Annotated in this window: 102 protein-coding genes and 1 tRNA gene (2 of these 103 cut by a window edge); 53 read left to right on the forward strand and 50 right to left on the reverse strand. The window is 49.5% G+C overall.

Going from position 1 to position 115,343, the window contains the following annotated elements; all coding sequences use genetic code 11:
* The 3 genes from ACJHW7_RS01315 to zapC form a co-directional block, all read left to right on the forward strand.
* A protein-coding gene (locus ACJHW7_RS01315) for a fimbrial chaperone (RefSeq protein ID WP_161954305.1) crosses the window boundary here: on the forward strand, positions 1-693 show its 3' portion. It extends 45 nt beyond the left edge of the window; 693 of the gene's 738 nt are visible here — the last part of the coding sequence; its start codon lies off the left edge, out of view; it ends in the stop codon at positions 691-693.
* A 110-nt stretch (positions 694-803) separates the two neighbouring features.
* Entirely contained in the window at positions 804-1,814 is a 1,011-nt protein-coding gene (pyrD, locus tag ACJHW7_RS01320; RefSeq protein ID WP_001295352.1) for a quinone-dependent dihydroorotate dehydrogenase, read from the forward strand.
* 173 nt (positions 1,815-1,987) lie between these two features.
* On the forward strand, positions 1,988-2,530 hold the full coding sequence (gene zapC, locus ACJHW7_RS01325) for a cell division protein ZapC (RefSeq protein WP_001301917.1): 543 nt from the start codon (positions 1,988-1,990) through the stop codon (positions 2,528-2,530).
* Here the strand turns inward: zapC and ycbX are convergent.
* Complete coding sequence (ycbX, locus tag ACJHW7_RS01330) at positions 2,527-3,636, reverse strand: 6-N-hydroxylaminopurine resistance protein YcbX (RefSeq protein WP_000224270.1); 1,110 nt, start codon at positions 3,634-3,636, stop codon at positions 2,527-2,529. The genes zapC and ycbX overlap by 4 nt on opposite strands.
* Before the next feature lie 243 nt (positions 3,637-3,879).
* On the opposite strand from ycbX, the gene rlmKL reads away from it, so the two are divergent.
* The 6 genes from rlmKL to rmf all read left to right on the forward strand — a co-directional run bounded on the left by rlmKL (position 3,880) and on the right by rmf (position 11,918).
* On the forward strand, positions 3,880-5,988 hold the full coding sequence (rlmKL, locus tag ACJHW7_RS01335; protein WP_021556659.1) for a bifunctional 23S rRNA (guanine(2069)-N(7))-methyltransferase RlmK/23S rRNA (guanine(2445)-N(2))-methyltransferase RlmL: 2,109 nt from the start codon (positions 3,880-3,882) through the stop codon (positions 5,986-5,988).
* Between the two features lie 11 nt (positions 5,989-5,999).
* Positions 6,000-7,907 (forward strand): ABC transporter ATP-binding protein, encoded by a 1,908-nt coding sequence (locus ACJHW7_RS01340; RefSeq protein ID WP_021556660.1) that lies wholly within the window; start codon positions 6,000-6,002, stop codon positions 7,905-7,907.
* A 129-nt stretch (positions 7,908-8,036) separates the two neighbouring features.
* A complete protein-coding gene (pqiA, locus tag ACJHW7_RS01345) occupies positions 8,037-9,290 on the forward strand; it encodes a membrane integrity-associated transporter subunit PqiA (RefSeq protein ID WP_000333176.1) in 1,254 nt (417 codons plus the stop codon).
* A gap of 4 nt (positions 9,291-9,294) precedes the next feature.
* Positions 9,295-10,935, forward strand: coding sequence for an intermembrane transport protein PqiB (gene pqiB, locus ACJHW7_RS01350; protein WP_000445541.1), 1,641 nt, complete (start codon positions 9,295-9,297; stop codon positions 10,933-10,935).
* Positions 10,932-11,495: a membrane integrity-associated transporter subunit PqiC gene (pqiC, locus tag ACJHW7_RS01355; protein WP_000759107.1), complete on the forward strand. Its 564-nt coding sequence runs from the start codon at positions 10,932-10,934 to the stop codon at positions 11,493-11,495. The genes pqiB and pqiC overlap by 4 nt, the downstream gene beginning before the upstream one ends.
* A 255-nt stretch (positions 11,496-11,750) precedes the next feature.
* The gene (rmf, locus tag ACJHW7_RS01360) at positions 11,751-11,918 is read left to right on the forward strand and encodes a ribosome modulation factor (protein ID WP_000828648.1); all 168 of its coding nucleotides are present in this window, start codon (positions 11,751-11,753) and stop codon (positions 11,916-11,918) included.
* A gap of 69 nt (positions 11,919-11,987) precedes the next feature.
* Here the strand turns inward: rmf and fabA are convergent, their stop codons facing one another.
* Both fabA and ACJHW7_RS01370 read right to left on the reverse strand, forming a co-directional pair.
* A complete protein-coding gene (gene fabA / locus ACJHW7_RS01365) occupies positions 11,988-12,506 on the reverse strand; it encodes a bifunctional 3-hydroxydecanoyl-ACP dehydratase/trans-2-decenoyl-ACP isomerase (protein WP_000227927.1) in 519 nt (172 codons plus the stop codon).
* 68 nt (positions 12,507-12,574) lie between these two features.
* Positions 12,575-14,335, reverse strand: coding sequence for a Lon protease family protein (locus ACJHW7_RS01370; protein ID WP_021556661.1), 1,761 nt, complete (start codon positions 14,333-14,335; stop codon positions 12,575-12,577).
* Between the two features lie 185 nt (positions 14,336-14,520).
* On the opposite strand from ACJHW7_RS01370, the gene matP reads away from it, so the two are divergent.
* Positions 14,521-14,973: a macrodomain Ter protein MatP gene (gene matP / locus ACJHW7_RS01375; RefSeq protein WP_000877158.1), complete on the forward strand. Its 453-nt coding sequence runs from the start codon at positions 14,521-14,523 to the stop codon at positions 14,971-14,973.
* 77 nt (positions 14,974-15,050) lie between these two features.
* Here the strand turns inward: matP and ompA are convergent, their stop codons facing one another.
* Both ompA and sulA read right to left on the reverse strand, forming a co-directional pair.
* On the reverse strand, positions 15,051-16,106 hold the full coding sequence (ompA, locus tag ACJHW7_RS01380; protein ID WP_000750414.1) for a porin OmpA: 1,056 nt from the start codon (positions 16,104-16,106) through the stop codon (positions 15,051-15,053).
* 356 nt (positions 16,107-16,462) lie between these two features.
* A complete protein-coding gene (sulA, locus tag ACJHW7_RS01385; RefSeq protein ID WP_000288706.1) occupies positions 16,463-16,972 on the reverse strand; it encodes an SOS-induced cell division inhibitor SulA in 510 nt (169 codons plus the stop codon).
* Between the two features lie 218 nt (positions 16,973-17,190).
* Between sulA and sxy the strand changes: the two genes are divergently transcribed.
* Positions 17,191-17,820 carry a CRP-S regulon transcriptional coactivator Sxy gene (gene sxy, locus ACJHW7_RS01390; RefSeq protein WP_000839153.1) on the forward strand — a complete coding sequence of 210 codons (630 nt, stop codon included), beginning with the start codon at positions 17,191-17,193 and terminating at the stop codon, positions 17,818-17,820.
* Here the strand turns inward: sxy and yccS are convergent.
* On the reverse strand, positions 17,783-19,945 hold the full coding sequence (gene yccS, locus ACJHW7_RS01395; RefSeq protein WP_000323868.1) for a YccS family putative transporter: 2,163 nt from the start codon (positions 19,943-19,945) through the stop codon (positions 17,783-17,785). The genes sxy and yccS overlap by 38 nt on opposite strands.
* 9 nt (positions 19,946-19,954) lie before the next feature.
* Positions 19,955-20,401, reverse strand: a complete 447-nt coding sequence (locus ACJHW7_RS01400; protein ID WP_001261235.1) for a YccF domain-containing protein — start codon at positions 20,399-20,401, stop codon at positions 19,955-19,957.
* A gap of 122 nt (positions 20,402-20,523) precedes the next feature.
* Between ACJHW7_RS01400 and helD the strand changes: the two genes are divergently transcribed.
* The gene (gene helD / locus ACJHW7_RS01405) at positions 20,524-22,578 is read left to right on the forward strand and encodes a DNA helicase IV (RefSeq protein WP_000420536.1); all 2,055 of its coding nucleotides are present in this window, start codon (positions 20,524-20,526) and stop codon (positions 22,576-22,578) included.
* Positions 22,579-22,609: 31 nt separating this feature from the next.
* Here helD and mgsA read toward each other — a convergent pair whose 3' ends face one another.
* Both mgsA and ACJHW7_RS01415 read right to left on the reverse strand, forming a co-directional pair.
* Positions 22,610-23,068 (reverse strand): methylglyoxal synthase, encoded by a 459-nt coding sequence (gene mgsA / locus ACJHW7_RS01410; RefSeq protein ID WP_000424181.1) that lies wholly within the window; start codon positions 23,066-23,068, stop codon positions 22,610-22,612.
* A 95-nt stretch (positions 23,069-23,163) separates the two neighbouring features.
* On the reverse strand, positions 23,164-23,826 hold the full coding sequence (locus ACJHW7_RS01415; protein ID WP_000847791.1) for a DUF2057 family protein: 663 nt from the start codon (positions 23,824-23,826) through the stop codon (positions 23,164-23,166).
* 172 nt (positions 23,827-23,998) lie between these two features.
* Between ACJHW7_RS01415 and ACJHW7_RS01420 the strand changes: the two genes are divergently transcribed.
* Entirely contained in the window at positions 23,999-24,412 is a 414-nt protein-coding gene (locus tag ACJHW7_RS01420; protein WP_000665217.1) for a CoA-binding protein, read from the forward strand.
* A 44-nt stretch (positions 24,413-24,456) separates the two neighbouring features.
* Here the strand turns inward: ACJHW7_RS01420 and hspQ are convergent, their stop codons facing one another.
* Both hspQ and rlmI read right to left on the reverse strand, forming a co-directional pair.
* A complete protein-coding gene (gene hspQ / locus ACJHW7_RS01425; RefSeq protein WP_001295356.1) occupies positions 24,457-24,774 on the reverse strand; it encodes a heat shock protein HspQ in 318 nt (105 codons plus the stop codon).
* A 57-nt stretch (positions 24,775-24,831) separates the two neighbouring features.
* Positions 24,832-26,022 (reverse strand): 23S rRNA (cytosine(1962)-C(5))-methyltransferase RlmI, encoded by a 1,191-nt coding sequence (rlmI, locus tag ACJHW7_RS01430; protein ID WP_001717969.1) that lies wholly within the window; start codon positions 26,020-26,022, stop codon positions 24,832-24,834.
* Between the two features lie 94 nt (positions 26,023-26,116).
* On the opposite strand from rlmI, the gene yccX reads away from it, so the two are divergent.
* Entirely contained in the window at positions 26,117-26,395 is a 279-nt protein-coding gene (gene yccX, locus ACJHW7_RS01435) for an acylphosphatase (protein ID WP_000048252.1), read from the forward strand.
* Here the strand turns inward: yccX and tusE are convergent.
* The 3 genes from tusE to ACJHW7_RS01450 form a co-directional block, all read right to left on the reverse strand.
* Positions 26,392-26,721: a sulfurtransferase TusE gene (tusE, locus tag ACJHW7_RS01440; RefSeq protein WP_000904442.1), complete on the reverse strand. Its 330-nt coding sequence runs from the start codon at positions 26,719-26,721 to the stop codon at positions 26,392-26,394. The genes yccX and tusE overlap by 4 nt on opposite strands.
* Positions 26,722-26,811: 90 nt before the next feature.
* A complete protein-coding gene (yccA, locus tag ACJHW7_RS01445) occupies positions 26,812-27,471 on the reverse strand; it encodes an FtsH protease modulator YccA (protein WP_000375136.1) in 660 nt (219 codons plus the stop codon).
* Positions 27,472-27,677: 206 nt separating this feature from the next.
* A tRNA-Ser gene (locus ACJHW7_RS01450) sits at positions 27,678-27,765 on the reverse strand.
* A 425-nt stretch (positions 27,766-28,190) separates the two neighbouring features.
* On the opposite strand from ACJHW7_RS01450, the gene hyaA reads away from it, so the two are divergent.
* The 10 genes from hyaA (at position 28,191) to appA (ending at position 37,973) form a co-directional block, all read left to right on the forward strand.
* A complete protein-coding gene (hyaA, locus tag ACJHW7_RS01455) occupies positions 28,191-29,309 on the forward strand; it encodes a hydrogenase 1 small subunit (protein ID WP_001058323.1) in 1,119 nt (372 codons plus the stop codon).
* The gene (gene hyaB / locus ACJHW7_RS01460; protein WP_000107391.1) at positions 29,306-31,099 is read left to right on the forward strand and encodes a Ni/Fe-hydrogenase large subunit; all 1,794 of its coding nucleotides are present in this window, start codon (positions 29,306-29,308) and stop codon (positions 31,097-31,099) included. Before hyaA ends, hyaB begins: the two co-directional genes overlap by 4 nt.
* Before the next feature lie 18 nt (positions 31,100-31,117).
* The gene (gene hyaC, locus ACJHW7_RS01465) at positions 31,118-31,825 is read left to right on the forward strand and encodes a Ni/Fe-hydrogenase b-type cytochrome subunit (protein ID WP_001186424.1); all 708 of its coding nucleotides are present in this window, start codon (positions 31,118-31,120) and stop codon (positions 31,823-31,825) included.
* Complete coding sequence (hyaD, locus tag ACJHW7_RS01470) at positions 31,822-32,409, forward strand: hydrogenase 1 maturation protease (protein WP_000003670.1); 588 nt, start codon at positions 31,822-31,824, stop codon at positions 32,407-32,409. The genes hyaC and hyaD overlap by 4 nt, the downstream gene beginning before the upstream one ends.
* Entirely contained in the window at positions 32,406-32,804 is a 399-nt protein-coding gene (hyaE, locus tag ACJHW7_RS01475) for a hydrogenase-1 operon protein HyaE (RefSeq protein WP_410233558.1), read from the forward strand. The genes hyaD and hyaE overlap by 4 nt, the downstream gene beginning before the upstream one ends.
* Positions 32,801-33,658 (forward strand): hydrogenase expression/formation protein, encoded by an 858-nt coding sequence (locus tag ACJHW7_RS01480; protein ID WP_021556662.1) that lies wholly within the window; start codon positions 32,801-32,803, stop codon positions 33,656-33,658. The genes hyaE and ACJHW7_RS01480 overlap by 4 nt, the downstream gene beginning before the upstream one ends.
* A 133-nt stretch (positions 33,659-33,791) precedes the next feature.
* A complete protein-coding gene (appC, locus tag ACJHW7_RS01485; protein WP_000263563.1) occupies positions 33,792-35,336 on the forward strand; it encodes a cytochrome bd-II oxidase subunit 1 in 1,545 nt (514 codons plus the stop codon).
* An 11-nt stretch (positions 35,337-35,347) separates the two neighbouring features.
* Positions 35,348-36,484 carry a cytochrome d ubiquinol oxidase subunit II gene (gene appB / locus ACJHW7_RS01490; protein WP_000460781.1) on the forward strand — a complete coding sequence of 379 codons (1,137 nt, stop codon included), beginning with the start codon at positions 35,348-35,350 and terminating at the stop codon, positions 36,482-36,484.
* Between the two features lie 12 nt (positions 36,485-36,496).
* The gene (gene cbdX / locus ACJHW7_RS01495; protein ID WP_000270305.1) at positions 36,497-36,589 is read left to right on the forward strand and encodes a cytochrome bd-II oxidase subunit CbdX; all 93 of its coding nucleotides are present in this window, start codon (positions 36,497-36,499) and stop codon (positions 36,587-36,589) included.
* Positions 36,590-36,668: 79 nt separating this feature from the next.
* The gene (appA, locus tag ACJHW7_RS01500; protein ID WP_021556663.1) at positions 36,669-37,973 is read left to right on the forward strand and encodes a bifunctional acid phosphatase/4-phytase; all 1,305 of its coding nucleotides are present in this window, start codon (positions 36,669-36,671) and stop codon (positions 37,971-37,973) included.
* A gap of 119 nt (positions 37,974-38,092) precedes the next feature.
* Here appA and etk read toward each other — a convergent pair whose 3' ends face one another.
* From etk to cspH, 8 genes are all read right to left on the reverse strand, one after another.
* Positions 38,093-40,273, reverse strand: coding sequence for a tyrosine-protein kinase (gene etk / locus ACJHW7_RS01505; RefSeq protein WP_000208668.1), 2,181 nt, complete (start codon positions 40,271-40,273; stop codon positions 38,093-38,095).
* A 19-nt stretch (positions 40,274-40,292) separates the two neighbouring features.
* Positions 40,293-40,739 carry a protein-tyrosine-phosphatase Etp gene (gene etp, locus ACJHW7_RS01510; RefSeq protein ID WP_000057871.1) on the reverse strand — a complete coding sequence of 149 codons (447 nt, stop codon included), beginning with the start codon at positions 40,737-40,739 and terminating at the stop codon, positions 40,293-40,295.
* Positions 40,727-41,866, reverse strand: coding sequence for a polysaccharide export protein (locus tag ACJHW7_RS01515; RefSeq protein WP_001295357.1), 1,140 nt, complete (start codon positions 41,864-41,866; stop codon positions 40,727-40,729). Before ACJHW7_RS01515 ends, etp begins: the two co-directional genes overlap by 13 nt.
* 45 nt (positions 41,867-41,911) lie before the next feature.
* Entirely contained in the window at positions 41,912-44,008 is a 2,097-nt protein-coding gene (locus tag ACJHW7_RS01520; protein WP_000742329.1) for a YjbH domain-containing protein, read from the reverse strand.
* Positions 44,008-44,754 (reverse strand): capsule biosynthesis GfcC family protein, encoded by a 747-nt coding sequence (locus ACJHW7_RS01525; protein ID WP_001038071.1) that lies wholly within the window; start codon positions 44,752-44,754, stop codon positions 44,008-44,010. The genes ACJHW7_RS01520 and ACJHW7_RS01525 overlap by 1 nt, the downstream gene beginning before the upstream one ends.
* A complete protein-coding gene (gene gfcB / locus ACJHW7_RS01530; RefSeq protein WP_001301846.1) occupies positions 44,751-45,395 on the reverse strand; it encodes a lipoprotein GfcB in 645 nt (214 codons plus the stop codon). Before gfcB ends, ACJHW7_RS01525 begins: the two co-directional genes overlap by 4 nt.
* A gap of 106 nt (positions 45,396-45,501) precedes the next feature.
* Positions 45,502-45,807, reverse strand: a complete 306-nt coding sequence (locus ACJHW7_RS01535; protein ID WP_001299283.1) for a threonine-rich inner membrane protein GfcA — start codon at positions 45,805-45,807, stop codon at positions 45,502-45,504.
* 441 nt (positions 45,808-46,248) lie between these two features.
* Complete coding sequence (gene cspH, locus ACJHW7_RS01540) at positions 46,249-46,461, reverse strand: cold shock-like protein CspH (RefSeq protein ID WP_000087763.1); 213 nt, start codon at positions 46,459-46,461, stop codon at positions 46,249-46,251.
* A gap of 285 nt (positions 46,462-46,746) precedes the next feature.
* Between cspH and cspG the strand changes: the two genes are divergently transcribed.
* The 4 genes from cspG to ACJHW7_RS01560 are packed head-to-tail and all read left to right on the forward strand — an operon-like array spanning position 46,747 to position 47,526.
* Complete coding sequence (cspG, locus tag ACJHW7_RS01545) at positions 46,747-46,959, forward strand: cold shock protein CspG (protein ID WP_000066490.1); 213 nt, start codon at positions 46,747-46,749, stop codon at positions 46,957-46,959.
* A gap of 10 nt (positions 46,960-46,969) precedes the next feature.
* Positions 46,970-47,158: a cold-shock protein gene (locus ACJHW7_RS01550; protein WP_071524879.1), complete on the forward strand. Its 189-nt coding sequence runs from the start codon at positions 46,970-46,972 to the stop codon at positions 47,156-47,158.
* A complete protein-coding gene (gene ymcE / locus ACJHW7_RS01555; protein WP_001309400.1) occupies positions 47,133-47,363 on the forward strand; it encodes a protein YmcE in 231 nt (76 codons plus the stop codon). The genes ACJHW7_RS01550 and ymcE overlap by 26 nt, the downstream gene beginning before the upstream one ends.
* Positions 47,353-47,526, forward strand: coding sequence for a GnsA/GnsB family addiction module toxin (locus tag ACJHW7_RS01560; RefSeq protein ID WP_001019197.1), 174 nt, complete (start codon positions 47,353-47,355; stop codon positions 47,524-47,526). The genes ymcE and ACJHW7_RS01560 overlap by 11 nt, the downstream gene beginning before the upstream one ends.
* A 48-nt stretch (positions 47,527-47,574) precedes the next feature.
* Here ACJHW7_RS01560 and ACJHW7_RS01565 read toward each other — a convergent pair whose 3' ends face one another.
* Together ACJHW7_RS01565 and torS are read right to left on the reverse strand one after the other, a co-directional pair.
* On the reverse strand, positions 47,575-48,648 hold the full coding sequence (locus ACJHW7_RS01565) for a 4Fe-4S binding protein (RefSeq protein WP_021556664.1): 1,074 nt from the start codon (positions 48,646-48,648) through the stop codon (positions 47,575-47,577).
* Positions 48,649-48,719: 71 nt separating this feature from the next.
* Positions 48,720-51,464, reverse strand: a complete 2,745-nt coding sequence (torS, locus tag ACJHW7_RS01570) for a TMAO reductase system sensor histidine kinase/response regulator TorS (RefSeq protein WP_071781258.1) — start codon at positions 51,462-51,464, stop codon at positions 48,720-48,722.
* 82 nt (positions 51,465-51,546) lie between these two features.
* Between torS and torT the strand changes: the two genes are divergently transcribed.
* On the forward strand, positions 51,547-52,575 hold the full coding sequence (gene torT, locus ACJHW7_RS01575; protein WP_021556666.1) for a TMAO reductase system periplasmic protein TorT: 1,029 nt from the start codon (positions 51,547-51,549) through the stop codon (positions 52,573-52,575).
* Here torT and torR read toward each other — a convergent pair.
* Positions 52,548-53,240, reverse strand: a complete 693-nt coding sequence (gene torR, locus ACJHW7_RS01580; protein WP_001120119.1) for a two-component system response regulator TorR — start codon at positions 53,238-53,240, stop codon at positions 52,548-52,550. The genes torT and torR overlap by 28 nt on opposite strands.
* Positions 53,241-53,369: 129 nt before the next feature.
* On the opposite strand from torR, the gene torC reads away from it, so the two are divergent.
* The 3 genes from torC to torD are packed head-to-tail and all read left to right on the forward strand — an operon-like array spanning position 53,370 to position 57,684.
* Complete coding sequence (torC, locus tag ACJHW7_RS01585; RefSeq protein WP_001225229.1) at positions 53,370-54,542, forward strand: pentaheme c-type cytochrome TorC; 1,173 nt, start codon at positions 53,370-53,372, stop codon at positions 54,540-54,542.
* Positions 54,542-57,088 (forward strand): trimethylamine-N-oxide reductase TorA, encoded by a 2,547-nt coding sequence (torA, locus tag ACJHW7_RS01590; RefSeq protein ID WP_001063119.1) that lies wholly within the window; start codon positions 54,542-54,544, stop codon positions 57,086-57,088. Before torC ends, torA begins: the two co-directional genes overlap by 1 nt.
* Positions 57,085-57,684, forward strand: a complete 600-nt coding sequence (torD, locus tag ACJHW7_RS01595; RefSeq protein WP_000209881.1) for a molecular chaperone TorD — start codon at positions 57,085-57,087, stop codon at positions 57,682-57,684. Before torA ends, torD begins: the two co-directional genes overlap by 4 nt.
* A 151-nt stretch (positions 57,685-57,835) precedes the next feature.
* On the opposite strand, the gene cbpM is transcribed toward torD, so the two are convergent.
* On the reverse strand, positions 57,836-58,141 hold the full coding sequence (cbpM, locus tag ACJHW7_RS01600; RefSeq protein ID WP_000024560.1) for a chaperone modulator CbpM: 306 nt from the start codon (positions 58,139-58,141) through the stop codon (positions 57,836-57,838).
* Positions 58,141-59,061 carry a curved DNA-binding protein gene (gene cbpA / locus ACJHW7_RS01605; protein ID WP_000420621.1) on the reverse strand — a complete coding sequence of 307 codons (921 nt, stop codon included), beginning with the start codon at positions 59,059-59,061 and terminating at the stop codon, positions 58,141-58,143. The genes cbpM and cbpA overlap by 1 nt, the downstream gene beginning before the upstream one ends.
* 260 nt (positions 59,062-59,321) lie before the next feature.
* On the opposite strand from cbpA, the gene ACJHW7_RS01610 reads away from it, so the two are divergent.
* Together ACJHW7_RS01610 and agp are read left to right on the forward strand one after the other, a co-directional pair.
* Positions 59,322-60,578, forward strand: coding sequence for a YccE family protein (locus ACJHW7_RS01610; RefSeq protein WP_021556667.1), 1,257 nt, complete (start codon positions 59,322-59,324; stop codon positions 60,576-60,578).
* A gap of 281 nt (positions 60,579-60,859) precedes the next feature.
* On the forward strand, positions 60,860-62,101 hold the full coding sequence (gene agp / locus ACJHW7_RS01615; protein WP_001044306.1) for a bifunctional glucose-1-phosphatase/inositol phosphatase: 1,242 nt from the start codon (positions 60,860-60,862) through the stop codon (positions 62,099-62,101).
* A 37-nt stretch (positions 62,102-62,138) separates the two neighbouring features.
* On the opposite strand, the gene ACJHW7_RS01620 is transcribed toward agp, so the two are convergent.
* Positions 62,139-62,366: a YccJ family protein gene (locus ACJHW7_RS01620; RefSeq protein WP_001143120.1), complete on the reverse strand. Its 228-nt coding sequence runs from the start codon at positions 62,364-62,366 to the stop codon at positions 62,139-62,141.
* A gap of 20 nt (positions 62,367-62,386) precedes the next feature.
* Positions 62,387-62,983 carry an NAD(P)H:quinone oxidoreductase gene (gene wrbA, locus ACJHW7_RS01625; protein ID WP_001151437.1) on the reverse strand — a complete coding sequence of 199 codons (597 nt, stop codon included), beginning with the start codon at positions 62,981-62,983 and terminating at the stop codon, positions 62,387-62,389.
* Between the two features lie 372 nt (positions 62,984-63,355).
* Here wrbA and ACJHW7_RS01630 point away from each other — a divergent pair, with 372 nt between their 5' ends.
* Entirely contained in the window at positions 63,356-63,529 is a 174-nt protein-coding gene (locus ACJHW7_RS01630; protein WP_001273658.1) for a general stress protein, read from the forward strand.
* 82 nt (positions 63,530-63,611) lie between these two features.
* Here ACJHW7_RS01630 and rutG read toward each other — a convergent pair whose 3' ends face one another.
* The 7 genes from rutG to rutA are packed head-to-tail and all read right to left on the reverse strand — an operon-like array spanning position 63,612 to position 69,055.
* A complete protein-coding gene (rutG, locus tag ACJHW7_RS01635; protein WP_021556668.1) occupies positions 63,612-64,940 on the reverse strand; it encodes a pyrimidine utilization transport protein G in 1,329 nt (442 codons plus the stop codon).
* Positions 64,941-64,960: 20 nt separating this feature from the next.
* A complete protein-coding gene (rutF, locus tag ACJHW7_RS01640; RefSeq protein WP_001028092.1) occupies positions 64,961-65,455 on the reverse strand; it encodes an NADH-dependent FMN reductase RutF in 495 nt (164 codons plus the stop codon).
* A 10-nt stretch (positions 65,456-65,465) separates the two neighbouring features.
* Positions 65,466-66,056 carry a malonic semialdehyde reductase gene (locus ACJHW7_RS01645; protein ID WP_001001169.1) on the reverse strand — a complete coding sequence of 197 codons (591 nt, stop codon included), beginning with the start codon at positions 66,054-66,056 and terminating at the stop codon, positions 65,466-65,468.
* 9 nt (positions 66,057-66,065) lie between these two features.
* A complete protein-coding gene (gene rutD / locus ACJHW7_RS01650; RefSeq protein ID WP_001382997.1) occupies positions 66,066-66,866 on the reverse strand; it encodes a pyrimidine utilization protein D in 801 nt (266 codons plus the stop codon).
* Between the two features lie 7 nt (positions 66,867-66,873).
* A complete protein-coding gene (gene rutC / locus ACJHW7_RS01655) occupies positions 66,874-67,260 on the reverse strand; it encodes a 3-aminoacrylate deaminase (protein ID WP_001126780.1) in 387 nt (128 codons plus the stop codon).
* Between the two features lie 11 nt (positions 67,261-67,271).
* Positions 67,272-67,964: a peroxyureidoacrylate/ureidoacrylate amidohydrolase RutB gene (gene rutB / locus ACJHW7_RS01660; RefSeq protein WP_001307708.1), complete on the reverse strand. Its 693-nt coding sequence runs from the start codon at positions 67,962-67,964 to the stop codon at positions 67,272-67,274.
* Entirely contained in the window at positions 67,964-69,055 is a 1,092-nt protein-coding gene (gene rutA, locus ACJHW7_RS01665; RefSeq protein WP_021556669.1) for a pyrimidine utilization protein A, read from the reverse strand. The genes rutB and rutA overlap by 1 nt, the downstream gene beginning before the upstream one ends.
* Before the next feature lie 287 nt (positions 69,056-69,342).
* Between rutA and rutR the strand changes: the two genes are divergently transcribed.
* Positions 69,343-69,981 (forward strand): HTH-type transcriptional regulator RutR, encoded by a 639-nt coding sequence (rutR, locus tag ACJHW7_RS01670; protein ID WP_021556670.1) that lies wholly within the window; start codon positions 69,343-69,345, stop codon positions 69,979-69,981.
* Positions 69,982-70,020: 39 nt separating this feature from the next.
* Here the strand turns inward: rutR and putA are convergent, their stop codons facing one another.
* Complete coding sequence (gene putA / locus ACJHW7_RS01675) at positions 70,021-73,983, reverse strand: trifunctional transcriptional regulator/proline dehydrogenase/L-glutamate gamma-semialdehyde dehydrogenase (RefSeq protein ID WP_021556671.1); 3,963 nt, start codon at positions 73,981-73,983, stop codon at positions 70,021-70,023.
* 54 nt (positions 73,984-74,037) lie between these two features.
* Here putA and ACJHW7_RS01680 point away from each other — a divergent pair, with 54 nt between their 5' ends.
* A complete protein-coding gene (locus ACJHW7_RS01680) occupies positions 74,038-74,247 on the forward strand; it encodes a hypothetical protein (protein ID WP_000979516.1) in 210 nt (69 codons plus the stop codon).
* A 158-nt stretch (positions 74,248-74,405) separates the two neighbouring features.
* Positions 74,406-75,914, forward strand: a complete 1,509-nt coding sequence (gene putP / locus ACJHW7_RS01685) for a sodium/proline symporter PutP (protein WP_001018485.1) — start codon at positions 74,406-74,408, stop codon at positions 75,912-75,914.
* A 148-nt stretch (positions 75,915-76,062) separates the two neighbouring features.
* Here the strand turns inward: putP and ACJHW7_RS01690 are convergent, their stop codons facing one another.
* Positions 76,063-77,406, reverse strand: coding sequence for a hypothetical protein (locus tag ACJHW7_RS01690; RefSeq protein WP_021556672.1), 1,344 nt, complete (start codon positions 77,404-77,406; stop codon positions 76,063-76,065).
* 1,181 nt (positions 77,407-78,587) lie between these two features.
* Here ACJHW7_RS01690 and efeU point away from each other — a divergent pair.
* The 4 genes from efeU (at position 78,588) to phoH (ending at position 83,289) form a co-directional block, all read left to right on the forward strand.
* Complete coding sequence (gene efeU, locus ACJHW7_RS01695) at positions 78,588-79,418, forward strand: iron uptake transporter permease EfeU (protein ID WP_000497942.1); 831 nt, start codon at positions 78,588-78,590, stop codon at positions 79,416-79,418.
* Positions 79,419-79,475: 57 nt separating this feature from the next.
* Positions 79,476-80,603 carry an iron uptake system protein EfeO gene (gene efeO / locus ACJHW7_RS01700; RefSeq protein WP_000154384.1) on the forward strand — a complete coding sequence of 376 codons (1,128 nt, stop codon included), beginning with the start codon at positions 79,476-79,478 and terminating at the stop codon, positions 80,601-80,603.
* A 5-nt stretch (positions 80,604-80,608) separates the two neighbouring features.
* The gene (efeB, locus tag ACJHW7_RS01705) at positions 80,609-81,880 is read left to right on the forward strand and encodes an iron uptake transporter deferrochelatase/peroxidase subunit (protein WP_001199119.1); all 1,272 of its coding nucleotides are present in this window, start codon (positions 80,609-80,611) and stop codon (positions 81,878-81,880) included.
* A 620-nt stretch (positions 81,881-82,500) separates the two neighbouring features.
* Positions 82,501-83,289, forward strand: coding sequence for a phosphate starvation-inducible protein PhoH (gene phoH / locus ACJHW7_RS01710; protein ID WP_000533533.1), 789 nt, complete (start codon positions 82,501-82,503; stop codon positions 83,287-83,289).
* Positions 83,290-83,338: 49 nt separating this feature from the next.
* Here the strand turns inward: phoH and pgaD are convergent, their stop codons facing one another.
* Genes pgaD through pgaA form a run of 4 tightly spaced genes read right to left on the reverse strand, consistent with a single transcriptional unit; the run spans position 83,339 to position 89,522 of the window.
* Entirely contained in the window at positions 83,339-83,752 is a 414-nt protein-coding gene (gene pgaD, locus ACJHW7_RS01715) for a poly-beta-1,6-N-acetyl-D-glucosamine biosynthesis protein PgaD (RefSeq protein WP_001061095.1), read from the reverse strand.
* Between the two features lies 1 nt (position 83,753).
* On the reverse strand, positions 83,754-85,079 hold the full coding sequence (gene pgaC / locus ACJHW7_RS01720; protein WP_021556673.1) for a poly-beta-1,6-N-acetyl-D-glucosamine synthase: 1,326 nt from the start codon (positions 85,077-85,079) through the stop codon (positions 83,754-83,756).
* Positions 85,072-87,090, reverse strand: a complete 2,019-nt coding sequence (gene pgaB / locus ACJHW7_RS01725; RefSeq protein WP_021556674.1) for a poly-beta-1,6-N-acetyl-D-glucosamine N-deacetylase PgaB — start codon at positions 87,088-87,090, stop codon at positions 85,072-85,074. Before pgaB ends, pgaC begins: the two co-directional genes overlap by 8 nt.
* A gap of 8 nt (positions 87,091-87,098) precedes the next feature.
* Positions 87,099-89,522: a poly-beta-1,6 N-acetyl-D-glucosamine export porin PgaA gene (gene pgaA, locus ACJHW7_RS01730; RefSeq protein WP_021556675.1), complete on the reverse strand. Its 2,424-nt coding sequence runs from the start codon at positions 89,520-89,522 to the stop codon at positions 87,099-87,101.
* Positions 89,523-90,110: 588 nt separating this feature from the next.
* On the opposite strand from pgaA, the gene ACJHW7_RS01735 reads away from it, so the two are divergent.
* Together ACJHW7_RS01735 and ACJHW7_RS01740 are read left to right on the forward strand one after the other, a co-directional pair.
* The gene (locus ACJHW7_RS01735; protein ID WP_072847794.1) at positions 90,111-91,469 is read left to right on the forward strand and encodes a GGDEF domain-containing protein; all 1,359 of its coding nucleotides are present in this window, start codon (positions 90,111-90,113) and stop codon (positions 91,467-91,469) included.
* A gap of 97 nt (positions 91,470-91,566) precedes the next feature.
* Complete coding sequence (locus ACJHW7_RS01740; RefSeq protein WP_021556677.1) at positions 91,567-93,177, forward strand: EAL domain-containing protein; 1,611 nt, start codon at positions 91,567-91,569, stop codon at positions 93,175-93,177.
* A 100-nt stretch (positions 93,178-93,277) separates the two neighbouring features.
* On the opposite strand, the gene ACJHW7_RS01745 is transcribed toward ACJHW7_RS01740, so the two are convergent.
* The gene (locus tag ACJHW7_RS01745) at positions 93,278-93,769 is read right to left on the reverse strand and encodes a hypothetical protein (protein WP_040234640.1); all 492 of its coding nucleotides are present in this window, start codon (positions 93,767-93,769) and stop codon (positions 93,278-93,280) included.
* Positions 93,770-93,773: 4 nt separating this feature from the next.
* The gene (locus ACJHW7_RS01750; RefSeq protein ID WP_072847795.1) at positions 93,774-94,586 is read right to left on the reverse strand and encodes a transcriptional regulator; all 813 of its coding nucleotides are present in this window, start codon (positions 94,584-94,586) and stop codon (positions 93,774-93,776) included.
* Between the two features lie 686 nt (positions 94,587-95,272).
* Here ACJHW7_RS01750 and ACJHW7_RS01755 point away from each other — a divergent pair.
* A complete protein-coding gene (locus ACJHW7_RS01755) occupies positions 95,273-96,055 on the forward strand; it encodes an SDR family oxidoreductase (protein ID WP_040234643.1) in 783 nt (260 codons plus the stop codon).
* A gap of 145 nt (positions 96,056-96,200) precedes the next feature.
* On the opposite strand, the gene ACJHW7_RS01760 is transcribed toward ACJHW7_RS01755, so the two are convergent.
* The 6 genes from ACJHW7_RS01760 to ACJHW7_RS01785 form a co-directional block, all read right to left on the reverse strand.
* Positions 96,201-96,890 carry a molecular chaperone gene (locus tag ACJHW7_RS01760; RefSeq protein WP_040234644.1) on the reverse strand — a complete coding sequence of 230 codons (690 nt, stop codon included), beginning with the start codon at positions 96,888-96,890 and terminating at the stop codon, positions 96,201-96,203.
* Entirely contained in the window at positions 96,887-98,221 is a 1,335-nt protein-coding gene (locus tag ACJHW7_RS01765; protein WP_072769061.1) for a fimbrial protein, read from the reverse strand. The genes ACJHW7_RS01760 and ACJHW7_RS01765 overlap by 4 nt, the downstream gene beginning before the upstream one ends.
* Before the next feature lie 15 nt (positions 98,222-98,236).
* Positions 98,237-100,759, reverse strand: coding sequence for a fimbria/pilus outer membrane usher protein (locus ACJHW7_RS01770; RefSeq protein ID WP_040234645.1), 2,523 nt, complete (start codon positions 100,757-100,759; stop codon positions 98,237-98,239).
* A 52-nt stretch (positions 100,760-100,811) separates the two neighbouring features.
* Positions 100,812-101,513, reverse strand: a complete 702-nt coding sequence (locus tag ACJHW7_RS01775; RefSeq protein WP_001602202.1) for a molecular chaperone — start codon at positions 101,511-101,513, stop codon at positions 100,812-100,814.
* A gap of 85 nt (positions 101,514-101,598) precedes the next feature.
* The gene (locus tag ACJHW7_RS01780; protein WP_040234646.1) at positions 101,599-102,159 is read right to left on the reverse strand and encodes a fimbrial protein; all 561 of its coding nucleotides are present in this window, start codon (positions 102,157-102,159) and stop codon (positions 101,599-101,601) included.
* Positions 102,160-102,201: 42 nt separating this feature from the next.
* Positions 102,202-102,825: a hypothetical protein gene (locus ACJHW7_RS01785; RefSeq protein WP_001039007.1), complete on the reverse strand. Its 624-nt coding sequence runs from the start codon at positions 102,823-102,825 to the stop codon at positions 102,202-102,204.
* A gap of 1,391 nt (positions 102,826-104,216) precedes the next feature.
* Here ACJHW7_RS01785 and ACJHW7_RS01790 point away from each other — a divergent pair.
* The 8 genes from ACJHW7_RS01790 to ACJHW7_RS01825 all read left to right on the forward strand — a co-directional run.
* Entirely contained in the window at positions 104,217-108,029 is a 3,813-nt protein-coding gene (locus ACJHW7_RS01790; protein WP_410233559.1) for a filamentous hemagglutinin N-terminal domain-containing protein, read from the forward strand.
* 88 nt (positions 108,030-108,117) lie between these two features.
* Entirely contained in the window at positions 108,118-109,737 is a 1,620-nt protein-coding gene (locus tag ACJHW7_RS01795; RefSeq protein WP_040234647.1) for a ShlB/FhaC/HecB family hemolysin secretion/activation protein, read from the forward strand.
* A gap of 15 nt (positions 109,738-109,752) precedes the next feature.
* The gene (gene acpS, locus ACJHW7_RS01800; RefSeq protein WP_001219669.1) at positions 109,753-110,121 is read left to right on the forward strand and encodes a holo-ACP synthase; all 369 of its coding nucleotides are present in this window, start codon (positions 109,753-109,755) and stop codon (positions 110,119-110,121) included.
* Positions 110,122-110,134: 13 nt separating this feature from the next.
* Complete coding sequence (locus ACJHW7_RS01805; protein WP_122998955.1) at positions 110,135-110,896, forward strand: SDR family NAD(P)-dependent oxidoreductase; 762 nt, start codon at positions 110,135-110,137, stop codon at positions 110,894-110,896.
* A gap of 3 nt (positions 110,897-110,899) precedes the next feature.
* Entirely contained in the window at positions 110,900-111,448 is a 549-nt protein-coding gene (locus ACJHW7_RS01810) for a 3-hydroxyacyl-ACP dehydratase FabZ family protein (RefSeq protein WP_000049966.1), read from the forward strand.
* A gap of 21 nt (positions 111,449-111,469) precedes the next feature.
* Positions 111,470-111,751 carry an acyl carrier protein gene (locus ACJHW7_RS01815; RefSeq protein WP_000106017.1) on the forward strand — a complete coding sequence of 94 codons (282 nt, stop codon included), beginning with the start codon at positions 111,470-111,472 and terminating at the stop codon, positions 111,749-111,751.
* Between the two features lie 35 nt (positions 111,752-111,786).
* Positions 111,787-112,947 (forward strand): aminomethyltransferase family protein, encoded by a 1,161-nt coding sequence (locus ACJHW7_RS01820; RefSeq protein WP_040234650.1) that lies wholly within the window; start codon positions 111,787-111,789, stop codon positions 112,945-112,947.
* 73 nt (positions 112,948-113,020) lie between these two features.
* A protein-coding gene (locus tag ACJHW7_RS01825) for a beta-ketoacyl-[acyl-carrier-protein] synthase family protein (RefSeq protein ID WP_021574566.1) crosses the window boundary here: on the forward strand, positions 113,021-115,343 show its 5' portion. 236 nt of this gene lie beyond the right edge of the window; 2,323 of the gene's 2,559 nt are visible here — the first part of the coding sequence; it begins with the start codon at positions 113,021-113,023; its stop codon lies off the right edge, out of view.

Below are 115,343 nucleotides of genomic sequence, written 5' to 3' on the forward strand. Positions count from 1 at the left end.
AGATTGGCGCTCTTGATTTTCGCCGTTTTATCGCTGCTGGTGGCGGGTGAATTGCAGGCAGGAGTGGTGGTCGGCGGAACGCGATTTATCTTTCCGGCAGACAGAGAATCGATATCTATTTTACTGACTAATACCAGTCAGGAATCCTGGCTTATTAACAGTAAAATCAACCGCCCAACGCGTTGGGCCGGGGGTGACGCGTCGACAGTGCCAGCACCATTACTGGCCGCTCCGCCACTTATTCTCCTGAAGCCCGGTACGACAGGCACGTTGCGCTTGCTGAGAACGGAAAGCGACATCTTGCCTGTGGATCGCGAAACGCTATTTGAGTTAAGCATTGCCAGCGTGCCATCCGGCAAAGTTGAAAATCAGAGCGTAAAAGTGGCGATGCGCTCGGTATTTAAACTGTTCTGGCGACCCGAAGGTTTGCCGGGCGACCCGCTGGAAGCTTATCAACAATTACGCTGGACACGGAATTCGCAGGGTGTACAACTCACTAACCCAACGCCTTATCACATTAACCTGATTCAGGTGAGCGTAAATGGTAAAGCGTTAAGTAATGTGGGAGTTGTGCCGCCTAAAAGCCAGCGTCAGACAAGCTGGTGTCAGGCAATAGCACCGTGTCATGTTGCCTGGCGGGCGATAAATGATTACGGCGGGTTGAGTGCAAAGAAGGAGCAAAATCTGCCCTGAAACAGGTTCGGAAAACGTTTGCGTTTTTTTTGCCGCAGGTCAATTCCCTTTTGGTCCGAACTCGCACATAATACGCCCCCGGTTTGCACACCGGGAATCCAGGAGAGTTCATGTACTACCCCTTCGTTCGTAAAGCCCTTTTCCAGCTCGATCCAGAGCGCGCTCATGAGTTTACTTTTCAGCAATTACGCCGCATTACCGGAACACCGTTTGAAGCACTGGTGCGGCAGAAAGTGCCTGCAAAACCTGTTAACTGCATGGGCCTGACGTTTAAAAATCCGCTTGGTCTGGCAGCCGGTCTTGACAAAGACGGGGAGTGCATTGATGCGTTAGGCGCGATGGGATTTGGATCGATAGAGATCGGTACCGTCACGCCACGTCCACAGCCAGGTAATGACAAGCCGCGTCTCTTTCGTCTGGTAGATGCCGAAGGTTTGATCAACCGTATGGGCTTTAATAATCTTGGCGTTGATAACCTCGTAGAGAACGTAAAAAAAGCCCATTATGACGGCGTCCTGGGTATTAACATCGGCAAAAATAAAGATACGCCAGTAGAGCAGGGCAAAGATGACTATCTGATTTGTATGGAAAAAATCTATGCTTATGCGGGATATATCGCCATCAATATTTCATCGCCAAATACCCCAGGATTACGCACACTGCAATATGGTGAAGCGCTGGATGATCTCTTAACTGCGATTAAAAATAAACAAAATGATTTGCAAGCGATGCACCATAAATATGTGCCGATCGCAGTGAAGATCGCGCCGGATCTTTCTGAAGAAGAATTGATCCAGGTTGCCGATAGTTTAGTTCGCCACAATATTGATGGCGTTATTGCAACCAATACCACACTCGATCGTTCTCTGGTTCAGGGAATGAAAAATTGCGATCAAACCGGTGGATTAAGTGGTCGTCCGCTTCAGTTAAAAAGCACCGAAATTATTCGCCGCTTGTCACTGGAATTAAACGGTCGCTTACCGATCATCGGTGTTGGCGGCATCGACTCGGTTATCGCTGCGCGTGAAAAGATTGCTGCGGGTGCCTCACTGGTGCAAATTTATTCTGGTTTTATTTTTAAAGGTCCGCCGCTGATTAAAGAAATCGTTACCCATATCTAATTATTTCTTCGAATTCCTCTTTATAAGATAATCAGGGCTTTATTTTCAGCCCTGGTTGTTTTATATTCATCACTGTTGCTTATTTAGACATTTTGTACTTTTATTGTTGAGGTTATTAAGCGAAGCGACAATGGATTGTGTTGCTGCGGTTTTATAAGGTTGGGGAGAGGCAGATGCGAATTAAACCAGACGATAACTGGCGTTGGTATTACGATGAAGAGCACGATCGTATGATGCTCGATTTAGCCAATGGTATGCTATTTCGCTCACGTTTTGCGCGCAAGATGTTGACTCCAGATGCCTTTTCTCCCGCAGGCTTTTGCGTTGACGACGCCGCGCTCTATTTCTCTTTTGAAGAAAAGTGCCGCGATTTTAATTTATCTAAAGAACAAAAAGCCGAACTGGTGCTGAATGCACTGGTAGCAATTCGCTATCTCAAACCGCAAATGCCGAAAAGCTGGCATTTTGTTTCCCATGGTGAAATGTGGGTGCCCATGCCGGGGGATGCGGCCTGCGTTTGGTTGAGCGACACTAACGAGCAAGTGAATTTACTGGTCGTTGAATCTGGCGAGAATGCCGCGCTATGCCTGCTGGCACAACCCTGCGTTGTTATTGCGGGTCGCGCGATGCAGTTGGGCGACGCCATTAAAATCATGAACGACAGGCTGAAACCGCAGGTTAATGTTGACAGCTTCAGCCTCGAACAGGCAGTCTAACGCGCCAACTTAAGTGCAGTCTTCGGTACACAGCTACAGCAAAGAATGGTGCCATCATCGCCCATTGCTGATTTTTTCAGCGGCGTGACTTCGCCTTCTAAAAGCTGAACACGGCAACTTCCACAAATGCCCGCGCGGCAAGAATAAGGGATACGAATTCCCTGATTTTCTAATTGCTCCAGCAACACCTGTTGGTTATTTCCACGAAATGCCTGTCCCTGCCAGTCAATATCTACATTGGCGTCCGGTTGTTGCGTGATGTTGGCAGTATCATCAGCGGCAGCTGCGCCGTAAATTTTTGCCGGAGCCGTTGCCAGAATTTCCACCTCATCGCCAACGCGAATCACGCCGCTATTACGGGCAATTAAATTCTGACCAAAATCGACATCGCCGTTATCCTGGGCAGTGCGGAAAGATTGCAATGTTTTTAATGGTTCGCCTGCCGGATGTTTTTGCCCTTTTTCTGGGCTGACGGTGGTGAAAATACAGCGGCTACAAGGTTTAACCACATCAAACACCACATCACCAATGCGAATCACTTTCCAGCGATCTTCTTCCCAGGCTGACGCGCCGGAAACCACCAGATTGGGGCGGAATTGCTCCATTTTTACACTGGCCGGACAACGTTGTTGGAGATCACGTAACGAGGCTTCGTTAGCAAGAAGGTAAGGATAGCCATCAGCAAATGACAGAGGTACAGTGTTGTGGCGTTTCACGCGCCGGGTCATTTGTGGCCCCACCCAGCGTAATTGCACTTCGCGGGAGAAAAATCCACTTAGCCATTTGTTGATCGCGTCTGGCGCAATTCGCGCGGTAAAATGTGTGCCCCAAACTTCGGTTGGTGCGTCTTGTGTGGCGAAATCAGCAAAACGAACATATGCGCTACTGCCATCTGGTGCGGTGAGATGCAAGCCATCATGCACAGGTGAAGGAGTAAACCGTACCATCTGGGGAAACTGGCGAGCGGTAATAAACGTACCGTCAGGTTCCGTGATCATAAAGATGCGATCGAAGGCCAGACCACTGACATCAGCCAGAGCATGTGTAAGACCAATGCCGCGCATCGATTTAACAGGATGAATAAAAAGCCGGGTTAATGTCGCCACGGTGTGGTCCTCAAATGAAAATAAGCCCTCAACTTTATGACATGACGCGCTTATTAGCTATAATGCGCAACAATTTTCTTAGCGCCTGTCCCATTAGGCTATTTTATTTGTCAGTTTGGCCCTGGGTTGTGCTCGAAATCCTCACGTACTTGTGTACGCTCCGGTTTCTCCGCGCTGTCCATGTCCAGACTGACTGCAACAATTACGCCTACTGCGGTAGGCTCTTAGAGTAAAAGTGACGATATGAATTCTCTGTTTGCCAGTACGGCCCGTGGGCTGGAAGAGCTGTTAAAAACTGAACTGGAAAACCTGGGGGCCGTTGAATGCCAGGTGGTTCAGGGTGGGGTCCATTTCAAGGGCGACACACGGCTTGTTTACCAGAGCCTGATGTGGAGCCGCCTGGCCTCGCGTATTATGTTGCCGCTGGGCGAGTGTAAGGTTTACAGCGATTTAGACCTCTATCTCGGTGTTCAGGCGATCAACTGGACAGAGATGTTTAATCCTGGCGCGACCTTCGCTGTCCACTTCAGTGGTTTGAATGACACCATCCGCAACAGTCAGTACGGCGCGATGAAAGTGAAAGACGCGATCGTCGATGCTTTCACGCGGAAAAATCTGCCGCGTCCAAATGTTGATCGCGATGCGCCGGATATCCGCGTTAACGTCTGGCTGCATAAAGAAACCGCCAGTATCGCCCTTGATCTCAGTGGTGATGGTTTACATCTGCGTGGCTATCGCGATCGTGCTGGTATTGCGCCGATCAAAGAAACCCTGGCAGCCGCTATTGTGATGCGATCCGGCTGGCAGCCAGGAACACCGCTGCTCGATCCGATGTGTGGTTCCGGTACGTTGCTGATTGAAGCGGCGATGCTGGCGACCGATCGCGCACCAGGCTTGCACCGTGGGCGTTGGGGCTTTAGCGGCTGGGCGCAGCATGATGAAGCTATTTGGCAGGAAGTGAAAGCGGAAGCGCAAACTCGCGCCCGTAAAGGCCTGGCTGAGTATAGCTCTCATTTTTACGGTTCGGACAGCGACGCACGGGTGATTCAACGTGCACGCACTAACGCCCGTCTTGCGGGGATTGGTGAACTGATCACCTTTGAGGTGAAAGATGTCGCGCAACTGACCAATCCGCTGCCGAAAGGGCCGTACGGCACAGTGTTGAGCAACCCGCCATACGGGGAACGTCTGGACAGCGAACCGGCGCTGATTGCGCTGCATAGCCTGCTGGGTCGGATCATGAAAAACCAGTTTGGTGGCTGGAATCTCTCTTTGTTTAGTGCCTCGCCGGATCTGCTAAGCTGCTTGCAGCTGCGTGCAGACAAACAGTACAAGGCGAAAAACGGCCCGCTGGACTGCGTACAGAAAAATTACCACGTTGCCGAAAGCACTCCAGACAGCAAACCGGCGATGGTAGCGGAAGATTACGCCAACCGCCTGCGTAAGAACCTCAAAAAATTCGAGAAGTGGGCTCGCCAGGAAGGAATTGAATGTTACCGCCTGTATGACGCCGATCTGCCGGAATATAACGTTGCCGTTGACCGTTATGCCGACTGGGTGGTGGTGCAGGAGTATGCACCGCCAAAAACTATTGATGCTCACAAAGCGCGTCAGCGTCTGTTCGATATTATCGCTGTAACCATTTCGGTACTGGGGATTGCGCCAAACAAACTGGTGCTGAAAACCCGTGAACGCCAGAAGGGCAAAAACCAGTACCAGAAACTGGGCGAGAAGGGCGAGTTTCTTGAAGTTACCGAATATAACGCTCACTTGTGGGTGAACCTGACGGATTATCTCGATACTGGTCTGTTCCTCGATCACCGTATCGCCCGCCGTATGCTCGGTCAGATGAGCAAAGGCAAAGATTTCCTCAACCTGTTTTCTTATACCGGCAGCGCCACCGTGCATGCGGGATTAGGCGGTGCACGCAGCACCACCACCGTGGATATGTCGCGTACTTATCTGGAGTGGGCAGAACGCAACCTGCGTCTGAATGGCCTGACCGGGCGTGCGCATCGCCTGATTCAGGCCGATTGTCTGGCGTGGCTGCGTGAGGCAAATGAACAGTTCGATCTGATCTTTATCGATCCGCCAACCTTCTCTAACTCAAAACGAATGGAAGATGCGTTTGATGTTCAGCGCGATCATCTGGCGCTGATGAAAGATTTGAAACGTCTGCTGCGTGCAGGTGGGACGATCATGTTCTCGAACAACAAACGTGGCTTCCGTATGGATCTCGACGGTCTGGCAAAACTGGGACTGAAAGCACAAGAAATTACGCAAAAAACGCTCTCCCAGGATTTCGCCCGTAACCGCCAGATCCACAACTGCTGGCTGATTACCGCAGCCTGAAAGGAATAGTAATGTCATTAATCAGTATGCATGGCGCATGGCTGTCGTTCAGCGACGCGCCGCTTCTCGATAACGCAGAACTGCATATCGAAGATAACGAACGTGTTTGTCTGGTGGGCCGCAACGGCGCAGGCAAATCGACGTTAATGAAAATCCTCAACCGTGAACAAGGGCTGGATGACGGTCGCATTATTTACGAGCAGGATTTGATTGTAGCGCGTCTGCAACAGGATCCGCCGCGTAACGTTGAGGGTAGTGTTTATGATTTCGTTGCCGAAGGCATTGAAGAACAAGCGGAATACCTGAAACGCTATCACGATATTTCGCGCCTGGTGATGAACGACCCGAGCGAGAAAAATCTCAACGAACTGGCAAAGGTTCAGGAACAGCTGGATCACCACAACCTGTGGCAGCTGGAAAACCGCATCAACGAAGTGCTGGCGCAACTGGGGTTAGATCCTAACGTTGCGCTGTCGTCGCTTTCCGGCGGCTGGTTGCGTAAAGCGGCATTAGGACGCGCGCTGGTGAGCAATCCGCGCGTATTGCTGCTGGACGAACCGACTAACCACCTGGATATCGAAACCATCGACTGGCTGGAAGGGTTCCTCAAAACCTTCAATGGGACGATTATTTTCATCTCCCACGACCGTTCGTTTATCCGCAATATGGCGACGCGCATTGTTGATCTCGATCGCGGCAAGCTGGTGACCTATCCGGGCAATTACGATCAGTACCTGCTGGAAAAAGAAGAAGCCCTGCGCGTGGAAGAACTACAAAATGCCGAGTTCGATCGCAAACTGGCGCAGGAAGAAGTGTGGATTCGCCAGGGGATCAAAGCACGCCGTACCCGTAATGAAGGCCGCGTACGCGCCCTGAAAGCGATGCGTCGCGAGCGTGGCGAACGTCGCGAAGTGATGGGTACCGCAAAGATGCAGGTGGAAGAGGCCAGCCGCTCCGGTAAGATCGTTTTCGAAATGGAAGACGTTTGCTACCAGGTTGACGGAAAGCAACTGGTGAAAGATTTTTCTGCCCAGGTTCTACGTGGCGACAAAATTGCCCTGATTGGGCCGAATGGCTGCGGCAAAACCACGCTGCTGAAACTGATGCTCGGTCAGCTTCAAGCGGACAGCGGGCGTATTCACGTTGGCACCAAACTGGAAGTGGCTTATTTCGATCAGCACCGCGCGGAACTGGATCCCGATAAAACGGTGATGGATAACCTTGCCGAAGGTAAGCAAGAGGTGATGGTTAACGGCAAGCCACGCCACGTTTTGGGCTATTTGCAGGACTTCCTGTTCCATCCGAAACGGGCGATGACGCCAGTACGTGCGCTTTCTGGCGGTGAGCGGAACCGCTTGCTGCTGGCGCGTTTGTTCCTCAAACCAAGCAACTTATTGATTCTTGACGAACCGACCAACGATCTTGATGTCGAAACGCTGGAACTGCTGGAAGAACTGATCGACAGCTACCAGGGCACGGTATTGCTGGTAAGCCACGATCGTCAGTTTGTTGATAACACCGTTACAGAATGCTGGATCTTCGAAGGCGGCGGTAAAATTGGTCGTTATGTCGGCGGTTATCATGATGCCCGTGCTCAGCAAGAGCAGTATGTGGCGCTCAAACAGCCTGCGGTGAAAAAAAACGAAGAAGCCGCCGCGCCAAAAGCAGAAACTGTAAAACGCAGCAGTAGCAAACTAAGCTATAAATTGCAGCGCGAACTGGAGCAGCTACCGCAATTGCTCGAAGATCTGGAGGCGAAGCTGGAAGCCCTACAGACGCAGGTGGCGGATGCTTCCTTCTTCAGTCAGCCGCATGAGCAGACACAAAAAGTGCTCGCTGATATGGCTGCTGCAGAGCAGGAGCTGGAGCAAGCCTTTGAACGCTGGGAGTATCTTGAAGCGTTAAAAAATGGTGGCTGATCGCAAAATAGTCGATTTAAACAGAGACAGCTGACAACGGTAAAATTGCCTGATGAACTGGGTTTATCAGGCATGAAAACCAACACTTTGTTAGTCATCTGTAAAATAGCGCATCATTAAGGAGTACCAATGTGCGAACATCATCATGCCGCGAAGCACATCCTGTGCTCGCAGTGTGACATGCTGGTGGCGTTACCGCGCCTTGAGCATGGTCAGAAAGCGGCATGTCCCCGGTGTGGCACAACGTTAACCGTGGCGTGGGATGCCCCCCGGCAGCGTCCTACCGCCTATGCGTTGGCTGCACTGTTCATGCTGTTGCTGTCCAACTTGTTTCCTTTTGTGAATATGAACGTTGCAGGAGTTACCAGTGAAATTACATTACTGGAAATTCCCGGCGTGCTTTTTTCTGAGGACTACGCCAGCCTCGGCACCTTTTTCCTGTTGTTTGTGCAACTGGTTCCCGCGTTTTGTCTGATAACCATTCTGTTACTGGTGAATCGCGCGGAATTACCGGTCCGTTTAAAAGAGCAACTGGCACGGGTGCTTTTTCAACTCAAAACCTGGGGAATGGCGGAGATTTTCCTCGCGGGTGTGCTGGTCAGTTTCGTTAAACTGATGGCTTACGGCAGCATTGGCGTAGGCAGCAGCTTTCTCCCCTGGTGTTTATTTTGTGTCCTGCAACTGCGTGCTTTTCAGTGCGTTGATCGTCGCTGGTTATGGGACGATATCGCCCCGATGCCAGAACTGCGCCAGCCGCTAAAACCAGGTGTCACGGGGATACGTCAGGGGCTGCGTTCGTGCTCCTGTTGTACGGCAATCCTTCCTGCTGACGAACCCGTGTGCCCGCGTTGTAGTACCAAAGGGTACGTTCGACGTAGAAACAGCCTGCAATGGACACTCGCGCTGCTTGTTACGTCCATCATGCTGTATCTTCCGGCTAATATTTTGCCCATCATGGTGACGGATTTATTAGGCTCGAAGATGCCATCGACGATTCTCGCTGGGGTCATCCTGTTATGGAGCGAAGGCTCTTATCCCGTCGCTGCGGTGATCTTTCTGGCCAGTATTATGGTGCCAACGTTAAAGATGATCGCCATCGCGTGGCTGTGTTGGGATGCCAAAGGGCATGGCAAGCGCGACAGTGAAAGAATGCATTTGATTTATGAAGTTGTTGAGTTTGTAGGCCGCTGGTCGATGATTGACGTTTTCGTTATCGCGGTGCTCTCGGCGCTGGTGCGTATGGGAGGTTTAATGAGTATTTATCCGGCAATGGGTGCATTAATGTTTGCTTTAGTCGTCATAATGACAATGTTTTCTGCTATGACGTTTGACCCGCGTTTGTCGTGGGATCGTCAACCTGAATCAGAGCATGAGGAGTCCTGACAGTATGGAATCTAATAATGGGGAAGCCAAAATCCAGAAAGTGAAGAACTGGTCTCCCGTGTGGATATTTCCTATCGTCACGGCGCTCATTGGGGCCTGGGTTCTTTTTTATCATTACAGCCATCAGGGACCGGAAGTGACCCTGATCACCGCGAATGCGGAAGGAATTGAAGGTGGCAAAACCACCATTAAAAGCCGTAGCGTTGACGTCGGCGTGGTTGAAAGCGCCACACTCGCTGATGATTTGACACACGTTGAAATCAAAGCGCGGCTGAATTCCGGTATGGAAAAATTGCTGCATAAAGATACCGTCTTTTGGGTGGTGAAACCGCAGATTGGTCGAGAAGGGATTAGCGGTCTGGGAACCCTGCTGTCTGGGGTTTATATCGAACTGCAGCCAGGCGCGAAAGGCAGCAAAATGGATAAATACGATTTGCTGGACTCGCCACCGTTGGCCCCGCCTGATGCGAAAGGTATCCGTGTGATTCTCGATAGCAAAAAAGCCGGGCAGCTCTCGCCAGGAGATCCGGTGCTGTTCCGTGGCTATCGGGTAGGTTCGGTTGAAACCAGCACCTTCGATACGCAAAAACGCAATATCAGTTATCAACTGTTCATCAATGCACCTTATGACCGACTGGTGACCAGCAATGTTCGCTTCTGGAAAGATAGTGGCATTGCGGTTGATCTGACGTCAGCGGGAATGCGTGTGGAGATGGGCTCATTGACAACGCTGCTGAGTGGCGGTGTCAGCTTTGATGTGCCGGAAGGTCTGGATTTAGGGCAGCCAGTGGCACCGAAAACAGCTTTCGTTTTGTATGATGATCAGAAGAGCATTCAGGATTCGTTGTACACCGATCACATTGATTATCTGATGTTCTTTAAAGATTCGGTACGCGGTCTGCAACCGGGAGCTCCGGTAGAATTCCGGGGTATTCGCCTGGGTACCGTAAGCAAAGTGCCATTCTTTGCGCCGAATATGCGTCAGACATTTAACGATGATTACCGTATTCCGGTGCTGATTCGTATCGAGCCAGAGCGGCTGAAAATGCAGCTTGGCGAAAATGCGGATGTTGTTGAGCACCTTGGCGAATTGTTGAAACGTGGTTTACGCGGATCGCTGAAAACCGGAAACCTGGTCACTGGCGCACTGTATGTTGATCTCGATTTCTATCCAAATACGCCTGCAATAACCGGTATTCGTGAATTTAATGGTTATCAGATTATCCCGACCGTTAGTGGCGGCCTGGCGCAAATCCAGCAACGACTGATGGAAGCGTTGGATAAGATCAACAAACTGCCATTGAATCCGATGATTGAACAGGCAACCAGTACGCTTTCTGAAAGTCAGCGCACAATGAAAAACCTGCAAACGACGCTGGATAGCATGAACAAGATCCTCGCCAGCCAGTCGATGCAGCAGTTGCCGACGGATATGCAGTCAACGTTGCGTGAATTGAATCGCAGCATGCAGGGCTTCCAGCCTGGCTCCGCAGCCTACAACAAGATGGTGGCGGATATGCAGCGCCTTGATCAGGTGTTGCGAGAACTGCAACCGGTGCTGAAAACGCTCAATGAGAAGAGTAACGCGCTGGTATTTGAAGCGAAGGACAAAAAAGATCCAGAGCCGAAGAGGGCGAAACAATGAAAAAGTGGCTAGTGACGATTGCAGCACTGTGGCTGGCCGGATGCAGCTCCGGCGAAATTAATAAAAACTATTACCAGTTACCTGTGGTGCAGAGCGGTACACAAAGTACCGCCAGCCAGGGCAATCGCCTGTTATGGGTAGAGCAGGTCGCTGTACCTGACTATCTGGCGGGGAATGGTGTGGTTTATCAAACCAGTGATGTGAAGTATGTGATTGCCAACAACAACTTGTGGGCCAGCCCGTTGGATCAACAGTTGCGCAACACCCTGGTAGCCAACCTGAGCACGCAACTGCCCGGCTGGGTGGTTGCCTCCCAGCCTCTGGGAAGCGCCCAGGACACGCTCAATGTTACCGTAACGGAGTTTAACGGTCGCTATGATGGCAAGGTCATTGTCAGTGGTGAGTGGCTGTTGAACCACCAGGGACAACTGATCAAACGTCCGTTCCGTCTGGAAGGAGTGCAAACTCAGGATGGTTACGATGAGATGGTTAAAGTGCTGGCCGGTGTCTGGAGTCAGGAAGCCGCTTCTATTGCTCAAGAGATAAAGCGTCTACCTTAATTATAAAGATTTGTAAATATAACCGTCTCCGGTATGTTGCCTGAGGCGGTTTTTTTGTTTCTAACGTACGGAAAAATTTGTTCCTCTTCACATTTTTTGTACAACCGACATGCCCGTGTAGCTCACAAATATGACAGTGGCGTGAATTTTGCGCATTGACGGCAGTTATGATTCGCGGTATTGCTTAACTGTGATTGCACATTTAGTAATCACTGTTTTCTTTTCCACCAGAAACCAGTATGAGGGAAACGAGGCATGAAGAGACAAAAACGAGATCGCCTGGAACGGGCACATCAACGTGGTTATCAGGCCGGCATCGCCGGACGCTCAAAAGAAATGTGTCCCTATCAGACGCTGAATCAAAGGTCACAATGGCTGGGAGGCTGGCGAGAAGCCATGGCGGACAGGGTAGTAATGGCCTGATTCTGTCTCTTTAAAAAGAAACCTCCGCATTGCGGAGGTTTCGCCTTTTGATACTCTGTCTGATTATAATCAGAAGGCAGACGTATCCTGGAACAGACCGACTTTCAGGTCGCTGGCGGTATAGATCAGACGACCATCAACCAGCACTTCGCCATCTGCCAGACCCATAATCAGACGACGATTAACAATGCGTTTAAAGTGAATACGGTAGGTCACTTTTTTCGCTGTCGGCAGTACCTGACCAGTGAATTTCACTTCGCCAACGCCCAGCGCGCGGCCTTTACCTTCGCCGCCCAGCCAGCCGAGGTAGAACCCTACCAGCTGCCACATTGCGTCCAGGCCCAGGCATCCCGGCATAACCGGATCGCCAATAAAGTGGCATCCGAAGAACCACAGATCCGGATTGATATCCAGTTCTGCTTCAACATACCCTTTGTCGAAGTTACCACCCGTTTCGGTCATTTTGACCACACGGTCCATCATCAGCATGTTCGGTGCTGGCAATTGCGGGCCTTTAGCGCCAAACAGTTCACCGCGACCAGAGGCAAGAAGGTCTTCTTTTGTATAGGATTCGCGTTTATCTACCATGTTCTCTGTAAGCCTTATTTTATTGAAGCACGCAGGATAGCTAACACGTGTACGCTGAACAAGTCCGATCAGTTCGGAATAAACCAGTTCAGCCAACGTAATGGCCATGGAAAACGGTGACGTCCTTCCTGTTGCGATGCTTGCGCGATACGTTCCTGGATGGTTTGCATCAGCGTCGTTTGGCCTTCGCCATCCCACACCAGATTTAATAATAACGGCAGTGCGTCAGTCACATCGTCTACTGCCCAGATGGTGAATTTGCCTTCTTCTACCGCTTTCACCAGTTCACTGTGAAGACTTAAATGGCGAACGTTAGCAGTGGGGATAATGACACCTTGTTTACCCGTTAACTCACGTTGCTGGCAAATAGCAAAGAAGCCTTCGATTTTCTCATTTAAACCACCGACCGGCTGGGCGCGACCGAACTGATCGACTGAACCTGTGATAGCGATACTCTGATTCACCGGCACATCAGCGAGGGCGCTTATCAGGGCGCAGAGTTCAGCCATCGAGGCACTATCTCCATCAACTTCACTGTATGACTGCTCAAATGTCAGCGATGCTGAGAAGGGGATCTGTTGCTCAAGCTGTAGTTCCGACATCAGGAACGCCTGCATGATCATCATCCCTTTCGCATGGATATTGCCGCCAAGCTCCGCTTTGCGTTCGATGTCGGTGAATTCACCATCGCCAATATGCACAACGCAGCTAATGCGAGAAGGTTCGCCAAAAGCGCGTGGATGACCCGGAAATTCAATGACCGAAAGGGCGTTAATTTGCCCGATGCGTTCGCCTTCGGTTTCAATCAGGATTTGCTCCTGAAGGATCTCATCCTGCATGCGTTCAGCGAGGAAACCCTCGCGCCATTCACGCTGCTGCAGCATTAAGTTTAGCTGCTCGCCGGAGAAGGTGTCGCCATCGCACAGGGAGGCGACCTCTTTACACTGGCGGAGGATCCACTGCGGGCTAAGCGGAAGTGTTTCTTGTTCACCGGTGTAGCGTGCTGCTTCGCGGATAAGTATCGGCCAGGCATCCGCTCCCGGTGCAGGTAAGTGATTATGTCTGGCGGTAAATGTCACCCAGCGACACCACTGGCTTACTGACTCCGCATCGACAATCTGCAGAGTATCTTCAAATTCGCTATAAATAGCCTGCTCTGAAAGCTCTGGCTCCATCTCCTGGAAATCAGCCAATGATTCGCGTTCGCCTACCAGAATGACTTTCAGCTTCAATGGCATCGAAGGCACAGAGACGGGGAGAGGGCGCGACTCATCAAACGCAACCCAGTCAAAACGCTCGCGGTTAACGATATTTTTCAGCCGCATCCACAGCAGAGGTTGCGCCAGCAGTGTACGCAAAGAGATGATGAGAATACCGCCATTTGCCTGATGCACCAGACCAGGCTGCAGGGTAATGTCGCCATTAAACTGGCGCAGGCAGCCAAAGAGTTGCTCCGCTTCTACCCAGTCGGCAGCGACAACTTGCGTTAAAGTCGCAAAATTATCATCTGCACTCACTGCGTTACGTAAGCGGATGGTGTGGCCGGAAACCTCATAGTGACCGCCCACGAGTTGGCCTGCATCGCTTTGTAGCGTACGCGCGGCATTGGCAATAAGATTCAGATACTCAGACTCTTCCGGGGCCTTCGCCAGCATAAAAGAGGAGGATGCTCGCGTATGCAGCAACTGCTCCAGCGCAAATTGCAGCCGCGGTTGAGTATCACTGAATAAAGGATCGTTTTCGTCAATCAAATGTGGCTGAGCAAATATTTCCTGATAGCTATCGGTATCAGGAACCAGGTCACGCCATGCAAGTTTCGTAATGGTCAAAGTTGATGTTTTTTAGTCTGTTGTCAAAGCCGCGATTATACCGTAACCGGCACTACAGCACACGTAGAAAGCACCGACAATACTCCTGGCATGGGCGTTAAAGCTCACAGGATGGAGATTCTTTTCTTCACTGGCCTAAAAAGCTGATATTCTGTAAAGAGTTACACGGTAACATTGAGATCGCTATGAAATATCAACAACTTGAAAATCTTGAAAGCGGTTGGAAATGGAAGTATCTGGTGAAGAAGCATCGCGAAGGGGAGTTAATTACCCGTTACATAGAAGCCAGTGCCGCCCAGGAAGCCGTCGATGTGTTGCTCTCGCTGGAAAATGAACCCGTGCTGGTAAATGGCTGGATTGACAAGCATATGAATCCGGAACTGGTCAATCGCATGAAGCAAACCATTCGGGCCAGACGGAAGCGCCATTTTAATGCGGAACACCAGCATACGCGCAAAAAATCGATCGATCTGGAATTTATTGTCTGGCAACGTCTGGCTGGTCTTGCGCAGCGTCGCGGTAAAACGCTTTCTGAAACGATTGTTCAGCTGATTGAAGATGCGGAAAACAAAGAGAAATACGCGAATAAAATGTCTTCTTTGAAGCATGATCTGCAGGCATTGCTGGGTAAGGAATAACTGACGAAACTCAGTTCAATTTACTAAAGGTGAAAAAAAAACCCCGCAGCTGCGGGGTTTTTCTACCAGACGAGAACTTAAGCCTGCGGCTGAGTTACAACGTCTTTGATGCCTTTAACTTCGATCTCTACGCGACGATCCGGAGCCAGGCAGTCGATCAGTGCAGCACGCTGTTTCACGTTGTCACAGGTGTTGCCAGTAACCGGGTTGGATTCGCCCATACCACGTGCGGAGATCTTGTCTGCCGGGATACCTTTGGAGATCAGGTAATCAACAACAGACTGAGCACGGCGCTCGGACAGACCCTGGTTGTAAGCGTCAGAACCGATGCGGTCGGTGTAACCCAGAACAACTACGGAACCGTCTTTCGGATCCAGGTTGCTCAGCTGGCTGTACAGCTGATCCAGAGCAGCCTGACCTTCCGGTTTCAGGGTTGCTTTGTTGAAGTTGAACAGAACGTCAGACTTCAGAGTGAAGTGCTTGGTCTGTACTTCCGGTGCCGGAGCTGGAGCCGGAGCAACTACCGGAGCTGCTTCGCCCTGACCGAAACGGTAGGAAACACCCAGGCTCAGCAGGCCGTTGTCCGGACGAGTGCCGATGGTGTGTGCGTCACCGATGTTGTTGGTCCACTGGTATTCCAGACGGGTAGCGATTTCAGGAGTGATGGCCCATTCAACACCACCTGCGAATACCGGAGAAACGCCGGTATCGTGGTTTTTCTCAGATTCACCTGTCACATTGTTGTGAGCTTTGGTGTCTGCACGCCAAACCATACCACCCAGACGAGTGTACACGTCCAGGTCGTCAGTGATTGGGTAACCCAGTTTAGCGGTCAACTGAACGCCCTGAGCTTTGTATGCACCGTTTTCAACGCTGCCTTTATACGGCATACGACCTAACCAGTCGTAACCCATTTCAAAGCCAACATACGGGTTAACCTGGTAACCACCAAAAGCACCAGCGCCCAGTTGGTTTTCATGGGTCGGGCCATTGTTGTCGATGAAACCAGTGTCATGGTACTGGGACCAGCCCAGTTTAGCACCAGTGTACCAGGTGTTATCTTTCGGAGCGGCCTGCGCTACGGTAGCGAAACCAGCCAGTGCCACTGCAATCGCGATAGCTGTCTTTTTCATTTTTTGCGCCTCGTTATCATCCAAAATACGCCATGAATATCTCCAACGAGATAACACGGTTAAATCCTTCACCGGGGGATCTGCTCAATATTAACTCTACCGATATCTTCGGCTTATGCCGAGCACCCCTGGCGATGTAAAGTCTACAACGTAGTTGAAAACTTACAAGTGTGAACTCCGTCAGGCATATGAAAAAAAAGTCTTGTATAAGGTACGTTTAATCTTTTTTGTCAGCGACAATTTACAGAAGAAAATCGCGGAAACCGCTTCAGACAAGCCTCCGCAAGGAAAATTAGTCACGACTGAAAGCATTGGCTGGGCGACAAAAAAAGTTCCAGGATTAATCCTAAATTTACTTAATGATACAAATTAGAGTGAATTTTTAGCCCGGAAAGTTGTCTCGTTGCGTGAGAGGATGCGCTTACCGGACGCATAATAAACCCCATAGCGTTACCTTCATTTGCCGCATCAACAAGTTCAGCATGCTCTTCTTCAGTCAAATCATCTGCCAACCAACCGATCACCACACTGTAATTGCCCGTGCGTAAAGCGCGAACCATTGACTCCACAGTGTGGCAAGGGGGGAGCTGGCTAATCTGCATTACTTTCGTTAAGGGTAGCCCAGATGCCTGAACCCATTCCCGACTCAGTTTTTGTTGCGGTGTTAACCAGAGTTGCCAGCGCGATTGCTGACCGAGTTGCTGTAACAATGGCAACAGTAGAAGTTGCGTCATCATGGGCTGATCTTCGCGATAGACAACTTCACTGATAAGCCCGGCTGTAGTGTTTTCCGTAGAGACACGCGCAATTTTACTTGCTGCGGATGAGAACGACGAAGAACGATGTGCATAGCCTGAAGTGTACATAATCAATCCAGCCCCTGTGAGTTACTGTATGGATGTACAGTACATCCAGTGACGACAAAGATCAACCCTATTTTCGGAAAGAGCCTCGCAAATTTTGTCGTTGGTGACGGGAAAACATAAATTAATCTTGCCCCTAAAGAATAAGTTGCCTATTTTCGTATTTAACGGATCCGTTAATGTGAATCATTCTTTTATGTTATGATTTTAAAAGGAATTTTATGAAAAGCCTCTCCTATAAGCGGATCTATAAATCACAAGAATACCTGGCAACGTTGGGCACAATTGAATACCGATCATTGTTTGGTAGTTACAGCCTGACCGTTGACGACACGGTGTTTGCGATGGTTTCTGATGGTGAGTTATATCTTCGGGCTTGTGAGCAAAGTGCACAGTACTGTGTAAAACATCCGCCTGTCTGGCTGACATATAAAAAGTGTGGCCGATCCGTTACCCTCAATTACTATCGGGTTGATGAAAGTCTATGGCGAAATCAACTGAAGCTGGTGCGTCTGTCGAAATATTCTCTCGATGCAGCGCTGAAAGAGAAAAGCACGCGCAATACCCGGGAAAGACTGAAAGATTTGCCCAATATGTCTTTTCATCTGGAAGCGATTCTCGGGGAGGTGGGGATTAAGGATGTACGGGCGTTACGTATACTTGGGGCAAAAATGTGTTGGTTGCGACTGCGGCAGCAAAACAGTCTGGTGACAGAAAAGATTCTGTTTATGCTTGAAGGTGCCATTATCGGCATTCATGAAGCTGCGCTCCCGGTGGCACGCCGCCAGGAGCTTGCAGAATGGGCTGACTCTCTTACGCCGAAACAGGAGTTTCCTGCGGAACTTGAGTAATCTGGCGTTGCAGACGACCAATCTCAGGCAGTAATGCAATCAATAACCCAACTTGTTGTACGACCAGAGGTTCTTTGCTGTCTGCCCGTGGTTCAAGTTGCTGCATCCGTTGTTTCAGGCCAGCTAATGCCTGATTGACGCGTTCTTCATCAGCAGGTTGATGATGTAACGCGTCATCAACATAGCAAACTGCGTCATCAAGAAATGCCAGAATTTCAGGATTAGTTAACTGCTCCCGGTGAGCACCGAGGGCTGAGATATAGCTGGTAAACGTATGGTTAAGGCACAGCAACCGAAACGCGGCTTCGCGAATTTGCGGGGTAACGTTCGGTTCGCTGGACATATTTGATACCACCGACGCCAGTTCAGCATCACGGTTGTGTGCATCGCGGCGGGCAATACGATACGCCAGACGGTTATCACGCCCCTGATGGTATTGCTCCAGTATGGCATCGAGATAGCGACAGTTGGCCTCTGTGGCGCGTTCGAGCATGCGCGGCAGATTGCGAAACTGCCAGTCAGGCCAGATGTAGCTCACTGCCGCCCACGCAATGGCACAACCAATCAGCGTATCGATTACGCGAGGTAACGCTACTTCAAAACCTTCACCCAGTAAGTTAAAACACAGTAGCACCAAAAGTGTGATGAACATCGTTGCATGAGCGTATTGCACGTTACGGAAGGCAAAAAAGAGCACGCCGGTAATAACCAGCAGCACCAGCTGCCCTTCCAGTGATGGCACAAACCACAGCACAGGAATGCCAATGGCGATACCTACCAGCGTACCAATAATCCTTAACTTCAGGCGGTGGCGCGTGGCGTTATAGTTTGGCTGGCAGACAAACAAACTTGTCAGCAAGATCCAATACCCGTGATGCATTCCGGTTATTTGAATGATGGCGTAGCCGAAGCACAACACCAGCGACATTCTTACCGCATGACGGAAGAGGGCGGATTCCGGCGTGAAGTGACGGCTAAGACGCAGCCAGATATCACTCAATCCGTGCGGGCTGTCATCAGCGAGCTCATTTTCGTCATTATTATGGGGCAGTGCCTGGGCCTGTTCTGATTCAATTGTTGCCAGTTGGGCATCAATGGCGCGTAAATTGTTCAGCAAAAATCCCAGTGTTTTGAGTAAATCGGCAGGCGCGCCGTTATCGCGCATCCGCTCCAGGGCAGCATCAATATGCGTAAAAGCGCGCTCAAAATGCGGATCATGTTGATAAGGCTGACGCAGCAAAATACAGCGTGACAGTTGCTGGCACGCCTGGCCCTGCATCGACATCAGCCGCTGAAAACGGAACAGCACGTCGCTGTGGCGAAAATGTTCACGCAATGTTTGATACTGAATATGAGAAGAGCTGGCACGCTCGTGAATATCCTGTGCGACAAAGTAATAATGCAGCGTGCGACGCGTTCCCCGTTGACCACGATCGCCACGTAAGCGGGTCAGCAGCGAGAGTTTCGTCTGATTCAATGTCGCCATCAGCTGACCGTTGGCGAGAGCCAAATCGTACAGCGGTGCCTGGCTTTCATCTTCAATATCAGGATCAAACATGCGCGACTTGAGCTCAAGATAACGCGCCAGTTGTTCATAGCAACGCGCCAGGTTGTCCTGCAGCGGGCGGACCGGGAACAGCAGATGACCAATAAGTGTCAGGACGTTGTACCAGACGGCACCGGCCAGCAGATACATCGGCTGCTGATACCAGTGCTCATACAGTGATGTTCCCAACATTGTGTAAATGGCGATCAGCAATGCACCGAAGGCAATTGTTGCATAGCGTTGACCCAGACCGCCGAGCAAAATGAAGCCGCTGGTAGAGAGCGTTAAGCCAATCGCAAATAGCCAGGGCCAGGGAAACAGCAATTCTACTGAGGCCGAGGCGATAAAAAAGCAGAACAGCGTAATGATGAGGTTACGCAAACGTCCCGCCAGTCGGTCATCGAGATCGGTCAGCGCCGCTGCCACCATCCCCAGCGTCAGCGGAATCGTCAGTTTTACATCACCCAGCCACCACGGAAACGCTGTGGTTCCACAAAGCGCAATAAAAATACGCGCGTAATACAGCCAGGCGCTGTTCCAAGTATAGCGTTTGAGCAAAGGACTTAGCATATAGGCCATATTAGTGGATTATTCAAAACGACGACGTGCATTGGCTTCACGCGCAGCTTGCGCTGTTTCTACCGATACCACGCGACGACCAACCGGCCATAGTGCAATAGCGGCAATTTTAAAGTTCGCAATACCGACAGGAATGCCAATGATGGAAATACATTGTGCGATGCCCGTTGCAATGTGCATCAGGCATAACCACCAGCCAAAGAAAATCAGCCAGAAAATATTCAATACCGTACCGCCAGTATTCAGCAGCACATTTTTGCCAGCCGGGTTCAGTTCATCGACATGAATAGCTTCATTGCCATAAGGCACCAGAGACAGTTTAGTGATCTCCCAGCAGGATCGTGTCAGCGGTAAGGTAAAAATCAGCACAATACTGACCAGAGTCGCCAACAGCCAGCCCAGAGTGGTGGCAAATCCGCCAAGCACAAAGTTCAGAATGTTCAAAACGGTACGCATAAAACCTCGCTTTACTGTGGTTTTCAGTAATGGGCGGCAATTGTAACGTTTTTTTGGGCTGGAGCACGTTTTCTCTGACGGTTACACTGATAAGAAATAATTTCGTGTGGATCTACAGAGTCATGGAACTGAAAGCGACAACGCTTGGAAAACGTCTGGCACAGCACCCTTACGATCGGGCGGTGATCCTCAATGCCGGGATTAAAGTCTCCGGCGATCGCCACGAATACCTTATTCCTTTCAATCAATTACTGGCGATTCACTGTAAGCGCGGTCTGGTATGGGGCGAGCTGGAATTTGTACTGCCGGACGAAAAAGTGGTGCGTCTGCACGGCACCGAATGGGGCGAGACGCAGCGTTTTTACCATCATCTTGATGCTCACTGGCGGCGGTGGAGTGGCGAGATGAGCGAAATTGCGTCTGGTGTTTTACGCCAGCAACTGGATTTGATTGCCACGCGCACTGGAGAAAATAAATGGCTGACGCGTGAGCAAACCTCTGGCGTTCAGCAACAAATCCGCCAGGCTTTGTCGGCGTTGCCGTTGCCGGTTAACCGACTGGAAGAATTCGATAACTGCCGTGAGGCGTGGCGTAAATGTCAGGCCTGGTTGAAAGATATTGAAAGCGCTCGGTTGCAGCATAACCAGGCGTATACCGAAGCCATGCTTACCGAGTATGCGGATTTTTTCCGCCAGGTCGAGTCTTCACCGCTGAATCCGGCGCAGGCCCGGGCAGTCGTTAATGGCGAGCATTCTCTGTTAGTGCTGGCAGGTGCAGGAAGCGGAAAAACGTCGGTGCTGGTGGCCCGTGCAGGCTGGTTGCTGGCGCGTGGTGAAGCGTCCCCTGAGCAAATTTTATTGCTGGCGTTTGGTCGCAAAGCCGCTGAAGAGATGGACGAGCGTATTCGCGAACGGCTACATACCGAAGACATTACCGCACGCACGTTTCATGCGCTGGCGCTGCATATTATTCAGCAGGGCAGCAAAAAAGTTCCGATAGTCAGCAAACTGGAAAATGATACCGCTGCCCGTCATGAACTCTTTATTGCTGAGTGGCGCAAGCAATGCAGCGAAAAGAAAGCGCAGGCGAAGGGCTGGCGGCAATGGCTGACGGAAGAAATGCAGTGGTCAGTGCCAGAAGGTAACTTCTGGGATGATGAAAAATTACAGCGTCGTCTTGCCTCACGCCTCGATCGTTGGGTAAGTCTGATGCGGATGCACGGTGGTGCACAGGCAGAAATGATTGCCAGTGCACCCGAAGAGATTCGCGATCTGTTCAGTAAACGTATCAAGTTGATGGCCCCGTTATTAAAAGCCTGGAAAGGTGCACTGAAGGCAGAAAACGCTGTCGATTTTTCGGGCCTTATTCATCAGGCGATTGTGATTCTGGAGAAAGGTCGCTTTATCAGCCCGTGGAAGCATATTCTGGTTGATGAATTTCAGGATATCTCGCCGCAGCGGGCAGCGTTGTTAGCGGCATTACGCAAGCAAAACAGTCAGACGACGTTGTTCGCCGTTGGTGATGACTGGCAGGCGATTTACCGATTCAGCGGTGCGCAAATGTCGCTCACCACCGCTTTCCATGAAAACTTTGGTGAAGGCGATCGCTGTGATTTAGACACGACTTACCGTTTTAACAGTCGTATCGGTGAGGTGGCAAACCGGTTTATTCAGCAGAACCCAGGCCAGTTGAAAAAGCCGCTAAACAGCTTAACCAATGGAGATAAAAAAGCCGTCACGTTATTGGATGAGAGTCAACTTGACGCTTTGCTGGATAAGCTCTCTGGTTATGCCAAACCGGAAGAGCGCATTCTGATCCTGGCGCGTTACCATCACATGAGGCCTGCCAGCCTGGAAAAAGCGGCAACACGCTGGCCGAAGTTGCAAATCGACTTTATGACCATTCATGCCAGCAAAGGGCAACAGGCGGATTACGTCATCATCGTTGGCTTGCAGGAGGGAAGTGATGGTTTTCCGGCTGCGGCGCGGGAGTCGATTATGGAAGAGGCGCTACTGCCACCGGTTGAGGATTTCCCGGACGCTGAAGAACGGCGGTTAATGTACGTGGCGCTGACCCGGGCACGCCATCGGGTATGGGCACTGTTTAACAAAGAGAATCCCTCTCCCTTTGTCGAAATACTGAAAAATCTGGATGTGCCGGTGGCGAGAAAACCGTAAGAAACAGGTGGCGTTTGCCACCTGTGCAATATTACTTCAGACGGTCCGCGAGATAACGCTGATAATCGGGGATCAGAATATCGACCGCGTCGTTGAAATGCGGCGACTGGATAATGAAGTCTGCCGTTGCCACGTTGGTGGCGACCGGAATGTTCCATACCGTCGCCAGACGCAGCAAGGCTTTCACGTCAGGATCGTGCGGCACGGCATTTAGTGGATCCCAGAAGAAAATCAATACATCAATTTTCCCTTCTGAGATCAATGCGCCAACCTGCTGGTCACCCCCCATTGGGCCACTCAACATCGCGTTGACGTTCATGCCGGTCGCGCGGGAAATTAAGTTACCGGTAGTGCCTGTTGCATACAGTACGTGTTGTTCCAGTAACGGTTGATGCCGTTCCACCCAGCTCATCAGCATTTGTTTGCAGTGATCGTGTGCCACCAGCGCAATATGTTTCCGCGCAGGTAAAGTGCGAGTCGTCAGTTCCATAATGTACATCCGTAGTTAACTTTCCTACAGATTACTGTAAGCACTTATCGCTGCAAGATAAAGACCGAAAAAGCCTGCGCACAGGCACAAAAATCTCAGGAAGATGGTTGTTTTTCCGCCCATTGCAGGAAAGTATTTCGCGTTTGTGGGTCAGCCAGTTTAAACCAATACTTCAGCCGTTGTTCTGTGAGCACCTGAGACTGCGGTGGAATAGCATCCAGCTCGGAAACACCCGAAAGCAGCGTACTGTCATCTGCCATCATCGTGGCAAATTGCGGTAGTGAAGCGCGTTTCGCGGATTTGTTATAGCGTTCAACCTCGACCTCATAATCAATCGTTTTTGCCGTTGAGGTAATGGCGAGAATATCCAGCTTTACCGGAATCGGCGTCGCATCGCCATCCAACAATTCAAGGCGCGGCGCGGCATCAAAATGGTTAGCTTCCCGCTCATTCTCCAGGCGAGGCAGGCGAAAATTGACCTGGTTGATGAGCTGGGTATTAAAACTGACCACCAGCGGTGGGGAGATATACAGCCGTTCTTCACTATTGGAAAGATGAATCGTCTTCTCAACGCGAAACACTAACTGATGCGGTCCATTATCCAGTTCAATGCTGTCCGCACCGCGCAGCAGAGAGCTGGAAACCTTCTTGCCGTCGAGTACCAGAAGATCGACATCGGTTGAAAGCCGCAGCGTGGTGGCAAAAACGGATACCGGCAAACATAATGCAATCAAGGTGGTCACGATGCCGGTTTTCATAGGTAGCTCCTGTCAAAAGACCGCCCGAATAATAATGTGTCAAAATTTTTCTTTAATCATACTTACTAACATATAGACATATTTCCCGCTTTTGCTCTCATTCATTCGTATTAGCTGCATGGTTGGCATGTCGGCTTTGTCGTACACTTTGTGAAACAGTCTGGAGGAAATAATGAAAGAAACCGATATTGCAGGCATTTTAACGTCCACTCACACCATTGCGCTGGTGGGGGCAAGCGACAAACCCGATCGTCCCAGCTATCGCGTGATGAAATATCTACTCGACCAGGGGTATCACGTCATTCCGGTTTCGCCAAAAGTTGCCGGCAAAACGCTGCTGGGCCAGCAGGGGTATGGCACGCTGGCAGACGTTCCGGAAAAGGTCGATATGGTCGATGTTTTCCGTAATTCAGAAGCGGCGTGGGGCGTGGCGCAGGAAGCTATCGCCATTGGCGCGAAAACCCTCTGGATGCAATTGGGGGTGATTAATGAGCAAGCGGCAGTACTGGCACGGGATGCCGGGTTGAATGTGGTGATGGATCGCTGCCCGGCTATTGAGATCCCTCGCCTGGGCCTGGCCAAATAAAAAATCCCCGGAAGGCAAAAACCTTCCGGGGATTCGTTCAGGGATCAGTTACGCAGACGCGGGGCCTGGAGTTGTTTGCGGATGGTCTGCGCCAGCTCATCCATGGATGGCTGTTCAGGATGTTCATCCTGCAATTCGCTACTTAGCTGGGCTTCAGCCAGGTAGGTATGAACCGGTAGGCCGTTATCGTCCTCCATCACCACGTGATACCACGGAGCGGCGCGAAGCTCGTCATTCACCGCCAGCTCATCAGGCGACGGTTCAGAGAGCGAATAAACCGGGTCGATATCCACGACCACTCCGAGATAACCTAACAGGGAATGGCGGACCTGCTGGCCGATACCGAATTTGCTGGCAATCATAGTCACCTCCCGGGAAATCTTTACCTTTGATATAAGGGTAAAATTCCACATTTCAAGTTACATGACGCGACAGGCAAACCCTTTCAGATATAGCCCTTCCGGATAGGTAGCGATCACCGGATGATCGGCTGCCTGACGGAACTGCTCTATAAATTGTACATCACGGCCGGCATCAATTGCGGCATCCGCGATGATTTTCTGAAATAAATCGCTGGTCATCAGACCGGAACAGGAGAAAGTCAGGAGAATACCGCCTTCATTCAGCAACTGAATCGCCAGCATGTTGATGTCTTTATAGCCACGACACGCGCCCATCAACTGGCTTTTATTCTCAACAAACTTCGGCGGGTCCATCACGATAACGTCAAATTTTTCACCGCGATCGCGATAAGTACGCAGCAATTTAAAGACATCATCACGGACAAACTCAGCCTTGCTCAGATCCAGTTTGTTCAGCTCAACGTTCTGCCGTGCAATATCCAGGGCTTCCTGGGAGGTATCAACACTGACAACCTGGTTGCAACCGCCCATCAGTGCCGATACGGCGAAACCACCGGTATAGGAGAAACAGTTCAGTACGCGTTTATTTTCAACGTAGCGGCGGGTAGCCAGGCGGCTGTCACGCTGGTCCAGGTAGTAGCCCGTTTTGTGTCCGTGCTGTATGTCCACCAGCAGCTTCATGCCATGTTCTTCAATCGGCAGCAGGGCAGGCGGCAACTCGCCGGTGACGGGGCCTTGGGTCAGCTCCATTCCTTCTTTTTTACGTACCGCGACGTCGCTGCGATCGTAAATCGCACATTCCGGGTACAGCGTTTGCAGGGCACTAATTAATGCCGCGCGCTGATATTCTGCACCAGCACTCAGCAGTTGCAGCACCAGAAAATTACCGAAACGATCGATAGTAATACCCGGCAGGCCATCAGATTCACCGGCGATTAAACGATAGCTGTCGAGGCCATCTTTTTGCGCCAGCCAGTCACGCCATTTTTGTGCTTGTTGCAAACGGCGGGAAAAAAAAGCAATGTCGATAGACTCAGACGGGTCAAACGTCCAGACGCGCGCCCGGATTTGCGAAGCTGGCGAATAAGCGCCGCGTGCTAACCATTTTCCCTGATGATCAACAATATCGATGGTTTCACCGAGGCTGGCTTTACCTTCCATGCGGGCAACGGCCCCGGAAAAGACCCACGGATGGCGACGAAGTAATGATTTTTCGCGCCCTTTGGCTAACACTAAACGTACACTCATAATTTACTTTTCTGTCGATGCAAAGAAATGGGCGTCATTGTCCGGAGTTTTCCATGGATTTGCAACGCGTCCATTAAGGATAAGGAGAGCAGCAATGTCGAAAGTCTGCATAATTGCCTGGGTTTACGGGCGAGTTCAGGGCGTAGGATTTCGCTACACCACACAGTACGAAGCGAAAAGACTGGGTTTAACCGGGTACGCCAAAAATCTTGACGATGGCAGCGTGGAAGTGGTTGCTTGCGGTGAAGAAGGGCAGGTAGAAAAATTAATGCAGTGGTTAAAGAGTGGCGGCCCGCGTTCTGCGCGTGTAGAACGGGTGCTCAGCGAGCCGCATCATCCCTCGGGTGAATTAACCGATTTTCGTATCCGTTAAATACATTTTACCGGTTTTGGCAGGCCAGCAATTTTGGTGGCTTGCTTAGCCGGACCTTTCGGAAACAGTCGGTATAAATAGCGGCTGTTACCTTTTTCTTCGCCAAATTTATTCGCCATCGCTTTTACCAGCATACGAATCGCCGGAGAAGTATTGAATTCCAGATAGAAATCACGCACAAAACGCACCACTTCCCAGTGTTCTGGCGACAGCGAAATCCCTTCGTTCTCTGCAATCACCACTGCCAGCGGCTCACTCCACTGGCTGCTTTCTTTGAGATAGCCTTCGGTATCCGTTTCTATCTCTTTACCTTCGAAGATCAGCATAATTATTACTACCTTAATCAGACTGCCGGCAGTGTAACAAAAAACAAAGCCCCGCATAAAGCGAGGCTATGACAGTGTTAGCGGGTGAGATTAATCGCGGCTGGCGAAGCCCAGAATGCTCAGCAGGCTGACGAAGATGTTGTACAGCGAAACATACAGGCTAACCGTGGCACGAATATAGTTCGTTTCACCGCCATGAATGATGTTGCTGGTTTCAAACAAAATAGCGCCAGAGGAGATCAAAATGAAGACCGCGCTGATCGCCAGATGCAGAGCAGGCAGTTGCAGGAAGATATTAGCAACCATACCAATCAGCACCACCACAATACCCGCCATCAGCATACCGCCGAGGAACGACATATCTTTGCGGGTGGTCAGCACATATGCAGAGCAGCAGAAGAACACTAACGCCGTTCCGCCCAGTGCCATAGCGATTACGTCACCCATTCCGGCAGACAGATAGGTGTTCAGAATTGGTCCGAGGATATAACCCAGAAAACCGGTAAAGGCGAATGCGGAGATAATCCCGGTCGGCTTATTCGCCGTTTTATAGGTCAGGAACATCAAACCATACATACCCACCAGCGTCAGAATCAGACCCGGAGATGGCAGCATCAGCACCGTACTGGCAGTTGCGGTAATCGCCGAAAAGGCCAGCGTCAGGCTCAGCAGAAAATAGGTATTACGCAGCACCTTATGGGTGCTAAGCAGTGATGTACGGTCATGTGAAGAACTAACAATACGATCCATTGAGTCACTCTCTATGACAGATGTAATTAATTAAGCAGCATAATGATAATGCGTAAGGGCACCCAGAAGTTTTACCCATCTTTACGCATTTGATCTGGAACAGGTTTAACAGCGGATTATCAGGTCATTAAGCAAATATAACGCCCTGAGAATTTCGACAGGCAAAAGAAAAAGGGGTTAGCATTTAGCTAACCCCTTATCTTATCTGGCGGAAGCGCAGAGATTCGAACTCTGGAACCCTTTCGGGTCGCCGGTTTTCAAGACCGGTGCCTTCAACCGCTCGGCCACACTTCCGGAATGACGCGCACTATAAACATCCCGATGCGGCGTGTAAACCCCTAATTTGTTTGTTTGCCTGAAAAACAGCCAAAAGTGCATTGATAGCGTGAAATAACAGCAGATTGATCATTTCATCACCATGAATTCCTTCTCTTTTACTCGTTTAGCAACAGGCTAAACATCCCACCGCCCGGCAAAAAGAAAAATAGGTCCATTTTTATCGCTAAAAGATAAATCCACACAGTTTGTATTGTTTTGTGCAAAAGTTTCACTACGCTTTATTAACATTACTTTCTGGCGACGTGCGCCAGTGCAGAAGGATGAGCTTTCGTTTTCAGCATCTCACGTGAAGCGATGGTTTGCCTTGCTACAGGGACGTCGCTTGCCGACCATGTGCGCCCGGTGTCCTGCCGGTGTCGCAAGGAGGAGAGACGTGCGATATGAATAACGAGGAAACATTTTACCAGGCCATGCGGCGTCAGGGCGTTACCCGGCGCAGCTTTCTCAAATATTGTAGTCTGGCTGCCACGTCGCTGGGATTAGGCGCGGGAATGGCACCAAAGATTGCCTGGGCGCTGGAGAATAAACCCCGCATTCCAGTGGTATGGATCCACGGTCTGGAATGCACCTGCTGTACCGAATCTTTTATCCGCTCCGCTCACCCGCTGGCAAAGGACGTCATCCTTTCCCTGATTTCCCTCGATTATGACGATACTTTGATGGCTGCCGCCGGAACCCAGGCGGAAGAAGTCTTTGAAGACATCATCACGCAATACAATGGCAAATATATCCTCGCAGTAGAAGGTAATCCGCCGCTGGGCGAGCAGGGGATGTTCTGTATCAGCAGCGGACGACCGTTTATTGAGAAACTCAAACGTGCCGCTGCCGGAGCCAGCGCGATTATCGCCTGGGGAACCTGCGCGTCCTGGGGCTGCGTGCAGGCCGCGCGACCTAATCCGACACAGGCAACGCCTATCGACAAAGTCATCACCGACAAACCCATTATCAAAGTACCTGGCTGCCCGCCGATCCCGGATGTGATGAGCGCCATCATTACTTACATGGTGACCTTTGATCGCTTGCCAGATGTCGACAGAATGGGTCGTCCACTGATGTTTTATGGTCAGCGTATCCACGATAAATGCTATCGCCGCGCTCACTTCGACGCCGGAGAGTTCGTCCAGAGTTGGGATGATGACGCTGCCCGCAAAGGTTATTGCCTGTACAAAATGGGCTGCAAAGGGCCTACCACCTATAACGCCTGTTCCTCCACACGCTGGAATGATGGCGTTTCTTTCCCAATCCAGTCTGGTCACGGCTGCCTGGGCTGTGCGGAAAATGGTTTCTGGGATCGCGGTTCGTTCTACAGCCGCGTGGTCGATATTCCACAAATGGGTACTCATTCCACCGCCGATACCGTCGGTTTAACCGCGCTTGGTGTGGTGGCAGCGGCTGTTGGTGTGCACGCAGTCGCCAGCGCCGTTGACCAGCGCAGACGTCATAATCAGCAACCTACAGAAACCGAACATCAGCCAGGCAATGAGGATAAACAGGCATGAGCACTCAGTACGAAACTCAGGGATACACCATCAATAATGCCGGACGCCGCCTGGTGGTCGACCCGATTACGCGCATTGAAGGCCACATGCGCTGCGAAGTGAATATTAACGATCAGAATGTAATCACCAATGCCGTCTCCTGCGGCACCATGTTTCGCGGGCTGGAGATCATCCTGCAAGGGCGCGACCCGCGCGATGCGTGGGCGTTCGTTGAACGTATCTGCGGCGTCTGTACTGGCGTACACGCTCTGGCTTCGGTTTACGCCATCGAAGATGCCATCGGTATTAAAGTGCCGGACAACGCCAATATCATCCGCAACATTATGCTGGCAACGCTCTGGTGCCACGATCATCTGGTGCACTTCTATCAGCTTGCCGGGATGGACTGGATCGATGTGTTGGATGCGCTGAAAGCCGACCCGCGGAAAACCTCCGAACTGGCGCAAAGTCTCTCCTCTTGGCCGAAATCATCCCCTGGCTATTTCTTCGACGTACAAAACCGCCTGAAGAAATTCGTTGAAGGCGGGCAGTTGGGGATCTTCCGCAATGGCTACTGGGGGCACCCGCAGTACAAACTGCCGCCAGAAGCTAACCTGATGGGCTTTGCCCACTATCTCGAAGCTCTCGATTTCCAGCGTGAAATTGTCAAAATCCACGCGGTCTTTGGCGGTAAAAACCCGCATCCAAACTGGATTGTCGGCGGGATGCCTTGCGCCATTAACATTGACGAAAGCGGCGCGGTCGGGGCGGTCAATATGGAACGCCTGAACCTGGTGCAGTCGATTATCACCCGCACGGCGGATTTCATTAACAACGTGATGATCCCCGACGCCTTAGCCATCGGTCAGTTCAACAAACCGTGGAGTGAAATCGGCACGGGTCTTTCTGATAAATGTGTCCTCAGCTACGGCGCATTCCCGGATATTGCCAACGACTTTGGTGAGAAAAGTCTGCTGATGCCTGGCGGCGCGGTGATTAACGGCGACTTCAACAATGTGCTGCCAGTGGATTTGGTTGATCCGCAGCAGGTGCAGGAGTTTGTCGATCACGCCTGGTATCGTTATCCCAACGATCAGGTCGGGCGTCATCCATTCGATGGCATTACCGACCCGTGGTACAACCCCGGCGATGTCAAAGGCAGCGATACCAACATTCAGCAGCTGAATGAACAGGAACGCTACTCGTGGATCAAAGCGCCGCGCTGGCGCGGTAACGCGATGGAAGTGGGGCCGCTGGCACGCACGTTAATCGCTTATCACAAAGGCGATGCTGCGACCGTTGAGTCGGTCGATCGCATGATGTCGGCGCTGAACCTGCCGCTTTCCGGTATCCAGTCAACGTTGGGCCGCATTTTGTGCCGCGCGCACGAAGCACAGTGGGCCGCAGGTAAGTTGCAGTATTTCTTCAACAAGCTGATGACTAACCTGAAAAACGGCAATCTTGCCACCGCCTCCACGGAAAAATGGGAACCCACAACCTGGCCGACAGAGTGCCGTGGCGTCGGCTTTACCGAAGCGCCGCGCGGGGCGTTAGGCCACTGGGCCGCCATTCGCGATGGCAAGATTGATCTCTACCAGTGCGTGGTGCCGACCACCTGGAACGCCAGCCCGCGCGATCCCAAAGGGCAGATTGGCGCTTATGAAGCGGCGCTGATGAATACCAAAATGGCGATCCCCGAGCAACCGCTGGAGATCCTGCGTACTCTGCACAGCTTTGATCCGTGCCTCGCCTGTTCAACACACGTGCTGGGCGACGACGGTAGCGAGCTGATCTCCGTGCAGGTGCGTTAACAGCGAAGGAGAATCATCATGCAACAGAAAAGCGACAACGTTGTCAGCCACTATGTCTTTGAAGCGCCAGTCCGCATCTGGCACTGGCTGACGGTGTTATGCATGGCGGTATTGATGGTCACCGGATACTTTATCGGCAAGCCGCTACCTTCCGTCAGCGGCGAGGCGACGTATCTGTTCTATATGGGCTACATCAGGTTAATTCACTTCAGCGCCGGGATGGTTTTTACCGTGGTCTTGCTGATGCGGATCTACTGGGCTTTTGTTGGCAATCGATACTCCCGCGAGCTGTTTATCGTGCCGGTATGGCGTAAAAGCTGGTGGCAGGGCGTGTGGTATGAAATCCGCTGGTATCTGTTTCTGGCAAAACGTCCGAGTGCCGATATAGGCCATAACCCCATCGCCCAGGCGGCGATGTTCGGCTATTTCCTGATGTCGGTCTTTATGATCATCACCGGCTTTGCGCTGTACAGCGAACACAGCCAGTACGCTATTTTTGCGCCGTTCCGTTATGTGGTGGAATTTTTCTACTGGACGGGAGGCAACTCAATGGACATTCACAGCTGGCATCGGCTGGGGATGTGGCTGATTGGCGCGTTTGTGATCGGTCATGTCTATATGGCGCTGCGTGAAGACATCATGTCCGACGACACGGTGATCTCCACCATGGTCAACGGCTACCGTAGCCACAAATTTGGCAAAATAAGTAACAAGGAGCGTTCATGAGCGAGCAACGCGTGGTGGTAATGGGGCTGGGCAACCTGCTGTGGGCCGATGAAGGTTTCGGCGTGCGGGTGGCGGAACGGTTGTATGCCCATTACCACTGGCCCGAGTATGTGGAGATTGTCGATGGCGGTACTCAGGGACTGAACTTGCTGGGGTATGTCGAAAGCGCCAGCCATCTGTTGATTCTCGATGCCATTGACTACGGGCTGGAACCTGGAACGCTGCGAACCTATGCCGGAGAACGTATTCCGGCTTATCTCAGCGCGAAGAAAATGAGCCTGCACCAGAACAGTTTCTCCGAAGTGCTGGCGCTGGCAGATATCCGCGGACATCTGCCAGCACATATTGCCCTCGTCGGTCTGCAACCCGCAATGCTCGACGACTACGGCGGCAGCCTGAGCGAACTGGCACGGGAGCAACTGCCCGCAGCAGAACAGGCGGCGCTGGCGCAGCTGGCTGCATGGGGAATTGTGCCGCAACCGGCTAATGAATCGCGCTGTCTCAATTATGACTGTCTGTCGATGGAAAATTACGAAGGCGTTCGCTTGCGCCAGTACAGGATGACACTGGAGGAGCAGGGATGAGCAACGACACGCCATTTGATGCGTTGTGGCAACGAATGCTGGCGCGCGGCTGGACGCCGGTTAGTGAATTCCGTCTTGACGACTGGCTTACGCAAGCGCCAGACGGTGTGGTGTTATTAAGCAGTGACCCGAAACGCACGCCAGAGGTCAGCGATAATCCGGTAATGATTGGCGAATTACTGCGCGAGTTTCCCGACTACACATGGCAGGTGGCGATTGCTGACCTTGAACAGAGCGAAGCCATCGGCGATCGCTTTGGCGTCTTTCTCTTTCCCGCCACATTAGTGTTTACCGGCGGAAACTATCGCGGCGTGCTGAATGGTATTCACCCGTGGGCGGAACTGATAAACCTGATGCGTGGGCTTGTCGAACCACAACAGGAGCGTGCCTCATGAGCGAAACTTTTTTCCATCTGCTGGGGCCAGGAACGCAACCGAACGATGACAGTTTCAGCATGAATCCACTGCCGATCACCTGTCAGGTGAATGATGAACCGAGTATGGCGGCCCTGGAGCAATGTGCTCACAGCCCGCAGGTGATTGCGCTGTTAAACGAGTTACAACATCAACTAAGTCAACGCCAGCCGCCGTTGGGCGAGGTGCTGGCAGTCGATCTGTTAAATCTCAACGCCGACGATCGTCACTTTATCAATACGCTTCTCGGGGAAGGGGAAGTGTCAGTGCGCATTCAGCAGGCTGACGACAGCGAAAGTGAAATACAGGAGGCGATCTTCTGCGGATTATGGCGGGTGCGCAGACGTCGCGGCGAAAAGTTGCTGGAGGACAAACTGGAGGCCGGCTGCGCGCCGCTGGCGTTGTGGCAGGCGGCAACGCAAAATCTCTTGCCGACAGATTCGCTGTTACCGCCGCCCATTGATGGCCTGATGAATGGCCTACCGTTGGCGCATGAGTTACTGGCGCATGTACGTAACCCCGACGCGCAGCCGCACAGCATTAATCTGACGCAATTACCCATCAGCGAGGCTGATCGGCTTTTTCTCTCACGTCTCTGTGGGCCGGGAAATATTCAGATTCGTACCATTGGCTATGGCGAGAGCTATATCAACGCCACGGGGTTACGCCATGTCTGGCATTTACGCTGTACGGACACCTTAAAAGGCCCGTTACTGGAAAGTTATGAAATCTGCCCAATACCGGAAGTGGTGCTGGCAGCGCCAGAAGATTTGGTCGACTCTGCGCAGCGGCTTAGCGAGGTATGTCAGTGGCTGGCGGAAGCTGCACCGACGTAAAAAGACGGTAAGTATCGCTTTCAGGCTTATGAATATCGCAATCGGCGAATACCTCTGGTCGTAGAGTTTCAGGATAAAGAGGGAGATCTACCATTATCGGGTTATTTTTCTCTCTTCGCCTACAGGAGTGCGCATGTGGGATGTCATTGATTTATCGCGCTGGCAGTTTGCTCTGACCGCGCTGTATCACTTTTTATTTGTACCCCTTACCCTGGGGCTGATTTTTTTGCTGGCTATCATGGAAACCATTTACGTGGTCACCGGCAAAACAATCTACCGCGATATGACGCGCTTCTGGGGTAAGCTCTTCGGTATCAACTTTGCTCTTGGCGTGGCTACCGGCCTGACCATGGAGTTTCAGTTTGGTACTAACTGGTCATTCTATTCCAACTATGTGGGCGATATTTTTGGCGCACCGCTGGCGATGGAAGCATTAATGGCCTTCTTCCTCGAATCCACCTTTGTCGGGCTTTTCTTCTTCGGCTGGCAGCGGCTGAATAAATACCAGCACCTGCTGGTGACGTGGCTGGTGGCGTTCGGTTCAAATCTCTCTGCATTGTGGATATTGAATGCCAACGGTTGGATGCAATACCCGACCGGTGCGCATTTTGATATCGACACCCTGCGTATGGAGATGACCAGCTTCAGCGAGCTGGTCTTTAACCCGGTCAGCCAGGTGAAATTTGTGCACACCGTAATGGCGGGCTACGTGACCGGGGCCATGTTTATTATGGCGATCAGCGCCTGGTATTTACTGCGCGGACGGGAGCGCGATGTCGCATTACGCTCGTTTGCCATCGGTTCCGTCTTCGGTACTCTGGCGATTATCGGTACCCTGCAACTCGGAGACAGTTCTGCGTATGAAGTCGCGCAAGTACAACCGGTAAAACTGGCGGCGATGGAAGGGGAGTGGCAAACGGAACCTGCTCCTGCACCGTTCCATGTGGTTGCCTGGCCGGAACAGGATCAAGAGCGTAACGCCTTTGCCATCAAAATTCCCGCGCTGTTAGGGATCCTCGCCACTCACTCACTAGATAAACCCGTGCCGGGTCTGAAGAATTTGATGGCTGAAACCTACCCACGCTTGCAACGCGGACGTATGGCCTGGCTGTTAATGCAGGAAATATCGCAAGGCAATCGTGAGCCGCATGTGTTGCAGGCATTCCGGGAGCTGGAAGGCGACCTGGGTTACGGCATGTTGCTCTCCCGCTATGCGCCGGATATGAATCATGTCACAGCCGCACAGTACCAGGCGGCGATGCGTGGCGCGATACCTCAGGTTGCGCCGGTATTCTGGAGTTTCCGCATCATGGTGGGCTGTGGTTCCCTGCTGCTACTGGTGATGCTGATTGCGCTTGTCCAGACGCTGCGTGGCAAAATCGACCAGCATCGCTGGGTGCTGAAAATGGCGCTCTGGAGTTTGCCGTTGCCGTGGATTGCGATTGAAGCCGGGTGGTTTATGACCGAGTTTGGTCGTCAGCCGTGGGCGATACAGGACATCTTACCGACATACTCCGCGCACTCCGCTTTAACCACAGGACAACTGGCTTTCTCACTGATCATGATCGTAGGGCTTTACACCCTGTTCTTAATCGCCGAAGTCTACCTGATGCAGAAATATGCCCGTCTGGGGCCGAGCGCGATGCAGAGTGAACAACCGACGCAGCAACAGGGGTAAAGGAGAAAATCATGTTTGATTATGAAACATTGCGCTTCATCTGGTGGCTGCTGATTGGCGTGATCCTGGTGGTCTTTATGATCTCCGACGGATTTGACATGGGGATTGGCTGTTTGCTGCCGCTGGTGGCGCGTGATGATGATGAACGCCGGATAGTGATTAATAGCGTTGGTGCGCACTGGGAAGGCAATCAGGTCTGGTTGATCCTCGCAGGTGGGGCATTATTTGCCGCCTGGCCCAGAGTGTATGCAGCGGCGTTTTCCGGCTTTTATGTGGCGATGATCCTGGTGCTGTGCTCACTGTTCTTCCGCCCGCTGGCCTTTGATTATCGCGGAAAAATCGCCGATGCACGCTGGCGTAAAATGTGGGATGCCGGTCTGGTCATCGGCAGTCTGGTGCCGCCGGTAGTCTTCGGTATCGCCTTCGGCAACTTGTTGCTCGGCGTGCCGTTTGCCTTCACACCGCAATTACGCGTGGAGTATCTCGGCACCTTCTGGCAACTGCTGACGCCATTCCCTTTATTGTGCGGATTGCTCAGCCTTGGGATGGTGATTTTGCAAGGTGGCGTCTGGTTACAACTGAAAACTGTTGGTGTGATTCATCTGCGTTCACAGCTGGCGACTAAACGCGCCGCACTACTGGTGATGCTGTGCTTTTTGCTGGCGGGTTACTGGCTGTGGGTCGGTATTGATGGCTTTGTACTGCTCGCCCAGGATGCTAACGGTCCTTCCAATCCGTTAATGAAACTGGTGGCAGTGCTACCTGGTGCCTGGATGAATAATTTTGTCGAGTCGCCCGTTTTGTGGATCTTCCCGCTGCTGGGGTTCTTCTGCCCATTGCTGACGGTGATGGCGATTTATCGTGGTCGCCCGGGTTGGGGATTTTTGATGGCGTCATTGATGCAATTTGGCGTGATTTTCACGGCAGGCATCACGCTGTTCCCCTTTGTCATGCCGTCAAGCGTGAGTCCAATCTCCAGCCTGACGTTGTGGGACAGCACTTCCAGTCAGCTGACGCTGAGCATTATGTTGGTAATCGTGCTGATATTTTTGCCCATTGTGTTGCTCTACACTCTCTGGAGCTACTACAAAATGTGGGGACGCATGACGACAGAAACTCTCCGCCGTAACGAAAACGAGCTGTACTAAGGAGCAGGAACAATGTGGTATTTACTTTGGTTCGTCGGCATTTTGTTGATGTGTTCGCTCTCCACCCTTGTGTTGGTATGGCTGGACCCGCGATTGAAAAGTTAACGAACGTAAGTCTGATGCGGCGCATTAGCGTCGTATCAGGCAATCAATAATGTCGGATATGAAAAGCGGAAACATATCGATGAAAGCGATCTTGATCCCATTTTTATCTCTTCTGATTCCGTTAACCCCGCAATCTGCATTCGCTCAGAGTGAGCCGGAGCCGGAGCTGAAGCTGGAAAGTGTGGTGATTGTCAGTCGTCATGGTGTGCGTGCCCCAACCAAGGCCACGCAACTGATGCAGGATGTCACCCCAGACGCATGGCCAACCTGGCCGGTAAAACTAGGTTGGCTGACACCGCGCGGTGGTGAGCTAATCGCCTATCTCGGACATTACCAACGCCAGCGTCTGGTAGCCGACGGATTGCTGGCGAAAAAGGGCTGCCCGCAGCCTGGTCAGGTCGCGATTATTGCTGATGTCGACGAGCGTACCCGTAAAACAGGCGAAGCCTTCGCCGCCGGGCTGGCACCTGACTGTGCAATAACCGTACATACCCAGGCAGATACGTCCAGTCCCGATCCGTTATTTAATCCTCTAAAAACTGGCGTTTGCCAACTGGATAACGCGAACGTGACTGACGCGATCCTCAGCAGGGCAGGAGGGTCAATTGCTGACTTTACCGGGCATCGGCAAACGGCGTTTCGCGAACTGGAACGGGTGCTTAATTTTCCGCAATCAAACTTGTGCCTTAACCGTGAGAAACAGGACGAAAGCTGTTCATTAATGCAGGCATTACCATCGGAACTCAAGGTGAGCGCCGACAATGTCTCATTAACCGGTGCGGTAAGCCTCGCATCAATGCTGACGGAGATATTTCTCCTGCAACAGGCACAGGGAATGCCGGAGCCGGGGTGGGGAAGGATCACTGATTCACACCAGTGGAACACGTTGCTAAGTTTGCATAACGCGCAATTTTATTTACTACAACGCACGCCAGAGGTTGCCCGCAGCCGCGCCACCCCGTTGTTGGAATTGATCATGACAGCGTTGACGCCCCATCCACCGCAAAAACAGGCGTATAGTGTGACATTACCCACTTCAGTGCTGTTTATCGCCGGACACGATACTAATCTGGCAAATCTCGGCGGCGCACTGGAGCTCAATTGGACGCTTCCAGGTCAGCCGGATAACACGCCGCCAGGTGGTGAACTGGTGTTTGAACGCTGGCGTCGGCTAAGCGATAACAGCCAGTGGATTCAGGTTTCGCTGGTCTTCCAGACTTTACAGCAGATGCGTGATAAAACGCCGCTGTCATTAAATACGCCGCCCGGAGAGGTGAAACTGACCCTGGCAGGATGTGAAGAGCGAAATGCGCAGGGCATGTGTTCGTTGGCCGGTTTTACGCAAATCGTGAATGAAGCACGCATACCGGCGTGCAGTTTGTAATGTATAAAAAAGAGCATTCAGCTACCTGAATGCTCTGAGGCTGATGACAAACGAAGAACTGTCTAATGCGTAGACCGGAAAAGGCGTTCACGCCGCATCCGGTCACTTTACCTTCAGTTTTACTCTTTCTCGGAGTAACTATAACCGTAATAGTTATAGCCGTAACTGTAAGCGGTGCTGGCGCGTTTAATCACACCATTGAGGATAGCGCCTTTAATATTGACGCCTGCCTGTTCCAGACGCTGCATTGACAAACTCACCTCTTTGGCGGTGTTCAGGCCAAAACGTGCAACCAGCAGGCTGGTGCCGACAGAGCGCCCCACGACCGCAGCATCGCTCACCGCCAGCATCGGCGGCGTATCGACAATCACCAGATCGTAATGGTCGTTCGCCCATTCCAGTAATTGACGCATCCGATCGCGCATCAGCAGTTCAGACGGGTTAGGTGGCACCTGACCGCGAGTAATCACATCAAAGCCTCCTTTGCCAAAATGCTGGATCACTTTGTTGAGCTCATCTTTACCTGCCAGATATTCCGACAAGCCATGTTCATTACTCACGGTAAACAGGTTATGCGAATAACCACGGCGTAAGTCGGCATCAATAAATAACACTTTTTGATCGGACTGGGCGATCACCGCTGCCAGAGTTGAACTGACAAATGTTTTACCACTGTCTGGCGTCGCACCGGTGATCATCAGAATGTTATTCTCAGTCTCCATCATAGCGAAATGCAGACTGGTTCGTAGCGCACGTACGGCTTCCACAGCAGAATCCGCCGGGTTATCCACCGCCAGGAAGGGGATATTTTTAGTACGATGGCGCTGCTGATTAGAAAATAAATTTTTCTTACGCAGACGGGTGCGTTTATCCAGCCACTCGGACATTGGGATAGTGGCATAAACGCTGATGCCGTGCTCTTCCAGTTGTTCCGGTGCTTCTACACCACGACGCAACATCGCACGCGCCAGCACGGCACCCACCGAAATAAACAGGCCAAGAATAAAACCAAGCACCACGTTCAACGCTTTTTTCGGTTTCACTGGCTGCGGCTGAGTGACTGCCGGGTCGATAATCCGCACGTTACCAATGGCACTGGATTTCGAAATACTCAACTCCTGCTGGCGGTTAAGTAATTGCAGATATACCGCACGGCCCGCTTCTACGTCACGACTTAAACGCAACACTTCCTGTTGGGTGGAAGGCATAGCCGATACCCGCTTATTCAGGCGTTTGCGTTCTTGCTCCAGCGTCTGGCGTTTTTCCAGCAGCGCACGATAAGTTGGGTGATCTTTCTTATACAGCTGGGAGATCTCTGCCTCGCGGAAGGTCAGCTCATTGAGTTGATTATCAACGTTCACAATCTGCTCAAGAACGGCTTTGGCTTCCAGGTTAAGGTCAACCGAATCGCGCTGCTGGCGATAAACGTTGAGTTTTTCTTCCGCCTGGTCCAGCTCGCTGCGCACTTCAGGCAACTGGCGCTGTAAGAATTCAAGGCTTTGTGAATCCTGCGCCGCCTGGCGAGCGATATTCTGTTGCAAATAGTTGTTAGCGATGCTGTTCAGAATACGGGTAATCAACTGGGGATCATCACCGGTCATGGTAAGTTCCAGCATCCCGCTTTCTTTACTGCGTTCGCTAACGGTAAAGGTTTCCTGCAACGCGTTAATCGCTTCCAGTTCGGTACGTTGGCTCAGGACAAACTGTGTTCCTGGTTTGGCCTTAATATCCGCTATAGTCAGCGCAACGCCATCTTTTTCCAGACGCTGGCCGACCATACCATTGACGGTGAACTCTTCACCTTCCAGCGTATAGTGGCCGTTTTCCCCAACCGTGAGTGTCAGTTGCTGATCCTGACCATTCAGTTGTGGAATATGCATCCAGCTGATCGCCAGCTCACCTGGTTTCTCTTTGGTTAATCTCGCCCAGCCGCGACCCACAATCGGAAAATACTTCTGCTCAACCATGTCGCGCAGATTCAGTTCAGCAATGGTTTTACCGAGAATCATGCGCGATTGCAGCAGTTGGATCTCCGGTGCAGACTCGGGCGATGAGTTAGGGATCATATCACTCAGGCCGCTGAGAATGGCGTTGCCCTGTTTTTGCTCAACCTGGACCAGAGTATCTGCCTGATAAATTGGTGTGCTTAACAGCGAGTAAGCGACAGCGATCAGCGTGAATAACGCGGTCACGCTGATAATAAACTTACGGTGATCCCATAACTCGCCGACCAGACGAAGCAGATCGATCTCATTTTCCTGAGTGCTGCCTGGTGGCGTATTCATATTTTTAGTTGTCATCGTATTTTATAAACTCAAATTACCGGCTGAGGCGCTTCGCCCATTCCTGACTGGCGCGCTCCAACATACCGTAGACATGTTCAAATGCGTCCTGACTTTTACGATAGGGATCCGGGATCTCTTTCTGTTCCAGCCATTGCCCAAACAGCATTGTCTTCCCGCGGACCTCGGGAGCGATTGCGGTAACCTGAGCAATATGTTCCGACTCCATTGCCAGAATCAGATCGTAATTTCGTGCCATCTCAGCAGTGAGCTTACGTCCGGCATGTCCTTCAAGAGATACGCCATGATTAGCGGCAACATCTGCCGCTGTCGCATCTGCAGGGTGTTTTACCAGACCATGAACACCTGCCGATTTGACTTTTACGCCCGGCAGACGTTTACGCAGCAAGCGCTCGCCAATGGGCGAACGGCAAATGTTGCCGGTACAAACCACCAGGATTGAGTTAAATTTTAGTTGGGCCATGTTTGAATCCACCGTGAAGTCTCTGTCAGGTCATGCACCCCGGAAATCGTCGGTACCAGCAGAGAAATCACACGGTTCCAACGAGCCAGAGGCGCGGTAGTGACATAAACAATGTCGTAAGGTTCAAGCTGGAATTCCGTTCCGAGTATCATTGCCGATGCGTCCTTCGCATTCAGCTGATAAATATTGGCGATTTTGCCATTCTGCTTGTTTTGCGTTGCACGAATAACAAAAATCCCCGTCGCATCAGCGACATCCTGATTCATACCCTCAGCGTTACCCAGCGCTTCCGCCAGGGTCATACCGCTGCGGTCCATTTTCAGCGTGCTCTGTTTACCCACTTCACCCATCACGAAGACTTTCAGATCATCGTTGCGCGGAATAAATAAAATATCTCCCGGGTGCAGCAGTTTGTTCTGGCGCAAGTCGCCACGCTGCATCAGCGCATAGAGGTTCACTTTGGTCTTTACGCCATTCTGGGTGAGCACCACATTGCGCCAGTCTGCATCTGCGGTCAGACCGCCTGCGGCGTTAATCGCATCCATGATGGTCAGAGGAATATTGGTAATCGGCTGCTGACCCGATTTGCTGACTTCGCCGGTGACGTACGCTTTTTGCGATCGGAACGCCGCGACGCTGACATCGACCTGCGGGCTTTCAATGACTGAATCCAGACGCGCTGTAATCTCGTTGCGTACCTGGGTAAGTGTTTTCCCGGCCACTTTCAGGCGACCAATATAGGGGTAGAAAATCGCACCATCGGCGTTAACCCAGTTGCCGGTATCACTGGCGCTACGGTATTGCCCTGCGGGGGTGGTTAGTTCCGGGTGATCCCAGACCGTAACCATCAACACATCACCAATGCCGATACGATATTCATAGTTCGCGATTTGCTGCTCCAGCTCCGGGTTAGCCTGCGACATAATCGGTTTGGCGCGCAACTGATCAATCAATCCTGGCGTGACGGGATAGATATTGACCATTTTGTCCAGGTCATACTGATTGTCAGGTAGTTCAATGACATCCTTGTTACTGGTCGATAAATTCTGACCAGGAACAAGGGTACATGCTGTCAAAGACAGAACAGCCAATGTCAGTACCGAAAACTTAAAAATGTTCTTTTTCATTGGTTTATATTTATCAGTCAATGTAATGTTATGAATTACGTCAGGTTATTGTCCAACCGGTACTTCTCGCTCTGCCGTCATTGGATAGAGCTGGTATTTGCGTGACAGCATTTGTCCACCATCACGCGTCAATGGTGTCCACGAAACCACCGCGCGGTTGCGGTTAGGTCCAATGGTCATCAAGTCGAACGGAATCGAGATATAAAAACCTTTACTAAAGCCGCCTTCGCCGTAGTCATCTTTAGATACGTTACTGATTGCCGCCCATACCCCTACCGCCACGCCGCTGTCAAAGCGTTTGGCGACGTCGATCGTTGCCCCTTTATCTTTTGCCAGATATTGCCCAACGCTAAGTTTCATCAGTACGCCATTGAGCGTCGGCGGGTTCCAGTAAGCCGTCACGAAACCAGTTGGCGTGGAATAATCGGTGAAGCGCATCATGTTGTCCCAGTCACGCTGCTTCACGTAGTTAACGTCCACACCCAGCGCCCAGCTGGCATCTAGCGGGCGATAAAGCAGCTCGGAACCGACACCGGCGTACATCGTTTCCAGATAACCGCCATACACCTGGCCATAGAAACCATTGCCTAAGTCGGCAAAGTAATTCGCCTGCAAGTTGTTGAGATAAACGTCATTGCGAACGTAATCACGGATATGCGTGCGCACGCGGGGCAGGGTAGAGTCCGCGGGCAACAGTGAAGACTTAAACTTGTCGTAGTTGTTGTAAATATTGGTGAAAATACCGCCATCAAGCAGCAGGTGGTCGGTAAACCAGTAGCGGGCGCTGGACATCAGCCCCAGCTGGAACATATAGAAATCTTCCGGGCCGCCCAGCGACTGTGAAAGTGTTGGGTTGAAAGAGTAGCTAAAGCGATCTTCACGAATACGGTAGCCCCGACCAAAGGCAGAAAGATCTTCAGCTTCAACACGTTGTTGTTGCAGTGGCTCTGATTGACCAGGCGCTGTACCTGCCAGCTGTTTGCGCAGGCTGGCTACGTCGGTTTCGGTAGTCACCATCGCCATATGCTCGCGCTTTTGCGTCACGCTAATCTTCTCAACGCCTTGCGGCAGGTTATTCACCAGAATCCGGTTGGCACGATCGACCGCTTCACGAGAGTCACGGTATTTGTATTGCTGACCAGACATATACAGCGTCTTATCGCGTAGCTGAATTTCTGGCGCGTCAAAGCCCGCGTTATACTTCAGGGCGGTAAGTTGGTTTGCTACCGTGGTGTACTGCAATCCTTCAGATTCAGGCGCAGGTTGATATGCCGGTTTTGGCGTATCGCGCAGGGCAGGGCGCAGATCGTTGAAATTGGTCCGTAAAGTGAAACCAAACATCAACGTGTTACCGCGTTCATAACTCAGGTTGAGGTCTGCCCAGCTGGCAGCGCGATAAACTGCACCGACGTTGAAATGGCTTGCCTGAGGCAGTTTGCCAGCGAAATCATTCTGGTAATTGTTGCCGTCGTATTCGAGTTTCAGACGCAGGGGATTCCACGGCGTTTGATACTCAATGCCGCCAAAGATGGAGGCTGGGCCACGAAAGATATCGCTAAAGCTGATATCGCCCGCATCGTGAGACTCTGCGCGATGACAATATTTATCGCTCACCCGGCAAAACGGGTTGGTAATATTGCCTGCATTACCGGCGTAGCCCCATGCCATCCCGAGGGTGAAATCAAATGGCCCCGCTTGCTTGCTGGCCACCAGATACTCACCGTCAAACAGACCCGTACCAGCAATATCACGTTTACCAAACGCCACTTGCGGTAGCCAGTAACCTTCTTCCCACAGGCGAAGTTTAAAATCGAATGATTTGTCTTTGTATGACTGATCGCCGCTGAAATCTTCCCACTGGCTATATTTACGTGTGCGCACATCCGTATAACGAATGGTGCCTTCCAGCCATGGGAACAGCGCCACGGAGGTGGAGTAGAAACGGTATTGATCGTTATCCCGGTAGTTGACGCTGAATTCACCTTCCGGTGCGATGCGCGCATTTGGCATCTGCAACAATCCTGTGCCGCCAAAGTCCGATTGCGACGAACCCAGCGGATCCGGGTAGGTTAATACTTCAGCATGACAGGCACTGGAGACGGCAATGGCCAGGCAGCTTAAAAGATAAGAATTCTTCTTCATCAGTCAGGAACACGTTGCGTTAAAACAGACACAATCTGGTCATTTAAATCAGCATATTTTTCGGGCAGTACATGCGCAGAAAAGCCTAACCAAAGCTGGCTGCCAGGCGGTGGTTCCACATGTCTTTTATTCCACAGGGCAACAGGGGCGACGACAGTCTCACCCTCAGGCGTAATCACGATAACGTTATTCTTGTCCGCGCCTGCAAGACGGGGGTGATCTTGCAGATAATCGGTAACGCTACGGCCTGCCTGCCAGGGCAATTGCCCAGCCCCAGAAACCGCACCCAGAAGAGTAATAGTCACCGGGCGCTGTACGGTATAGAGCGTATAGTTCCCGACCAGCGGGGGATTGCTGTTCTCATCCACTCGTACAAAATCAGGGTCCAGTTTGACCGGTAAGCGACCAGTAATATTGAGATTGAGTAACTGCTGGCGCACGGATTTAATCGTTGCCGCCACATCGTCGTCAGCTTCTGCTTCCCAGGAAGCAAGCTGTGCCATGACATGTTGGTAGTCTTTAAGCGCTTTAGCTTTCACCGCGGAGTCGGTCAGCAGGGCACCAGGCCACCAGAGGCGATCGCGCAGTTGCGGTTGTGTCACCAACTGGGCAACATTCTCCACGGGGCCAACGGAAAGTGTCTGTTGTTCGCCAGGCAGATAAATAGTCACCGTTCCTTGCGCAAAGGCATGGGGTGTCATTACGTAAAGTACGCTGGCAATGAAATACGACTGTAATTTATTCATGGTGCGGGTTTAAGAAACGTCATTTCTACGGGAATAACCCCTGCGCCTAACATTTGCCGACTTTGACGAACCTGGCCAGTAGCCGAATCGACCCAGAATGTGTTTTGCCACTGTTTTTCTGGCAGCGTGGAAGTCACCTCTTCCTGCCAGACATTACACAGCACATCGCGACCCGCAATATGCAGCGTCTCTAATCCAGCAAAGGAAAAAGTGGAACTCAGGGTCGCAGAGCGAAAATGGTTGTCTTCACTCCAGAGAATATCGCGCGTCCAGCGGCTGCCGTCTTTTATTGCCAGCGCGTTACGCAGAGGGTCCTGCCCGGAATTTGTCACTTCCAGCAGATTATTATTAAGTTTGACGGTCTTTAAAAGACGTCCATTGTGGGTAACCAGCATGGCGTTATCCTGGGATAACCATTTGCTTTGTTCTTGTTCTATATATCCCAGTACCACAAAGATTCGTTGCCCTTCATTAAGGCGTAAATACATCGTGGAATAAGGCAACGCCTGGATCTGCTGATCCGCTACGGTGATATCCTGATTATCGAAAAGGCTGGCGCGAAATGTATCGACCATACTTTGCTGGCTGTGCGTACATCCCGCAAGAAATAGTGCGAAAATCGATAAAATAAGAGGGCGCACCTTTAATCCTTGAAAGGTTAATTAAAAAAATGCAAATCTCTAAAGCCCGGTACGAATATCGCAACCGGGTATTATTTAACTTTAATTTCGACGCGTTTAAGCAGAATTAGCGCGTAGTGGACGTGGTGGTTGAGGTGTTATGAGAACCGCCATCGCCACTGTCATTTGCTGCAACTACTGCCAACGTCGCCACACCAACAGCCGTTGCCACACCGACAACTGTCGCCGTGCCGACAGCGCCAGCAGCCACGCCACCAGTGGTAGCAGCCGTCGTGGTTGCACCGGTAGTGGTCGTTGTGGTGCCAGTAGTACCCGTCGTTGCCTCGGTCCCGTTTGCTGCTTCAGGGGCAGCAAACGCAGCTGGCGTCGTCAACATGAAGGCCATAAGGATTGCAGAAAGCTTGTGTTTCATAACTTTTCCTTTATTCATCGCATGGACAATACGTACGCTTGAGATCAGGATTGTCTACTTTGAGTATAACATCCTTGTGAAATCTCCCTTTCCTCATACCACTTGCACTATATACAGCGGGTGAGAAAGGCGCGCAGAGGGAAATATAAGATTGTTAACTATTCCCCTCTGGAAATACGACTTGTGAGCATAAGATAAATCTTAGCAAAATACAAATTAAAGATAAGAAAATTGTTAAGAAAGCTATTAACTATTGTTGGCAATATAGTTTCAAGTGGTACTATAACTCGCTGTTAAGTGGCATTTATAACTATTAGTTGTAGAGATATTCGGTCAAATGGATTAGTTTTCCGGTGAAAAAGTAACTTGTGTTATAATACATGGTGTTGACTATTGAACTATGCCAATAAAACCAGTCAGCTTTAAACAAGCAGCGTCATATTAAGAGAGATAAACATTTGCCGCTGTTGGTCCTCGCAGGCCATTTACGCGGCAAAATTCCACGCGTAATCCTGGTATAAGCACTTCTGCGTCGCGGGGAGTGAATGCGGAAATATGGACCTGAACTTCTTTACGACCGTCGGAGGGGATAATGAATCCTTTGCCGCTTTTGCGATCAAAGGTTTTGACAATTCCTGTCATTTTACGGGACAAACAAATTCCTTACTGAAAATACTGCGCTGCACTATACGGGGTTAATAAAATAAAGCCAGCGATATTTAAGACCGCCGGACGGCTAAAATAAAATTTGCTTAATCTCAATTATCATGCGTTAATAGCTGCGTCGGTTGGAAAGACAGACAGCATACAAAGTAGTTTACTAAAGCAGTTCTCATTATCAGGCATTATCCCCTTCTTTTGAGTCTCTCTCCTGAACACTAAGTAGTTTCTGTATTAAAGCCCTGTTTGCCGAAAGGCCCAAAATGAAGGAAGTAAAATATGTCTAATAAAATGACTGGTTTAGTAAAATGGTTTAACGCAGATAAAGGTTTTGGCTTTATCACTCCTGATGATGGCAGCAAAGACGTTTTCGTCCATTTCACCGCCATCCAGAGCAATGAATTCCGCACGCTGAACGAAAATCAGAAAGTTGAATTTTCTATTGAGCAGGGGCAACGTGGCCCCGCGGCAGCGAACGTTGTTACGCTCTAAGGTTGCCGTTATTACTCAACATCTCCATTTCCGCTGTCCATGTTGTCATGGTTCACAGTACCGCACATCGGCATTCGATGTGACGGAGCGAAACCCTTTGGGCGCTAAGTGTATTTTTTGTAAATCGACGATGATCACCTTTGATAACGTCGCGCTGCAAATACGCACTGACCATGCGCCGCTGGATTTCACAAAATAATATCAGGCTCCCTCGTGGAGCCTTTTTTATATCTGCCTTATTTTTCTTCAACGCTGTATGTATAGTAAGCGATAACCTGTTGATTATTGAATCTTTCGGGGAGATGGCTTATAACATTTCTTACCTGACCAGGGTACCGGGAACCAACACCTTACTGGCGTGTTGCTGTCTTTTAAGACCAGAAGAGGTTAACAGTGAATATTGAAGAGTTAAAAAAACAAGCCGAAACGGAAATCGCCGACTTTATCGCGCAAAAAATCGCCGAGCTGAACAAGAATACAGGGAAAGAAGTCTCTGAAATTCGCTTCACCGCGCGAGAAAAAATGACCGGGCTTGAAAGTTATGATGTCAAAATCAAAATAATGTGATTTTGTGAACATCACCCCGTGCGAGGTGATGTTCCGCTTGTTGCTAATTTAGTGACCAATCATTGGCGCTTGCGGAATTAAGCGTCGGTACAATTCCTCCGGCACCGGGCTTTGCCATACTCCTGCATACATTGCGTAACCAATCACCGTAAACATAATCCCCAGAACCAGTAGCGTCATTAACCAGCCAGACAACGCAAAGGCTTTTTTATTTGCCGCAGGTTTTTGCAGTGAAAAGGTCAATGTTGAGGCTACCGGACATGACTCTACGCAAGTCATACAGCCGGTACATTCCACTGTTCGTACCTGAATTAATTTATCGACCGGGATCCGTGATGGGCAATTTTTTGCGCATTTGCCACAATCGATACAACTTTCGGCATTGCGACGAATCTTAAACGGCGATAATAGCGAAACCACGCCCATCAGCGCGCCATATGGGCAAAGATAACGACACCAGGCATGGCGAATAAACAGGCTGGTAATCAGCAAAACGTTCACGCTGATTAATGTCGCGGTCCCCATATGACGAAAGAAATCGAGCATTTTTACGTCCATCACCACGCTGTAGGGCGACAACATAAAATAGTGAATCGCCTGAGCGGGCATCAATAACGCGATATAGAGAAAAAAACTCAACAGCAAATACTTCACGCCGCGCAGAGGAATATCCAGCCAGCGGGGAAGGACACATTGCCGACCAAACAGTTTGTTACCGAGATCGCCGATTAATTCAGAAAGCGTACCAACCGGGCATAACCATGAGCAAAAGGCCTTTTTGAGTAATAGACTGATGACGATAAAAGCGACCAATAACAGCATCGCGGCGGCGTGGACGGACGGTAACTGACCTGTTGCAAGGCTATATTTCAGATTCATCAGACCGGCAATCGGTAGCCAGCCTTCGATACCTCCCGGTCTGGCGAGAAATGTCGTACTACCTGCCGTTTCGTAATAGCGCACCCAATACCAGAACGTGATGGCAATATAAATATTCATTGCCAATAGTAAGAATTGCGTCGCTTTACGCCAGGTCGTGGCATTGCGCCAGTCATTCCACGGTAATTTGCCGCCCGTCGTGCCTGGCCGCCGCTGCCAGCGGGTTCTTTTTTTCTCTGCCATGATTTTGCCAGTCCGTTAAGTTGCATACCAAATGCCACTATTCTAGTTATTCTTAACTGGCTGATATTGATTCAAATCGCGTTCAGGTCTTTCTTATTCAACCATGCTTCCAGAGCGGCAACACTGCGTGTAATTTCTTCGTGTGGAAGGGGGGCAGATAATGGCTGCTGCTCCAGTTGTGCGCATAGCTGACTGGCGCTACGCATTCCCAGACTCGAGCAACTGCTTTTTAGCTGATGCGCGGCACGCTTTATTTTCTCGCTGTCCTGGCTGGCGCGGGCAATGTCGATTTCATCGAGAAGCGGCAGGGCATGTTGTTTAAATAATGCCAGCCATTCGTGGATCTTCTCCGTCCCCATTAATTGAGCATCTTCATTGAGTTGCGATACATCAAGTGGTAGATCGTTATTGACTTGCAGGTGGAGATAGTGCGCCAGTAACTGACCGAGCACTTCACGCGGCACCGGTTTAGGGATAATCCCGCGAAATAGTGAACTGGTACGCTGGCGCAGCGTTTCGTCAATGACATGAGCGCTAAAGCCAATCAAAACCAGCGACGGATATTGCTGTGCCAGTTGCCGGGCAAGGGTAATGCCGTCGATATCCGGCAGATCAAAATCCACCAGTGCGGCAGCAAACGGTTCGCTATTTTGCAGTGTCTCTAAAGCCTGCGCGGCATTGCCAATAGCAACAACCTGCGCACCACTGGTGTTCAGCATCTCAACGGTAATTCGCTGGGTTAGCGGGTTATCTTCAATTAACAGCAAACGTAAACCGTCCAGACGCACCGCCTGATTGGCTGTTTTTGGCGCGGGTGCTGTGGCAACACGTAACGGCAAGCGTAAACAAAAACAGCTTCCAACCTCCAGCGTGCTGGTGGCGCTCAGTTCGCCGCCCATCGCCTGGGCCAGACGGCTACTGATAGTCAGCCCCAGCCCGGTGCCGCCGCGTTTGCCACTTACCTGAATAAATGGCTGGAAGATTTCTGCCAGTTTCGCGGGATCAATACCGCAGCCGCTGTCTTCCACTTCGACCAGCCATTGCTCACCATCAGTACGGCTACGTAAAACGATCTGCCCTTCGTCAGTAAAACGCAGGGCGTTGCTCAACAGGTTGGTAATGACCTGACGAATACGCCGCGGATCGCCCATTAACGCGCTCGGTACATCATCGGCAATTGCCGTTGCCAGGCGAATCGGGCGACCTTTCACCCGTCCGCTCATTAATTGCAGGGTACTTTCCAGCAGCGGGCGCGGTTCAAAGGGCTCATCGCTGACCGAAACATTCTTGCCACCTGCTTCGATAGCCGAATAATCGAGAATATCGTTGAGGATGGTCAGCAACGATTCACCAGAGTCAGTAATTGCCCGCAAATCATCACGCTGGGCGTTAAGTGTGGGGTTATCTGCCAGTAGCTGTGCGGTGCCGAGAATACCGTACAGCGGTGTGCGGATCTCATGGCTCATCGCCGCCAGAAACGCCGATTTTGCCTGGCTGGCTTTTTCTGCTTCCGCCCGTGCCTGTCGGTGTTCTATCACCAGTTCCTGCAATTCAGCTGTACGTGCTTTGACCTGCGCCGCCAGCTGTTCGCGGTGGCGATTCAGTGCATGAACACTGCTGCGAAACGCATCCATCAGCCGCCCGATGGTATCCAGCTCCCGTACGCCAGCGGTTTCCGGAAAAGGGGAGTCAATATCACCGTCCAGCAGCCGTTGCAGCGCCTGCGTTTGTTCGGCAAGTGGACGCGTGACTGAGCGATAAACCACGCGCCAGAGGATCAGAATCAGTGCGCAAAGTGAAACCATCCCCAGCAATAACAGGCTGTATTGCCCGCGTGCACTGGCTTTTTCCAGATGCGCCAGTCCATGCTGATTGCGCAGCTCAATGGTGTCGACCAGCTGACTGACTTCGCTACTAAACTGCGCGAACTGGGCGATATTATTTTGGGCGAGAGTTTGCAGGTGATTGCTGATTTCACTGTCCTGCTGGAACAGCGCCAACAGATCGCTATATTGGCTAACGGTAGTTAACGTTGTTGCGACCTGCGCACGAACTCCCGGATCTTCAATGCGTATTTGCCGACGTTGCAGAATTTTCACCGCATTATTGAGCTGCCTTTCCAGCGTTGGCGCATTTTTCTGGATCTGTTCCAGCCCCAGATTCATCACCATTTGCTGCACCCGCAGGGCGCTAAGGCGCAGTTCATTCATCTGGTTAACATACTCAAGATCGATATCAATCAGCCGGTCGAGTGCACTTTCAGCAGCCTGACGCTGATCTTGTTCGATCAAATCGTAAATCCCGGCCTGGGTCGCTCCAGCGGAAGTTGTCGCATTATTCGCCTGACCTTGCGCCAGGCGTGCGATCTCATCGGCGGCAGCGACTATCTGCTGACTGAGTCGCTGTTGTTGCTGGCGCAGTTGCAAACGCTGCCCCACCAGTTCCCCTTGCTGACGTAACGAACGGGAGATCTCCTGCTCCTGTTGTTCAATAGCGGTGGTATCAAAACCTTGTTCCCGTAACGCTTGCAGCAACGCATTAATCTTCAGGCTTTGTGCGGTGAGCATTCGCCCCTGCGCCTGCCACATCTTTTCGTTATCGGCACTGGTCAGGTTCTGCGCGGCGAAAAGTTCCCAGGCGCTGGCTTCGCTCAACTGGCGCGCCATATTCATGGTAGGAATCAATGCCTGAGTATTGTCTTTTTCCACCTGGCTGATAAAGCGCAGGTTGTACCATCCCACCAGGGTACTGGTCAGGGTTAACAGTGCCATCAGGGCAAAGCCCATCCAGAGTCTTCGGGTCAGGGTTAAATTCACGGTCGGTGCACTTAAGGTGAAAAATGTTGAGTCGCAAAGCGGAATGCATCTAGCATAAAGCCTTATTATTGATGAGGCTATCATGCGCGTACTGCTATTTTTACTTCTTTCCCTTTTCATGTTGCCGGCATTTTCGGCTGATAACCTGTTGCGCTGGCATGATGCGCAGCATTTCACGGTGCAAGCCTCTATGCCGCTTAAAGCCAAACGCGCCTGGAAACTGTGCGCGCTTTATCCCAGCCTGAAAGATTCATACTGGTTATCGTTGAACTATGGTATGCAGGAGGCTGCTCGCCGCTACGGTGTGGATTTAAAAGTGCTGGAGGCAGGCGGCTACAGCCAGTTGGCTACCCAGCAAGCACAAATCGACCAGTGTAAACAGTGGGGCGCAGAGGCCATTTTGCTCGGTAGTAGCACGAAGTCATTTCCCGATCTGCAAAAGCAGGTAGCAAGTCTGCCGGTGATCGAACTGGTAAATGCTATTGATGCTCCCCAGGTGAAAAGCCGCGTTGGTGTACCCTGGTTTCAGATGGGCTATCAACCTGGGCGATATCTGGTGCAATGGGCGCACGGTAAACCACTGAACGTGCTGTTGATGCCCGGACCCGATAACGCCGGGGGCAGTAAGGAGATGGTCGAGGGTTTTCGCGCAGCCATTGCCGGAAGCCCGGTGCGTATTGTTGATATTGCGCTTGGTGATAACGATATTGAAATCCAGCGTAACCTGTTGCAGGAGATGCTGGAACGCCATCCAGAAATCGACGTCGTTGCCGGAACGGCCATTGCGGCAGAGGCGGCAATGGGGGAAGGGCGTAACCTGAAAACGCCGCTTACCGTGGTGTCGTTTTATCTTTCACATCAGGTGTATCGCGGGCTGAAGCGGGGAAGAGTGATTATGGCTGCCAGCGATCAAATGGTCTGGCAGGGGGAACTGGCAGTTGAGCAGGCCATCAGGCAATTACAGGGGCAATCGGTGTCTGATAATGTCAGCCCACCGATTTTAGTTCTGACGCCGAAAAATGCCGACCGAGAACATATCCGCCGCTCGCTGTCACCGGGGGGATTTCGTCCGGTCTATTTTTATCAGCACACATCAGCGGCTAAGAAATAACCTTCGCCATGTTGCGTCACCAGTAAATCCGCGCTGAGTTTATGGCGTAAACGACGAATTAACACATCGACGGTGCGCAGGTCAGGGTTTTCCACCCGACGCGCAGAAAGCATACGCAGCAGACGTTCACGGCTGAGAATTTCTCCCGGATTGGTCACAAATGCCACCAACATTTCATACTCTGCGCGGGTCAGTTTAATCGGCTCGCCATCCCGCTCCAGCGTATGGCGCGACACATTCAGGCAATAACCCGCAAAGCGATAGCAGTTGTCCTGAGTGTACGGTTGAGCTTGTCGCGCGAGGTCGATTCGCCAGAGCAGATTTTTTACCCGTACTACCAGTTCGCGCAGTTCCAGCGGTTTGGTGACGTAATCGTCTGCGCCCATTTCCAGCCCAACAATACGGTCAATCCGATCGCTGCGTCCGGTAACCAGAATAATCCCCACCGTTGAGCGTTCTCGCAGGGCGCGGGTTAACATCAGGCCATTTTCATCGGGCAAGTTGATATCCAGCAGAATTAAATCCACCGGCTGATTCTGCATAATTTCCCGTAGCCCGGCACCGCTCGCCGTAACGGAAACGGTATACCCCTCCTGAGTGAAGTAGGATTGTAATCGCGCCTGGGTAACCGGCTCATCTTCAACAATAACAATGTGATGTGGCATCAGAGGGTTTTACTCATTCTGTTCATATCTGTTCATATTCTGCCGTAAGCCATTCATCCTGACCAGTGCCGCTGTTCATATTTGCTCATTAAGATCGCTTCACTAAACCATAATTTTACAGGGGCTATTATGCGGAAATTCTGGAACGCGCTACGCCGACCCAGTGCTCGTTGGTCGGTACTGGCGCTGGTCGCTATTGGGATTGTGATTGGCATTGCGCTGATTGTATTGCCACACGTTGGGATCAAAGTCACCAGCACAACCGAATTTTGTGTCAGTTGCCACAGTATGCAACCGGTGTATGAAGAATATAAACAGTCGGTGCATTTCCAGAACGCCTCCGGCGTGCGAGCTGAATGCCATGACTGTCATATCCCGCCGGATATTCCAGGCATGGTGAAGCGTAAACTGGAAGCGAGCAACGATATCTACCAGACCTTTATTGCCCACTCCATTGATACACCTGAGAAATTCGAAGCCAAACGCGCGGAACTTGCCGAGCGTGAATGGGCGCGAATGAAAGAAAACAACTCGGCAACCTGCCGCTCCTGCCATAACTACGACGCGATGGATCATGCGAAGCAGCATCCTGAAGCGGCACGTCAGATGAAGGTGGCAGCGAAAGATAATCAATCCTGCATCGACTGTCATAAAGGTATTGCCCACCAGTTACCGGATATGAGTAGCGGCTTCCGTAAGCAGTTCGATGAGCTGCGCGCCAGTGCTAATGACAGTGGTGACACGCTGTACTCTATTGATATTAAGCCAATTTATGCGGCGAAAGGCGATAAAGAAGCGTCTGGTTCACTGCTGCCTGCTTCGGAAGTGAAAGTCCTTAAACGTGACGGCGACTGGCTGCAAATTGAAATTACCGGCTGGACAGAAAGCGCCGGACGTCAGCGTGTACTCACCCAATTCCCAGGTAAGCGCATCTTTGTTGCCTCGATTCGTGGTGATGTGCAGCAGCAGGTGAAAACGCTGGAGAAAACCACCGTAGCCGACACCAATACCGAGTGGAGCAAGTTGCAAGCCACCGCGTGGATGAAGAAAGGTGACATGGTGAACGATATCAAACCGATCTGGGCTTATGCTGATTCGTTGTACAACGGCACCTGTAACCAGTGCCACGGCGCACCGGAAATCTCCCACTTTGACGCTAACGGTTGGATCGGCACGCTCAACGGCATGATTGGCTTTACCAGCCTCGATAAACGTGAAGAACGCACCTTGTTGAAATATCTGCAAATGAATGCGTCTGACACCGCAGGTAAGGCTCACGGCGATAAGAAGGAAGAAAAATAATGAACAATAACGATCTCTTTCAGGCATCACGTCGGCGTTTTCTGGCACAACTCGGCGGCTTAACCGTCGCCGGGATGCTGGGGCCGTCATTGTTAACGCCGCGCCGTGCGACTGCGGCGCAAGCGGCGACTGAGGCTGTCATCTCGAAAGAGGGTATTCTTACCGGGTCGCACTGGGGGGCTATCCGCGCGACGGTGAAGGATGGTCGCTTTGTGGCGGCAAAACCGTTCGAACTGGATAAATATCCGTCGAAAATGATCGCCGGATTGCCGGACCACGTACACAACGCGGCGCGTATTCGTTATCCGATGGTACGCGTGGACTGGCTGCGTAAGCGCCATCTGAGCGACACCTCCCAGCGCGGTGATAACCGTTTTGTGCGTGTGAGCTGGGATGAAGCCCTCGACATGTTCTATGAAGAACTGGAACGCGTACAGAAAACTCACGGGCCGAGTGCCTTGCTGACCGCCAGTGGTTGGCAATCGACGGGGATGTTCCATAACGCTTCGGGGATGCTGGCGAAAGCTATTGCCTTGCATGGTAATAGCGTTGGTACGGGCGGAGATTACTCTACTGGTGCTGCGCAGGTGATCCTGCCGCGCGTAGTCGGTTCGATGGAAGTGTATGAACAGCAAACCTCCTGGCCGCTGGTATTGAAGAATAGCAAAACCATTGTGCTGTGGGGCTCCGATTTGCTGAAAAACCAGCAAGCGAACTGGTGGTGCCCGGATCACGATGTTTATGAATATTACGCGCAGTTGAAAGCGAAAGTCGCCGCCGGTGAAATTGAGGTCATTAGCATCGATCCGGTTGTTACATCCACCCATGAGTATCTGGGGCGCGAGCATGTGAAGCACATTGCGGTTAACCCGCAAACTGACGTGCCGCTGCAACTGGCGCTGGCGCATACGCTGTACAGTGAAAACCTGTACGACAAAAACTTCCTCGCTAACTACTGTGTGGGTTTTGAGCAGTTCCTGCCGTATCTGCTGGGTGAGAAAGACGGTCAGCCGAAAGATGCCGCATGGGCTGAAAAACTGACCGGCATTGATGCCGAAACCATTCGTGGACTGGCGCGGCAGATGGCGGCGAACAGAACGCAGATTATTGCTGGCTGGTGCGTACAGCGTATGCAGCACGGTGAACAGTGGGCGTGGATGATTGTGGTTCTGGCGGCGATGCTGGGGCAAATTGGCCTGCCAGGTGGTGGCTTTGGTTTTGGCTGGCACTATAACGGCGCAGGCACGCCGGGGCGTAAAGGCGTTATTCTGAGTGGTTTCTCCGGCTCTACGTCGATTCCGCCTGTTCACGACAACAGTGATTACAAAGGCTACAGCAGCACCATTCCGATTGCCCGTTTTATCGATGCGATCCTCGAACCGGGGAAAGTGATCAACTGGAACGGTAAATCGGTAAAACTGCCGCCGCTGAAAATGTGTATTTTTGCCGGAACTAACCCATTCCATCGCCATCAGCAGATCAACCGCATTATTGAAGGCTGGCGCAAGCTGGAAACGGTTATCGCCATAGATAACCAGTGGACCTCAACCTGCCGCTTTGCCGATATCGTGCTGCCTGCGACCACGCAGTTTGAGCGTAACGATCTCGACCAGTACGGCAACCACTCCAACCGTGGCATTATCGCCATGAAACAGGTCGTGCCGCCGCAGTTCGAGGCGCGCAACGACTTTGATATTTTCCGTGAGCTGTGCCGCCGCTTTAATCGCGAAGAAGCCTTTACCGAAGGGCTGGACGAAATGGGCTGGCTGAAACGCATCTGGCAGGAAGGTGTTCAGCAAGGCAAAGGACGCGGCGTTCATTTGCCAGCGTTTGATGACTTCTGGAATAACAAAGAGTACGTCGAGTTTGACCATCCGCAGATGTTTGTTCGCCACCAGGCATTCCGCGAAGATCCGGATCTCGAACCGCTGGGCACGCCGAGTGGCCTGATTGAGATCTATTCGAAAACCATCGCCGATATGAACTACGACGATTGTCAGGGGCATCCGATGTGGTTTGAGAAAATCGAACGCTCCCACGGTGGGCCTGGCTCGCAGACGTATCCGTTGCATCTGCAATCTGTGCATCCGGATTTCCGACTTCACTCGCAGTTATGTGAGTCGGAAACTCTGCGTCAGCAATATACGGTAGCGGGTAAAGAGCCAGTGTTCATTAACCCGCAGGATGCCAGCGCGCGCGGTATTCGTCACGGTGATGTGGTACGTGTCTTTAACGCCCGTGGTCAGGTGTTGGCAGGGGCAGTCGTTTCTGACCGCTATGCACCCGGCGTGGCGCGAATTCATGAAGGGGCATGGTACGATCCAGATAAAGGCGGCGAGCCTGGTGCGCTGTGCAAATACGGTAACCCCAACGTGTTGACCATCGACATCGGTACTTCGCAGCTGGCGCAGGCGACCAGTGCGCACACTACGCTGGTGGAAATTGAGAAGTACAACGGAACAGTGGATCAGGTGACGGCGTTTAACGGCCCCGTGGAGATGGTGGCGCAGTGCGAATATGTTCCCGCGTCGCAGGTGAAATCATGACCACGCTGACAGCACAACAGATAGCCTGTGTTTACGCCTGGCTGGCGCAGTTGTTCTCCCGTGAACTGGACGATGAACAACTGACGCAAATCGCCAGTGCGCAGATGGCTGAATGGTTTTCGTTGCTGAAAAGCGAACCGCCGCTCACTGCGGCGGTGGATGAGCTGGAAAACCGTGTTGCCACTCTGACAGTACGTGACGATGCCCGTCTGGAACTGGCCGCTGACTTTTGCGGCCTGTTTCTGATGACTGACAAACAAGCGGCGCTGCCGTATGCATCGGCCTACAAACAGGACGAGCAAGAGATTAAACGCTTGTTAGTTGAGGCAGGGATGGAAACCAGCGGCAATTTCAACGAACCAGCAGATCATCTGGCGATCTATCTCGAGTTGTTGAGTCATCTGCATTTTTCGCTGGGAGAGGGGACGGTTCCTGCGCGAAGAATTGACAGTTTGCGGCAAAAAACGCTAACGGCGCTGTGGCAATGGTTACCAGAGTTTGCTTCGCGTTGTCGTCAGTATGACAGCTTTGGTTTTTACGCGGCACTAAGCCAGTTATTGCTGGTGTTAGTTGAGGGCGACCACCAAAACAGATAACGTCGTTTGTTGGCCTGATAAGACGCGTTTAGCGTCGCATCAGGCATTAGGGCACCGCCGCCGGATGCGGCGTGAACGCCTTATCCGGCCCACAGGAAAAGTACTCTTTGCAGGCAGGCTAAGATGCGTCATCACATCCGGCAAACACACATCACGGATGAGCTACAAACCGGGAAAGCCGCTGGCGCAGCAGGCGGTTTTCCTGCTTCAGGTGCGCAATATCATCCATTAACGTCAGCGCCACCGCGATCCCCGGCCAGTCCAGAGCCAGTTCATGACGTAGACGTACCGCGCGTTGCACCACAATGGCGGCATGGTCGTCAAATACCCAGGTTGTTTCCTGGATCTCACGCGGTTCAACCACCCCCAAACCGACAATTTCATTCAATTCCTCTTCAGAGATGCCGGTATGCAGGCAAAATTCGGTAATAGTAAAAGTCACCGTAACATTAGCCATTATGCTTTCCCCCAATCTTTACGTGGATCAAAAGACGACTGGGCGTCTGCCAGTTGCTGCCACAGCGCGGCAGTGTTTTCATCCGGTTTCGGCGGCATCACGATTTTCAGTACCGCATACAGATCGCCGGTCTGTTTTTTGCTCACCAGACCTTTGCCTTTAACGCGCAATCGTTGCCCGGCCTGGCTGCCAGGCGGGATAGTCAGCAAAATGCTTTCTTTCAGTGTTGGAACGGTGACTTTAGCACCCAGCGCCGCTTCCCACGGGCTAACCGGCACCACAATTTCCAGATCCTGGCCGACAATATCAAACAGCGGATGTGGCGCAATATGAATCACCAGCCACAGGTCGCCATTTGGACCGCCGTTTTCGCCCGGCGTCCCCTGGCCTTTCAGGCGGATACGTTGACCATTGCCGACGCCTGCCGGGATCTTCACATTCAGCGTTTTCGGGATTTCCTGTTCGATCATGCCAAAGGCGTTATAAACCGGCAGGTTATAGCTGATGGTACGCTTATGCTCAGTAAGCGTTTCTTCGAGGAATACCGCCACTTCGATTTCAATATCGTGGCCGCGTGTGGCGGGGCGTTGACGGCTCTGGCGGGCATGCTGACCGAAAATTGACGAGAAGATATCATCAAAATCTTCGGCGTTAAAACTCTGACCGTCGCCATGGTGGAACTGACGGTTAAATTGCGGATCGTTGCGATGTTGCCACATCTGATCATACTCAGCGCGACGTTGTTCATCACTTAACACTTCCCAGGCTTCAGCGACCTCTTTGAAGCGGGCTTCGGCATCCGGTTCTTTGCTGACATCAGGATGGTATTTACGGGCCAGTCGACGATAGGCGGTCTTGATTGTCTTGAGATCGTCCGTCGGTTTCACGCCCATGATGGCGTAATAATCCTTTAATTCCATAGCGTTATCTCGCGTAAATCAACACAAATTGAAGGAACCCCTGTAAGGTAACTCCTATAAGTGTAGGGTAATCCTCAAAATTTCATATGCCAACACAGAATATGTTATTGAAATCATCGCGGAGAGGATGTCGCCATCAAGATGGGTTGCTGAACATATTTTAAACAGGTGAAAAAGGGTGAGCGATTTTTGATAGTTGAACCAGGCACTTTAAGTTTAACTAGGGCGTCATTATTTATTAAATTTTATAGGCGCTATATATGGGTAATATACATGGAATTAGTTGCACTGCAAATAATTATTTGAAGCAAGCCTGGAACGATATAAAAAATGAGTACGAAAAAAATAAAACATATTCAATCACGCTTTTTGAAAACACACTGGTGTGTTTTATGCGGTTGTATAAAGAAATCAGACGTCAACAAGCTGAAGACTACATTCCATGCCTGGAATGCGATTCACTAGAAAAAGAATTTGAGGAAATACAGAATGATAATGATTTATCATTATTTATGAAAACATTGCGTACTAATGATAAACAAATTTATTCAGGGGTTTCAGGAGGTATTACATATACTATACAATATGTTGAAGATGTTGATATTGTTAGAGTATCCTTGCCGGGTAGAGGTTCAGAGTCTATCACAGATTTTAAAGGTTATTATTGGTATGGCTTTATGGAATATATTGAAAACATTAATGCGTGTGATGATGTTTATTCTGATTATTGTTTTGATAATGATGAAAATATGAGTATCCAGCCAGAATGGATAAATACGCCGGGAATATCTGATTTAGATTCTGGTATTGATTTGTCTGGTATATCTTTTATTCAGAGTGAAATTAATAAAACTTATGGATTAAAATACGCTCCAGTAGATGGCGATGGCTATTGTCTGTTAAGGGCCATACTGGTTTTAAAACAACATGAGTATTCATGGGCGCTGGGCAGCCATAAGACGCAAAAGCAAGTATACGAAGAGTTTATTAAAATTGTTGATAAACAAACGATCGAGGCTCTTGTTGATACGGCATTCTATAATCTCAGGGAAGATGTTAAGACATTATTTGGCGTTGATCTGCAATCTGACAACAAAATTCAGGGTGTGGGTAGTCCCATGTCATGGAGCTTTCTTTTTTTTAAAAAACAATTCATTGATAGTTGCTTGAATAACGAAAAATGTATCCTGCATTTACCCGAGTTTATATTTAATGATAACAAGAATTTGCTTGCTTTAGATACCGACACGTCGGATAGGATTAAAGCGGTGAAGAATTTTCTTTCTGTTCTTTCAGATAGCATTTGCTCATTATTTATTGTTAATAGTAATGTAGCATCAATCTCCTTAGGGAATGAATCCTTTTCAACAGATGAAGATCTTGAGTATGGTTATTTAATAAACACTGGCAATCATTATGACGTTTACCTCCCTCCTGAACTTTTTGCTCAGGCTTACAAGTTAAACAATAAGGAAATGAATGCGCAACTTGACTATTTAAATCGTTATGCAATTTAATGACAAAGGCATGTGCTATAAACCATTGTTATTAGCCTCACTTCTCTTATTATTGGTACTATTGCCTCTGTATTAGTAACGCCGCTGATATTCTATTTAGCCACAGGTGTAATCATCAGCGGCGTACGCGAGGCAGAGGCTAATCTGGCATAGTTTGCCTGTTTTTAAAGATGTATATAGAAAAACAGGTGTTCAACAAGCCATTTTGCGAACCTGTTCCCGGAAAAAAGTCATATTTCTGTCACACTCTTTAGTGATTGATAACAAAAGAGGTGCCAGGAATGAACAAAACGCTAATCGCCGCAACTGTGGCAGGGATAGTTTTACTCGCTTCAAATGCTCAGGCACAAACCGTACCGGAAGGCTATCAGCTACAGCAAGTGCTCATGATGAGCCGCCATAACTTACGTGCGCCGCTGGCGAACAATGGCAGTGTGCTGGAGCAGTCGACGCCGAATAAATGGCCCGAATGGGACGTCCCCGGTGGGCAACTCACCACCAAAGGTGGCGTGCTCGAAGTGTATATGGGCCATTACATGCGTGAATGGCTGGCAGAGCAGGGAATGGTGAAATCGGGGGAATGCCCGCCGCCGGACACCGTTTATGCCTATGCCAATAGTCTGCAACGTACTGTCGCGACCGCACAGTTCTTTATTACCGGCGCATTCCCGGGGTGTGATATTCCTGTGCATCACCAGGAAAAAATGGGCACCATGGACCCAACCTTTAACCCGGTGATCACCGATGATTCCGCCGCATTCAGTGAACAGGCGGTGGCGGCAATGGAGAAAGAGCTCAGCAAACTCCAGCTTACCGACAGCTACCAGCTACTGGAAAAAATCGTTAACTATAAAGATTCCCCTGCCTGTAAAGAGAAACAACAGTGTTCGCTGGTGGATGGCAAAAATACCTTTAGCGCGAAGTATCAACAAGAACCAGGTGTTTCCGGGCCGCTGAAAGTCGGCAACTCGCTGGTAGATGCGTTTACTTTGCAATACTACGAAGGTTTTCCGATGGATCAGGTGGCCTGGGGAGAAATCAAATCTGACCAGCAATGGAAGGTGTTGTCGAAGCTGAAAAACGGTTACCAGGACAGCCTGTTTACCTCACCGGAAGTGGCGCGCAATGTTGCGAAACCGCTGGTCAGTTATATCGACAAAGCCCTGGTCACCGATCGCACCAGTGCACCAAAAATCACGGTGTTAGTTGGGCATGACTCCAACATTGCCTCTCTGTTAACGGCGCTGGATTTCAAACCGTATCAGTTGCATGACCAGAACGAACGCACGCCGATTGGCGGCAAAATCGTTTTCCAGCGTTGGCATGACAGCAAAGCCAATCGCGATTTGATGAAAATTGAATATGTGTACCAGAGTGCGGAACAGTTACGTAATGCCGATGCGTTAACCCTGCAGGCACCTGCGCAGCGCGTGACGCTGGAATTAAGCGGTTGCCCGATAGACGCTGATGGTTTCTGCCCGATGGATAAGTTTGATAGCGTGTTGAATGAAGCGGTGAAATAACAGAAAACTCCCCCGCGAGAAGCGGGGGAGTCGCTGGTTAAACGTTTTTACGTTCGATGGTCTGTTCGCCCCAAAAAAGCGAATCTTTATCGGTCTTAGCAAAGGCTTTGACTAACACTTCATCACTACCTTCTTCCCAAATCTTTTCCGCCATTTTTTCGTCGTACCCGGCGACTTCGAAAATGGCCTCGGCTATTTCCGGCGACGTATTGCGCAGAGATGCCCATTCACCGACGTGATGAGCTTTCGCTTCTTGAGTTGGCATGCGTATCCTCCTGTTGAAGATTAGCCATTAAGTTTAACTGCCAGACCTGCGACATATTCCCCTTGATAACGAGCAATAGACAGTTCTTCCTGGCTGGGCTGGCGTGAACCGTCACCGCCTGCGATGGTGGTTGCGCCGTACGGCGTACCGCCGCGAACCTGTGAAACGTCAAATAATTCCTGCGCTGCGTAGCCAATGGGGACAATCACCATGCCGTGATGCGCAAGGGTCGTCCAGGTGGATGTGATGGTTTGTTCCTGACCGCCGCCAGTACCGGTGGAACTAAAGACGCTCGCCAGTTTTCCGTATAGTGCGCCGGAAGCCCACAGGCCGCCCGTCTGGTCGAGGAAGGTACGCATTTGACCGGACATGTTGCCAAAGCGGGTAGGTGTACCAAAAATAATGGCGTCGTAATCGGCCAGTTCTTGCGGGGTTGCAACCGGTGCAGTTTGCGTTTTACCGCCTGCTTTTTCAAATAATTGCGGCGGCATGGTTTCCGGTACACGCTTAACGACAACTTCAGCGCCATCCACTTTGCTTGCACCCTCAGCGACTGCGCGTGCCATCGTTTCAATATGTCCGTACATGGAATAATAAAGCACCAGAACTTTAGCCATTTCTAACCACTCCTCGTGTTATCTCTATTCCGTAGCGATTCGCTACCACTTATTTAAAGATAAGACGTCCTTTTCAGAGTGCAAATTTCACAACCACTTATTTGATTTATAACAACTTTCACAAGCACGCAATTTTGTCGCAAAATGACACATTTTTATCTCATCGCGTTTTTTTAATCATAAGAGCGGCTTATGGATAATTATTGGAGATGATATCTATTCTCGCTAAGAAGCTGTTGCAGGATATTACCAAACGCGGGTAGAAACACGTCAGTTCACTAAGCTTAGTCCCACGTAGCGAAAATATGGCAGCCGCCATACGCCGCGTTAATTCTATGCAATATGATGTCTATACCCAGACGGAGGTCAGTAATGGCAAACCATCGAGGCGGTTCCGGCAATTTTGCAGAAGACCGCGAAAGAGCATCAGAAGCAGGTAAAAAAGGTGGACAGCACAGCGGGGGTAATTTCAAGAATGATCCGCAGCGCGCATCTGAAGCAGGTAAAAAAGGTGGCAAGAGCAGTCACGGCAAAAGCGACAACTAGCCGGGCTAATCAATGACGAATGCATTTTTTTCTTAAGCTCGTCAAAAAGTCATCACCGCCGGTAATCCCGGCGGTTTTCTGTTTATGGCTCCTGATGAACAACTTCTGGCGGTGGAACGTCAACCAACCTTCTGCTTAATAACGCATTGAGTAAAATCGCGCCAAAGGTTGCTGTACCGATTCCTCCCAACGTAAAACCGCCCAGCGTGAGAGCAAAATCACCCGCGCCCAGCACTAAGGTTACTGCGACCATAATCAAATTACCGTTCTGGCTTAAATCGACACGGTTTTGTACCCATATCCTTGCGCCTGCGACGGCAATCAGCCCGAACACAACAATTGATGCACCACCAATCACCGCGGCCGGAATGGTATGAATCAGCGCGCCAAATTTCGGTGAAAAGCCCAACAGCATGGCGATGACGGCAGCAGCAACAAACACCAGCGTCGAGTAGACTTTTGTCACGGCCATTACACCGATATTCTCGGCGTAGGTGGTTACGCCACTGCCACCGACAGAACCAGAAAGCATCGTCGCCAGCCCATCACCGACGAATGCCCGTCCCATATACGGATCCATATTGCGTCCGGTCATCCCGGCGACCGCCTTGAGATGGCCTAAGTTTTCCGCCACCAGAATCACCGCCACGGGCGCAATCAGCATCATTGCCTGACCATTAAAACCAGGAGTGGAAAAATGTGGCAAACCGAACCAGGCAGCATGGCTGACGAGAGTAAAATCGACGGCTTTTCCCAGCCCTAAAACGTTGGTCATCACGCCATACAGCAGACAGGCGACAATTAATCCTACGAGAATCAATAACCGCTGGATCATGCCACGGGTAAACACCGCCACCAGCCCAATACACAGCACCGTCATTACCGCCATCCAGCTATCAAAGGCCGAAGCCGATACACTTTTCACTGCGATAGGCGCTAAGTTCAGGCCAATCGCCATCACCACCGCACCCGTCACCACCGGCGGCATTAGCCGTTCAATCCAGCGCGTGCCGATTTTCACCACCACCAGGCCAATGACGGTATAAACCAGCCCACAGGCGATAATCCCGCCCAGCGCAATGCTGATATTCGGGTTAATGCCCTGACCGTTAAAGCCCGTTGCGGCGATCACCACGCCGACAAAAGCCGCGCTGGAGCCGAGATAACTGGGCACGCGCCCGCCGGTAATAAAGAAAAACAGTAACGTGCCGATCCCTGACATTAAAATGGAAAGATTGGGATCCAGCCCCATCAGAATCGGCATTAACACCGTCGCGCCAAACATCGCCACCGCGTGTTGAACGCCCATTATTGCCGTCTGAGCAAACGGCAATCGTTCATCCGGCGCGACCACGCCGCTCTCTGTAGAGGTCGATTTCAACTGCCAGTGAGGAAAACCGAACATTGCCATCAGCTGTCTCCTTAAGGAGGTTAACAAGCAGGGCGCATCAGCGCGTGATAACTGCGATCGAACCACACCAGCCCGTAGGGTGTGGCATGACGATGAATCGCCTCGATGGCGCAAAACAGAATGTCGTGGGTGCCGATGCTCACCACCTGGCTGATACGGCAGTCAAACGAAACCAGCGCCTCTTCCAGTTGCGGGCATCCGGTCACACCCGTCTGCCAGCGGGCGGCGGCAAAGCGGTGTTCCATGGGCGTTTTGCCGCCAAAAAGGTTTGAAAGCGGCTCCTGCCCGGCGCTAAGTGTATTTACACACAGCGTTCGATTTTCATTGAATACCGGCCAGACGGACGCCCCACGATTCAGGCACACCAGTAATGTGGGAGGCGTGTCGGTCACGCTGCAGACGGCGCTGGCGGTGAACCCGGCGCGCCCGGCTGGACCGTCCGTGGTGATGATATTGACCGCCGCACCCATGCAGGACATCGCATCGCGAAAAGTTTGTTGATCGACAATGTTCATAGTTTGCTCCTTACAACAGCCCGCAGGCTTCTTCAAAGGACAGACGTGGCAGGCGCGCAAAAAGTTTGCTGCTATCGCCATAGCCGATATTAATCAGCAGATTGCTCTTCAGCGTGCTGCCTGCAAAAAAAGCGTCGTCTACGTGTTGACGGTCAAAACCCGACATCGGGCCGGTATCCAGCCCCAGCGCACGGCAGGCGATGATAAGATAAGCCGCCTGCATGGAACTGTTGCGAAACGCTGTTTCTTCGGCAAGTTGTGGGCTGGAGGTAAACCAACTGCGGGCATCGCCGTGAGGAAACAGTTGCGGTAACCGTTCATAAAATTCACTGTCCCATGCGACGATAGCGGTGACGGGCGCGGTCAGGGTTTTTTGCAGATTGCCGCTGGAAAGCGCCGGGCGCAGACGTTCTTTTCCCTCTGCAGTGCGGATAAACACGATACGTGCCGGAGAACAGTTAGCTGATGTCGGCCCCCATTTCATCAGGGCATAAATCTCCCGTAACGTCTCATCGCTGACGGGTGTCTCCCGCCAGCCGTTGTGAGTGCGGGCATCGGTGAACAGGGTGCTAAGCGCACCTGGGCTAACGGCTTCGTTCATAGCAATTCCTTACAGGGCAGCTTCACGGTGATGTAACAGGCTGGCAAGCCCGTTGAGTAACAGAGCATTAAACGTTTCGGGATCGGTCACGTTGCAGGCGTGTCCGCCATAGCGCATCACCATTTTCTGGCTATCGGGCAGGGCGGCATGAAGTTCACTGGAACATGCTGATGGCACCAGCAGATCATCACTGGCGCAGATGATTTGCACCGGGCAGCGGATGCGATCCGCATGGTGACTAAAGTCAGCGCGTTTGAGGGCGTTAAGTCGACGCAGTAAATTATTTTTGCCCTGAAAATGTGCCAGTGCCAGCGCGTCTTCTGCCTCCAGGCGAGGTGCGCGGGCCGCCATCCAGTCGGCGGGATAGAGGAACAACGGCTGCGCTTCCACCCATGCCTGCGCGCCGCCGCTATACAGTAATCGTTCGCGAACCTGAAAACAGCGGCGCGTATGGGCGTTTATTCGTAGCCAGCCGTTAACGCTGACCAGCACAGTTACCGACGCGGGATAATCCAGCGCCAGCTGCATTCCCACCAGCGCACCGAGCGCATGGCCGACCACCGCGTAATGCTCAATCCCTGCGGCTACCAGCGCCTGATGCAGTTCCGCTGCCATCTGGGCGATACTGTAATCTTCTGCCAGTGTGTCGGGATTATTGCCGGTGCCGCGCTGGTCGTAACAGACTACCTGATACTCCTGCTCCAGCACCGCCAGTTGCGGTAACCAGTAACTGCCGCTACCGCCAAGACCCGAAATCAACACCACTACGGGTGCATCAGCATAAGGGGGAGGTGAGAGTGAAAGTTTCATCGCGGCCTCACTTGGCGATATGCGCAATTGTGGCGATTTCCACCAGCGCGTCAGGTTTTACCAGTCCGCACTGAATGCAGAATCGCGCCGGTTTATCACCCGGAAAAAACTCGGCGTAGATTTCGTTAATCGCGGCGTAATTTTTCCAGTCGGTAATAAAGATGCTGTTGAAGGTCACATCCGCCATCGTGCCACCCGCCGTCTCGATCACCTTGCGGATGGTTTCCAGAACGTGGCGGGTTTGCGCCTTTGGGTCATCGGCAAACAGCACGTTATTATGTTGATCAAAAGCCAGCGTACCGGAGACATACACCACGCCATCAGCCAGCGTGCCGGGAACGAAGGGGGCCAGCGGTGCGCTGCTGCCAGCGGGAATAATTACGGATTTTGGCATCGTTAAACTCCTTAAGCGATACGAGCAAAGGACGTGGGAGAAAGCGCGTCGCAGAACGTTTCGACGTCGCTGACCCAGCCAAAAAAGGTTTCGATATTGAACAACGCAGCTTTCTGCGCAAATTCCGGCCCCGCCTGGTGAGTTGCGTCTTCCAGCACCACGCCGAAATACTCCAGAAAAAAGCCGTCGCGTAGCGTCGATTCGACGCAGACGTTGGTAGCGATGCCGGTGAAAACCAGATGGCGTATTCCGCGGCTGCGCAAAATGCTGTCCAGCGGCGTATTGAAGAAACCGCTGTAGCGCGGCTTCGGCAGCACAATATCGCCAGGCTGCGGCACCAGTTCATCCACCAGTTGATAATCCCAGGAGCCTTTCGCCAGCAATTTCCCCTGCAGCTGCGGCTGTTTACGCATGGTTTTCAGGGCGTTCGATTTATGAAAATTCGGTGAGCCAGGGCCGCCAGCCTCGACATACTGTTCATCCCAGCCATTTTGAAACCAGATGATCAACATCCCTGCCGCTCGCGCTGCAGTCACGGCGGTTTGAATGTTGGCAATGACCGGGCGAGTGGTTGAGACATCAAACCCGGCGAGATCTAAGTAGCCGCCTGGCGTGGCATAGGCGTTTTGCATATCCACCACGATCAGCGCACTTTGCTGCGGATCGAAGGTAATGGCTTCCGGTCGAGCGGTTAATGTCGTCATCATGCCACCTCCTGAGTCAGCACAGGGAGATGGGCGCGGCACTGCATCAGTGGTTGAATGCGCTCGCCGAAGGTTTCGATTCCCGACAGAAAATCGTCGAAGGTTAACAGCACGCCTTCGGCACCAGGCACGCTTGCGACTTCATCTAACATGCGCGCGACACTGGCGTAAGAACCGACTAACGTCCCCATATTGATGTTTACCGCCGAAGTGGGATCGGCCATCTGACGGACGTTGGTGTCAGTACCGGAGCGGGTATCTTTCTGACTTTGTTCGGTTAGCCAGCTTAACGCCTCTTCATCCGCGCCCGCTTTGTAGTGTTCCCATTTGGCGCGAGCGGCATCGTCGGTTTCATCGGCAATCACCATAAACAATACATAAGAGCCAACGTCGCGCCCGGTTTGCTCTGCGGCCTGTTTCATCCGCGCAGCGGTCGGGGCGAAAGCCGAGGGTGTATTTACGCCTTTGCCGAAACAGAAGTTGAAATCGGCATACTGGGCGGAGAACGCCATGCCAGCGTCGCTTTGCCCGGCGCAGATCACTTTCATGGGTACACTCGGTTGCGGACTGACGCGACAATCATTCATGGTGAAAAAATCGCCTTTAAAATCGCTTTTCCCCGAACCCCACAGGTCGCGCAGCACCTGAACATATTCGGTGAGATAGTCGTAACGACGGGAGAAATAGTCATCGCCAGGCCAGATACCCATCTGCTCATACTCGGGCTTTTGCCAGCCAGTCACGAGGTTGACGCCAAAACGTCCGCCAGAGATTGAGTCGATGGTTGCGGCCATACGGGCGACGATTGCCGGAGGTAACGTTAAGGTGGCGGCAGTGGCGTAAATCTGAATGCGCGAGGTCACGGCCGCCAGCCCCGCCATCAAGGTGAACGACTCAAGGTTGTGATCCCAGAACTCAGTTTTGCCGCCAAAGCCACGCAGTTTGATCATCGACAGGGCGAAATCGAAATGGTAGTGCTCCGCTTTTTGCACGATGGCTTTATTCAGTTCAAAGGTCGGCATGTACTGCGGCGCGTGGGTCGAAATGAGCCAGCCGTTGTTGCCAATAGGTACGAATACGCCAATTTTCATCATCAACCTCTCTTCGTCTCGTAAAGTGAAAGTCAGACGGGGCGCTGCATCCTGCATATCCTTTTCAGCCGCGTATTGGCTTGTTTGCAAAGCGGATGCCAGTTTTTAAAAAGTGAATGTTATTAATGTGTTAACATTGCGTTATCTAAAATATCTGGTAAAAAGTGGACTAAACGGTCAAAACAGTTGCACATAAAACATGCATCCGTGCGCGATGAGAGTGCAGAAGGTCGAGGCCGGGCGGGGGTTTTGCTATCCTGTTGCCAATCTACAAGAGGGGAGAGCGCATGACGCAAGGTGCAGTGAAAACAACGGGTAGACGTTCGCGCGCAGTCAGTGCGAAGAAAAAAGCGATTCTTAGCGCAGCACTGGACACTTTTTCACAATTCGGTTTTCACGGCACAAGGCTGGAGCAGATCGCAGAGTTGGCGGGTGTTTCAAAAACCAATCTGCTGTATTACTTCCCGTCAAAAGAGGCGCTGTATATTGCCGTGCTGCGGCAGATTCTCGATATCTGGCTGGCACCGTTAAAAGCGTTTCGTGAAGATTTCGCCCCGCTGGCGGCGATCAAAGAGTACATCCGTCTGAAGCTGGAAGTCTCACGCGATTATCCGCAGGCTTCGCGCCTGTTCTGTATGGAGATGCTGGCAGGCGCGCCGCTGTTAATGGATGAACTGACGGGCGATTTGAAGGTATTAATTGATGAGAAATCGGCGCTGATTGCCGGTTGGGTCAAAAGCGGCAAACTCGCGCCGATTGATCCGCAGCATTTGATTTTTATGATTTGGGCTTCCACTCAACATTACGCCGATTTCGCCCCTCAGGTGGAGGCGGTGACAGGCGCAACGTTGCGCGATGAGGTATTTTTCAATCAAACGGTTGAAAACGTGCAGCGGATTATTATTGAGGGGATTCGACCACGCTAATGATGCCGGAGGAAGGTGTAACATCCTCCGGCTACCTGTTTAACCGATCGTCATTAAACTGGCGTTACCGCCAGCGGCAGCGGTATTCACACTCAGCGAACGCTCGATATACAGCCGTTCCAGAAGGATATTGCTTTCGCCACGGGCAAAACCCTGCACCGAAACAATTGCGCCATCCCGCGCGGCAACTGCTTCACACAATGCGCGAAGCTGATCCGAATCACCGTGGAAGATCACCGCATCAAACGGTTGAGCGGTAATATTTTCCGCTTTCGCCAGTTGAATACGCTCGCTGACTGCCGATGGCAATGCCTTCACTAACTGACGATGCAGCGCGTCATCTGGCCACAGCACCTGGCTGCCCACCGCCAGCACGGCGGCGAGCTGAGTCAGCGCATCCTGTTCATCATCCGCGATACACAATACGCGCTCACGCGGCAGCAGCGTCCAGGTGTTGCGCTCACCCGTCGGCCCTGGCAGCAATCGTTGTGTTCCTGCCTGCGCCAGCTCGACGTATTGCGTACATAACGCCTGCAATTCTGGACGATTTGCCAGCCATTCCCGCAGTGCATTTAGCGGCTGAGTCAATGCGGCTTTCAACTGCGCATCGACCGGATACTCTGCATCCTGACGCGCGAGCGTCACCGCCAGCGCACTTTCCGGGCGATTCGCCAGCAGACGGTAGAGATAGAGCGGACCGCCTGCCTTCGGCCCGGTGCCGGACAACCCTTCGCCGCCGAATGGTTGCACCCCGACCACTGCGCCCACCATATTACGGTTAACATACAGGTTACCAACATGGGCTGAGCCAGTGACCTGGGCGATGGTTTCATCAATACGCGTATGAACGCCAAGCGTCAGACCATAACCGGAAGCGTTAATCTGCTCGATCAGCTCCGGCAGCTGGTTACGGTTGTAACGCACCACATGCAGCACCGGACCAAAGACCTCTTTTTGCAATTCGGCAAAGTCATCCAGTTCGATCAGCGTCGGGGCGACAAAGGTACCGCTTTGCCATTCACGGGCATCTTCGTTGTTTTCCCGTACCGCCTGGAACACCGGACGGCCTTTGCTACGCATGGTCTGAATATGACGCTCGATATTGGCTTTCGCTTCGCTATCAATCACCGGACCGATATCAGTGGTCAGGCGACCCGGATTACCCATCCGACATTCGGCCATTGCGCCGCGCAGCATTTTCAACGTGTGGTCGGCAATCTCATCTTGCAGGCACAGCACGCGAAGTGCCGAACAACGCTGACCCGCACTGTCGAACGCCGAGGCCAGCACATCTATTACTACTTGTTCGGTTAGTGCTGAAGAATCGACAATCATCGCGTTCATGCCGCCGGTTTCAGCGATGAGCGGAATAGGGCGACCCTGAGCGTCCAGGCGGCTGGCGATATTGCGCTGCAGTAACGTAGCGACTTCGGTTGAACCGGTAAACATCACCCCGCGTACGCGATCATCACCCGTCAGTTGCGCGCCCACGGTTTCACCCCGACCTGGCAGCAATTGCACCACGCCTGGCGGTACACCCGCTTCCAGCAAAATGGCGATCCCTTGCGCGGCAATCAGCGGCGTTTGTTCTGCCGGTTTTGCCAGCACGCTGTTACCTGCCGCCAGTGCGGCAGCGATCTGCCCGGTGAAAATCGCCAGCGGGAAGTTCCACGGGCTGATACATACCACAGGCCCTAATGGACGATGGGTTTCGTTAGCGAAATCATCCCGCACCTGTCCGGCGTAGTAGTGGAGAAAATCGACCGCTTCACGCACTTCGGCAATGGCGTTACTGAAGGTTTTTCCGGCCTCACGCACCAGAATACCAATCAGTTGCTGCATCTGGCTTTCCATCAGCACGGCAGCGCGATGCAAAATCGCCGCGCGTTCAGCCGGAGGCGTGGCAAACCAGATTGGCGCGTTATTAACCGCACTTTCCAGCGCCAGTTCTACTTCACGCGGCGTGGCTTCACGCACATAGCCCACAATATCTTTCGGTTCCGCAGGGTTAATAACGGGCGACATCTCACCAGCCGCTACCGGTTGTTCCAGCATTGGCAAGGCCTGCCATTTTTGCAGTGCACTATTGAGCAGGGCAGAAGAGAGCGAGGCCAGACGGTGTTCGTTAGCGAGATCCAGCCCTGCCGAGTTGTCGCGCCCGTGACCGTAAAGATCGCGCGGCAGGGGAATTTTCGGATGCGGTAATCCAGTTTGCCCTTCCTGTTGCGCCAGTTTTTCTACAGCAGTGACCGGATCGGCGACCAGTTCATCCAATGGCAAAGAGGTGTCGGCAATACGGTTAACAAACGAGGTGTTAGCACCGTTTTCCAGCAGGCGACGCACCAGATACGCCAGCAGCGTTTCATGTGTGCCAACCGGGGCATAAATACGACACGGACGGTTAAGTTTGCCGTCGGCAACTTTTCCGGTGACCTGCTCATACAGTGGCTCGCCCATACCATGCAGGCACTGGAACTCGTACTGACCCGGATAGTAGTTTTGACCTGCCAGTTGATAAATCGCCGCCAGCGTATGGGCGTTGTGCGTCGCGAACTGCGGGTAGATTAGATTCGGCACCGCCAGCAGCTTTTTCGCACAGGCGAGATAAGAAACGTCGGTATACACCTTGCGGGTATAAACCGGATAACCTTCAAGGCCGTCCATCTGCGCACGCTTGATTTCACTATCCCAGTATGCGCCTTTCACCAGGCGAATCATCAGACGGCGACGGCTGCGGGTGGCGAGATCAATCAGGTAATCAATCACCAGTGGGCAGCGTTTTTGATAAGCCTGAATAACAAAACCGATGCCGTTCCAGCCAGCCAGTTCAGGCTCGAAACAGAGTTTTTCCAGCAGATCGAGGGAGATCTCCAGACGATCGGCCTCTTCGGCGTCAATGTTGATACCAATATCGTACTGACGCGCCAGCATAGTGAGTGATTTCAGACGTGGGTAAAGCTCTTCCATTACCCGGTCATACTGGGCGCGGCTGTAACGCGGATGCAGCGCCGACAGCTTGATTGAAATGCCCGGACCTTCATAGATGCCACGACCGTTAGACGCTTTACCAATGGCGTGAATCGCCTGCTGATAGGAAACCATATACGCCTGTGCATCTGCGGCAGTTAGTGCAGCTTCGCCAAGCATATCGTAGGAGTAACGGAAACCTTTCTCTTCCAGCTTGCGGGCATTGGCTAACGCTTCCGCAATGGTTTCGCCAGTGACGAACTGCTCGCCCATCAGGCGCATCGCCATATCCACACCTTTGCGGATCAGCGGTTCACCGCTCTTACCGATAATGCGGTTCAGCGAGCGGGAGAGGCTGGCTTCGTTATGGGTGGAAACCAGTTTGCCAGTAAACAACAGCCCCCAGGTAGCGGCATTAACAAACAGTGACGGGCTACGACCAATGTGTGACTGCCAGTTACCGTTGCTGATTTTGTCGCGAATTAACGCATCACGGGTGGCTTTGTCGGGAATACGCAACAACGCTTCTGCCAGACACATCAGCGCCACGCCTTCCTGCGATGACAGCGAAAACTCCTGCAATAACCCCTGGACCATACCTGCGCGGCCACTGGCATTTTTTTGATTACGCAGTTTATCGGCCAGTTGATACGCCAGTTTGTGTGCCTGTTCAGCAACTGGCTGCGGCAGGCGGGCTTGTTCCAGCAGCATAGAAACCGCTTCGGTTTCCGGGCGGCGATAGGCCGCGGTGATCGCGGCGCGGGAAACCGACTGGGGCAAAATTTGCTCGGCAAAGTCGAGGAATGGCTGGTGTGGTTCCTCTGCCGGAGTCGGTGCTTCATCGCTCTCATTGGCAGCGCCAGAAAGCAGCGCAGGTAGCTCTGGCAGAGTATCGCTGTTTTCCAGTTGTTCGAGATAAGAAAAAATCGCCTGCTTAATTAACCAGTGTGGCGTGCGATCGATACGTGTCGCGGCAGACTTAATACGCTCACGCGTCGCGTCGTCCAGCTTAACCCCCATGGTGGTGGTTCCCATGCCATTACTCCTGTTGTTCTGAAAGGTGCAACTTAACGTTATCGTGAAATATCCATGATGTTGCAACTTTGTGCAACCATGTTAAATGTGACTTGCGTAGCAAGCTTAAAAATGAATGAAATGTTAATAAAAGAAATCGATATGACAGGGATTAAAAAAATAACTCAGACTTTTTCTCTGCGGCAGTTAACATTTTTGAAAGGTGCAACCGCAAAAAATGTGAGAGAGTGCAACCTGATGAAAAATAGTGTCGCTGAGCACTAAAATTTAATGTAAATGGTGTGTTAAATCGATTGTGAATAACTAGCGCTTCCGGCAGGATACGGTCGCCCTGGTAAAACATAAACTCTGTTACCCCGTTCCGGTGGCAGATATAACGGCAAGTTTCGACATTGCCGATAATAATTTTTTGGAGACTTTAGATGGCTATTAGCACACCGATGTTGGTGACATTTTGTGTCTATATCTTTGGCATGATATTGATTGGGTTTATCGCCTGGCGATCAACGAAAAACTTTGACGACTATATTCTGGGCGGACGTAGCCTTGGGCCATTCGTGACGGCATTATCGGCGGGTGCATCGGATATGAGCGGCTGGCTGTTAATGGGGTTGCCGGGCGCGGTTTTTCTTTCCGGGATTTCCGAAAGTTGGATCGCCATTGGCCTGACATTAGGCGCGTGGATTAACTGGAAGCTGGTGGCCGGGCGGTTGCGTGTGCATACCGAATACAACAATAACGCCTTGACATTGCCGGATTATTTCACCGGGCGTTTTGAAGATAAAAGCCGCATTTTGCGCATTATCTCCGCGCTGGTGATTTTGCTGTTCTTCACCATTTATTGCGCTTCGGGCATTGTGGCAGGCGCGCGTCTGTTTGAAAGTACCTTTGGCATGAGCTACGAAACGGCTCTGTGGGCGGGAGCTGCGGCGACGATCCTTTACACCTTTATTGGCGGTTTCCTCGCAGTGAGCTGGACTGATACTGTACAGGCCAGCCTGATGATTTTTGCCCTGATCCTGACGCCGGTTATCGTCATTATCAGTGTTGGTGGCTTTGGTGACTCGCTGGAAGTGATCAAACAAAAGAGCATCGAAAACGTGGATATGCTCAAAGGGCTGAACTTTGTCGCCATTATCTCGCTGATGGGGTGGGGGCTGGGTTACTTCGGGCAACCGCACATCCTGGCGCGTTTTATGGCGGCGGATTCTCACCACAGCATCGTCCATGCGCGTCGTATCAGTATGACCTGGATGATCCTCTGCCTGGCAGGGGCGGTGGCTGTCGGCTTCTTTGGTATCGCTTACTTTAACGAGCACCCGGCGGTAGCAGGTGCGGTAAACCAGAACGCTGAACGCGTGTTTATCGAACTGGCGCAAATTCTGTTTAACCCGTGGATTGCCGGGATTCTGCTGTCGGCAATTCTGGCGGCGGTAATGTCAACCTTAAGTTGCCAGCTGCTGGTGTGCTCCAGTGCGATTACCGAAGATCTATATAAAGCGTTTCTGCGTAAACATGCCAGCCAGAAAGAACTGGTGTGGGTAGGGCGTGTGATGGTGCTGGTGGTGGCGCTGGTGGCGATTGCGTTGGCAGCGAACCCGGAAAACCGCGTGCTGGGCTTAGTGAGCTACGCGTGGGCAGGCTTTGGCGCGGCGTTTGGTCCGGTGGTGCTGTTCTCGGTGATGTGGTCACGCATGACGCGCAACGGTGCGCTGGCGGGGATGATCATCGGGGCGCTGACGGTTATCGTCTGGAAACAGTTCGGCTGGCTGGGACTGTACGAAATTATTCCGGGCTTTATCTTTGGCAGTATTGGGATTGTAGTGTTTAGTTTGCTGGGTAAAGCGCCGTCAGCGGCGATGCAAAAACGCTTTGCCGAGGCCGATGCGCACTATCATTCGGCTCCGCCGTCACGGTTGCAGGAAGGCTAAGCTGAAGAGTAATTATTTATCTTTTGCTTTTTAACCCGAATGTTCCCTGCCATGCGGTATAAGTTGCCTGGCAGGGAGTGTTCGGGGGCAATTGCTATTTGCCCACCCGGCACAGATGAACAAAATTGCCGCTATCGGTACCTTCAGCTTATGTCCTGCGGCTGGTTGGTTGGGCGAGATAGAATGGATTCGACATATTCCCGCTGTTTTTTAACCACGCCAGTTTTCTCGCACCTTGCTTGGTCACTCCGCTCGATTTCAGGTAGGATCTGGCAGTAGACCACTGGAAGCCGCGTTTTTTACTCCACTTTTCGGCTCCCCCTGCGCTGTTACGCTCCTCCTGGGTCATATTCGCCCATTGTACGATGTCTCCGAAGGTGAACGTGACCCATTTCTGCGGCCCTGTCAGCTTCAACTCACCCAGGGCGGTAAGCCCGTCGTTCTTCAGGTAATTCCTGGCAGTAGTTGGCGCGAGGTTTCTTTCCTTACACCACTTTTCTAAATAACCAACCGGTTTTCGCACATGCTTGTTTAAGGCTGCCCACTGGCGGATATGTTCAAGGGTGAATTTGGCATATTCATGCGGCCTGTTTACCTTTACCTGTCCCGCGTAGTTCAGGCCGTGATCGGTCAGGTAATTTCTGGCATTTTTGATATTAAAATGATTGCGCGTACACCATCCTGAAACTCCCTGTAGAGCGTTTCGCGCCTGCTGGTCCATAGCCGCCCATTTTCGCATGTCGTCTACAGTCAATTTAACATATTGCTGTGGCTCGTCCGCCTCTGGCTGGTCCTCGATGGTCTGCCTGGTGTTGTTTATGTCGTCATTTGCAGCATTTGGTGGGATGTTGCTTGTATTACACGATTGCTGTAATTCCACATCGTTACGCCACGCCAGCGGAGACATATTTCCAAATTCTCGCATGCCATTGTTGGTAAAGTGTGTTTCTTCTCTTCCGTATTGCTGGGCCGGGGAGTAGCGAGCTGCTTCATGCACCCTGTTTTGACTTTCATCCGTGAGTATTGGCCGTACGGACCAGAGATCAAAGGTTCCATATTGACTGCGTGACATCAGGGTTGTGACAATGGAGTGAAACAGCTCAAGAGTAATATTTGTACTGGTGCACACACCGCTCTTGCTGACTGCAATTTTCATGAGATTGCCCGTGTTGTCATGCTCTTGCGTCTTCGTGAAGGTGATGGTGAAACCGGCAACATCGAAGGTGAACGGTTCAGGAAGTTGCAGATCATTTGCACTTACCACCGGTTGGAACTGATGTCGATGTAGTTCGGTTGTCATCGCAACAGCCAGCAAGTGAACCTCTTCAGGAACCAGTGGAGTAACAGCCATGCCCGTGCTGTAGTCCGCATCCCTTTTGATATAATTATTCATCTGCACCAGAAGCGTCAAAGTTTCCAGACAACTACTCGGGAGTTGTTGCGGTGGAATATAGGTTGCTGCGCTCGTATTGAGGTTGGATATTGGTCTCATGTCATGCTCTCCGTATCCTTACAGGGTTAATGATTCGTATTAAGTCGTAGCCATCCGCATGGCTCCGGGCGATTCAGTCGGCGCACCAGGATGTACACTTCGGATGCGTTCTTGATGTAGTAAACAATCCGCTCATTCTGGTGTTAATGGAAACACCCGTAAAAAGCAGGAGGAATGCCAGTTATTGGCGAATTTACAATGCTGCCATCGGGATGAGTTTCATGAATATTATTATTTTTTTTACGCCTTGAACTATCGCGGTAAATAGTAATTTCTTCCTGTGTTTCATAAAGTACGTAGTTACAATCACTCGTGAATCTTGTCGGTAATTCGACGTTAGCCTTCAGCCAGAGAAAAATTAACTCGCAAATTTTTTAATTTATCGTTAGGGGAATGGATAAATTATATTCTCGACCCTAATTACAGGGTTTATCTGAAAGCAGTGGCGTCTCATCTTATTACTTCTCTTTCTGTATTCATGCTAGTGGGTTTGTGATAATGTCATAGTAGAAAAATCGTGAGAAAAAAGCCCTGAACAATTATTAACTTATTGATTTTTGTGTGTTGGTGTTTTTGGTGATTGATTTTCACGATGATCTATTACTTCTGGTTAAGATTTCTATTTTTATTATGTGTGACTTTATTAATGCGCATCCTGCTTCGTTTTATCGTGATTTAGAGTTGTATATAGCTTTAGCCATAAAATGATATCACTGGACATATAATAAGGGGGATTATAATTTCTTGGGTTAATTACGCACTATCAAAAATCGCTCATTCCAGACTTAAATACACGTTTTCTCCTGTTTAGGTTGTGGGCAAAAAATTCGATGAGGAGATGAGGTATAATTTCATTCACAACCTTATCACTATCTATTAATAAGCAAAAAACAACGTTCTTTTGTGAAACGACTAACTGAAAATTCAACCCTTCGGGGCACGCTGCAGCGAGTTTGTCGCCACCAACATTCGTACAAGCTTCATCTGCCGGGCGAAACGTCAGCTAAATACCTTAAAATAATCGCTTTTTTCTCCGGATTTGATCTCCTCATTTTTACATTCCAACATCATTTTATAAACATTCCGCTTGTATTTTTCTTTAGCGTAATGATAATCGCTATCACTGCGATTTACTTTTCTTTGCATAGATTGACTCAGAAAAACGTTTAAGGGTGGGTGGCATGTTTGTTCCATTTCTCATTATGTTGCGCGAAGGGCTTGAAGCCGCGCTGATTGTCAGTTTGATTGCCAGCTATCTTAAGCGTACCCAGCGAGGCCGATGGATTGGTGTGATGTGGATTGGCGTGTTGCTTGCCGCTGCGTTGTGCCTGGGCTTGGGTATCTTCATTAACGAAACCACCGGCGAATTTCCGCAAAAAGAGCAGGAACTGTTTGAAGGTATCGTGGCGGTGATCGCCGTGGTGATCCTTACCTGGATGGTTTTCTGGATGCGCAAAGTGTCGCGCAACGTCAAAGTGCAACTGGAACAGGCAGTCGATAGCGCATTGCAGCGTGGAAATCATCATGGCTGGGCGCTGGTGATGATGGTCTTTTTTGCCGTTGCAAGGGAAGGCCTGGAGTCGGTCTTTTTCCTGCTGGCGGCATTTCAACAAGATGTCGGGATCTGGCCGCCGCTGGGTGCAATGCTCGGTCTTGCTACTGCCGTGGTGCTCGGCTTCCTGCTCTACTGGGGCGGTATTCGCCTCAATCTTGGTGCATTTTTTAAATGGACCAGCCTATTTATTCTCTTCGTCGCCGCAGGACTGGCTGCAGGTGCCATTCGCGCATTTCATGAAGCCGGATTGTGGAACCACTTTCAGGAAATCGCCTTCGATATGAGCGCGGTGCTCTCAACTCACTCGCTGTTCGGCACGCTAATGGAAGGTATTTTTGGTTATCAGGAAGCGCCGAGCGTCAGCGAAGTCGCCGTCTGGTTTATTTATCTCATCCCGGCGCTGGTGGCGTTTGCTCTGCCACCACGTGCAGGGGCGACAGCGTCTCGCTCCGCGTAGCAAATACGACGCAAACTCTTGCTTAGTTACAACATACTTAAAAGGGATAGTCTCGTCATGACCATTAACTTCCGCCGTAACGCATTGCAGTTGAGCGTGGCTGCGCTGTTCTCTTCTGCTTTTATGGCTAACGCCGCTGATATTCCGCAAGTCAAAGTGACCGTGACGGATAAACAGTGCGAACCGATGACCATTACGGTTAACGCCGGGAAAACACAGTTCATTATTCAGAACCATAGCCAGAAGGCGCTGGAGTGGGAGATCCTCAAAGGCGTGATGGTGGTGGAAGAGCGGGAAAATATCGCCCCTGGTTTTAGCCAGAAAATGACGGCGAATTTACAGCCTGGCGAATACGATATGACCTGCGGTCTGCTGACTAACCCGAAAGGGAAGTTGATTGTCAAAGGTGAGGCAACGGCGGATGCGGCGCAAAGTGATGCGCTGTTAAGTCTTGGTGGTGCAATTACTGCATATAAAGCGTATGTCATGGCGGAAACCACACAGCTGGTGACCGACACCAAAGCCTTTACCGACGCGATTAAAGCAGGCGATATCGAAAAAGCGAAAGCACTGTATGCGCCGACGCGCCAGCACTATGAGCGCATTGAACCGATTGCTGAACTGTTCTCCGATCTGGATGGCAGCATTGACGCCCGTGAAGATGATTACGAGCAAAAAGCCGCTGATCCAAAATTCACCGGTTTCCACCGTCTGGAAAAAGCATTGTTTGGCGACAACACCACCAAAGGAATGGATCAGTACGCTGAGCAGCTTTATACCGATGTGGTCGATTTACAAAAACGCATCAGTGAACTGGCTTTCCCACCTTCAAAAGTGGTTGGCGGTGCAGCCGGACTGATTGAGGAAGTGGCGGCCAGCAAAATCAGCGGTGAAGAAGATCGCTACAGCCACACCGATCTGTGGGATTTCCAGGCTAACGTTGAAGGCTCGCAGAAAATTGTCGATCTGCTGCGTCCACAACTGCAAAAAGCCAACCCGGAACTGCTGGCAAAAGTCGATGCCAACTTTAAAAAGGTCGATACCATTCTGGCGAAATACCGTACTAAAGACGGTTTTGAAACCTACGACAAATTGACCGAGGCCGACCGGAACGCGCTGAAAGGGCCGATTACTGCGCTGGCGGAAGATCTGGCGCAACTTCGTGGTGTGCTGGGACTGGATTAAGCGTTATGCAGTATGAAGATGAAAACGGCGTGAATGAACTGTCACGCCGACGTTTACTGAAAGGAATTGGTGCGCTGGCGCTGGCGGGAAGTTGTCCGGTCGCTCATGCACAAAAAACGCAAAGTGCACCGGGCACGCTTTCACCGGATGCACGCAATGAGAAACAGCCGTTTTATGGTGAGCATCAGGCAGGGATCCTGACGCCACAACAGGCCGCAATGATGCTGGTGGCGTTTGATGTGCTTGCCAGCGATAAAGCCGATCTTGAGCGGTTGTTTCGCTTGTTGACTCAGCGTTTTGCTTTTCTGACTCAGGGCGGAGCAGCACCAGAAACGCCAAATCCGCGCCTGCCACCACTCGATTCCGGCATTCTTGGCGGCTACATTGCGCCCGATAATCTCACCATCACGTTATCGGTGGGTCACTCATTGTTTGATGAGCGCTTTGGCCTTGCGCCACAGATGCCAAAAAAGCTGCAGAAGATGACGCGTTTCCCCAACGACTCGCTGGATGCGGCGTTATGTCATGGTGATGTGTTGCTACAGATTTGCGCCAACACCCAGGACACGGTGATCCATGCACTGCGCGATATCATCAAACACACGCCGGATTTGCTCAGTGTGCGCTGGAAGCGGGAAGGGTTTATTTCCGATCACGCGGCGCGTAGTAAAGGCAAAGAGACGCCGATTAATTTGCTGGGTTTCAAAGACGGCACTGCCAATCCCGATAGCCAGAATGATAAGTTGATGCAAAAAGTGGTGTGGGTAACGGCAGATCAGCAGGAGCCTGCGTGGACAATCGGTGGCAGCTATCAGGCAGTACGCTTGATTCAGTTTCGAGTGGAATTTTGGGACAGAACGCCGCTGAAAGAACAGCAGACGATTTTTGGCCGTGATAAGCAAACCGGTGCGCCGCTGGGAATGCAGCATGAGCATGATGTGCCTGATTACGCCAGCGACCCGGAAGGGAAGGTGATCGCGCTGGACAGCCATATCCGGCTGGCGAATCCCCGCACGGCGGAGAGTGAGTCCAGCCTGATGCTGCGTCGTGGCTACAGTTATTCACTGGGCGTCACCAACTCCGGACAACTGGATATGGGGTTGCTGTTTGTCTGCTACCAGCACGATCTGGTAAAAGGCTTCCTGACAGTACAAAAAAGGCTCAATGGCGAAGCGCTGGAGGAATACGTTAAACCTATCGGCGGCGGTTATTTTTTTGCGCTGCCGGGAGTGAAGGACGCGAACGATTATCTCGGAAGCGCATTATTGCGGGTTTAATGTTTTTAGGCGGATAAGGCATTTGTGCGCAGATGCCTGATGCGGCGCTTGCGATGCTTATCATGCCCACAATCGGTGCGGGTTTGGTAGGCTGGATCAGGCGTTCACGCCGCATCCGGCGATCGTGCACTGATGCCTGATGTGAATCCTGCTGAAAGCACACAGCTTTTTTCATCACTGTCATCACTCTGTCATCTTTCCAGTAGAAACTAATGTCACTAAAATGGTGTTTTATAGTTAAATATAAGTGAATATATTGTTGCAATGAATGCGAGATCTGTTGTACTTATTAAGTAGCAGCGGAAGTTCCCGGCAGTGATAGTCAGTCACTATGGAGATCGCGGATGGTAACGTCCTGTACTGGACATGTTTTAGATAATCAACGCGCCACCACTCGCGGAGTTTTCTCCTCCGGTAGTCATCTCGTCACTTTGCATTTTCAACCTCATCCTTTCTTTTCATGTGTTACCGACGCCGTAAACGGTGCGCGTAGCCGTTTTTCGGCATTTTATCCAAAAGCAAACTATGGCTTACAAGGAAGCCAACCCTCTGATGTTCGTGCGCATAATCGCGCTGCCAACGGCGCGTGTGATGAATACAAACAACTCAAGGTGCTCTCCATGGGAAGACAAAAAGCAGTGATCAAAGCTCGTCGCGAGGCAAAACGTGTGCTGAGACGGGATTCGCGCAGCCATAAGCAGCGTGAAGAAGAATCGGTCACCTCGCTTGTGCAGATGAGCGGCGTAGAAGCCATTGGTATGGCCCGCGACAGTCGCGATACCTCGCCCATCCTCGCGCGAAATGAAGCGCAATTGCACTATCTGAAGGCTATTGAGAGTAAGCAGCTGATATTCGCCACGGGCGAAGCCGGGTGCGGAAAAACCTGGATCAGCGCAGCAAAAGCGGCAGAGGCCCTGATACATAAGGATGTCGACAGGATTATCGTCACCCGTCCAGTTCTGCAAGCCGATGAAGATCTTGGCTTCTTACCTGGAGATATCGCAGAAAAGTTTGCTCCCTATTTTCGCCCGGTCTACGACGTGCTGGTCCGGCGCTTAGGGGCTTCCTTTATGCAGTACTGCCTGCGACCGGAAATAGGGAAGGTGGAAATTGCGCCGTTCGCCTATATGCGTGGACGTACCTTTGAAAATGCAGTCGTCATTCTTGACGAGGCGCAGAATGTGACTGCCGCGCAAATGAAAATGTTTTTAACCCGCCTCGGGGAGAACGTGACGGTTATCGTCAACGGTGATATCACGCAATGCGATTTGCCTCGCGGCGTGTGCTCCGGATTAAGTGACGCGCTGGAACGTTTCGAAGAAGATGAAATGGTCGGGATCGTCCGGTTCGGTAAAGAGGATTGCGTACGTTCGGCACTTTGCCAACGTACGCTGCATGCATACAGTTAAGTGTATTATCGGTGCAGAGCCCGGGCGAACCGGGCTTTGTTTTGGGTGTTTATGCCCGGACTAGCGCTTTTTCTGAAACCACCATTTTTATTTGCCCCTGGCTGGTGAAGTGTACGCTCATCCTGTGGCTTTTTTGTAGTTGCTGATAGAGCTCATCAGGTATTGCTAAGCTCTCTGCATATTCTTGCGGCGTATATTGGTAGGCTGCATGATGCTGCTGTTTTTGAAAACGCAGCTTATTGTACAGCGCCCAGACAATTAACACGACGGCATTCGCCACTGCCAGCAAAAAATAGAACTGAAGTCGACTTCTGGCCTCGCTTTGCCAGTAATAACCCGTCAGCAGATCCATGGCGAATAAGAATATGAACAAAGCAAATAATGTCCACAAGATGGTTGTGGCAACATAATCAACCAGTAAACGTACTGGCGATTGTCGGGTCGTAATAATTAAATTGTTCATATTAACCTCTCAGAATCCCGCGATCGGGACTTACCCAACGGGCGCGTTGCTTTTTAGGCATCAACATGACTCGTGTAAATGATACCAATGTCGTTGCCAGGCTCAGCATCCAGAAAATAACCGGGAACCAAATAATCCAGAAAAGCGATGAAGTCAGATTATGCTCATAGCGATTCTCGATCATCAGGCTGACAATAAATTGCAGTAAACATAACGTACACAATAATATTCCGGCAGTATGTGTCGCAGCGATATGTGTCAATTCAATATTTAACGGTACACCTGCAAGTTGGACTACGTAAATAATGAAACCGACCAGGCAGGTGAAGGCCCATATTGTCGTCAAGCAGTATTCAAAAAACAGTGGCCACATTCGAAAGTTTTCTTTGCGCCACAACCTTGTCATATTTTTGAGGAATACTTCTGCACCGCCCTGAGCCCAGCGCAGGCGCTGTTTCCACAGCCCTTTTAACGTTTCAGGCATTAATATCCAGCACAGCGCCCGAGGCTCGTAAAAAATCGTCCACTGATTCAACTGCAGCTTCCAGCTAATATCAATATCTTCGGTGATCATATCGTCACTCCAGTAACCCACTTCTGCCAGGGCGCTGCGACGAAATGCGGCAATAACACCGGAAACGGTAAATACGTTTCCATAGATACGCTGGGTTCGCTTGATCAAACCAATAATTGAGGAATACTCGCCAACCTGAATTTTACCCACCAGGGTAGAACGTGTGCGAATACGAGGATTACCGGTTACGGCACCCACACGCGGGTTGTACAACATCGGTTCCACAATATATGCCACCGCATCGCGGTCTAATAACGCGTCGCCATCAATGCACACCAGATATTCACTTTTCGCCGCGGCAGCTCCGGTTTTAAGCGCAATGGCTTTCCCCTGGTTTTGCGCCAGATGAATGACCCGCAAATGGGGAATTTGTGCAGCCATGCGATCCAGGATGGCACGGGTTTTATCTGTTGAACCGTCATTTACGGCAATAACTTCAATGTTCTCATAACGCTGTGCTAAAGCGGCGTGTATGGTTTCCTCAACGTTTTTCTCCTCATTAAAACAGGGAATGATAATGGAGATAGACGGATTATCTTTCAACTGGGGAGCTGGTGCGTTTTCTCCCCACGGCCAGTGGCGTTCACGATAGACCCAGAAATAGACGCCGCCAACAATCCACATAATGGACATAAAAAACGGCCAGAAGAAAACGAACCTCATCATCAGTTCACCAGAGTGAAAGTACGCTACGCATAGGGGTATGCATAACACCAGACATAATATAAAAAACGATACGATGCGATTAATCATTTTTCGGATACCAGGCTGTTGAAAACTCAGGACGAATAACGTCTATTTCAGGTTGGTTATGCAGAAAATTGTCGGGATAATAACCATAGTTTTTCACTCCATTCAGTTGTAATAGGCTCATCCAGTGAGCGAGTTGTTGCGAAGAAATAGCCTGATGCTGACCATTTTTCTGCCAGTTTTGTGCCTGTAATTCTAAAATAGATTTGTCTTTAGCCTGAGGGATGCTTTTAATCTGATTGGTCAGTTGTATTAACCATTGATCAGCCGATTTTTCTGCGACACCTTCCATATAAGGCATAGCCATAATAGCGGTCCAGTCATAGCTTTTTAGGAAATCAGCATAATTCTGTGCAAACCAGGCTTCACTTTCAGGTTGTGTTACCGGAAGTGCAAAAATATTTCGTGCAGTTTTAACATGTGGACCACGAATGGCTTTTACGCGCGCACTAAGTTCTAAAGTGAAGTCAGTTAACGCACGACTTTTAAAGCGGGTCCACTGTTTAAATTGCTCCGGGTTTTGTCGAATTTCGCTCAGACTCCCGCTAAAGCCTGCTTGCTGATAAGCCGCGATAGCCGGTGCACTGGCATCTTCATAATCTGAAAGCAAAGCATCATCGTGGAACAATAGGCCATCAAAAGCAGCATGTCCGGCAAGATCTTCATATAACATGCCAACTTGTGCTCTGACCCTGTCATCAAAAGGCGAGAGACGGCGATATTGTTCAGGATGAATTTGTGCTTTTTTCTCCCCAGTTGGTAAGTATTTTACTCGCGTTAATGTGGGATCTAAATCCCAGCTTAATACCGGCATCCACGCATAGATGTTTACACCTGAGCGGGTACGTAATTGCCAGGCAACCCGACTAAAAATATCTGCTTTCATTGGTAGCAAACGATTTGGAAACCAGACCTCTTTGACCAGCCCATCACCATCGGGATCAGCAAATGCCTGCAAATACACGGTTGATATTTGCATATCTTTCACCCGCTGAATTAGCACATCAATATTGCGATCCATTTGCTGGCGGTTTTCGTCATAAACGTAATCAAGATCGATATGCATTATCCGTTGTGGTGATTTTTCCTGTACGGTAATAATTTTCTGGGCAAACTCTTTTAATGAGGGATTATTGGCGATTAATACTCGCGGAATGGAATCCAATTGCGACGCATTTGCCAAACCTGATTCAAGGGTGAAGAACATGTCATAACCGAGTTTTTTTAATTCCTCTATCGCTATGCCATTCGCTTCGCCATAAGGCCAAACAAAAACGTGTGGATTTACCTTAGCCTTTGTACGCAGGTATTCCGTCATTTTTACAGCATCCAGACGAATTCTTTCCCGGTATTCTGCTGCGGTTTCATACCGTGCGTGGTCAGTAAAATATGCACGATTTACATATACAGGCAATAAGCTGCCGGTGGCATTAGCCTGAATACCGTAGTGAGAATTCCATGTATGAGAAGCGACCTCAATGAGCGGGGAACGCGCAACTTCTCGCACTTGTTGCCACGTGGCAAAATATTCTCGATCGACCATCTCATCGCCAAATTTTACTTGTTTATCCGCTGGCGTATCGACCCAACTGCCGACGGGGGCCCATACAGCAGGCCACTGGAAGGCCAGAAGAATTGGGAAGACGCGGGTATAAAAACTCTGGTAGCCGTCATCAAAAGTCAGCACTACAGCTTTTTCCGGTAGCGGTTTTCCTCCTCGATGTGCTTCACGAATTTGAGCAATACTGACCGGTTGATAACCGTTCTCGCGCAGCCAGGCAAATTGTTCACGCAGTGCTGATGTCCGCACTGACATAAAACGCTGGTCGGCAGCTTCGTCTTCAACGTTATGCCATGAAATCGCTACAAAACCATTATGCGGCCACGGTTGCTCGGCGAGTAAAGATTCGCGATCCTGTGGCGGTATAAATGATGTTCTTGACTGGCTAATGCACGCGGTGAGCATAATTATACTCACCAGCATCAGGAGATATTTATTTCCATTACGTAACATATTTATCCTTAAAATCTGAATGTCATATCGAATTCAACGTATAAGTTGTGTTCTCTGTCACCGTCATAAGGTCGTTTTTCCCAGCGTAGCGTTGCGCCAGCATCAATCACGTCATTCCAGCTAATGCGTTGCCCGTAGCCGAGTTGGGTGACGACATCCGTGCCATAATGTTTTTGCCAGGAGGCACCAACACCTGCGCTGAATATTTGCTCCCAGCTATTTTCATAGCTACGCCATAACAAATGGCTTGCCTCAAATGCCGGAACAATATCGAACGTTTTTATAGGGTTGTAGTATGGGGTATCGTGTTCTGTATTTTGTTCGTAATACAGACTGGGTAGGAAATCGACAATCAAATATGGTGAAGACCAGATGCGTTCCTGACCCTCAAGTGAGACTTCATGACGCTGGTTACTGTCGGAAAAATCAGTGAAAGCCCAGGAGACACCGTACTTACGCCGCTCATTCTGATACCAACGAACATAAGCCTGTGCACTGTTGCCTGTAACACCATTTTTCATTGCCCGTAATGGAACGCGGTGAGAGAGGCGTTCCAGTTGCGAACCAATACGCCAGTTATCATTAAAATCATACCAGCCAGACAGGCGCGCGCCGGGTTTATGCTCATGATTGAAAAAGCGTTCAGCGTACTCCGCCTCGAGCCAGATATTACGTGACCGCCACTCAACACCCGCAAGCCAGTCGCGAACAATCCCTTTTCCTTCGCTAAATTGTCCATCGGCATAACCGAATCCAGCAAAACCGCGCCAGTTATCCTTCAGCGGTGGTGAATAAACGATGGTGGTTAAGTCGACATCATGTTTGCCACTATCCGGACCTTCGGCATCAATTCCTGTTGAGCCAGCGATACGAAGCTCTGCAAGATTATGTACATCAACCGCACGTTTTAATCGTACAACGCCGGGATCTTGCGGTTCACGTTCGACAACATCGTGCGTTAAGACCGCTGCCTGCTGCCATTCTTGTAACGTTAATGCTGTCCAGGCTTGTTCAACCTCCAGATTAATATTACGTGGCTCGATCACTTCTGCTTTTTTTAATTCATTTTCTGCTGCACGAGGCCAACCGCGGGCTTGTAACACACTCGCATAATCAATGCGCAGTCCCTGATTTCCTGGTGCGTTATAAGCAAGCTCTCTGGCTGTCATTTCAGCCTGAGGAAGATCATTACTATATTTTGCTACGGTTGAGAGAAACGAATGCCCCTGTAACCAGGTATCATTCGGGATGCTCGTAGGCGTGCCCATTAACCGAAGGAAAGGCGGCGAAGTATTAATGGTATGTTGGGTGACAGTTAGCGCGCCCGGATAATTTTCACTCTCCAGGTGGCTGTAAAAGAGATCCGCAAGTTCTTCATCGGATAAATCCGGGGCAATGGTCTCCTTGTGATAAAAGAGCTCTGTCATTATTGACTGTGCTTTTTTTGGCTGATGTTCTTTGAGATAAGCCGACGCAACCCAATATTGCGCCCAGGGCGGAATAATTTGCCCCGTCTTTTTTAAACGCTGATAGTGAGAAATAACGTCTTTATAACGATCGCGAGTTAATAACGCGCCAAGATGATCAACCTGAATACGCTGGTACTGGGCAGTGCGGTCAGGGTTATCATGCCACAGAATTTCTAATGCAGCGTATTGGGCGAGGGCGCGATCGGCAATGGCATAACGTTCACTTTCACTGCGCGTAGGCATAAACGACAGTCTGACCAGTTCGGCATGAATATCAGCGCGAATATCTGGCGTTAAATTGGCATCGTCAATCGCGGCAGCAAGTTGATTATTACGTAATGCCTGCACGTATTCTGTGGGATATTGTTGCGTAGATGCATTTTCAGGTAATGACTCTGTCATCGCCCGTAATTCATCCTGATGACGCCCTGCCAGTTTATAGATATAGGCTTCTGCGAGTAAATTGGCTTTGTCCGGTGCTCCAGAGTTAAGCTGCTTAAGTTTAACCAGCGCAGTATCATAGTGACCCGCATCTGCCAGGGTTAAAATTTGTCCCCGTTGATAATCCTTATTTTGCGGCTCCAGAGAGAGCGCCTTTTGCCACAGTGTAAGCGAGTTTTGCCATTGTTGCAGGTTACGATAAGCGACGGCGACAGCTGCATAACCACGCGCTGGTAATTGCTGATGACGGTAGCTGTTGTAAACGGTAATAACTTGTTTATCTTGCCCGGCCCATAAGGCAATCTGTAACCAGTCAGCAATTTGGTTATTACTGAGTGCTGATTTTTGTGCAAACCATAACAAAGCTGGCTGAGTATTTCCCTTGCGAGCTTCAATAATCAATGCATCATAGGCGTTATTAACGGCACTCTTCGCCGCGGGACTCGCTGCTAAAAATGCGGCAGTAAGAATTTTCAAAGCCCATTTGGTTTGCGGGCACCTTTTTCTGCTACTTGAATACATCCTGTATTACTCCATGTATTGCCAAAATCTCTCTCTGTATCTAATGACAGGTAACTGAAAAGAAAGATATTTTTTGCACCTCATAATCCGTTATTAAACGCGGAAGAGAGACGTGAATTGTTGATGATGAGAAGAAGAAATGATGAGCAGAGTGTCCATATAAAATCCTTTTCTCGCCCGAAAATCCATTCCAATGATGAGGATCTTCAGGAATACGGCATAAATCCCAATGCCTTTTTCAAAATAAGTTAGGAGTAAAATAATTAAATCAGTAAATTCCGATGCATGATTTCGGATTTTTCGAAAGCCCTGATGAAATGCAGCGTTACTGTACTCACGGATTCAATTGTTATTCCTAATATATCTATGAATGAATGTTTTATAAGGATTTCCTTATAACCATTTATAAATATTTGCAAGCCTGTCTTGTCGCAAAGAATGTATAAAGCACTAAGGTAATAATAATTGCGGTCTGCAACTATCATCATCGGTATTGTTTGTGAGTGGGTTTTCATATTGACAACTGTACAGTTCTTATATCTATTAATAATAGAAAGGGATCTACAACCTACAGGTTGGTGTAGCTTTATGGAAAAAGACTATTTGAGAATTAGTAGTACTGTCTTAGTGAGCTTATTGTTTGGGCTTGCTTTGGTTTTGGTGAATAGTTGGTTTAATCAGCCAGGCGTTGAGGAAGTTGTTCCACGATCAACCTATCTGATGGTAATGATTGCTTTATTTTTTATCGATACTGTTGCATTTATTTTTATGCAGTTGTATTTCATTTATGACCGTAGGCAATTTTCAAACTGTATACTTAGTTTGGCTTTTCTGAGTTGTTTGATTTACTTTGTTAAAACCGTCATTATCATTCAGCAAATGATTGAGGGGCGTTTGACAAGCAGTGTTGTTCAAAATGACATTGCAATTTATTATTTGTTCCGTCAGATGAGTTTGTGCATATTAATATTTCTGGCATTGGTGAATAAAGTTAGTGAAAACACAAAACAGCGCAATTTATTTTCCAAAAAAATGACTTTGTGCATAAGTTTGTTTTTTGTTCTTGGGGGGCCGATAGTTGCTCACATACTTTCTAGCCATTATGAGAGCTACGATTTACACATTGCCGAGTTAACCAATGAAAATGGTCAAGTGGTTTGGAAAGCTTCATATGTTACCATAATGATTTTCATGTGGTTAACCTTGCTTTCGGTTAATCTATACTTTAATGGTTTACGCTATGATATCTGGAATGGAGTGACGGTGATTGCTTTTTGTGCCGTACTGTACAATGTCTCTCTTTTATTTATGAGCAGGTATAGCGTGTCCATTTGGTATATTAGTCGCACTATTGAAGTAGTCAGTAAGTTAACCGTTATGGTAATATTTATGTGCCATATATTCAGTGCGCTACGAGTAACAAAGGACATTGCACATCGCGATCCATTAACCAATATATTTAACAGAAATTATTTTTTTAATGAACTGACGGTTCAATCAGCATCGGCCAAAAAAACGCCTTATTGCGTCATGCTTATGGATATCGACCACTTCAAAAAAGTCAACCACACCTGGGGGCATCCGATTGGCGATCAGGTGATAAAAACAGTGGTGAATATCATTGGGAAAAGCATACGGCCAGATGACCTTTTTGCGCGCGTCGGCGGCGAAGAGTTTGGCGTCTTGCTGACGGACATCGATACTGAACGTGCGAAAGCTTTAGCGGAAAGGATTCGGGAAAATGTTGAGCGTTTAACTGGTGATAATCCTGAATACGCCATACCACAAAAAGTGACGATTAGTATTGGCGCTGTTGTGACTCAGGGAAATGCGTTAAACCCGAATGAGATCTATCGACTGGCTGATAACGCACTATACGAGGCGAAAGAGACCGGGCGTAATAAGGTGGTTGTGAGGGATGTGGTGAATTTTTGTGAGTCACCATAAAGCGGCATTTAAGCGGGTGATTTTGGTAAGCGCTAAATAGCTATTCGCAGACTTGCGTAACAATTTTCAGAAATATCATAGTACTATATGATCTTAAATGCTTATCATTGATCAGTCTGCTATCACCCGCTTTTACTGGCAATTGTACTATAATTTCTTAGGTTGCATCACCCTGATGCGTGGGGAAACATGTATGGTATTCAACAAAAAAATGTTTGTACTCATTATAATACCAGGCATTCTGGGGGTGTTACTGTCGTTTGCTATGTCAGTATTTCAAATGAATCGAGATACGACAATTACCGCCGGTATTCTGTTAAAACAGCTTGATAATGTTACGCAAATTGTCAAACATACGACAAAGCTTACTTCTATTCTGGTGATGAAACCCTGCAAAGATATCCTGGAACAATTGATTGCTAACGGAGCATTGACCCCCTATGTTCGAACAACGGGTCTTATAGAAAATAATTTCCAAATATGTTCTTCAGTTAGCGGTTTCAAAAAAATGAATGTTAACGATGTTTACGGTACGAGCTTTCACAATAAAAATAAAGAATCACGCATAGTATCAATTAGCGGTACAAGTTTTGTACCAGGTAAAACAGCCATAGTGTTCCTTATGCCAATAGGGAATGATATGACAGCTTTTAGTATTGTAGAGTCACGATATATCTATGATCTGATGGATGTTCTTGATGATGAGAATGATGATTCATTTTCTCTTAGCTTTACTGAAGGGCCTGCAATTATTAGTGGTGTAAATAATAATGACAAGTTATATATGTTAAAAAAAGATTTTAATTCTGCGATCAGTCAGGCTAGTCTTACAGTTACTACGCCGATGATTTCATTATATCCCTATGTCATTAGTAATGTATTTTACATTCTTCCATTATCTATTCTTCTTTCTTTTATTCTGTACTTCTTATGGCAGCGCTGGATATCTCGGAAAATGTCCCTGGCAGAAGAAATTAAGAAAGGAATGTCATCCGGAGAATTTTCTGTGCATTATCAACCAGTATGTGACACGACAACCAAAGCGTGTCTGGGGGTTGAGGCGTTAATGCGTTGGCAACGCGAAGATGGTAAAAATATATCTCCGGTAGTTTTTATCCGCGCTGCAGAAGAGGAAAATTTAATTATACCGTTAACTAAGCATCTCTTTGAACTGATTATTCAGGATGTACAAAGCTGGAAAGTGAAAAAGCCGTTTCACCTTGGGATAAATATTGCCGCGGAGCATCTTGCACATCCTGATTTTGTTGCTGATGTTTTACATATTAAAAATGAAATATCTGATAAATTTAACATTGTTCTTGAGATTACCGAACGCAATCTGGTTGAAGATACTGATCTTGCATTACAGAAAATAAATGAATTAAGGATCCATGGCTGTGAATTTGCAGTTGATGATTTTGGCACGGGATATTGTTCCCTTGGCCTTCTGCAAAAGTTGTCTGTTGATTATCTTAAAATAGATAAAAGCTTTATAGACACACTCACTACAGCGGAAGACGAAACGCCAGTTTTAGATATTATTATTAAGCTGAGTAATCGACTCAATTTGATAACGATTGCAGAAGGTGTCAGTACTCCTCACCAGGCGGAATATCTTATTCATAATAACGTGACATTAGTTCAGGGATACTTATATGCAAAACCAATGAAAGCGACAGAGTTTTATCAGTGGTATGTAAACAGATAAATAATTAACCAATATTGGAATGTTTTTTATTGCCTTAAAATATAAACAAAGCCATCAGAAGGTTATTATCTAATGACAAGCGCAATGATCAACACTACTGTTAGTGGGAAATACATATGAAGCGTGGTGTCCTGCCTGTAGAGAATATGTAGTTGTAATCATTTTGACGTGTAACATAAAAATTAATTGAGGTGTCTACTTTTATGAAAAAATCAGAAGTGATATTTTCAAGGATTTCATCACTAATGTTATCATCTTTTTGTATTTTTTGTATTTTAACAGTGGTGAAATAAACGGTATCACGGAATTTCTTGTATGTAAAACTCACATATCGGCGGATGAAACCCATTTTTTTTCCATTTACCGTGTATGCACCCGTGAGATACATGTTTCCTGTGTTATTTTCAGAAATCATATTTAACGAAAAGTATTGATCCATTTTCGTATGATCGGTGAAATTAATAACATGGGCATTACATGATATGTTTTGCTCTGCTGGTTCATTGGCATGATGAAACGCAATATGGCTCAGAATTGCTGCAATAAAAGCACATAAAATTATTCCCGCAAATAGAAAATATCTTTGAGTCATATGATTACTCCGCTTTATAATAGAGAGAATTACAATTATTTGGTGATTCAGAGTTTAACATCTGACTACAGGTGAAAGCATAAAACCCGCTCATGCTATCATTTGTTGCAATGTAAATGTAAGGATGTATTTTGCAGTTAATTTCCATTTTCTGCAATTTTTCAATAATCGGTGATAACATGTCTACAGAATTAAAATATCTATTGTCATAGAAATAGCTACACCCTTCCTGAGTAGGGTGTTGAGCATAATTTGAGAAAGCATCTATTTTTTTTATAGTGTGGGATTTGCTTTGAAAAGCCATATCGAAAAAATAAGAAGATATATACACTATCCCCCATGCTGCAAAAAAAGAAACTATAAGCAATGTATTCTTTGTGGTAAATATACCTTTTGCAACGTGATTTTTATTTATATTTTCAGTATGGGTGCCATTCTCTTCACTCTCAACACTTTCATTCTCATTGTGATTATTGTCGAGAACAGTTATGTTGATTTCTTCATTGATTTTGAAGCCTTTACGTGGCACCGTTCTGATAACATCATTAAATATCGTCGCTGAGCTGATTTCACGAAAGGAACGCCTTATCATCGATATATTTTGATATAAAGTGTTGGTTGCGACTTCGGCACTGCTATCGCTCCAGACTTTTTCAAAGAATTGATTGTGTGACACGACACTATAAGCGTTATCTAAAAGTAACTTTAAGCATTTTCCCGCAGGATAATTGAGTATCACTTCCTCTGATGTAAGGAGTGATGTTAACTTATTAGATGATGAGTTGAATCTTACTTCATCATTTATAATGTAGATCATTACATTTTATACCTTAGTTGTGTATTACAAATCCAGTATTACTCAGAAAATAAAGGCAAGAACATTAAGTGCACTATAGTATAATTTCCTAAAAATGCAAATGTGAATTATCTGATTTTTAAGAATAATCTTGATTTAATTGAAATTCTTAAACGATGTATATTTCTATTAAATGCTTTCTGCAGTGATGTGAATTAGGGGTTTTCTGCATGTACTGATAGAAACTGCGTATCCCCGTTATAGGGAAAGAACGGGTCGCATCCTCCACCCAAGACACTAACCGTGTGATTGGTAGTTCCCTGCTGTGCACTTCTGGTGAAATAGAAGAAGCTCTATGCGCCGACCGATGCTGTCTTTTATCCGATTATTTGCCAGTGACACCTTGATATGAGGTTATGTCTATTATTGCTAGGAGGTAATATATGCTTATGTTATTATCCAAAGCGCTAATAGTAATTTAGATAAAGATTATAAATCAGCAAGCAAATCCAGCCTGTTTTTTTGTGCGTACTGCATAACATCTATGATGACTATATTATTACGTGATACATCACTACTTAAATGTATATAAGATTTGATGTTTATTATTCATGCTGAGTTTTAACGTTTATATTTTTTTATTGATATCTAAAAATTACTTAAATTATCCCTTAAATATTACTTACTCATAAGGAGCAATGTGTGATATGAGCTTTTCTATTGAAGATTTTTCATTGGATTTTTTTTCATTACATAACAAGGTGGCCATCGTAACTGGGGCCGCGGGTGAACTGGGGAGAGGCTTATGCTCGGCTCTGGCCAAAGCAGGGGCTAATCTGTTGTTGGTAGACATCAAAGAGCCTGATAATAAATATTTAAAGCATTTAACTCATGAAGGCGTTGAAGTTGAGTTTATGACAATTGACATAACAAAACCTGATGCAGCATGTACCATTATTAATAGGTGTCTGGAGCGTTTCGGTCAGTTAGATATTCTGGTCAATAACGCGGGCGTGTGTAACATTAATCGTCCTATCGATTTCAATCGAAACGACTGGGATCCGATGATTAATCTCAACCTGAATGCTGCATTCGATATGAGCCAGGCCGCATTGAATATATTTGTCCCGCAAAGAAAAGGGAAAATTATTAATATGTGTTCCGTATTGTCATTTCATGGTGGACGTTGGTCGCCAGGGTATGCGGCGACTAAACATGCTTTAGCGGGGCTGACCAAAGCGTATGCCGATGATTTTGCGGAATATAATATTCAGATTAATGGTATCGCCCCAGGATATTATGTGAGTGAAATGACCGCTATTATTTATAATAACCCTAAAATAAAAGAGTTAATAAAAGGGCGTATACCGGCTCAACGCTGGGGAAGGGCACAGGATCTTATGGGCGCAATGGTGTTCCTCGCCAGTGCCGCTTCAGATTATGTCAATGGACAACTATTAGTCATTGATGGTGGATATTCAATTCGTTAACGATTTTTGGCTGCGTTGAGGTGTTTTGACTGGAAAATGGAGTGGAGAGATTTTGTCATTTCTCCACTTCCGGTACTTCAGGTGGGTATAGTGGTTATTCGTTAGCGTTGAACCATCGCGATGAGTTTACATACCACTCAGAGCATTATTGCGCTAATTGTTGCTTTATCTGTGCACCATTATCATCGAGATATGTCGCAGTAACGATCCCACTAACGTTATTACTTGCTAACCAGTACCGTCGTTGACTGAAGGGTTTTATCATCATATCGCTTTCTTGCTGCACCTTTGTAGTCCCAATGCTGATGGAGGTGAAAGAGATATTCAGTGGTGTTGGGTTATTAAGCTCAATATAGCTGCTGCTGCCGTCGTTACCCAAATGCCAACTTATTTTACGCATAGCTTCTTCAGGTGTCATAGTTACAGATTTAGGTCTGTAAAAGACTTTAAGTTGCGTATTCATTGCCAGCGTTAAATGTGTGGGATCTTGATGGGGAGTTTCTGGCGGCATTTCATAAAGATTTAACCAGAATGCAGATTCGCGATCCTGGGGAAGTGGGTCATGATTATAGATTATCCGCAATCCCTGTGTTCGTCTCGCAGCCAGGCGGAAAACCGGTGGCAGCACCACAAAGGGGGGAGAAGCAGCTTCTGGGGAACTTTCACCATTATCTACCCAACTTTGCACCAGTACCGGGTAGTCATTGGTATTGACCAACATCAGCGTCTTTTCCCGATCGCCATCGCGATAAATCATCCGTGAAGAAGCCGGCATGATGCCGGCTTCCACTGACTGTACGAACAAGACGGTTAAGAGCAGCAAAACGGATTTCATTGCATTTTCACCAATATATAAGCCGTTGCCCGCACTTTTCCCGCACTGACTGTCTGATTTGGCAGTTTCTTCAACCGGGCGATAAAAGAGTAACTATAGCTGGAGTATCCGGGGTGAGTCGCACCTTCTAATGTTGCCCCTTCAAATACAGGATACCACCCCGCTGCATTTCCTCCGGGGGTTAACTTCGCGATGCCCGGTTGACCAACCAGCGTCATCGCCGTATCGGGGTGAGCACTGTTAGAAATGTAGATCCCAACGCCCTTTGCCATCTCTACTGCGTCATAATTATCAGAGACCAGGGCGCTGACGCCGCCGTTGCTATTGATAATCCCCAGTTTTTGCGCCGCTGTATATGCACCTTCAGACACCTGGATTCCTAATGCTGTCTGAGTATCGCTAATCCCTGATTGAACCGAGTTACTACACTCGACGCGGACATTAAAATTACCGGTACTTTCCATGCCCGCATTCAGTTGTGCTTCTGCAATTGTCGGTAGCAATACTAACGGCGTGGCGCTGCGGGCAACGCAGGTGGCATTGTTGTAGAGTCGATTTGCCGATCGCATTCCGTAACCAAAACCATTATCAGCCCCCCAGAAATCCCAATGAACAGAACTATCTTCGCCGGGCTCATCATGACCAAATAAAATGCCGCTGGTACCGGAAAGCTGAATATAGGCATTGGGCTGAACACAGTTATAGATTGTACCGGAAGGTTTTGCGAATCCGACTCCACTACCATCTGTATTATTATTACCGCACCAACTTGTTGTTGCTGATGTATCAGGTAGTGTACTGATGCGATAAAGCTCAGCATGAAGAGGAGGGATATCCTGTAAGCGGATCTGGATTTTAGTTCCCTGAGTGGCATAACTGGTGATGGGCACTTTCTTCCAGTAACGACCAAGCGTCACGCCCGCCATGGTCTGTTTGAGACCGACAAAAGCGAACCAGGTGGCATAGACATCACTCAAACCATCAGGCCCGCCTGCATCATAAAAGCCCCCCACGCGGTCGTCGCCATTGGTAGCGACCAGAAAATAGATGTTTGGCAAATCTGTTGCATCACATTCCCACAATACGGAGCTTCCTGTCGCGCCACCTGATGTGTAGTTAGTGGGAGGTACGACCGTTGTCGCGAGGAGTGAACCTGCTGGCGCAAAATAGGTGTCGGTCATATTAATTTTTCCGAACTCAATAAGCGCTGTCCGACCATCTTCAGTTTGACCTATCTGTGTGTTTGTACAGTTAGCCCAGGCGGATGATTGTATTAGTGCCACCAATATGATGGAGCTAATCAGAATGTGTAAAAAAGTCGATTTAGACATCGGGTTTTCTCTGTATCAAGACTGACAGGTTTCATTCAGGCGGATGATAGGGCTATTGCTGTCTTTCCCGCTGATATCAAAGGGCAATTGGCAGCTATCGTTAGCACCTTCACCCCAGCGAACTGACAAATGGCCTTTTGTCTGTTCTGTGCGGAGGTAAATTTGCCCCCCCTGACCGGCTATACCGACGACTGTATTATTCTCATCCAGCACATCGGCTCCCATTGGCAGTTCCGAACCATCTGCCATGCGGGATTTAATCAGCAGCGCTTTACCAGGACGGGTACGGAAGACTACTTTCACCGCCGCACCTGCAACCGGTGCTACCTGTTTTTCACTGTCGACCAACTCGGCATCGCCATCCATTCCTTGTGGATCAAGAGATATACGGTTGTAGCGATAGGGCGTTACTGCCGGAACAAGCGCATAACCACTGTCATTAATTTCCAGCTGACTGGAGTTATAGACTTTTGCACCTTCAGCGCCTTTAGCTTCGACCAGGGCGAACGTTTCACCCAGATAAGGTCCGAAAGTAACGCCGCCACCATGTACGGCCATCGCACCTTGTACGTTTCCGGAAGCCTGCCAGTAATCCTGGCCCTTCGATGCGTTCAATCCGACGGTTGTTTGTGAAAAACGTTTTTGCATGTTTCCGCTTAGCGTCGTCTGCTTATACTGTTGATCGCGCATGACGTTCAGGCTGTAGTTGGTGCTCTGCGCTTCATCAAGCATTCCGGTTAGCGAGCTTTGTAATTGCGAGCTACCGTCAGTTGAATGGGTCCAGCTGTTGCTAAGACTTGGTACACGAGGTCCATTGCCGCCAAGTGGGAATGAGAATGAAAGGGACGTTACCGTCTGCATATCATCAGAATTGTCTTTATAGCCGCCCATTCTTTGGCGTCCGACGGAAAGGTTCATACTGATGCCATGGCTAAAGCTATTGCTGTAACCTAACTGAAGCTGGGTATCACGGCTCTTGCCGCCACGGTAGTTCTGTGTTGAACCTGACACAAACAGGTTGCCGTAATTCGCAAGGCTCTGACTTAACGTAAGATCGAAGCGCGACTGTTGACGCCACTGGCTGGAGTCCCATGACTGTTTATTGCTGGCAGCTTGACGCTCTCCCAGCACATCAGCCAGATCACGATAGCCGCTGGTAGAGTATCGATAACCTGCTAGGGAGACGGTGGTTGACGTTGGCTGGAAAGTTTTACTCCAGGTTAATTGCGACATCCAACCACTCTGCGCTTCGCTTTCAGGAACACGCGCATGGGACCAAGTGAGGTTTGCCCCAAATGCCCCCAGCGTACTGCCATAGACTCCGCCAAGCATCAGCGCCTGGTAGCCATCAGCGATACGCGAGCCACTGTTAAATGTCAGCGTATTAGTCATCCCGTGCTGCCAGGTGAGGTCACCAAACATCGAGTCATCACCGCTATCCTGCGTTTTACCTACTTCCACGTTATAACGGGAAGTTCCTGGACGCATCGATTCTGGTACGGCTGAAAAGGGGACACTGAAACGACTGACTGCGCCATTAGCTTCCGTAACGGTGACATCCAGATCGCCGCTGTAGCTGGTGGGGTATAGGTCGTTTATTTCGAAAGGGCCTGGAGCCACGGTAGTCTGATAAATTTCATGACCGTTTTGCATTACCGAGACTCTGGCGTTTGTTGCAGCCACGCCGCGAATAGTCGGCGCATAGCCGCGCATGGAGTCCGGCAGCATACGTTCATCGGTCGCGAGACTAACGCCGTGATAACTGAGTCCAGAGAAAAATCTTCCGCTGGTGATAAGTTGCCCTATCATTAATTGACTATTTATGGCGGGCAGCGGGCGTTGCAAATAGCTACGAATATTGTTCCACTGATTCCCTTTGTCATTATCCCAGGTCATGTTGGATAACTGACGATATTGCCAGGCACCAAGGTTGATGCCACCATTAAATGATGCCCATAGCGAACGCTGGCTATGAGCATTCTGCCCTGAATAGGCAACGTTGTAATAGTTGGCAATATAATTCATGAACGCCAGCGATGCTCCGGTATCCAGCTCGCTGGGGGGGACATAGCCGCGAGGGCGACTAATCATTTGACTCTGAGGCACCGACAAGTCAAGGCGCAGTTGTGACAACTGTGTCTGGCTGGTGATGCCGGGAGCGAGTTCCTGAGCAAAGGTACAGACCGGATCTTTTTCACCCTTATCTTCCCCTGTTTTGAGGCCTATCGCGTCCGCGACTTCAGGCGTCAGGCAGGGCAGAACGCGACCATCAGCGGCTTCTTTAAACGTGACATTCCAACTACCTGACAACTTATTGTTGGTATAGATATCCATTTTATAATTGCCCGGTGCAACAGACTCACGAGTTGTCAGTTTTGCCAATGACGACTGACTAAATCTGCTGCCGCGGAAGAGTTGCGGGTCAAAGGTGTAGTTGTCTTCATCTGACGGTGTAGCGGGTGAGATTTCTTTCCCCATAACCGGCTGGCAGAGTAAAACCAATATTGCCGCAGAAATTGACACAACGGATTTATTCATCTCGACATACTCGTGCGTGAAAAAGGATACCGCTCAAAAAAGGGGAAAGAGCTTATAAGGCATGCTCAGACGTGACATTTACGCCATAGTCATTGACGGTCACTAAATGAATCTGCGCACCGGGAGCGACGCTGATGCCAGAGCGTAGTGTCCATTCAGTTGTGCTTTGAGGAGCAATCATGACGGAATTCGCGAGGGGGACTTTTTTACCGTTATTAAGCAGTTCAGCGGCGCGAATCACGACGTAATAGCCCGTGGGATTCGTCACTTCAATGCGGTTCTGTTTTACCTGGTAAGTCAGGTTTTTTGGCGCGTCACTGGATTTACCGACAATTGAGCTGGGACGATAGAAAATTTTGACTCGATTAGTCAGGGCCAGGATGAGCTGGTTCTGACTTTTATCGTTCTTATTCAGATAAGGTAGTTGACTGAAACTAAACCAGAAAACAGACTCGCGATCCTGCGGTAAATTATCACCTGTGTAGAGCAGGCGTAACGCCTGACCTGCGGCAGCTTCCATGCGAAATGTCTGCGGGGTTGGCATAAACGGTACATTCTTGTCAGAACCACGTTCATCCTCAACATGGATATTAATGATATAGGGCTGATCGCTGGTATTTCGCAACTGGATGGTTTTTTCCTTTGCGTCACCAGGGAAAATAATACGGGTTCCGGTCATTACCACGCTGGCAAACGCGCTGCTGCTCATGCTCATGGAAAATACAAGTACCAGTAAATATGCAAAAATGTTCATTCTTATCTTTTCCATGTCCATGAAAAATCACTATTAATTGTGCGAAGAAATACTGGCTGACATTTACTGCCAGCCAGTAGATTAATTAGAGGTAGCTCAGGGTGTATTCTGCGACAGCGGTAATTTTACCGGCAGTGGCAGCTGCGCTATCGATAACGAAGTAACGCGCACCGAAGTCATAGCTGGCTTCAGTATCGCCAACTTTCAGGGTCAGACCCGGTACGTTAGTCGCGCCAGCCAGAGTTACTGGGTTACCAGAAGTGCTGGAATCCATTAACTGAATGCCAAAGCCTTTCGCCGCGTCGCTGCTGGTATCACGGTTTCCCATAACTCCCGTGTTAGCGTCAACGTCGTAGCCCAGGAAGGTGGTGTTGATTGCCTGATCTGCACCAGTTGGAGCCTGGCAGTTAGACACAGAAACCGTAAACGGCGTCTGGCCTGCGCTCTGACCATCAGCTAAAGTTGCACCGAAGTCAGCCATGGCTACGGTCGGCATCAATACTACTGAATTGGTTTGACCGTTGATATTTACGGAACAGGTCTGATCGGTTACTTCACCCTGAAAAGTGACTGTAGGCGCAGCCATAGTTGAAAAAGGTAATGCAATAGCTGCCAGCAGAGCTGCTTTTTTGAAAGTAGAAAACATAATAATATCCTTGAAATTTAGAGTTAATATAGAACGAGTTAATTAATGCAATTGATACAATCTGACGTTTTTAAAACCGGTAAATCTCCTTAACTGTATAAGTGCCTTGAAAATGTAAAAGCCATCACTATCACAAGCAATTTCAAACTTGTTAAAAACTGATATTTTATAGTGACTAATATACTTGACATCCTTTTTTAGCAGGGTGTGCAATATTCTTTTGTTATCTATCTTAAAATATAAGTAATAGATATCCCACTCATACCTTGTCAGAGTCACCTGCCTGACTTGCTGGTCTTTATCAGTGCTTTTAATCAAAGTAATGAGTTTATTCAATTTTATATATCGGCTAATGAATGTTTGCTCTGAAAGTGAAAAGAAGATATTTCTGTTTTTCATCTTTCTTAGTGAAACAATCATTAAAAACCTGGCCAAATCTGGCAGTTTTGCAAGTATACTTACGTCATCCACTGCGACAAGAAGTACGTTTTTGGTAAAGCGGTTATCAAATCTAAGTGTACTTAGGTCATTATTACATGCATTTTGAGAACAAAAAAAACACTCAATAAAAAAACGATAATGGTGACCTAGTTTTGCACTTAATCCCTGAAGGTAATATAGATCATCCGAAATGATAATTACCCTTGTTAGTAAGTTCTTGTTCATTGCACTAACTCAATTGCTTGCAGCAAAACAGCCCATCTTCATGCAGTAAAAATTTTGAAAGTGAATAAATCTTTTTACTAAAGATGTAACAATGGGCTTTCCATATGCGACATAACAACTGCAGTAACACAACTAATCTTTGTGTGTTCTTTATATAGAGAGTAACAGCGTGATATCTGTATCTCTAAAAGAATAGCGATGTCCTGCAATCGATGAGCACAATATATGACATTCATCACATGTATAACAATTGAATTTTCATTCATACTGATGTTGAACGGTAATATAGTAATTTAATTCTTACCGAAAGATGATGATCAGATTTTTATTCTGGGTAAGGAGGGTTTTTGCGATTTTATCAGGTTGTAAATTCTGCATAATGGCTGAACCTATTACTTTTTATGTCAAAAAAACCATTTTTATAAGAATAAAACAACGATATATAAGAGTGCTGGCAGCGGAGAAAAGGGTTAATACAGTCATTTAAGATTACTTCAGCTTTTCCTGTGGTGAAAAATGAGCGGAATTATAGCGCAGTCTGTAAAAAACAACTCCTCTTAACTAATAAAAAATAGCTAATAATCATTGTGTTAGATTTATTTGTTGCAAAATAATAACAACATTATGAAAATCATTACAATCTTTAATTTTGAATAACATTTTTATGAAGGCCAGAGTACGTTAAGGGATGATGTATAGCGGTGATTGCTATTAGATGGGAATGAAACCTTGTAAAACCGTTTTGCCCATCTTTCTATCTTTCAACGATAAGCCAGACATAATGTGGCTGCTTAAGCCAATTGTCGCAAAGCCAAAGCTCTCTCTATATAGCTAACCTCATGGTTAATCCGATCTCAGTATTACCATGAGCAAGAACTATTTCCTTTTATATAACTCTTAAGGGTTACAAGCGTGAATGCAAATGGTAATATAATGAAATGGTGCCTGCCCGTAATGACCATAACGAATCTACCCCGACGTAAAAGATATAGAGAATAAGATGCAGTAATGCTGATGCTTTGTTAATCAAATGACAAGATTTAAATTAATTGTAGCTCACCAACTTTGTTGTTTTATTCGGATGTCTGAAATGATGTCGTACAGAAAACTACATATCATTTCAGACATCCTCTAAATTGGATTTTTTTCACCCAAGGAGGAAGGATGGGAAACTTTTAAATTATTGTGTTTTAGTAAGTTAGGTACTTCGCCGTTCGATGAAAAAACAATAACTCTTAGTTGTTTTTTGAGTCCTTATTTCAGCTTATTTTTCGTGATTTTTTATTGCGCCTGGTGATAGGATTTGCCGCAATCATTTTTGCTGATATTCCGTGAGTCATCAAAAGTGATCTGCATGTCCAAAATGAATAGCATCAATAAGGAAAACGTTAGTGGCGATGATAAATTTAAGTAAGGAAGCAACGGTGGGTAAAGCATTAACCCCTATTGCTATACTTATGATGTTGTCTTTTCCTGTAGCTTCTCAAGCGGCGGGATTAGTCATAAAAAATGGAACGGTATATAACGCCAATGGTGTGCCAGTCGTTGATATCAACAAACCTAACGGTAGCGGTTTATCTCATAATATCTGGGATAACCTAAACGTTGATAAAAATGGTGTCGTTTTCAATAACAGCGCTAATGAATCCAATACTTCACTTGCCGGAAATATTCAGGGAAACAGTAATCTGACCTCTGGGTCGGCGAAGGTGATCCTGAATGAGGTTACTTCCAAAAATCCTTCAACCATTAATGGGATGATGGAAGTTGCAGGGGATAAAGCGGATCTGATTATTGCCAACCCGAATGGTATTACTGTAAACGGTGGCGGTTCAATCAATACAGGTAAACTGACCTTAACCACCGGGACGCCGGATATCCAGGATGACAAGCTGGCCGGTTACTCCGTGAACGGCGGTACCATTACGCTCGGTAAACTGGATAACGCCAGCCCGACAGAAATTCTGTCCCGTAACGTGGTGGTTAACGGCAAAGTGTCTGCCGATGAGCTGAACGTTGTTGCTGGTAATAACTATGTTAACGCCGCAGGCCAGGTAACCGGTAGCGTATCCGCCACGGGTTACCGTAACGGTTACAGCGTAGATGTTGCCAAACTGGGCGGAATGTATGCGAACAAAATCAGTCTGGTCAGCACCGAGAAAGGTGTAGGGGTTCGCAACCTGGGCGTTATCGCAGGTGGGGTTAATGGTGTCAGCATCGATTCCAAAGGTAATCTGTTAAACAGTAACGCCCAGATTCAGTCTGCAAGCACGATCAACCTGACGACAAATGGTACTCTGGATAACACCACCGGTACGGTGACATCTGTAGGCACTATCTCGCTCAATACCAACAAGAATACTATCGTGAATACCCGTGCGGGTAACATCTCCACGATGGGCGATATCTACGTTAACAGTGGCACGATTGATAACACCAACGGCAAGCTCGCCGCAGCAGGTATGCTGGCGGTTGATACCAATAACGCCACGCTGATTAACTCTGGTAAAGGGAGTTCTGTCGGGATTGAAGCGGGGCTCGTGGCGCTGAAAACCGGAACGCTCAACAACAGCAATGGTCAGATTCGCGGCGGTTATGTGGGTCTTGAATCCGCTGCGTTGAATAACAACAACGGTGATATTCAGACCACCGGCGATATCGCCATTATCAGTAACGGTAATGTGGATAACAACAAAGGTCTGATCCGTTCGTCCACCGGGCATATCGTTATTGGTGCGGCAGGTAGCGTAAATAATGGTTCAACCAAAACCGCCGATACCGGCAGTTCTGACTCTCTGGGCATTATTGCAGATACCGGCGTAGAAATTGGTGCGAACAACATCAATAACAACGGCGGACAGATTGCGTCTAATGGCAACGTCTCCCTGTCAAGTTACAGCACGGTCGACGATTATGCGGGCAAAATTCTGTCCAACAGCAAAGTGATTATCAAGGGAAGCTCACTGCGTAACGATACCGGGGGGATCAGCGGTAAGCAGGGTATTGAAGTCGCCGTTGGCGGCAGCCTGACCAATAACATTGGCGTGATCAGCTCTGAAGAAGGTGATATCTCCCTGTTAGCCAACTCAGTGGACAACCACGGCGGCTTCATGATGGGGCAGAACATCACGATGGAGTCGATGTCTGGCGTCAATAACAACACACCGCTGATCGTGGCCAGCAAAAAACTGAAGATAAATGCGCGCGGCAGTATCGAAAACCGCGATGGCAATAACTTCGGTAACGCTTATGGTCTGTACTTCGGCATGCCTCAGCAAACGGGTGGAATGGTCGGCAAGGAAGGCATCGAGCTTTCCGGGCAGAACATCTATAACAACAACAGTCGTCTTATCGCTGAGGATGGTCCTCTGACTCTCCAGGCACAGAACACGTTCGACAACACGCGTGCTCTGGTCACCAGCGGGGCGGATGCATCTATTCAGGTTGGCGGAACGTATTACAACAACTACGCTACCACCTGGAGTGCGGGCAACCTGGATATCGACGCGACCACGCTGCAAAACAGCAGCAGCGGTACGATGATCGATAACAATGCGACCGGGTTCATAGCATCTGATAAAAACCTGTCACTGGAAGTGGTGAATAGCCTTACCAACTACGGCTGGATCAGCGGTAAAGGCGATGTTGATGTCACGGTGAATAACGGCAACCTGTATAACCGCAATACCATTGCGGCTGAAAAGGGGCTGGATATTGCCGCGTTGAACGGTATTGAAAACTGGAAGGATATTTCTGCTGGCGGCGACCTGACGATGAACACCAATCGCCATGTGACCAACAACTCCAACAGCAATATGGTGGGGCAGAATATTGTTATTAACGCGGTTAACGATATCAACAACCGTGGCAACATTGTCAGTGACGCTGACTTGAACGTGACGACCAAAGGCAACCTGTATAACTATCTCTATATGGTAGGGTATGGGGATATCGCATTGTCGGCAAATAGCGTGGCGAACAATAACGCGACCATCGAAGCGACAGGCGATCTGATTATCGATTCGAAGGGTAACGTGGGTAACAACCGCGGTAATCTGCATGCGTTGAACGGCGTGTTGTCTGTTAAAGGCAACAATCTGAACAACGATAACGGTGAAATTCGTGGTTATGGCGATGTCACGCTGGCACTGACGGGCAACTACGACAGCTATAAGGGTTCGCTGACCTCTGAAACGGGCGACGTGACTCTGACGGCGAACATCGTAGACAACGCCTATGGTTTGATTGCCGGTGAGAATGTTTCTGTCGATGCTAAATCGACGATTTACAACAACACTGCGCTGATCGCGGCGAATAAAAAGCTGGTTATTAACGCTGGCGGCAACCTCGAAAACCGCGACGGGAATAACTTCCTGCGTAATAACGGCGCGCTGTTTGGGATCACCGACAACGTTGGCGGCATCGTAGGTAAAGAAGGTGTCACGCTTTCTGCTCAGAACGTCAACAACAATAACAGCAGCATCATCGCTGAAAATGGTCCGCTTAATCTGCTATCCAAAGGAACGCTGGATAATACCCGCGCGCTCCTCAGCAGTGGGGCTGATGCCATCATCCGTGCGGCAGGGACGTTCTACAACAACTATGCCACCACGTACAGCGCCGGTAATCTCGACGTTTATGCGGCGTCGTTGAACAACGCCAGCGATGGTCGCCTGGAAGACAATACCGCCACTGGCGTGATTGCGTCTGACAAAAACCTGGATCTGAGCGTTGATAACAGTGTCACTAACTATGGTTGGATCAGCGGTAAAGGAGATGTGCATTTCAATGTTCTGAAAGGCACGCTGTATAACCGTAATGCCATCGCGGCGGACAACGCGCTGACCATTAATGCCCTGAACGGTGTTGAGAACTTTAAAGACATTGTGGCGGGTACTGCGCTGACTATTGATACGCAGAAGTATGTTACCAACAACAGCAACAGTAATATGTTGGGACAAACCATCGCGATCAATGCCGTGAATGACATTAATAACCGTGGAAATATTGTGGGTGATTATTCTCTGGGTGTTAAAACCACCGGTAATATTTATAACTACCTCAATATGCTGAGTTATGGTGTCGCTGTCGTATCGGCAAATAAGGTTACGAATAGCGGTAAAGACGCTGTTCTCGGTGGCTTCTACGGTTTAGCGTTAGAAGCAAACGAAACTGATAACACCGGTACTATTGTCGGCATGTAAGATGTAACCAAAGACAGCAGTGGCTTTTAATATTAATGCGTCATGTCACGCAGGGGTTGCTGCTGTCTTTATTTAGTTTGAGAAGATAATGCAATTACGATTTAATTTTGGTTTGCTGCTCATTCTTTGTTGTTTTCAAGTTGCAGCGAAAGACAGTCTTGATAATTTGATCAAGCAGCAAAAAAATGCAGATGAAAGCACGTTGCGCGCGCATAAATTAGAAAAAAAAGATGTTTACTCAAATGCACAACGTAATGCGTTTACTCTGGGTGATCTGCCGCAGGAAAAGAATTGCTTTATCATTAATCGGATTGAACTGGAAGATAACTTTCTGGGTGGTCAGTTGATTTCTGAAGTACATAAAGCAGTTACCGGACGCTGTGTCGGTAGTGCTGGTGTGCAAAAAATTGCTGCTGCCTTGCAGGATTATTATATTAATGCCGGATATATCACAACGCGAATTAGTATTCCTTCACAGGATATTTCTAAAGGCAAGCTACGTTTCCAGGTTAATGCCGGGAAGATAGAAAAAACGATTGTGGAAGGTAATGATATCAGTGAATGGATGTTACCTTTTCAGCGTAACGATATTCTCAATATTCGCGATATTGAACAGGGGCTGGAAAATCTTCAGCGAGTACCTGACGTTGATGTGAAAATTAATATTGAACCGGGAACACGGGATGGTTACAGCATCGTTCATATTGATACACACCGGGGGAAAAACTGGAGCGTTCGGGCAAGTTACAATAATTGGGGCGATGAAGAAACGGGCCGTTACCAGACAACCGCGGTGGGTTATCTGTTTAATCCAGCGAAAATGGGGGATCTGTTTTATCTCGCCGGTACGCGTAGTACTACCGGACAGTATGAAAACGTCAGTAGTTATTATTCCATTCCGGTGGGGTACTGGGAGTACGGCTTTTTCTATAGCAAAAGTAAATCGCAGCAGGTGATTCCGCTTTCGTACATCTCGCTGGATTATGTTGGCACCAGCGAATACTTGAGCGCAAAGGCGACGCGTACCGTTTATCGCGATAAAACAAAAAAATTCGCCGGGAGTGCAGAACTCATTCGACGAAAGTCGAATTACACGCTTAATGGTGAGGAGCTGACATTACAGGCGCGGGATATGGGAAATATCAAGTTGGGGCTAAATTATAAGCAACAGTTACCCGGCGAGTTCTGGGATTCAACCCTCTCGTGGCAACGCTTTTTAACCTGGTTCGGTGGTGAAAAAACGCCGGATATGCAATATGGCGACGTTAGCCCGGTAAGCAATATCTTTAATTTTGAGGGTAACTATACCCGACAAATAGAGAATGGATATTACAATACCGCTTTTTTTGCCCAGTACGCACCGCGTGAACTGACTTTGCAAGATCAAATTACAGTTGGCGATCGTTGGAGTATTCGCGGGTTTGAAAATAGCGTAGGTTTGTCAGGGAATGATGGTTTTTATATAAAAAACACGCTGGCATTTCCTTTGCCTGGAATGAAAGCTAATTATTATGCCGGTCTTGATTTTGGGCAAGTGTATCAGGACGCTTCTTATGGCGATGAATCACTGGTGGGCGCGGCAGTTGGTATTGATGGAAACATAAAAAGTCTTGAGTATAACTTTTCCGTTTCTACCCCATTAAAGTACCCGGCGACATTAGATATTGATCGGGTGAATGTAAATTTTAATTTTTCGTACCAAATGTAAAGGATAACGAGACTAATGAGAATAGGGACAGATATTGTTGAAATTGCCAGAATAACCAAAGCCATTATTAATGGAGAGATGGCTTTTTATGAGCGTGTTTATACTGCTCATGAGCGCTTACTCATTAATCCTGCAGAACCTGATTATGAACGGGCTTCTGGATTCTGGGCGGCGAAAGAAGCGTTAGTTAAAGCGATTGGTTGTGGTTTTCGTGATGGCGTACGTTTCCAGGATATTGAAATAAAGCATGATGCGGCCAAAGCACCTTATTTCGTTATTTCCGGAAGACTACAAGAAATTTTTATCGGGCAGGGGTTGCAAAATAACTCCCTGAGTATTTCGCATTGCCGTACCCACGCCATTGCGACTGTCATCGTTTATTAACTCAACATATGTGATGAATATGTACAAATATAATGATTTAAATGAAAAAACCGTACTGGTGACAGGAGCCAGTGGTGATATTGGGCTGGGTATTTGCGAAAAATATCTGGAGCAGAGCTGCGATGTTTATGCGCTTTATAAATCCAACGACGTGCAATTAACGACGCTGAAAGCAAGCCATCCGGCAGGCGATAAACTGCATATTGTGCAGTGCGATCTCGCCTGCCCCCAGAGCGTGAGCGCATTGTGCGAACAGATAGAGCGCGAAGCTGGCAAGATTGATGTGCTGGTGAATAACGCGGGCATCGTTAAAGACAGCCTGTTTGCCTCGATGAGCTATGAGGATTTCACCCAGGTTATCGAAACCAACATGTTCAGCATTTTCCGTCTGACGAAAGACGCGCTGATGCTGCTTCGTGCGGCAGAAAATCCCGCCATTATTAACGTTGCCTCTATTGCAGCGCTGATCCCCAGCGTCGGTCAGGCGAATTACAGCGCGTCAAAAGGGGCGATCCTCGGCTTCACCCGCACGCTGGCAGCAGAAATGGCACCTTGGGGCGTGCGCGTCAACGCGGTCGCACCGGGAATGATTGAATCGAAAATGGTGAAAAAAGTATCCCGCGCAGTGGTCCGTGCGGTAACCAGTACCATCCCGTTACGCCGTCTGGGGAAATGTGAAGAAGTGGCGAACACCATCGTCTTCTTAAGTTCCTCTGCCTCCAGCTACATTGTCGGCCAGACCATCGTTATCGATGGCGGCCTGGTCATGCGGTGATTTATGTCTAAATACACGATTCCTTCGAAAATCTTCCTCGAAATGGGCGGCTGGCGTCAGCCGCTGCTGATGGTCGATAAAATTGCAGATTATAAATACGGTGAAAATGGCTTTGTCAGTGTCGTGAAACACGTCACCTATAACGAACCGTATCTACTGGGGCATTTCCCGGAAGATCCGATTATGCCCGGGGTGATTATTTCGGAAATCTTCGGCCAGGCCAGCGAGTATCTCTCTTTCCTGACCGACATTTGCGATATCTGGCGCGAACGTTTTGAGGAAGAGCTGAAGTCGTTACGTGATATTCACGCACGCATTCACCGCCCTGAAATGCTGGAGATTATCCGTACCCGGCGCAGCCAGGTACGCGGCGTGCTGGCTGCTCAGAACCTGAAATTTAAAGATATCGCCTATCCGGGTGATTCTATTGATGTTGTCAGCAAATTGGCTTTTTCGGATGCCAGTGGCTTTAAACACTATTCCGTGACCGCGTACGTCGGTAAAAAGCTGATTAGTCAGGGCACCATTATCAATTTCCGTGAAACCAAGTAATCCAATAAGAGAGTAAATATTATGTCTACCATGAATGACGCTATTGAACAGCGTAAAGAAGTTCTGATGACCATTAAAACGGAGATCATCCAGCGACTGAATATTCAACGCGATGAAGCGCAAATTGATGATGATACTGCGCTGTTTGGTAATGGTTTTAAACTGGACTCCGTCGATGCAACGGAAATTGTCGTTCTGCTGGATAAAGTATTTGATATCAAGATCAGCGAAAGTGACGACCCGTCCTATATGCGCAGTATCAATAGTCTGGCCACCTTCGTTATTCAAAAGAAAAACGATTAACTACTTATTAAAGAATTAATTATCAGGACACTTTTATGAAATCTCTTGCTGAATTTCACTTGAAAAATAATGCGGTAATGGGGGTATATAACAACCGTACCCTACCTTCTTCTTATCACGATGCTATGACCGAATATAAAGCCGTTCGTGAAAACGCGCTGCTGGTGGACTATTCTCACCTCTCTATTGTTAGCGTCATGGGCGATGATGCCTGGGCGCTGATCAACCAGCTGGTTTCCGCAGATGTCTCCATCATTCGTGATGAGCAGGCAATCTACTCACTGGTGTTGAATGAAGAGGGCACCATTCGCGGAGACGTCTATGTGCTGTGCAGCATCGACGGTTATTACCTGCTGTCTGAAGATATTTCGGCTACCGAACTGATCGCCAGCATGAATACCATTCTCGAAAAAGCGGAAGAACTGGATATTCAATCGCTGCCTGAAATTCAGGATATGCGGGAAAACAACTGGGGGGCAATCCTGCTCGAAGGCCCATACTCCTGGGAGATCATGTCTGAAATTCATGGCTTTGACGTGATTGGCCTGCCTTACTACGAATACATGAATACCGATGAGGATCTGCTGATCTTCCGCTGTGGTAAACACGGTGAGTATGCGTACATGACCATCGGTGAGCAGGCGAAACTGGCGGAGCAGTGGGAAAAACTGTTAACCGTCGGCGAGAAATACCTGATGCAGACCGGCGGCCTGGATTATCAAAAAATCGTACGCCTCGAAAATCCATGCTGGGATGCCAGCCTGTGGGAAGGTCAGGCGGTGAATCCGGTTCAGTTGCAGATGCAGTGGGCGGTGCAGTACGACAAAGATGATTTTATTGGCAAGGACGCGGTGACAGAGCTCTCCCAGGAGTATACCGGTAATAAACTCATCGGCATGATCGCACAGGAAGAATGCGAAGACATTGAGGCTGGCGATCGCGTGCTGGTGGAAGGTCAAGACGTGGGTTATGTAGTGAAAGCGGTATTTTCCCCGGCATTGCAGCGTTTCATTGCCCTGACCCTGCTGGAAAAGGATTACGCCTGGTCTGATATCAGCGGCTACGAAATTCAAACTGCCCACGGAATTATTCCAGCGCAATCAAAATGTATGCCGTTTATTTATAACCTGAGCATGTTGGTTAGCCCAACTGAGCACAGTTATATCGACGCGTCAAAAAATAAAAGCGCAGCGTAATGAATATCGCCGCGTGACTATAGTTTACGCGGCTTAAATTAACCCCAATTGGCGGGATTGCCAGGTATTCTTCATGAAAACGAACAGGAAAAGAGTTGTTATTACCGGGCTGGGGATTTTGTCCTCACTGGCGGAAAATATTCAGGATTTCCGGGAAGCATTATTAAATAAAAAAAATGGCGTTGCGGATAGCGAACGCTTTGCAAAATGGTTTGAAAATGCGCGTGCGGCAGAAGTGTTGCATGACATTGAATACTCCGATCTGAACGATGATGTTATCGATTCACTGGATAACGCAGCGCTCTGGGCCTACAAAGTGGGTAAAGATGCGCTGAGTCAGGCCGGCCTGATGGATAGCCGTGACACCCTCAAAGAAACAGGCATGATCGTCGGTGTTTCGTCCGCGGGTACAGAGGCCTTTTTACCGCTGTTCGAACAGCGCATGGAAGATTTCTCGCTGCGCAAAGCCCTTTTTTCCGGCGCATTCTCATCCTGTTGTTCCAGCGTTTCAACGCTGCTGGGCTTACAGGGTGGGGTTGAACTGGTCGCGACAGCGTGTACCGCCAGCCCGAACGCCGTGGGGATGGCCTTTGACTACATCCAGAATGGTAAAAGCAAAACCATGCTGGCAGTAGGTACCGAGCCCATCTATCTGCCGACCTTTGCCGGATTCTACGCACTGAATGTCATGCATCCAGACACTTGTACGCCGTTCTCGGGTCAGTCCGGTATGTCGATTGGTGAAGGTGCGGGCGCTATCGTACTGGAAGAGTATGAGCACGCCGTAGCACGCGGGGCGACCATTTATGGTGAGATCCTCTCTTACGCCACTTCCTGCGATGCTTTCCATGAGACCGGGCCAGATCCGCGTGCCAGCGGTGCGGTGCAGGTCATGAACAAGGCAATGGCAAATGCGGGCGTCACACCGGAGCAAATCGACTACGTCAACGCGCACGGTACGGGTACTGAAGCCAATGACCGTATCGAAACGCTGGCAATGAAAAAGGTCTTTGCTAACCACGATAAACTGCTGGTGAGCTCCACCAAATCTTACTTTGGCCACAACATTGGCGCAGCGGGGATTGTGGAACTGATTGCCTGTCTGGCAACACTGCCGGACAACCGCGTACTGCCGACACTGAATTTCAGCCAGGCACGCCCGAATTGCGATCTGGACTATGTGCCGAATGAATTTCGCGATCGCAAAGTGAACATCTTCATGAAGAATAACTATGCCTTCGGCGGCAACAATTGCTGCATGATCCTGAGCATGGAGCCCGCGTCCATTCCGGTCAGTACCTATGATTCGAAGCGTGTGGCTATCTCGGGCGTCGGTGCAGTATCCGCAATAGGCCACACGCTCAACCAGGTTCTGGAAAACATCTGGGCGCAGGACCACCACGTTGAACTGGGTAGCGTAACCTTCCCGGACGATACACTGGAAGAAGCCAAAGAGCTGCTGGCCGTGCTGGATGAATCAAACCAGTTTGCCGAGCTGTTTGATGAAGAGTACAGCTTCAGCGACGCTACGCTTCCGGAAACGGCAAGCAACTTCAAAACGTTCCAGGTTTCCGGGCTGGAGCCGCGTAAACACCTGCGTCGTTTCGATCAGCGTAAAGCAACCCGTGGCGGCACGTTTGCCCTGATCGCACTCACCGAAGCGCTGGAACAGGCGAAGCGTAAAATCAAACGCGACGGCGATGAGCTGGGCATGATCATGGGGATGTCCCGCGGCCCGCAGGAAACCACCTACAAATATCTGCAAAGTCTGAAACCCGATCCACGCAAAGTACGTACGTCGGAATTTCCTGGCTCGTTGATGAATGCGATCCCAACGTTCTGCGGGATCTCTGAAGGGATCAAAGGGTATACCACTACGCTTGCGACAGGGGAAAACTCGGCGCTGGGCGCGCTGACCTACGGTTATGAAATCGTCCGGCAGAACCTGCAACCGCAGGTATTGGTTGGCGGCGCGGACGAGTACTTCCCGTCTATGTCGCTGTATATGGATGCGGTGACGCAAAAGATCCACATGACGGCTGAGGCGAGCGACTATCAGATTTACGGTAAAGATCCGCAGGGTTATGTTCCGGGCGAGGGTGCCTGCATGCTGCTGCTGGAAGATCCACAGTTGGCTGCGGCGCGTGGCGCTGAGGTTCTCGCGGAAGTGGTGGGCTACGGCAAGTCATGCAGCAATACCTACTTCGACGCCTCATTGTTGGAAGAAAAATCCGCGTCGATGGCGCTGGCCATTGAACGCGCCCTTACGCATGCGGGCATCTCTGCTGGCGATATTGATTTGGTATGTGGTACCAGCAACGGTAGCGATGACCATTCTCGTATCGAAATTGACGCGATTTACAACACCTTCGCCGCGCAAAACCCGGCGGTGCCGG

It is taken from the genome of Escherichia sp. WS1152 (genome assembly GCF_046487665.1).
Classification (GTDB): domain Bacteria; phylum Pseudomonadota; class Gammaproteobacteria; order Enterobacterales; family Enterobacteriaceae; genus Escherichia; species Escherichia coli.

What these genes read in the sequence shown, in the direction of transcription:
- ACJHW7_RS01610 (WP_021556667.1), top strand. Translation starts at nt 59,322, where the DNA reads ATGGGTAATATACATGGAATTAGTTGCACTGCAAATAATTATTTGAAG.
- efeU (WP_000497942.1), top strand. Translation starts at nt 78,588, where the DNA reads ATGTTTGTTCCATTTCTCATTATGTTGCGCGAAGGGCTTGAAGCCGCG.
- rlmI (WP_001717969.1), bottom strand. Translation starts at nt 26,022, where the DNA reads ATGAGTGTACGTTTAGTGTTAGCCAAAGGGCGCGAAAAATCATTACTT.
- hyaD (WP_000003670.1), top strand. Translation starts at nt 31,822, where the DNA reads ATGAGCGAGCAACGCGTGGTGGTAATGGGGCTGGGCAACCTGCTGTGG.
- hyaB (WP_000107391.1), top strand. Translation starts at nt 29,306, where the DNA reads ATGAGCACTCAGTACGAAACTCAGGGATACACCATCAATAATGCCGGA.
- ACJHW7_RS01515 (WP_001295357.1), bottom strand. Translation starts at nt 41,866, where the DNA reads ATGAAAAAGAACATTTTTAAGTTTTCGGTACTGACATTGGCTGTTCTG.
- ACJHW7_RS01565 (WP_021556664.1), bottom strand. Translation starts at nt 48,648, where the DNA reads ATGGCAGAGAAAAAAAGAACCCGCTGGCAGCGGCGGCCAGGCACGACG.
- matP (WP_000877158.1), top strand. Translation starts at nt 14,521, where the DNA reads ATGAAATATCAACAACTTGAAAATCTTGAAAGCGGTTGGAAATGGAAG.
- torC (WP_001225229.1), top strand. Translation starts at nt 53,370, where the DNA reads ATGCGGAAATTCTGGAACGCGCTACGCCGACCCAGTGCTCGTTGGTCG.
- ACJHW7_RS01795 (WP_040234647.1), top strand. Translation starts at nt 108,118, where the DNA reads ATGCAATTACGATTTAATTTTGGTTTGCTGCTCATTCTTTGTTGTTTT.
- cbpM (WP_000024560.1), bottom strand. Translation starts at nt 58,141, where the DNA reads ATGGCTAATGTTACGGTGACTTTTACTATTACCGAATTTTGCCTGCAT.
- ACJHW7_RS01775 (WP_001602202.1), bottom strand. Translation starts at nt 101,513, where the DNA reads ATGAACATTTTTGCATATTTACTGGTACTTGTATTTTCCATGAGCATG.
- torR (WP_001120119.1), bottom strand. Translation starts at nt 53,240, where the DNA reads ATGCCACATCACATTGTTATTGTTGAAGATGAGCCGGTTACCCAGGCG.
- ACJHW7_RS01785 (WP_001039007.1), bottom strand. Translation starts at nt 102,825, where the DNA reads ATGAACAAGAACTTACTAACAAGGGTAATTATCATTTCGGATGATCTA.
- agp (WP_001044306.1), top strand. Translation starts at nt 60,860, where the DNA reads ATGAACAAAACGCTAATCGCCGCAACTGTGGCAGGGATAGTTTTACTC.
- hyaA (WP_001058323.1), top strand. Translation starts at nt 28,191, where the DNA reads ATGAATAACGAGGAAACATTTTACCAGGCCATGCGGCGTCAGGGCGTT.
- etp (WP_000057871.1), bottom strand. Translation starts at nt 40,739, where the DNA reads ATGGCCCAACTAAAATTTAACTCAATCCTGGTGGTTTGTACCGGCAAC.
- torT (WP_021556666.1), top strand. Translation starts at nt 51,547, where the DNA reads ATGCGCGTACTGCTATTTTTACTTCTTTCCCTTTTCATGTTGCCGGCA.
- yccS (WP_000323868.1), bottom strand. Translation starts at nt 19,945, where the DNA reads ATGGCCTATATGCTAAGTCCTTTGCTCAAACGCTATACTTGGAACAGC.
- ACJHW7_RS01620 (WP_001143120.1), bottom strand. Translation starts at nt 62,366, where the DNA reads ATGCCAACTCAAGAAGCGAAAGCTCATCACGTCGGTGAATGGGCATCT.
- acpS (WP_001219669.1), top strand. Translation starts at nt 109,753, where the DNA reads ATGAGAATAGGGACAGATATTGTTGAAATTGCCAGAATAACCAAAGCC.
- ACJHW7_RS01525 (WP_001038071.1), bottom strand. Translation starts at nt 44,754, where the DNA reads ATGAATAAATTACAGTCGTATTTCATTGCCAGCGTACTTTACGTAATG.
- cbdX (WP_000270305.1), top strand. Translation starts at nt 36,497, where the DNA reads ATGTGGTATTTACTTTGGTTCGTCGGCATTTTGTTGATGTGTTCGCTC.
- ACJHW7_RS01630 (WP_001273658.1), top strand. Translation starts at nt 63,356, where the DNA reads ATGGCAAACCATCGAGGCGGTTCCGGCAATTTTGCAGAAGACCGCGAA.
- etk (WP_000208668.1), bottom strand. Translation starts at nt 40,273, where the DNA reads ATGACAACTAAAAATATGAATACGCCACCAGGCAGCACTCAGGAAAAT.
- ACJHW7_RS01480 (WP_021556662.1), top strand. Translation starts at nt 32,801, where the DNA reads ATGAGCGAAACTTTTTTCCATCTGCTGGGGCCAGGAACGCAACCGAAC.
- rutC (WP_001126780.1), bottom strand. Translation starts at nt 67,260, where the DNA reads ATGCCAAAATCCGTAATTATTCCCGCTGGCAGCAGCGCACCGCTGGCC.
- rlmKL (WP_021556659.1), top strand. Translation starts at nt 3,880, where the DNA reads ATGAATTCTCTGTTTGCCAGTACGGCCCGTGGGCTGGAAGAGCTGTTA.
- phoH (WP_000533533.1), top strand. Translation starts at nt 82,501, where the DNA reads ATGGGAAGACAAAAAGCAGTGATCAAAGCTCGTCGCGAGGCAAAACGT.
- fabA (WP_000227927.1), bottom strand. Translation starts at nt 12,506, where the DNA reads ATGGTAGATAAACGCGAATCCTATACAAAAGAAGACCTTCTTGCCTCT.
- sulA (WP_000288706.1), bottom strand. Translation starts at nt 16,972, where the DNA reads ATGTACACTTCAGGCTATGCACATCGTTCTTCGTCGTTCTCATCCGCA.
- efeB (WP_001199119.1), top strand. Translation starts at nt 80,609, where the DNA reads ATGCAGTATGAAGATGAAAACGGCGTGAATGAACTGTCACGCCGACGT.
- ymcE (WP_001309400.1), top strand. Translation starts at nt 47,133, where the DNA reads ATGCGCCGCTGGATTTCACAAAATAATATCAGGCTCCCTCGTGGAGCC.
- putA (WP_021556671.1), bottom strand. Translation starts at nt 73,983, where the DNA reads ATGGGAACCACCACCATGGGGGTTAAGCTGGACGACGCGACGCGTGAG.
- torD (WP_000209881.1), top strand. Translation starts at nt 57,085, where the DNA reads ATGACCACGCTGACAGCACAACAGATAGCCTGTGTTTACGCCTGGCTG.
- torA (WP_001063119.1), top strand. Translation starts at nt 54,542, where the DNA reads ATGAACAATAACGATCTCTTTCAGGCATCACGTCGGCGTTTTCTGGCA.
- ompA (WP_000750414.1), bottom strand. Translation starts at nt 16,106, where the DNA reads ATGAAAAAGACAGCTATCGCGATTGCAGTGGCACTGGCTGGTTTCGCT.
- ACJHW7_RS01690 (WP_021556672.1), bottom strand. Translation starts at nt 77,406, where the DNA reads ATGAGACCAATATCCAACCTCAATACGAGCGCAGCAACCTATATTCCA.
- ACJHW7_RS01645 (WP_001001169.1), bottom strand. Translation starts at nt 66,056, where the DNA reads ATGAACGAAGCCGTTAGCCCAGGTGCGCTTAGCACCCTGTTCACCGAT.
- ACJHW7_RS01535 (WP_001299283.1), bottom strand. Translation starts at nt 45,807, where the DNA reads ATGAAACACAAGCTTTCTGCAATCCTTATGGCCTTCATGTTGACGACG.
- pqiA (WP_000333176.1), top strand. Translation starts at nt 8,037, where the DNA reads ATGTGCGAACATCATCATGCCGCGAAGCACATCCTGTGCTCGCAGTGT.
- rmf (WP_000828648.1), top strand. Translation starts at nt 11,751, where the DNA reads ATGAAGAGACAAAAACGAGATCGCCTGGAACGGGCACATCAACGTGGT.
- ACJHW7_RS01735 (WP_072847794.1), top strand. Translation starts at nt 90,111, where the DNA reads ATGGAAAAAGACTATTTGAGAATTAGTAGTACTGTCTTAGTGAGCTTA.
- hyaE (WP_410233558.1), top strand. Translation starts at nt 32,406, where the DNA reads ATGAGCAACGACACGCCATTTGATGCGTTGTGGCAACGAATGCTGGCG.
- wrbA (WP_001151437.1), bottom strand. Translation starts at nt 62,983, where the DNA reads ATGGCTAAAGTTCTGGTGCTTTATTATTCCATGTACGGACATATTGAA.
- tusE (WP_000904442.1), bottom strand. Translation starts at nt 26,721, where the DNA reads ATGCTGATCTTCGAAGGTAAAGAGATAGAAACGGATACCGAAGGCTAT.
- ACJHW7_RS01815 (WP_000106017.1), top strand. Translation starts at nt 111,470, where the DNA reads ATGTCTACCATGAATGACGCTATTGAACAGCGTAAAGAAGTTCTGATG.
- ACJHW7_RS01520 (WP_000742329.1), bottom strand. Translation starts at nt 44,008, where the DNA reads ATGAAGAAGAATTCTTATCTTTTAAGCTGCCTGGCCATTGCCGTCTCC.
- pqiC (WP_000759107.1), top strand. Translation starts at nt 10,932, where the DNA reads ATGAAAAAGTGGCTAGTGACGATTGCAGCACTGTGGCTGGCCGGATGC.
- rutD (WP_001382997.1), bottom strand. Translation starts at nt 66,866, where the DNA reads ATGAAACTTTCACTCTCACCTCCCCCTTATGCTGATGCACCCGTAGTG.
- zapC (WP_001301917.1), top strand. Translation starts at nt 1,988, where the DNA reads ATGCGAATTAAACCAGACGATAACTGGCGTTGGTATTACGATGAAGAG.
- pgaC (WP_021556673.1), bottom strand. Translation starts at nt 85,079, where the DNA reads ATGATTAATCGCATCGTATCGTTTTTTATATTATGTCTGGTGTTATGC.
- ACJHW7_RS01340 (WP_021556660.1), top strand. Translation starts at nt 6,000, where the DNA reads ATGTCATTAATCAGTATGCATGGCGCATGGCTGTCGTTCAGCGACGCG.
- ACJHW7_RS01770 (WP_040234645.1), bottom strand. Translation starts at nt 100,759, where the DNA reads ATGAATAAATCCGTTGTGTCAATTTCTGCGGCAATATTGGTTTTACTC.
- rutB (WP_001307708.1), bottom strand. Translation starts at nt 67,964, where the DNA reads ATGACGACATTAACCGCTCGACCGGAAGCCATTACCTTCGATCCGCAG.
- helD (WP_000420536.1), top strand. Translation starts at nt 20,524, where the DNA reads ATGGAACTGAAAGCGACAACGCTTGGAAAACGTCTGGCACAGCACCCT.
- ACJHW7_RS01740 (WP_021556677.1), top strand. Translation starts at nt 91,567, where the DNA reads ATGCTTATCATTGATCAGTCTGCTATCACCCGCTTTTACTGGCAATTG.
- ACJHW7_RS01415 (WP_000847791.1), bottom strand. Translation starts at nt 23,826, where the DNA reads ATGAAAACCGGCATCGTGACCACCTTGATTGCATTATGTTTGCCGGTA.
- pgaD (WP_001061095.1), bottom strand. Translation starts at nt 83,752, where the DNA reads ATGAACAATTTAATTATTACGACCCGACAATCGCCAGTACGTTTACTG.
- ACJHW7_RS01780 (WP_040234646.1), bottom strand. Translation starts at nt 102,159, where the DNA reads ATGTTTTCTACTTTCAAAAAAGCAGCTCTGCTGGCAGCTATTGCATTA.
- mgsA (WP_000424181.1), bottom strand. Translation starts at nt 23,068, where the DNA reads ATGGAACTGACGACTCGCACTTTACCTGCGCGGAAACATATTGCGCTG.
- sxy (WP_000839153.1), top strand. Translation starts at nt 17,191, where the DNA reads ATGAAAAGCCTCTCCTATAAGCGGATCTATAAATCACAAGAATACCTG.
- ACJHW7_RS01810 (WP_000049966.1), top strand. Translation starts at nt 110,900, where the DNA reads ATGTCTAAATACACGATTCCTTCGAAAATCTTCCTCGAAATGGGCGGC.
- ACJHW7_RS01820 (WP_040234650.1), top strand. Translation starts at nt 111,787, where the DNA reads ATGAAATCTCTTGCTGAATTTCACTTGAAAAATAATGCGGTAATGGGG.
- appC (WP_000263563.1), top strand. Translation starts at nt 33,792, where the DNA reads ATGTGGGATGTCATTGATTTATCGCGCTGGCAGTTTGCTCTGACCGCG.
- yccA (WP_000375136.1), bottom strand. Translation starts at nt 27,471, where the DNA reads ATGGATCGTATTGTTAGTTCTTCACATGACCGTACATCACTGCTTAGC.
- ACJHW7_RS01420 (WP_000665217.1), top strand. Translation starts at nt 23,999, where the DNA reads ATGAAAGAAACCGATATTGCAGGCATTTTAACGTCCACTCACACCATT.
- hspQ (WP_001295356.1), bottom strand. Translation starts at nt 24,774, where the DNA reads ATGATTGCCAGCAAATTCGGTATCGGCCAGCAGGTCCGCCATTCCCTG.
- efeO (WP_000154384.1), top strand. Translation starts at nt 79,476, where the DNA reads ATGACCATTAACTTCCGCCGTAACGCATTGCAGTTGAGCGTGGCTGCG.
- appB (WP_000460781.1), top strand. Translation starts at nt 35,348, where the DNA reads ATGTTTGATTATGAAACATTGCGCTTCATCTGGTGGCTGCTGATTGGC.
- cbpA (WP_000420621.1), bottom strand. Translation starts at nt 59,061, where the DNA reads ATGGAATTAAAGGATTATTACGCCATCATGGGCGTGAAACCGACGGAC.
- ACJHW7_RS01400 (WP_001261235.1), bottom strand. Translation starts at nt 20,401, where the DNA reads ATGCGTACCGTTTTGAACATTCTGAACTTTGTGCTTGGCGGATTTGCC.
- ACJHW7_RS01755 (WP_040234643.1), top strand. Translation starts at nt 95,273, where the DNA reads ATGAGCTTTTCTATTGAAGATTTTTCATTGGATTTTTTTTCATTACAT.
- pgaA (WP_021556675.1), bottom strand. Translation starts at nt 89,522, where the DNA reads ATGTATTCAAGTAGCAGAAAAAGGTGCCCGCAAACCAAATGGGCTTTG.
- pqiB (WP_000445541.1), top strand. Translation starts at nt 9,295, where the DNA reads ATGGAATCTAATAATGGGGAAGCCAAAATCCAGAAAGTGAAGAACTGG.
- pyrD (WP_001295352.1), top strand. Translation starts at nt 804, where the DNA reads ATGTACTACCCCTTCGTTCGTAAAGCCCTTTTCCAGCTCGATCCAGAG.
- ACJHW7_RS01765 (WP_072769061.1), bottom strand. Translation starts at nt 98,221, where the DNA reads ATGTCTAAATCGACTTTTTTACACATTCTGATTAGCTCCATCATATTG.
- pgaB (WP_021556674.1), bottom strand. Translation starts at nt 87,090, where the DNA reads ATGTTACGTAATGGAAATAAATATCTCCTGATGCTGGTGAGTATAATT.
- ACJHW7_RS01805 (WP_122998955.1), top strand. Translation starts at nt 110,135, where the DNA reads ATGAATATGTACAAATATAATGATTTAAATGAAAAAACCGTACTGGTG.
- ACJHW7_RS01750 (WP_072847795.1), bottom strand. Translation starts at nt 94,586, where the DNA reads ATGATCTACATTATAAATGATGAAGTAAGATTCAACTCATCATCTAAT.
- ACJHW7_RS01745 (WP_040234640.1), bottom strand. Translation starts at nt 93,769, where the DNA reads ATGACTCAAAGATATTTTCTATTTGCGGGAATAATTTTATGTGCTTTT.
- rutR (WP_021556670.1), top strand. Translation starts at nt 69,343, where the DNA reads ATGACGCAAGGTGCAGTGAAAACAACGGGTAGACGTTCGCGCGCAGTC.
- ACJHW7_RS01760 (WP_040234644.1), bottom strand. Translation starts at nt 96,890, where the DNA reads ATGAAATCCGTTTTGCTGCTCTTAACCGTCTTGTTCGTACAGTCAGTG.
- ACJHW7_RS01680 (WP_000979516.1), top strand. Translation starts at nt 74,038, where the DNA reads ATGATGTTGCAACTTTGTGCAACCATGTTAAATGTGACTTGCGTAGCA.
- rutF (WP_001028092.1), bottom strand. Translation starts at nt 65,455, where the DNA reads ATGAACATTGTCGATCAACAAACTTTTCGCGATGCGATGTCCTGCATG.
- yccX (WP_000048252.1), top strand. Translation starts at nt 26,117, where the DNA reads ATGTCGAAAGTCTGCATAATTGCCTGGGTTTACGGGCGAGTTCAGGGC.
- appA (WP_021556663.1), top strand. Translation starts at nt 36,669, where the DNA reads ATGAAAGCGATCTTGATCCCATTTTTATCTCTTCTGATTCCGTTAACC.
- hyaC (WP_001186424.1), top strand. Translation starts at nt 31,118, where the DNA reads ATGCAACAGAAAAGCGACAACGTTGTCAGCCACTATGTCTTTGAAGCG.
- rutA (WP_021556669.1), bottom strand. Translation starts at nt 69,055, where the DNA reads ATGAAAATTGGCGTATTCGTACCTATTGGCAACAACGGCTGGCTCATT.
- cspG (WP_000066490.1), top strand. Translation starts at nt 46,747, where the DNA reads ATGTCTAATAAAATGACTGGTTTAGTAAAATGGTTTAACGCAGATAAA.
- putP (WP_001018485.1), top strand. Translation starts at nt 74,406, where the DNA reads ATGGCTATTAGCACACCGATGTTGGTGACATTTTGTGTCTATATCTTT.
- rutG (WP_021556668.1), bottom strand. Translation starts at nt 64,940, where the DNA reads ATGGCAATGTTCGGTTTTCCTCACTGGCAGTTGAAATCGACCTCTACA.